The organism is Methylomonas defluvii (assembly GCF_033949435.1).
Lineage (GTDB): Bacteria > Pseudomonadota > Gammaproteobacteria > Methylococcales > Methylomonadaceae > Methylomonas > Methylomonas defluvii.
The window spans coordinates 57,672-173,014 of record NZ_JAXARY010000008.1 but is presented as its reverse complement, the minus strand read 5'-3'; the positions used below and the strand labels follow the sequence as shown (position 1 = coordinate 173,014).

The 115,343-nt window shown below is 51.2% G+C and carries 105 protein-coding genes and 5 tRNA genes (1 of these 110 only partly in view); 69 read left to right on the top strand and 41 right to left on the bottom strand.

Going from position 1 to position 115,343, the window contains the following annotated elements; genetic code table 11:
- The first annotated feature begins 12 nt into the window (after positions 1-12).
- The 14 genes from hemF to QLH52_RS10670 all read left to right on the top strand — a co-directional run bounded on the left by hemF (position 13) and on the right by QLH52_RS10670 (position 12,044).
- Positions 13-927: an oxygen-dependent coproporphyrinogen oxidase gene (hemF, locus tag QLH52_RS10735; RefSeq protein ID WP_319961532.1), complete on the top strand. Its 915-nt coding sequence runs from the start codon at positions 13-15 to the stop codon at positions 925-927.
- 235 nt (positions 928-1,162) lie between these two features.
- Positions 1,163-2,110 carry a hypothetical protein gene (locus QLH52_RS10730; RefSeq protein ID WP_319961530.1) on the top strand — a complete coding sequence of 316 codons (948 nt, stop codon included), beginning with the start codon at positions 1,163-1,165 and terminating at the stop codon, positions 2,108-2,110.
- A gap of 74 nt (positions 2,111-2,184) precedes the next feature.
- Positions 2,185-2,261, top strand: a tRNA-Val gene (locus tag QLH52_RS10725).
- A gap of 48 nt (positions 2,262-2,309) precedes the next feature.
- On the top strand, positions 2,310-4,217 hold the full coding sequence (thrS, locus tag QLH52_RS10720; protein ID WP_319961529.1) for a threonine--tRNA ligase: 1,908 nt from the start codon (positions 2,310-2,312) through the stop codon (positions 4,215-4,217).
- Between the two features lie 22 nt (positions 4,218-4,239).
- Entirely contained in the window at positions 4,240-4,764 is a 525-nt protein-coding gene (gene infC, locus QLH52_RS10715) for a translation initiation factor IF-3 (protein WP_081607885.1), read from the top strand.
- A 159-nt stretch (positions 4,765-4,923) separates the two neighbouring features.
- On the top strand, positions 4,924-5,121 hold the full coding sequence (gene rpmI / locus QLH52_RS10710) for a 50S ribosomal protein L35 (RefSeq protein WP_033158016.1): 198 nt from the start codon (positions 4,924-4,926) through the stop codon (positions 5,119-5,121).
- A gap of 29 nt (positions 5,122-5,150) precedes the next feature.
- Complete coding sequence (gene rplT / locus QLH52_RS10705) at positions 5,151-5,513, top strand: 50S ribosomal protein L20 (protein ID WP_020481986.1); 363 nt, start codon at positions 5,151-5,153, stop codon at positions 5,511-5,513.
- Between the two features lie 140 nt (positions 5,514-5,653).
- The gene (gene pheS / locus QLH52_RS10700; RefSeq protein WP_319961527.1) at positions 5,654-6,673 is read left to right on the top strand and encodes a phenylalanine--tRNA ligase subunit alpha; all 1,020 of its coding nucleotides are present in this window, start codon (positions 5,654-5,656) and stop codon (positions 6,671-6,673) included.
- Between the two features lie 15 nt (positions 6,674-6,688).
- On the top strand, positions 6,689-9,064 hold the full coding sequence (gene pheT / locus QLH52_RS10695) for a phenylalanine--tRNA ligase subunit beta (protein WP_319961526.1): 2,376 nt from the start codon (positions 6,689-6,691) through the stop codon (positions 9,062-9,064).
- A 2-nt stretch (positions 9,065-9,066) separates the two neighbouring features.
- Positions 9,067-9,363, top strand: coding sequence for an integration host factor subunit alpha (ihfA, locus tag QLH52_RS10690; RefSeq protein ID WP_026146839.1), 297 nt, complete (start codon positions 9,067-9,069; stop codon positions 9,361-9,363).
- A complete protein-coding gene (locus tag QLH52_RS10685; RefSeq protein ID WP_020481982.1) occupies positions 9,347-9,700 on the top strand; it encodes a MerR family transcriptional regulator in 354 nt (117 codons plus the stop codon). Before ihfA ends, QLH52_RS10685 begins: the two co-directional genes overlap by 17 nt.
- Before the next feature lie 70 nt (positions 9,701-9,770).
- Positions 9,771-9,847 (top strand) — tRNA-Pro (locus QLH52_RS10680).
- A gap of 188 nt (positions 9,848-10,035) precedes the next feature.
- Positions 10,036-11,118, top strand: a complete 1,083-nt coding sequence (locus QLH52_RS10675) for a phosphotransferase (RefSeq protein ID WP_319961523.1) — start codon at positions 10,036-10,038, stop codon at positions 11,116-11,118.
- 377 nt (positions 11,119-11,495) lie between these two features.
- Complete coding sequence (locus QLH52_RS10670) at positions 11,496-12,044, top strand: Mor transcription activator family protein (RefSeq protein WP_319961522.1); 549 nt, start codon at positions 11,496-11,498, stop codon at positions 12,042-12,044.
- 193 nt (positions 12,045-12,237) lie between these two features.
- On the opposite strand, the gene QLH52_RS10665 is transcribed toward QLH52_RS10670, so the two are convergent.
- From QLH52_RS10665 to QLH52_RS10590, 16 genes are all read right to left on the bottom strand, one after another.
- A complete protein-coding gene (locus tag QLH52_RS10665; RefSeq protein ID WP_319961521.1) occupies positions 12,238-13,491 on the bottom strand; it encodes a phage head morphogenesis protein in 1,254 nt (417 codons plus the stop codon).
- Between the two features lie 348 nt (positions 13,492-13,839).
- Complete coding sequence (locus tag QLH52_RS10660) at positions 13,840-14,787, bottom strand: DNA cytosine methyltransferase (RefSeq protein WP_319961520.1); 948 nt, start codon at positions 14,785-14,787, stop codon at positions 13,840-13,842.
- A gap of 7 nt (positions 14,788-14,794) precedes the next feature.
- On the bottom strand, positions 14,795-15,007 hold the full coding sequence (locus QLH52_RS10655) for a hypothetical protein (protein WP_319961519.1): 213 nt from the start codon (positions 15,005-15,007) through the stop codon (positions 14,795-14,797).
- A 221-nt stretch (positions 15,008-15,228) separates the two neighbouring features.
- Positions 15,229-16,806, bottom strand: coding sequence for a DUF3987 domain-containing protein (locus QLH52_RS10650; protein ID WP_319961518.1), 1,578 nt, complete (start codon positions 16,804-16,806; stop codon positions 15,229-15,231).
- A 3-nt stretch (positions 16,807-16,809) separates the two neighbouring features.
- Complete coding sequence (locus QLH52_RS10645) at positions 16,810-17,346, bottom strand: hypothetical protein (RefSeq protein WP_319961517.1); 537 nt, start codon at positions 17,344-17,346, stop codon at positions 16,810-16,812.
- Positions 17,343-18,041, bottom strand: coding sequence for a DUF7673 family protein (locus QLH52_RS10640; protein WP_319961516.1), 699 nt, complete (start codon positions 18,039-18,041; stop codon positions 17,343-17,345). The genes QLH52_RS10645 and QLH52_RS10640 overlap by 4 nt, the downstream gene beginning before the upstream one ends.
- Complete coding sequence (locus QLH52_RS10635) at positions 18,038-18,175, bottom strand: hypothetical protein (protein WP_319961515.1); 138 nt, start codon at positions 18,173-18,175, stop codon at positions 18,038-18,040. The genes QLH52_RS10640 and QLH52_RS10635 overlap by 4 nt, the downstream gene beginning before the upstream one ends.
- Before the next feature lie 269 nt (positions 18,176-18,444).
- On the bottom strand, positions 18,445-18,675 hold the full coding sequence (locus QLH52_RS10630; protein WP_319961514.1) for a helix-turn-helix domain-containing protein: 231 nt from the start codon (positions 18,673-18,675) through the stop codon (positions 18,445-18,447).
- The gene (locus QLH52_RS10625) at positions 18,672-19,019 is read right to left on the bottom strand and encodes a phage protein Gp27 family protein (RefSeq protein WP_319961513.1); all 348 of its coding nucleotides are present in this window, start codon (positions 19,017-19,019) and stop codon (positions 18,672-18,674) included. Before QLH52_RS10625 ends, QLH52_RS10630 begins: the two co-directional genes overlap by 4 nt.
- Positions 19,019-19,243: a helix-turn-helix transcriptional regulator gene (locus QLH52_RS10620; RefSeq protein WP_319961512.1), complete on the bottom strand. Its 225-nt coding sequence runs from the start codon at positions 19,241-19,243 to the stop codon at positions 19,019-19,021. The genes QLH52_RS10625 and QLH52_RS10620 overlap by 1 nt, the downstream gene beginning before the upstream one ends.
- Positions 19,244-19,348: 105 nt before the next feature.
- Complete coding sequence (locus QLH52_RS10615; RefSeq protein ID WP_319961511.1) at positions 19,349-19,993, bottom strand: hypothetical protein; 645 nt, start codon at positions 19,991-19,993, stop codon at positions 19,349-19,351.
- A 97-nt stretch (positions 19,994-20,090) separates the two neighbouring features.
- A complete protein-coding gene (locus tag QLH52_RS10610; RefSeq protein ID WP_319961510.1) occupies positions 20,091-20,450 on the bottom strand; it encodes a type II toxin-antitoxin system VapC family toxin in 360 nt (119 codons plus the stop codon).
- The gene (locus tag QLH52_RS10605) at positions 20,437-20,676 is read right to left on the bottom strand and encodes a ribbon-helix-helix protein, CopG family (RefSeq protein ID WP_319961509.1); all 240 of its coding nucleotides are present in this window, start codon (positions 20,674-20,676) and stop codon (positions 20,437-20,439) included. Before QLH52_RS10605 ends, QLH52_RS10610 begins: the two co-directional genes overlap by 14 nt.
- 18 nt (positions 20,677-20,694) lie before the next feature.
- Positions 20,695-21,912 carry a tyrosine-type recombinase/integrase gene (locus QLH52_RS10600; RefSeq protein ID WP_319961508.1) on the bottom strand — a complete coding sequence of 406 codons (1,218 nt, stop codon included), beginning with the start codon at positions 21,910-21,912 and terminating at the stop codon, positions 20,695-20,697.
- 203 nt (positions 21,913-22,115) lie between these two features.
- Positions 22,116-22,202, bottom strand: a tRNA-Leu gene (locus QLH52_RS10595).
- A gap of 249 nt (positions 22,203-22,451) precedes the next feature.
- On the bottom strand, positions 22,452-23,162 hold the full coding sequence (locus QLH52_RS10590; RefSeq protein ID WP_319961507.1) for a DUF6901 family protein: 711 nt from the start codon (positions 23,160-23,162) through the stop codon (positions 22,452-22,454).
- Between the two features lie 197 nt (positions 23,163-23,359).
- On the opposite strand from QLH52_RS10590, the gene QLH52_RS10585 reads away from it, so the two are divergent.
- From QLH52_RS10585 to QLH52_RS10575, 3 genes are all read left to right on the top strand, one after another.
- On the top strand, positions 23,360-23,749 hold the full coding sequence (locus QLH52_RS10585; protein WP_319961506.1) for a lipocalin-like domain-containing protein: 390 nt from the start codon (positions 23,360-23,362) through the stop codon (positions 23,747-23,749).
- Positions 23,750-23,851: 102 nt separating this feature from the next.
- On the top strand, positions 23,852-24,667 hold the full coding sequence (locus tag QLH52_RS10580; protein WP_319961505.1) for a ferritin-like domain-containing protein: 816 nt from the start codon (positions 23,852-23,854) through the stop codon (positions 24,665-24,667).
- Positions 24,660-25,832 carry an NnrS family protein gene (locus tag QLH52_RS10575; protein WP_319961504.1) on the top strand — a complete coding sequence of 391 codons (1,173 nt, stop codon included), beginning with the start codon at positions 24,660-24,662 and terminating at the stop codon, positions 25,830-25,832. Before QLH52_RS10580 ends, QLH52_RS10575 begins: the two co-directional genes overlap by 8 nt.
- 53 nt (positions 25,833-25,885) lie before the next feature.
- On the opposite strand, the gene ispG is transcribed toward QLH52_RS10575, so the two are convergent.
- Complete coding sequence (gene ispG, locus QLH52_RS10570; protein ID WP_319961503.1) at positions 25,886-27,106, bottom strand: flavodoxin-dependent (E)-4-hydroxy-3-methylbut-2-enyl-diphosphate synthase; 1,221 nt, start codon at positions 27,104-27,106, stop codon at positions 25,886-25,888.
- 102 nt (positions 27,107-27,208) lie between these two features.
- Between ispG and QLH52_RS10565 the strand changes: the two genes are divergently transcribed.
- From QLH52_RS10565 to nqrM, 8 genes are all read left to right on the top strand, one after another.
- Complete coding sequence (locus QLH52_RS10565; protein ID WP_171695021.1) at positions 27,209-27,937, top strand: metallophosphoesterase; 729 nt, start codon at positions 27,209-27,211, stop codon at positions 27,935-27,937.
- Between the two features lie 186 nt (positions 27,938-28,123).
- On the top strand, positions 28,124-29,470 hold the full coding sequence (locus QLH52_RS10560; RefSeq protein ID WP_319961555.1) for a Na(+)-translocating NADH-quinone reductase subunit A: 1,347 nt from the start codon (positions 28,124-28,126) through the stop codon (positions 29,468-29,470).
- Positions 29,470-30,669, top strand: a complete 1,200-nt coding sequence (locus tag QLH52_RS10555; RefSeq protein WP_319961502.1) for an NADH:ubiquinone reductase (Na(+)-transporting) subunit B — start codon at positions 29,470-29,472, stop codon at positions 30,667-30,669. Before QLH52_RS10560 ends, QLH52_RS10555 begins: the two co-directional genes overlap by 1 nt.
- Positions 30,662-31,525 (top strand): Na(+)-translocating NADH-quinone reductase subunit C, encoded by an 864-nt coding sequence (locus QLH52_RS10550; RefSeq protein ID WP_033159350.1) that lies wholly within the window; start codon positions 30,662-30,664, stop codon positions 31,523-31,525. The genes QLH52_RS10555 and QLH52_RS10550 overlap by 8 nt, the downstream gene beginning before the upstream one ends.
- An 8-nt stretch (positions 31,526-31,533) precedes the next feature.
- Positions 31,534-32,202: an NADH:ubiquinone reductase (Na(+)-transporting) subunit D gene (locus QLH52_RS10545; protein WP_020481963.1), complete on the top strand. Its 669-nt coding sequence runs from the start codon at positions 31,534-31,536 to the stop codon at positions 32,200-32,202.
- Positions 32,202-32,810 carry an NADH:ubiquinone reductase (Na(+)-transporting) subunit E gene (gene nqrE / locus QLH52_RS10540; protein WP_101052580.1) on the top strand — a complete coding sequence of 203 codons (609 nt, stop codon included), beginning with the start codon at positions 32,202-32,204 and terminating at the stop codon, positions 32,808-32,810. The genes QLH52_RS10545 and nqrE overlap by 1 nt, the downstream gene beginning before the upstream one ends.
- Before the next feature lie 10 nt (positions 32,811-32,820).
- Positions 32,821-34,041, top strand: coding sequence for an NADH:ubiquinone reductase (Na(+)-transporting) subunit F (gene nqrF, locus QLH52_RS10535; RefSeq protein ID WP_033159347.1), 1,221 nt, complete (start codon positions 32,821-32,823; stop codon positions 34,039-34,041).
- An 88-nt stretch (positions 34,042-34,129) separates the two neighbouring features.
- On the top strand, positions 34,130-34,318 hold the full coding sequence (nqrM, locus tag QLH52_RS10530) for a (Na+)-NQR maturation NqrM (protein ID WP_033159346.1): 189 nt from the start codon (positions 34,130-34,132) through the stop codon (positions 34,316-34,318).
- A 28-nt stretch (positions 34,319-34,346) separates the two neighbouring features.
- On the opposite strand, the gene QLH52_RS10525 is transcribed toward nqrM, so the two are convergent.
- From QLH52_RS10525 to xseA, 3 genes are all read right to left on the bottom strand, one after another.
- Positions 34,347-34,919, bottom strand: coding sequence for an alpha-ketoglutarate-dependent dioxygenase AlkB family protein (locus QLH52_RS10525; RefSeq protein WP_171695024.1), 573 nt, complete (start codon positions 34,917-34,919; stop codon positions 34,347-34,349).
- Complete coding sequence (locus tag QLH52_RS10520; RefSeq protein WP_051670515.1) at positions 34,916-35,320, bottom strand: bacteriohemerythrin; 405 nt, start codon at positions 35,318-35,320, stop codon at positions 34,916-34,918. Before QLH52_RS10520 ends, QLH52_RS10525 begins: the two co-directional genes overlap by 4 nt.
- A 114-nt stretch (positions 35,321-35,434) precedes the next feature.
- Positions 35,435-36,778: an exodeoxyribonuclease VII large subunit gene (xseA, locus tag QLH52_RS10515; RefSeq protein WP_319961501.1), complete on the bottom strand. Its 1,344-nt coding sequence runs from the start codon at positions 36,776-36,778 to the stop codon at positions 35,435-35,437.
- 160 nt (positions 36,779-36,938) lie between these two features.
- Between xseA and QLH52_RS10510 the strand changes: the two genes are divergently transcribed.
- Entirely contained in the window at positions 36,939-38,030 is a 1,092-nt protein-coding gene (locus QLH52_RS10510) for a cation diffusion facilitator family transporter (protein WP_319961500.1), read from the top strand.
- Here the strand turns inward: QLH52_RS10510 and QLH52_RS10505 are convergent.
- Positions 37,993-38,652, bottom strand: a complete 660-nt coding sequence (locus tag QLH52_RS10505) for a class I SAM-dependent methyltransferase (RefSeq protein WP_319961499.1) — start codon at positions 38,650-38,652, stop codon at positions 37,993-37,995. The genes QLH52_RS10510 and QLH52_RS10505 overlap by 38 nt on opposite strands.
- A 64-nt stretch (positions 38,653-38,716) precedes the next feature.
- Between QLH52_RS10505 and QLH52_RS10500 the strand changes: the two genes are divergently transcribed.
- Positions 38,717-38,793 (top strand) — tRNA-Asp (locus tag QLH52_RS10500).
- A gap of 69 nt (positions 38,794-38,862) precedes the next feature.
- On the opposite strand, the gene QLH52_RS10495 is transcribed toward QLH52_RS10500, so the two are convergent.
- Positions 38,863-39,366 (bottom strand): NUDIX hydrolase, encoded by a 504-nt coding sequence (locus tag QLH52_RS10495; RefSeq protein WP_033159341.1) that lies wholly within the window; start codon positions 39,364-39,366, stop codon positions 38,863-38,865.
- A 68-nt stretch (positions 39,367-39,434) separates the two neighbouring features.
- Here QLH52_RS10495 and QLH52_RS10490 point away from each other — a divergent pair, with 68 nt between their 5' ends.
- On the top strand, positions 39,435-40,064 hold the full coding sequence (locus QLH52_RS10490) for a TetR/AcrR family transcriptional regulator (RefSeq protein WP_033159340.1): 630 nt from the start codon (positions 39,435-39,437) through the stop codon (positions 40,062-40,064).
- Here QLH52_RS10490 and lplT read toward each other — a convergent pair.
- The 6 genes from lplT to QLH52_RS10460 form a co-directional block, all read right to left on the bottom strand.
- On the bottom strand, positions 40,003-41,178 hold the full coding sequence (gene lplT / locus QLH52_RS10485; protein WP_033159339.1) for a lysophospholipid transporter LplT: 1,176 nt from the start codon (positions 41,176-41,178) through the stop codon (positions 40,003-40,005). The two genes, QLH52_RS10490 and lplT, sit on opposite strands and share 62 nt — an antisense overlap.
- Positions 41,179-41,227: 49 nt before the next feature.
- A complete protein-coding gene (locus QLH52_RS10480) occupies positions 41,228-42,001 on the bottom strand; it encodes an NYN domain-containing protein (protein ID WP_033159338.1) in 774 nt (257 codons plus the stop codon).
- Positions 42,002-42,004: 3 nt separating this feature from the next.
- A complete protein-coding gene (locus QLH52_RS10475; RefSeq protein WP_101052582.1) occupies positions 42,005-44,158 on the bottom strand; it encodes an AMP-binding protein in 2,154 nt (717 codons plus the stop codon).
- A 211-nt stretch (positions 44,159-44,369) separates the two neighbouring features.
- Positions 44,370-44,990: a cohesin domain-containing protein gene (locus QLH52_RS10470; protein ID WP_319961498.1), complete on the bottom strand. Its 621-nt coding sequence runs from the start codon at positions 44,988-44,990 to the stop codon at positions 44,370-44,372.
- 63 nt (positions 44,991-45,053) lie between these two features.
- A complete protein-coding gene (locus QLH52_RS10465; protein ID WP_101052586.1) occupies positions 45,054-46,523 on the bottom strand; it encodes a putative Ig domain-containing protein in 1,470 nt (489 codons plus the stop codon).
- Between the two features lie 269 nt (positions 46,524-46,792).
- A complete protein-coding gene (locus QLH52_RS10460; RefSeq protein WP_033159334.1) occupies positions 46,793-47,422 on the bottom strand; it encodes a cytochrome b/b6 domain-containing protein in 630 nt (209 codons plus the stop codon).
- A 136-nt stretch (positions 47,423-47,558) separates the two neighbouring features.
- On the opposite strand from QLH52_RS10460, the gene QLH52_RS10455 reads away from it, so the two are divergent.
- From QLH52_RS10455 to QLH52_RS10375, 17 genes are all read left to right on the top strand, one after another.
- Complete coding sequence (locus QLH52_RS10455; protein WP_033159333.1) at positions 47,559-48,224, top strand: response regulator transcription factor; 666 nt, start codon at positions 47,559-47,561, stop codon at positions 48,222-48,224.
- Positions 48,221-49,564: a sensor histidine kinase gene (locus QLH52_RS10450; protein ID WP_319961496.1), complete on the top strand. Its 1,344-nt coding sequence runs from the start codon at positions 48,221-48,223 to the stop codon at positions 49,562-49,564. Before QLH52_RS10455 ends, QLH52_RS10450 begins: the two co-directional genes overlap by 4 nt.
- Positions 49,565-49,599: 35 nt before the next feature.
- Positions 49,600-50,991 carry an argininosuccinate lyase gene (gene argH / locus QLH52_RS10445; protein ID WP_319961495.1) on the top strand — a complete coding sequence of 464 codons (1,392 nt, stop codon included), beginning with the start codon at positions 49,600-49,602 and terminating at the stop codon, positions 50,989-50,991.
- Between the two features lie 60 nt (positions 50,992-51,051).
- Positions 51,052-51,753, top strand: a complete 702-nt coding sequence (locus tag QLH52_RS10440) for a type IV pilus assembly protein FimV (protein WP_319961494.1) — start codon at positions 51,052-51,054, stop codon at positions 51,751-51,753.
- Positions 51,750-52,979 carry a hypothetical protein gene (locus QLH52_RS10435; protein WP_319961493.1) on the top strand — a complete coding sequence of 410 codons (1,230 nt, stop codon included), beginning with the start codon at positions 51,750-51,752 and terminating at the stop codon, positions 52,977-52,979. The genes QLH52_RS10440 and QLH52_RS10435 overlap by 4 nt, the downstream gene beginning before the upstream one ends.
- 19 nt (positions 52,980-52,998) lie before the next feature.
- A complete protein-coding gene (locus QLH52_RS10430; protein WP_033159328.1) occupies positions 52,999-53,535 on the top strand; it encodes a GTP-binding protein in 537 nt (178 codons plus the stop codon).
- 5 nt (positions 53,536-53,540) lie between these two features.
- Positions 53,541-54,197: a hypothetical protein gene (locus tag QLH52_RS10425; protein ID WP_319961491.1), complete on the top strand. Its 657-nt coding sequence runs from the start codon at positions 53,541-53,543 to the stop codon at positions 54,195-54,197.
- A 40-nt stretch (positions 54,198-54,237) separates the two neighbouring features.
- Entirely contained in the window at positions 54,238-54,600 is a 363-nt protein-coding gene (locus QLH52_RS10420; protein WP_101052602.1) for a roadblock/LC7 domain-containing protein, read from the top strand.
- 27 nt (positions 54,601-54,627) lie between these two features.
- Positions 54,628-55,104, top strand: a complete 477-nt coding sequence (locus QLH52_RS10415; RefSeq protein ID WP_033159326.1) for a PAS domain-containing protein — start codon at positions 54,628-54,630, stop codon at positions 55,102-55,104.
- 12 nt (positions 55,105-55,116) lie between these two features.
- A complete protein-coding gene (locus QLH52_RS10410; RefSeq protein ID WP_319961490.1) occupies positions 55,117-55,863 on the top strand; it encodes a phosphate/phosphite/phosphonate ABC transporter substrate-binding protein in 747 nt (248 codons plus the stop codon).
- Positions 55,864-55,873: 10 nt separating this feature from the next.
- Positions 55,874-56,473, top strand: a complete 600-nt coding sequence (locus tag QLH52_RS10405) for a histidine phosphatase family protein (protein ID WP_319961489.1) — start codon at positions 55,874-55,876, stop codon at positions 56,471-56,473.
- A 42-nt stretch (positions 56,474-56,515) separates the two neighbouring features.
- A complete protein-coding gene (locus tag QLH52_RS10400; RefSeq protein WP_319961488.1) occupies positions 56,516-59,314 on the top strand; it encodes a class I adenylate cyclase in 2,799 nt (932 codons plus the stop codon).
- Positions 59,315-59,370: 56 nt separating this feature from the next.
- Entirely contained in the window at positions 59,371-60,438 is a 1,068-nt protein-coding gene (locus QLH52_RS10395; protein WP_319961487.1) for a hypothetical protein, read from the top strand.
- A 388-nt stretch (positions 60,439-60,826) separates the two neighbouring features.
- Positions 60,827-62,812 (top strand): TOL_0244 family TonB-dependent receptor, encoded by a 1,986-nt coding sequence (locus tag QLH52_RS10390; protein ID WP_319961486.1) that lies wholly within the window; start codon positions 60,827-60,829, stop codon positions 62,810-62,812.
- 63 nt (positions 62,813-62,875) lie between these two features.
- Positions 62,876-63,415 (top strand): YfiR family protein, encoded by a 540-nt coding sequence (locus QLH52_RS10385; protein ID WP_319961485.1) that lies wholly within the window; start codon positions 62,876-62,878, stop codon positions 63,413-63,415.
- Positions 63,416-63,428: 13 nt separating this feature from the next.
- Positions 63,429-68,540, top strand: a complete 5,112-nt coding sequence (locus tag QLH52_RS10380) for an EAL domain-containing protein (protein WP_319961484.1) — start codon at positions 63,429-63,431, stop codon at positions 68,538-68,540.
- Entirely contained in the window at positions 68,533-69,393 is an 861-nt protein-coding gene (locus QLH52_RS10375) for an HDOD domain-containing protein (RefSeq protein WP_051670511.1), read from the top strand. Before QLH52_RS10380 ends, QLH52_RS10375 begins: the two co-directional genes overlap by 8 nt.
- An 18-nt stretch (positions 69,394-69,411) precedes the next feature.
- On the opposite strand, the gene QLH52_RS10370 is transcribed toward QLH52_RS10375, so the two are convergent.
- Positions 69,412-70,731 carry a PepSY-associated TM helix domain-containing protein gene (locus tag QLH52_RS10370; RefSeq protein WP_101052611.1) on the bottom strand — a complete coding sequence of 440 codons (1,320 nt, stop codon included), beginning with the start codon at positions 70,729-70,731 and terminating at the stop codon, positions 69,412-69,414.
- 257 nt (positions 70,732-70,988) lie between these two features.
- On the opposite strand from QLH52_RS10370, the gene QLH52_RS10365 reads away from it, so the two are divergent.
- Genes QLH52_RS10365 through QLH52_RS10355 form a run of 3 tightly spaced genes read left to right on the top strand, consistent with a single transcriptional unit; the run spans position 70,989 to position 73,901 of the window.
- Positions 70,989-73,286: a DNA internalization-related competence protein ComEC/Rec2 gene (locus QLH52_RS10365; RefSeq protein ID WP_319961483.1), complete on the top strand. Its 2,298-nt coding sequence runs from the start codon at positions 70,989-70,991 to the stop codon at positions 73,284-73,286.
- Complete coding sequence (locus tag QLH52_RS10360) at positions 73,276-73,707, top strand: PilZ domain-containing protein (RefSeq protein ID WP_225892859.1); 432 nt, start codon at positions 73,276-73,278, stop codon at positions 73,705-73,707. The genes QLH52_RS10365 and QLH52_RS10360 overlap by 11 nt, the downstream gene beginning before the upstream one ends.
- Positions 73,708-73,718: 11 nt before the next feature.
- Complete coding sequence (locus QLH52_RS10355; RefSeq protein ID WP_101052613.1) at positions 73,719-73,901, top strand: YbdD/YjiX family protein; 183 nt, start codon at positions 73,719-73,721, stop codon at positions 73,899-73,901.
- Positions 73,902-74,102: 201 nt separating this feature from the next.
- On the opposite strand, the gene QLH52_RS10350 is transcribed toward QLH52_RS10355, so the two are convergent.
- From QLH52_RS10350 to ygfZ, 4 genes are all read right to left on the bottom strand, one after another.
- Positions 74,103-75,851, bottom strand: coding sequence for a DEAD/DEAH box helicase (locus QLH52_RS10350; RefSeq protein WP_319961482.1), 1,749 nt, complete (start codon positions 75,849-75,851; stop codon positions 74,103-74,105).
- Positions 75,852-75,972: 121 nt separating this feature from the next.
- The gene (locus QLH52_RS10345; RefSeq protein ID WP_319961481.1) at positions 75,973-76,947 is read right to left on the bottom strand and encodes a COX15/CtaA family protein; all 975 of its coding nucleotides are present in this window, start codon (positions 76,945-76,947) and stop codon (positions 75,973-75,975) included.
- 13 nt (positions 76,948-76,960) lie between these two features.
- Positions 76,961-77,803 (bottom strand): HDOD domain-containing protein, encoded by an 843-nt coding sequence (locus QLH52_RS10340; protein WP_020481918.1) that lies wholly within the window; start codon positions 77,801-77,803, stop codon positions 76,961-76,963.
- Positions 77,804-77,826: 23 nt separating this feature from the next.
- Positions 77,827-78,771 (bottom strand): CAF17-like 4Fe-4S cluster assembly/insertion protein YgfZ, encoded by a 945-nt coding sequence (gene ygfZ, locus QLH52_RS10335; RefSeq protein ID WP_319961480.1) that lies wholly within the window; start codon positions 78,769-78,771, stop codon positions 77,827-77,829.
- 77 nt (positions 78,772-78,848) lie between these two features.
- Here ygfZ and QLH52_RS10330 point away from each other — a divergent pair, with 77 nt between their 5' ends.
- The 3 genes from QLH52_RS10330 to QLH52_RS10320 are packed head-to-tail and all read left to right on the top strand — an operon-like array spanning position 78,849 to position 81,348.
- Positions 78,849-79,280 (top strand): protein YgfX, encoded by a 432-nt coding sequence (locus QLH52_RS10330; RefSeq protein ID WP_319961479.1) that lies wholly within the window; start codon positions 78,849-78,851, stop codon positions 79,278-79,280.
- Positions 79,280-80,149: an HDOD domain-containing protein gene (locus QLH52_RS10325; RefSeq protein WP_319961478.1), complete on the top strand. Its 870-nt coding sequence runs from the start codon at positions 79,280-79,282 to the stop codon at positions 80,147-80,149. Before QLH52_RS10330 ends, QLH52_RS10325 begins: the two co-directional genes overlap by 1 nt.
- Positions 80,149-81,348: a sensor domain-containing diguanylate cyclase gene (locus QLH52_RS10320; RefSeq protein WP_319961476.1), complete on the top strand. Its 1,200-nt coding sequence runs from the start codon at positions 80,149-80,151 to the stop codon at positions 81,346-81,348. The genes QLH52_RS10325 and QLH52_RS10320 overlap by 1 nt, the downstream gene beginning before the upstream one ends.
- Positions 81,349-81,622: 274 nt before the next feature.
- Here QLH52_RS10320 and QLH52_RS10315 read toward each other — a convergent pair whose 3' ends face one another.
- Positions 81,623-82,237 (bottom strand): tetratricopeptide repeat protein, encoded by a 615-nt coding sequence (locus tag QLH52_RS10315; protein WP_319961475.1) that lies wholly within the window; start codon positions 82,235-82,237, stop codon positions 81,623-81,625.
- Positions 82,238-82,340: 103 nt separating this feature from the next.
- On the opposite strand from QLH52_RS10315, the gene QLH52_RS10310 reads away from it, so the two are divergent.
- The 3 genes from QLH52_RS10310 to QLH52_RS10300 all read left to right on the top strand — a co-directional run bounded on the left by QLH52_RS10310 (position 82,341) and on the right by QLH52_RS10300 (position 84,570).
- Complete coding sequence (locus QLH52_RS10310) at positions 82,341-83,207, top strand: hypothetical protein (protein WP_192395307.1); 867 nt, start codon at positions 82,341-82,343, stop codon at positions 83,205-83,207.
- Positions 83,208-83,348: 141 nt separating this feature from the next.
- Positions 83,349-84,440, top strand: a complete 1,092-nt coding sequence (gene ychF / locus QLH52_RS10305; protein WP_319961474.1) for a redox-regulated ATPase YchF — start codon at positions 83,349-83,351, stop codon at positions 84,438-84,440.
- A gap of 52 nt (positions 84,441-84,492) precedes the next feature.
- Positions 84,493-84,570: transfer RNA gene (locus QLH52_RS10300), tRNA-Met, on the top strand.
- 560 nt (positions 84,571-85,130) lie between these two features.
- Here QLH52_RS10300 and QLH52_RS10295 read toward each other — a convergent pair.
- Positions 85,131-85,454, bottom strand: a complete 324-nt coding sequence (locus QLH52_RS10295; RefSeq protein WP_319961554.1) for an arylamine N-acetyltransferase — start codon at positions 85,452-85,454, stop codon at positions 85,131-85,133.
- Between QLH52_RS10295 and QLH52_RS10290 the strand changes: the two genes are divergently transcribed.
- The 3 genes from QLH52_RS10290 (at position 85,432) to QLH52_RS10280 (ending at position 87,774) form a co-directional block, all read left to right on the top strand.
- On the top strand, positions 85,432-85,896 hold the full coding sequence (locus QLH52_RS10290) for an EamA family transporter (protein ID WP_319961473.1): 465 nt from the start codon (positions 85,432-85,434) through the stop codon (positions 85,894-85,896). The genes QLH52_RS10295 and QLH52_RS10290 overlap by 23 nt on opposite strands.
- A gap of 277 nt (positions 85,897-86,173) precedes the next feature.
- Positions 86,174-87,283 carry an NAD(P)H-dependent oxidoreductase gene (locus QLH52_RS10285; protein WP_319961472.1) on the top strand — a complete coding sequence of 370 codons (1,110 nt, stop codon included), beginning with the start codon at positions 86,174-86,176 and terminating at the stop codon, positions 87,281-87,283.
- Entirely contained in the window at positions 87,280-87,774 is a 495-nt protein-coding gene (locus tag QLH52_RS10280) for a GNAT family N-acetyltransferase (protein WP_319961471.1), read from the top strand. The genes QLH52_RS10285 and QLH52_RS10280 overlap by 4 nt, the downstream gene beginning before the upstream one ends.
- 154 nt (positions 87,775-87,928) lie before the next feature.
- Here QLH52_RS10280 and QLH52_RS10275 read toward each other — a convergent pair whose 3' ends face one another.
- From QLH52_RS10275 to tatA, 3 genes are all read right to left on the bottom strand, one after another.
- Positions 87,929-89,146, bottom strand: a complete 1,218-nt coding sequence (locus tag QLH52_RS10275) for an efflux RND transporter periplasmic adaptor subunit (RefSeq protein ID WP_319961470.1) — start codon at positions 89,144-89,146, stop codon at positions 87,929-87,931.
- A 6-nt stretch (positions 89,147-89,152) separates the two neighbouring features.
- The gene (locus tag QLH52_RS10270; RefSeq protein WP_319961469.1) at positions 89,153-92,329 is read right to left on the bottom strand and encodes an efflux RND transporter permease subunit; all 3,177 of its coding nucleotides are present in this window, start codon (positions 92,327-92,329) and stop codon (positions 89,153-89,155) included.
- Positions 92,330-92,629: 300 nt separating this feature from the next.
- Entirely contained in the window at positions 92,630-92,857 is a 228-nt protein-coding gene (gene tatA / locus QLH52_RS10265) for a twin-arginine translocase TatA/TatE family subunit (protein WP_319961468.1), read from the bottom strand.
- 819 nt (positions 92,858-93,676) lie between these two features.
- Here tatA and QLH52_RS10260 point away from each other — a divergent pair.
- A complete protein-coding gene (locus QLH52_RS10260) occupies positions 93,677-94,753 on the top strand; it encodes a sigma-54 interaction domain-containing protein (protein WP_171695630.1) in 1,077 nt (358 codons plus the stop codon).
- A gap of 32 nt (positions 94,754-94,785) precedes the next feature.
- Here QLH52_RS10260 and QLH52_RS10255 read toward each other — a convergent pair whose 3' ends face one another.
- Both QLH52_RS10255 and QLH52_RS10250 read right to left on the bottom strand, forming a co-directional pair.
- Complete coding sequence (locus QLH52_RS10255; RefSeq protein WP_171695629.1) at positions 94,786-95,253, bottom strand: cupin domain-containing protein; 468 nt, start codon at positions 95,251-95,253, stop codon at positions 94,786-94,788.
- Between the two features lie 176 nt (positions 95,254-95,429).
- A complete protein-coding gene (locus QLH52_RS10250) occupies positions 95,430-96,869 on the bottom strand; it encodes an arylsulfotransferase family protein (protein WP_319961467.1) in 1,440 nt (479 codons plus the stop codon).
- 719 nt (positions 96,870-97,588) lie between these two features.
- Between QLH52_RS10250 and QLH52_RS10245 the strand changes: the two genes are divergently transcribed.
- The 11 genes from QLH52_RS10245 to QLH52_RS10195 all read left to right on the top strand — a co-directional run bounded on the left by QLH52_RS10245 (position 97,589) and on the right by QLH52_RS10195 (position 114,278).
- The gene (locus QLH52_RS10245; protein WP_319961553.1) at positions 97,589-100,612 is read left to right on the top strand and encodes a TonB-dependent receptor; all 3,024 of its coding nucleotides are present in this window, start codon (positions 97,589-97,591) and stop codon (positions 100,610-100,612) included.
- A gap of 330 nt (positions 100,613-100,942) precedes the next feature.
- Positions 100,943-103,699 (top strand): TonB-dependent receptor, encoded by a 2,757-nt coding sequence (locus tag QLH52_RS10240; protein WP_319961466.1) that lies wholly within the window; start codon positions 100,943-100,945, stop codon positions 103,697-103,699.
- A 74-nt stretch (positions 103,700-103,773) separates the two neighbouring features.
- Entirely contained in the window at positions 103,774-104,733 is a 960-nt protein-coding gene (locus tag QLH52_RS10235; protein ID WP_319961465.1) for an SMP-30/gluconolactonase/LRE family protein, read from the top strand.
- Between the two features lie 626 nt (positions 104,734-105,359).
- A complete protein-coding gene (locus tag QLH52_RS10230) occupies positions 105,360-105,866 on the top strand; it encodes a rhodanese-like domain-containing protein (RefSeq protein WP_319961464.1) in 507 nt (168 codons plus the stop codon).
- Between the two features lie 66 nt (positions 105,867-105,932).
- Positions 105,933-108,269: a DUF1549 and DUF1553 domain-containing protein gene (locus QLH52_RS10225; RefSeq protein WP_319961463.1), complete on the top strand. Its 2,337-nt coding sequence runs from the start codon at positions 105,933-105,935 to the stop codon at positions 108,267-108,269.
- A gap of 104 nt (positions 108,270-108,373) precedes the next feature.
- Positions 108,374-109,837, top strand: a complete 1,464-nt coding sequence (locus QLH52_RS10220) for a DUF1501 domain-containing protein (protein WP_033156402.1) — start codon at positions 108,374-108,376, stop codon at positions 109,835-109,837.
- A gap of 358 nt (positions 109,838-110,195) precedes the next feature.
- Positions 110,196-110,582: a hypothetical protein gene (locus QLH52_RS10215; protein WP_319961462.1), complete on the top strand. Its 387-nt coding sequence runs from the start codon at positions 110,196-110,198 to the stop codon at positions 110,580-110,582.
- Between the two features lie 10 nt (positions 110,583-110,592).
- Positions 110,593-111,183, top strand: coding sequence for a peroxiredoxin (locus tag QLH52_RS10210; protein WP_319961461.1), 591 nt, complete (start codon positions 110,593-110,595; stop codon positions 111,181-111,183).
- Positions 111,184-111,185: 2 nt separating this feature from the next.
- Positions 111,186-111,908, top strand: a complete 723-nt coding sequence (locus tag QLH52_RS10205) for a c-type cytochrome (RefSeq protein WP_319961460.1) — start codon at positions 111,186-111,188, stop codon at positions 111,906-111,908.
- A gap of 52 nt (positions 111,909-111,960) precedes the next feature.
- The gene (locus tag QLH52_RS10200) at positions 111,961-112,551 is read left to right on the top strand and encodes a peroxiredoxin (RefSeq protein ID WP_319961459.1); all 591 of its coding nucleotides are present in this window, start codon (positions 111,961-111,963) and stop codon (positions 112,549-112,551) included.
- Positions 112,552-112,637: 86 nt separating this feature from the next.
- Positions 112,638-114,278: a PepSY domain-containing protein gene (locus tag QLH52_RS10195; protein ID WP_033156399.1), complete on the top strand. Its 1,641-nt coding sequence runs from the start codon at positions 112,638-112,640 to the stop codon at positions 114,276-114,278.
- A gap of 193 nt (positions 114,279-114,471) precedes the next feature.
- Here QLH52_RS10195 and QLH52_RS10190 read toward each other — a convergent pair whose 3' ends face one another.
- A protein-coding gene (locus QLH52_RS10190) for a family 2A encapsulin nanocompartment cargo protein cysteine desulfurase (RefSeq protein ID WP_033156398.1) crosses the window boundary here: on the bottom strand, positions 114,472-115,343 show its 3' portion. 772 nt of this gene lie beyond the right edge of the window; the window shows 872 of its 1,644 coding nt (coding positions 773-1,644); its start codon lies off the right edge, out of view — the gene reads right to left on this strand; its stop codon occupies positions 114,472-114,474.

The following is a 115,343-nucleotide window of genomic DNA, read 5'->3' as shown; positions in this document are numbered from 1 at the left end:
CAGTGCTTTATCATGATTGAGAACGATATATCCGCAGTTAAAACGTATTTGCTGAAGTTGCAAGATCGAATTTGCACGGCTTTAGAAGCGGAAGAACCCGCCGCGTGCTTCATGGAAGATGCCTGGGAACGCGCCGAAGGTGGTGGCGGACGTTCGCGGGTGTTGGCGAATGGTGAGGTATTTGAGCAAGGCGGGGTTAATTTTTCGCACGTGTTTGGCAGTCATCTGCCGCCATCGGCAACCGCCAAACGGCCGGAGCTAGCCAATCGGCAATTTGAAGCGATGGGGGTGTCCCTGGTGATGCATCCTCGCAATCCTTATGTGCCGACCTCGCACGCCAATGTGCGGTTTTTTATCGCCAAAAAAGACGGTGAACCGGCTATTTGGTGGTTTGGTGGTGGTTTCGATTTGACGCCGTTTTATCCTTTCCAAGAAGACGTATTGCATTGGCATCAAGTTGCGCGTGAAGCTTGCCTGCCGTTTGGTGAGGATGTGTATCCACGTTATAAAAAGTGGTGCGATGAATATTTCTTTTTAAAGCACCGCAACGAAACTCGTGGCGTCGGCGGGTTGTTTTTCGACGATTTGAACGAGCCTGATTTTGCTCAAGCTTTTGCATTTATGCAGAGCGTAGGTGACCATTACCTGGATGCCTATTTGCCTATTGTGCAAAAACGTAAAGACACAGTCTATGGCGAGCGTGAGCGTAATTTTCAATTGTATCGGCGTGGGCGTTATGTCGAGTTTAATTTGGTGTACGACAGGGGGACTCTATTCGGGCTGCAATCTGGCGGGCGGACCGAATCGATTTTGATGTCCATGCCTCCGGTCGCGCACTGGCAATACAATTGGCAGCCTGAATCAGGTAGTCCGGAAGCCCGGTTATACGACACATTTTTACGCCCACAAAACTGGCTGGGAATTTAGGCGGAAATTGGTTAGTAACAGTGCTTTGGAATGTCTTGGCAAGATTTGTTCGCAAGGTTTTGTTTTCAGTCAAGCGTGTTTGGTCTTTTTTTTGGATAGTTAGCTAAAGTTCACAAAATTTCTGCCGCTAAAAGAAACGGCATGGTGGTAATCGCCAAAATATAGGAAGTGATTTGAATCTGTCCTGTCTTTGGCTATCCGCTATTTGTTTTTATGCAGCGTCAAGGTGAATCTAATGACTACGATCAATTCATTGACAACATCATTGTATGTATCGCAAACCACCATCAGCATATCCAGCACCAAAAGTGCGCACAACGATGACGATCAAGAGCGTCCGGCGGTAAGCGGGAGAGGGGAGAAGCATGGGCATCATCATAGTGGTGGGGCGTTCATGCGCAATGTCATACAAACATTGCAAAGTTTTGGATTGAATATTCCTGGTGGTAATACTGATTCTGCCGCCGATGACACTACTGAGAGCAACGCTGGCGGCAGTCAAAATAATTCATCCAATCTTGGGCAATTGTTGCAGACCTTTTTGCAGGATTTAAGGCAGGTATTGAAACAAAGCGGTGTGCAGCAACCCGCTACAGCGGCGCAAGGCGATGCAAGTGCCGCTCAAACGCCGCCAAAGCAGGTCGCATCGGTCGCGACTATGTCGACGCCTGCAACAACGAGTACGACTCAAACCGGACAAACAACGGCTGCGACACCGTCAACTAGCGTAACGAATAATGCGGGTACGCAAGCAACGACGACCACCGCATCTGCAACGACCACACCTACTGCCGCGCCACGCGCAACTGTTGCCGATGTACGCCAAGCGTTGCACAGCTTCTTGCACGATTTGCGTCAGGCTTTGAAATACAGTGCTGATCGTCGTCACGGCTCTGACGATGACGATCGGCATGGCGACAAAGCGGTAGGTCGAAATGGCTATGGTAAATTCACCGATAATTTGCAAAATTTGATCGCGGCTTTGGGTGATGCTGCCGGTGAAACTAGTGGCAAATATAAAGAATTGCAAGATAGTTTTAACGATCTAGTGAATGTGTTGGGAACTCCGGCGAATGGTAAAAAACCGACTTTGTTGGAGTTTCTAAACAAGTTGTCAGGTAATCGTGAGAGTAACACTCCGGCCTCTGTTGCTAAGGGTTCTATCTTAACTGCTACAGCTTGAACCGTTGTTGCTATAGAAAAAGCTTGCATAAGTAGTTTAGATCGTTATAATGCGCGGCTCGAACGATAGACTTTAGGCGCGTAGCTCAGTTGGTTAGAGCACCACCTTGACATGGTGGGGGTCGGTGGTTCGAGTCCACTCGCGCCTACCAAAACATAAAGCACCGCATGACGGTGCTTTTTTTATTGTGGAATCGAAAATGCCTGTAATCACTTTGCCCGACGGCTCTCAGCGTCAATTCGACCAAGCGGTATCTGTAATGGATGTGGCCCTGTCTATTGGTATGGGTCTGGCTAAAGCGACGTTGGCAGGTAAAGTAAATGGCAAATTGGTAGATGCCAGCACGTTGATCGATTCCGATGCGAGTTTGCAAATCGTCACTGCCAAGGACGAGGAGGGTGTTGATGTGATCCGCCACTCCACAGCGCATTTGCTGGCTCAGGCTGTCAAACAGTTATTCCCGTCAGCGCAGGTAACCATCGGTCCAGTGATAGAAAACGGTTTCTATTACGACTTTGCCTTTGAGCGTTCCTTTACGCCTGAGGATCTGACGGCTATCGAAAAGAGAATGGCGGAACTGGTTGCGCAAGATATTGCCATTAGCCGTTCGCTGTTGTCGCGCGACGAAGCCGTAAAGTTTTTTGAAGGTTTAGGCGAGAAATACAAAGCTGAAATTATCGCTTCGATTCCTGCCAATGAAGATTTGTCTTTATACCAACAAGGCGACTTTACCGACTTGTGCCGCGGTCCGCATGTGCCCAGCACCGGCAAATTAAAAGCGTTTAAATTGATGAAAATTGCCGGCGCCTATTGGCGCGGCGATTCCAAGAACGAAATGCTGCAACGCATTTATGGTACTGCCTGGGGCGATGCTAAGGAATTAGCCGCTTATCTGCATCGTCTGGAAGAAGCTGAAAAGCGCGATCATCGTAAAATCGGCAAGGCCCTGGATTTGTTTCATACCCAGGAAGAAGCGCCGGGCATGGTGTTCTGGCACGACAAGGGTTGGACCATATATCAGCAGATCGAGCAATACGTGCGCGAGAAATTGCGCGTCAACGGCTATGGCGAAGTCAAAACCCCGCAAATCGTCGATCGCACGCTGTGGGAAAAATCTGGTCACTGGGATAAATTCAGTGCGATGATGTTTACCACGCATTCGGAAAGCCGCGATTATGCGGTGAAGCCGATGAACTGTCCTTGCCATATTCAGATTTACAATCAAGGTATTAAAAGCTACCGGGATTTGCCGGTGCGCCTAGCTGAATTCGGTTCCTGCCACCGCAACGAGCCATCCGGCACTCTGCATGGCTTGATGCGGGTCCGGAATTTTGTGCAGGACGATGCGCATATCTTCTGTACCGAAGATCAGATTCAATCCGAAGTTTCCACGTTTATCGATCTGTTGTTTGAGGTTTACAAGGATTTCGGTTTCGAGGAAGTGATTATCAAACTGTCAACTCGTCCGGAAAATCGAGTCGGCGACGATGCGGTCTGGGATAAGGCGGAAAGCGCGCTGGAATTGGCCTTGAACAATAAAGGTCTGGATTGGCAATTGCAGCCGGGCGAAGGTGCTTTCTACGGTCCTAAAATAGAGTTTTCCTTGAAAGATTGTATAGGTCGGGTCTGGCAATGCGGTACTATACAAGTCGATTTCTCGATGCCGGAAAGGCTGGATGCCTCGTATATAGGCGAAGATAGCGCCAGGCATGTGCCGGTAATGTTGCATCGGGCAATACTGGGCTCCTTGGAGCGTTTCATCGGAATTTTGATCGAGCAATATGCCGGAACTTTTCCGCTATGGTTGGCGCCAGTGCAGGTGATGGTGATGAATATCACCGACCGCCATGCCGATTATGCGGAGCAGGTGCGGCGAGAACTTGAAAAACAAGGTCTTAGAGTCAAAATTGACTTGAGAAACGAGAAGATAGGCTTTAAAATTCGCGAGCATTCCATGCAGCGAGTGCCGTATCTTTTGATTATCGGCGACAAGGAATTAGAAACTCGGACTGTTAGTGTACGCACACAACAGGGCGAGGATCTAGGAAGTCTGTCAATTGGCGAACTTGGCGAACGCTTGAGAAACCAGATTGCGGATCGAAAATAATAACAACTTGGAGGATTAGGGTATCAGCTCTAAAAAAGATGCAACGCGCTTAAATACCGAGATTACCGCCAGGCGGGTTCGGGTAGTAGGCGCTGAAGGTGAACAAGTCGGGGTTGTTTCCATAAACGAAGCGTTACAGCTCGCCTACGATGCAAACATGGATCTGGTCGAAATATCGCCCAATGCTGATCCGCCGGTTTGCAAAGTCATGGACTTTGGCAAATATCAGTTTGAGTTAAACAAAAAACTGCAAGCCGCCAAGAAGAAGCAAAAACAAATCCAGATCAAGGAAATCAAGTTTAGGCCCGGTACCGAAGAAGGCGATTACCAGGTCAAGCTGCGCAGCCTGATCAAATTTCTAAACGAAGGCGACAAAACCAAGATCACCGTGCGTTTTAAAGGCCGTGAGCTGACTCATCGTGAGCTTGGCATGGACTTGTTGAAACGTATCGAAACCGATCTGGAAGAAATGGCCATAGTCGAGCAATTTCCGAAATTGGAAGGCCGGCAAATGGTCATGGTGATGGGGCCGAAGAAAAAGAAATAACTCAATCACACGGTTTTAGCCGTTTTTTAAAACGGCAAGGCGATTCAGGAACGAATCGGTTAAAGGATACTTTTGTGTCCGGAAATTCAATGGGGCCAAGCATTTTGCCTCACTGGGTTTTGTCTCAAGGACTTTACTTTTAATCATTGGAGAAAACAAATGCCAAAAATGAAAAGCCATAGTGGTGCCGGCAAGCGCTTCAAGAAAGTTGGAAGCGGCGGTTTTAAATGCAAACAATCGCATAAACGTCATATTTTGACTAAAAAAACCACCAAACGTAAAAGACAACTGCGTAAAACAGCCATTCTTCATCCGTCGGATACGCCATTGGTTGCGCGTATGCTGCCGTACAGTTGATTTATCATTGATATTGAAGAGAGTAGAACATGGCTAGAGTTAAACGCGGTGTCACCGCTAGAGCAAGACACAAAAAGATTTTAAAACTGGCAAAAGGTTACTACGGTGCCCGTAGCCGGGTTTACCGCGTCGCCAAGCAGGCGGTCATCAAGGCCGGCCAATACGCTTATCGCGACCGTAAACAGAAAAAACGCCAATTCCGCGCCTTGTGGATCGTGCGTATCAACGCTGCCGCACGTTTGTACGGTATCTCCTATAGCCGTTTGATCAACGGTCTGAATAAAGCCAATGTTGCGATCGACCGCAAAGTATTGGCCGACTTGGCTGTACGCGACATCGACGCTTTCGGCGCGATCGCGAAAGTGGCTATAGCTAACCAAAGCAAACCGTAAGGAAAACATTAAGCCGCTTTGAAAGAGCGGTTTAATTGCTCGACTCCCCGTTTTTGACGGGGAGTTTTCCGTCAAATCTCGTTGGCGGGAACCTATCGTTTTGGAATTTCCCTCAATTGCAGACAAAAGTGAGCTGAGTCGTGTCGGCTAGTATCGAAGATATTGTTACGCAGGCATTACAAGAGCTTGCACATGCACAAGACCTTAGCCAACTGGATCAGGTCAGAGTCAATTATCTAGGCAAAAAAGGTCTATTCACTCGGCAGATGAAGGAGTTGGGTAGCCTGGACCCCGAGCAACGCCGCAGTGTCGGGCAAATTATCAACGATGCCAAAAATACTTTTCAAGAGGCGTTAGAGGCTCGGAAATCGACTTTGGAAAATGCCGAATTGGCGGCGCGTTTGGCTAGCGAATGTATCGACGTAACCCTGCCGGGGCGCGGCCAAACCGTATCCGGATTGCATCCTGTTACGATCACCTTGCGGCGGATTGCCAAAATTTTTGCTGAGGCCGGCTTTAATATCGTCGAAGGCCCGGAAATCGAAGACGATTACCATAACTTCGGCGCCTTGAATATTCCCGAGCATCATCCCGCGCGGGCGATGCACGATACCTTCTATTTCGATGCGCACACCGTATTGAGAACTCACACGTCGCCGGTACAGATTCGGGTGATGGAATCCGAAAAGCCGCCCTTGAAAATTATCGCGCCGGGCCGGGTGTACCGCTGTGATTCGGACATGACCCATTCGCCCATGTTTCATCAGGTCGAAGGTTTCCTAGTCGATACCGATGTCAGTTTCGGCGACCTGAAGGGTGTCATTTTTGAGTTTCTGCGCGCCTTCTTCGAAAAAGAAGTCAACGTGCGTTTTCGTCCTTCTTATTTTCCGTTTACAGAGCCTTCCGCCGAATTCGATGTGTCTTGTGTGATGTGCGACGGCAAAGGTTGCCGCGTCTGCAAACAAACGGGCTGGCTGGAAGTGGGCGGTTGCGGCATGATTCACCCGGAAGTATTCAAATCGGTCGGTATTGATAACCAAGTTTATTCCGGCTTCGCCTTTGGAACCGGAGTCGAACGTCTGGCGATGATGAAATACGGCATCAACGATTTGCGGATGTTTTTCGAAAACGATCTGAAATTTTTACAACAGTTTAATTAACGGTGGATAGTCATCATGCAAGTCAGTGAAGCTTGGTTAAGAGAACTGGTCAATCCGCCTGTCGCCACCGCCGAATTAGTCGCGCAACTGACCATGGCCGGTCTGGAAGTTGATGCCGTGACGCCTGTTGCAGCCGAATTTTCCGGTGTGGTGGTGGGTGAAGTACTTTCCACTATTCAACATCCAAACGCAGATAAACTTAGGGTTTGTCAGGTCAACGTCGGCCAAACTGAGCCCCTGCAAATCGTTTGCGGTGCCAGTAATGTCAGGCCGGGTTTGAAAATTCCGGCAGCATTGATAGGTGCGGTATTGCCCGGCGATTTCAAAATAAAGGAATCCAAGCTGCGTGGCGAATTGTCCTTCGGCATGTTGTGCTCGGAAAAAGAATTAGGCTTAGCGGTCAGTTCCGATGGTTTGATGGAATTACCGGTTGATGCGCCGGTCGGTGTTGATATTCGCGACTATTTGGCGTTGAATGACAACGTGATCGAGTTAGGCTTAACGCCAAATCGCGCGGATTGCCTGAGCGTCGAAGGCGTCGCCAGGGAAGTGGCGGTTTTGAACAATCTGCCGTTCCAGGCTACGGCGTTTGCTACTGTCGAACCGCAGCACACGGAAACCCTGGAAGTTAAAGTCGAAGCCACGGAAGCTTGCCCGGTTTATCTGGGGCGTTTAATTAAAAATATCAATCCTGCCGCGGTCACGCCACTGTGGATGCAGGAGCGTCTGCGCCGTTGCGGTATTAGAAGCTTAAGCCCGGTTGTTGATGTTACCAACTATGTGTTGATCGAATTGGGCCAACCGCTGCATGCTTTCGATGCCGATAAACTGAGTGCGCCTATCGTGGTTAGACGTAGCCGGGCCGGCGAGTCCTTGGCTTTATTGAATGACCAAACCATAGAGTTGGACGGCGAGGCACTGGTCATAGCCGATCAACGCCAAGCCTTGGCCTTGGCCGGCGTTATGGGGGGTAAGGATAGCGCCGTATTTGGCGAAACCCGCGATATATTCCTGGAATGTGCGTTTTTTACGCCCATCGATGTCGCTGGTAAGGCGCGCCAATTTGGTTTGCATACCGATTCCTCGCACCGTTTCGAAAGAGGCGTGGATTTTAACTTGCAACGCCGGGCGATCGAACGCGCCACGCAATTGATTCTACAAATAGCCGGCGGTAGTCCTGGGCCGGTTCAAGAGGTTATTTCCACTGCCGAACTGCCCGCCAGAATGCCGGTAAAGCTGCGTAGCCAACGTATTACAAAGGTGTTGGGCATTCAATTTGGCGACGATGAAGTGCATGCGCTGTTCGAAGGCTTGGGTATGCAGGTTCAAGTAGTCGAGAACGGCTGGGAAATTACCCCGCCGGGCTTTCGTTTCGATATTGCCATCGAAGAAGATTTGCTGGAAGAAATCGGCAGAATCTATGGATATAACAATCTGCCTAGCAGCAGTTTGTTGATGCGCTCTGAGCTTGGTAAAGCGCCCGAGGCACAGTTGCCATTGGCGAGATTGCAGGATTGCTTGGTAGATCGCGGTTATCAGGAAGCGATTACCTACAGCTTTGTCGATGAAGCAATGCAAAATGCCGTCGCCCCGGGCGAAGAATTTATCCAGATTCAAAACCCTATATCCTCAGAACTTGCCGTGATGCGCACTACGCTGTGGTGCGGTTTGTTGAATGCGGCTTTGTATAATATCAACCGCCAACAGAGTCGAGTGCGCTTATTCGAAGCCGGCTTGCGGTTTTTCTATCAAGATGGGCAAATTCAACAGCGAAAAATGTTATCCGGTTTGGCCTTGGGTACCGTTAATCCCGAACAGTGGGGCGAAAAAGCCAGAAAGCTGGATTTCTTCGATGTGAAAGCTGATATTGAAGCTTTGTTTGATTTAGCAGGAGTTTGTGCTGATTTCGTCGCCTATCAACATCCGGCGTTACACCCTGGCCAAACCGCGCAAATCAAAAACCAACGTGGCGAAGTGATAGGTTTATTGGGCATGCTGCACCCAACGCTCGAAAAACAATTGGGTTTCGATAGTCCGGTATTCTTGTTTGAACTCGAACAGGATGCGGTCTTGGAGCGTAACGTGCCTAAATTTAGTACGTTATCCAAATACCCGTCGGTGCGCCGCGATCTGGCTTTATTGGTGGACGAGGCTGTATCGGCTGCCGCAATCACCAGTGTAATTGAAGAATGCATGGAGACAGCGATACGTGAAATATCGATCTTCGACGTTTATCGCGGACCGGGCGTTGCCGAAGGTTATAAGAGTGTCGCGTTAGCTTTACTCTTGCAGGATTTTACGCAAACGCTTACCGATACAGAAATTGATGCTATATTTCGCAAAGTGCTGGACACTTTAGCGGCTAAACTGAATGCAAAATTGAGGGAGTGATTGTGGCATTAACCAAAGCAGATATTGCAGAGAAATTGTTTGAAGACCTCGGTTTAAACAAGCGTGAAGCTAAAGAAATCGTAGAGTTGTTTTTCGACGAAATTAAAAAAAGCCTGGAAAGCGGCGAGCAAGTGAAGATTTCCGGGTTTGGTAAGTTTGAATTGCGCGACAAAAGTGGTCGTCCGGGTAGAAATCCCAAAACAGGTGAAGAAATTCCCATCACTCCGCGGCGTGTGGTGACTTTTAGAACAGGGCAAAAATTGAAAGCTCGAGTAGAAGCGTATGCTGGAACCCAGTAATAATAACGAATTACCGGTTATTCCGGCCAAGCGGTATTTTACGATTGGCGAAGTTAGCGACCTCTGTGCGGTAAAGCCCCATGTATTGCGCTATTGGGAACAAGAGTTCACCGAGCTTAGTCCGGTAAAACGCCGAGGAAATCGCCGTTATTATCAGCGCCATGACGTGTTGTTGATTCGACAAATTCGCGCTTTGTTATACGAGCAAGGTTACACAATAGGTGGTGCGCGTGCTCATCTGGCGAGCGGTAGCGCCAAGGAAGACAGTTTACGCACCAAACAACTTATTCATCAGATGATTGGCGAGCTGGAAGATATTTTGGAGCTGCTGAAATAGCGTTTCCCAAATAATATGATATTATGTCCGGCTTGCTCTCCTAGGTGGGCATTGGTTTAATGATAAACTTCGGGGCGTAGCGCAGCCTGGTAGCGCACTTGTCTGGGGGACAAGGGGTCGTGGGTTCGAATCCCGCCGTCCCGACCAAGTTTTTTGAGATTGAATATTGAATAACCCGCAAGTTACTTGACTTGGCGGGTTTTTTATTGCTTGAAAAACTATAGGAATACATGGCGTTTTTGATAATTAATCACTGATTGATCGATAAAGTTAAATTGAATGAATACGGCGGCTAATATTTCGATTTATCAAATATTTGAGACAGGCCTAATCCGATGTTGAGCCGTTTTAGAGATCATATTGTCGTGAATCACCCGGATCAATTATCTCGGCAATGGGCGCAACGTATTGTTGATAGATACGCAACCAGTGCCAAAGTACGTACAGTAGATATTCGATCCGTCAATATTGGCACATCGACGCGCTTGCGGCTAACCGTGAATCATGACGCCATCGGCGTCGTTCCAAGTCGGTGGTTTGTAAAAACGCCGTCGCTGGCAATTAAGTCCAGAGCGATTACCTCCATACCGCGGTTATTACATAAGGAAGTTCATTTTTATAATTCGCTTTCTCAGGGGGTTCCGGTGAGTGTGCCGCAAATTTTAGCGGCTGAAAGTCTGTTAGGGCGCGGTACTACATTGGTAATGGCGGATTTGGATGAGCTGGGATTTAGGCCCGGGCTTACCGCAGACGCTCTGTCTTTGGAACAAGCTCAGCAGGTGGTTGAAAAGCTCGCCGGTTTTCATGCTCACTATTGGGGCAATGCTGGGCTGTTGAAAACGCATCGCTGGTTAAACGGTTTTAGTCACAATGTCGAGAATCATATGGGTACCTTACTGGCTGTGCCCTTGATGAAGCGTGGCCTTGATCGCGCAGGGCGCTTGGTGCCCAACAAATTGCATAGATCCGCGTTGCGCTATGCAGCGGATCGGCGGCGAATCACCAAGATATTGGCAACCGGTGTGCAGACCTTGGTGCATCATGATTGTCATCCAGGCAATCTATTTTGGAATCACTCTGAGCCGGGCTTTCTGGATTGGCAATTGGTGCGGATGGGTGAGGGTGTTAGTGATCTCGCTTATTTTTTAGCGACATCACTGAAGCCGGAGTCTCGGCGTGCTCATGAAAAACAATTGCTGAAACTATACATGACGGCGTTAGCTAGTCACGGGATTAGCGACTTGGATGAAGAAACGTATTACCAACGCTACCGCGCTCATTTGGTGTATCCGTTCGAAGCGATGATTGTTACCTTGGCTATAGGGGGTATGATGGAGCGCAATAGCAACTTGGAGTTAATTGCGCGCGTTTCAGCGGCGGTTGACGATAACGATAGCTATTCTGCGTTATCTATATAAGTGTTTTTCCCAGCGTTTCTGGAAGGCAGTTATATACTGAATTTGATCTCAGAATTGGGTCGATGCTATTTGGCGGAGAATATCTCGATAGAGAGATAATTTGGCGGGTATATGAACCCACAAAAATTTCAAATAAGTCTTGACTGCTACATCGTTTGTAGCTACGAGAAAATCTATAAGGATTTTTTAATCTCTGTCTTGCTGGTTTCCGCAAGAAGAAAATAAAAATGGTGCGAGGAGAGGAATCGAATAATCGATATTTATTATTGATTTTTAAAGATAAAAAATTCAGAATTTTTCGACATACCAACAAAAATACCAACAAAAATCGTTGCTTGAACGGTTTTAGGTGGTGTTATCTGATACGAGTGCCGAAAATGATCAACGCCGAATCGATTATGAGGGAGCTGGAAAATTTCGTTTACCGGGAGGTGTTTGACGAGCATGGCAAAAAGATCGCGCTCGGCTGTGCGGCGGCATTGTTCGAATGCCTTTGGTTAAACTTCCGCAAACAAACGCTTTATGTGCCTTCGGCGGATAAACAAAATTCGGTTTTGCAAGAGCGAAACAAGGCGATTTGGCGAGAGTTCAACGGCAACAACCATGCCGAATTGTCGATCAAATACCGGCTGAGTCTTCAGCAAATCTATAGCATCACTCGCCGGATGCGGGCTAATCCATCGGGACGCGGCAATAGAGCCGGCCGGCCTTGTGCCGAGGCCAAAGATAAACCCCTGATCTTGCAAGTGCTGGAAGAGTATTTGCCGCCTGAACTGGCGAAGTGCGGCCTATCCATCGAACAGGCCAGCGCGTTGGCGGATGGCATAGCCGGTTTTCTATGTCAAAGCTTTCCGGGGGTATCGATTCGCATCACCGACACCCTAAAAGCCTTCCGGGAAGCGGCCGCACTGCCGGCGGCGTCCTAACTCGATTTATCCCGCCAAATCCCACAATATCCCGTTTTAATTAGCCAAGACGCAACCGACAAGCCGCCTTGTTGCCGTACTGAAGCGCAAACGCTTACGATGAACCAGATCCGGCAGGCGCGGGCGGCAAAACAAGCCGCTATTCGTACCACCCGGCCCCATGCCGTCGCAAGCCAACCGACGCGGCTTCAGTTCATTGCATGATGATCCACTCGCCGCTCTGGATGCGGTCTTCGATGTCTGACGACGGCTCACGGTAGGCGGCGGCCACCGTGTTCAAGTTGCCATCGTCTTTCCGCACCCGATACCCCAATGCGATGACAATACGGGTTTCGCCTTGGCCGCTGGCGACGTAAACAATCATGCCGGTACGGTTGTCATAATAGGTCGTGGCCTTGTCGATCAAACCCGGTAATTGTGCCCATTCCTTCGGTTTAAGCGGCTGTTTTCCGGTTTCCTCGTCGTGTTCGAAAACTAGGCGACCATCAACCGCGATTTCAGCGCTTTGCGGAGCGGGCTTATTTTGGGCTGCCAATGCCGCCAATACGACAGGCGCCAGGGCGCCAATCAAGCAACGGCTGTTGCGGCTCTCCGGCTTGACGATCCAGGCGCTTATGGTTTCGGCCCATATCTTGCGGTTCTCATCGGCCAAGGCCGGTTTCAAGGCTTTCCACATTTCCGCGCCGAGTGCCGCCGGGAAGCGCATCAATTTTTCGTCGATCAACGTTTTGAGTTCAACCGAACGACTGGCGCCTGGGGCATAGTCCCAACCGAAGTCGATGCCGTTGGGGACTTGGTGAGTATTGCCGAAACGGTCGGTTTCCGTTCTATAGCCATCGTTCGGTGTGGTTTGCCCCGTGTACTCGCTGGCCGGAACCGCGACCACGCGGCAACGGCATCCCCAACCGTTGGGCGGGTAGTGGGTTAGCCACCAAGGGGCATCGTGTCTCAAAACCAAGCCATTCCAACTTTGATGCAATGGCCGTGGATGGCGTACGGTTTCGTTATGCACGTATTTCCAGTACGGCCTACGTTTCAACAAATCCGGGTCGTTGAGTTGTCGCCAACGGCCGGCGGCATAAGCGGTCGAAAGATTGGTTCGATAAATCACCCGCGCCCGCCAATCGCGTTTAGCGTTAGTGCCGACGCCACCCCAACCGTTCTTCGCCACGATACTGGCGAATTCCTTGCGAAACCATTGGATACTTTTGCCTTCGGCCATGGTTTTAGCGAGGGCTTGATGGATGTCGTTCAGCAGGTCGGCCTTCATCACGCCGGCAACGACGAAAGCGCGGTCGTGGGCGCTTTTCAGCAGATCGTTGTAATGCTCGGTCGGCAACAAGACCTTTTCGCGGAACAACTTGATTTGTTCACTGAACGGTTTATCGAATTTGCCGTTACTGCCGGCGCCAAACGCGCGTTGCGTGGGTGATTGTTGGGATGCCATTGGGTTACCTGATTGGGATAGCTGGGGAATGGAAATTATAGGGGTGGTCGACGTCGAAGCGCGACACGCCGGCATGGTGCCAAGTTACCGCGCCGTTTCAAGCCGTGCCGGTACCAGTGACATTTCGTAACGTTAAGGCCCGCAATGAGGCCGACACGCGCCGGCGCTGGAAGTCGTTTTTCCGCAAGCGGTAATGGGCCTGTTTGCAGGCGGGTGAGCAGGACTTGGGTTTTCGGCCTTTTCCGGCTGGCTCGATAATTCGGAAACAATACAGGCAATGCGTTGTCTCGGTTTCGCCAGTGGGCTTGCCTGGTTGTGACTTCGCTGCGGCGGCCGGATTCCGGACGGTCACGGTTGTGACTCGCCGGCTGTCTTTGCCGCCTGGTCGGTCAAGCTTTGCCGACGGCGCTGCATACGCTTACGACAAGCCGGTGTGGCGAACAATGCGCGACCGGCGACGGTTCTACCGCAACTGCAACTGCAAACCCGCACCTGATCGGGCGCGGCGGCCGACAGTACGGCTTTTGCCAAGGCCCGCGCCATCGGTAGCGGTACGCCGTTGCCGACGGCGCGGTAACGGGCGGCCAGTGTCAGGCTCGGCAACTCGATAGCGCCGGGCAAGCCTTGCAACCTGCAAAAGTCCGGCCAAGACCGCTTGCCGGGGCGCTTGCCTTCGGAAGCCGTGCAGCATGGGTGACTCTGCCGCGACTTCGGCCCGCGCGGCACGGTAATCAAACAACCGTCACGGTGGCCGAATTGAAAATGTCGCTGGCGGTTTTGCACAAGGCCCAATTCGCGGGCGTTGATGTCGATGCGCTGGTGGGAATAGCCGGCAATCACCACGTCAGGTACGCCGGGAACATTTTCCAGCAGCCACCATGCCGGCCGCGCCTCGTTCACCACGCGGACGAACTCCGCCAACATCGCCAAGCCGTAGCCCGTAGGTTCGCCGCGCCGGGCTTTGGAAAAGTCCGGGCACGGCGGCCCGCCGATAACGCCATCGAAACGGCCGGCCGGTACGTGAAAGCCTCGCACGTCGCCGCCGAACAGCAAATCAGGCCCGCGCACCACGGAAAAGCCTTCTTCCTCGAATCCCCGTCCCAGCAAATCGATACCCGGAAACAGCGACAGCAACAATTGTGACGCTGCCGGCGCTAACGGAAGACGTCCGGTCACGGCGTTGGATTGTGACGGGCCCAGGTTGACGCGGCATCGAGGCGTCACGGCATCCGATTGTGACGTGGCCAGGCGGATTTGACCTTGAATAGTCACGGCGTTAGTGTTTGTTTGGCTCATGGCGCTGTCAGTTGTACGGGTCGAATAAATCGGCTTGCGGGCTGGTGTCCGGCAATAGCGGCATTAGTTCGTCTTTGTGTCGGTGCAATGCCTCGAACAGCACGTCTGCGCTATCGCGCCATTTGCGGCCGCCGTCGTAGCACAGAAACGGGCCTTCCCGATGTAGTTCGACGCCGGCACGGCGGCAAAGTTGGATGAACTCGGCAGGGTTAAAACGCATGATGTCCCCCTTGGCTTTCGGATAACAAAAAGGCAATCCGCGTTTCGATTCGTCGGATTGCCGAAGATGGTTTAGTGCAGTCGCGGATGGCTAAACTTTCTTGTTCGCCGCCTTTGGTTTGGGCCGGTCTGGTGGGTGAGTTTCTGCCGGCCGCTCGTGAAAACCGTGTGAAAAAGATGCGGAGAAATTATTTAATTCCGCAGGCCGCGCCGGCTCTGGGTTTACGCCGTTTTCATCAACTGGGAGAATTGCGGAGTATTTCCGTTTTTGCCCATTTCATCCGAAATACTCCGCATTTTCTCCGCAGTGGGTAAATCACCCTCCAGCCCAAACGCGGCGCGGCTTGCGGATTTATTTATTTTCTCCGCACTATTTTGCAACGTGTAAATCGTCTTTGGTCGGCCGCGGCCACCGTTTTTGACTTCGGTTTGCACGATTTTTGGCGGATTTTCGGCCAGCAAATAGCGTAAGGCGGCGTCGATTTTCTGGCTGGTGCTGTGCTTTTGAAAACAGTCGTTGGTCAACTCCCACTTGCTCGAACCTTCCGGCCGCAAGCGCAAAAACGCCAAAATCTTCGCCGCCTGTTGCCGGGTTTCGGCTTGGCGCGGGTCGCTGGCTTTGTCGGCAAACACGAACTTGACCGTTTGCAAGGCGTAATCCGTCCAGGCCAGCGCCGTTTCGAGGTGGCAAACCTCAATCACCCGCGTTTGATCGGTCAGCGCGAACAGCATAGCCAGCCGAAGCGCATAGGGCGCACGGCGGGCCACCAGTGATGCTACAAACTCGTTATCAATTGGCCGGCGTAAAGACGGGTAGGCTTCCGCGTAACGCTGCTTGGCCGCTTGGCTCAGCATCATTTCCAGGCCGTTATGGCTGTTGGGATAGCCGCCCTTAGCAAAGTGAAGAATGTCCATCACCCGGCCGGCCAAGTCCTCGATAATCCGCTCCGGGGTCGGCTTTGGGAACGGTTCGAAGCCGACGTTTTCCGCCCACACCATCAAAAACCGATTGGCGAAACCATTGGTCATTTCTCCGGCGCTGAGCATCTTGTTCAGTTCGGCCGGGGTAATGTTGGCATGAATACCGATATGCGGATTGGTCACGCCGACGGTTTTGCTCTTGGTGGCCGGCTTGATGTCGCCGCCGTCCCAGACTTCCCGAATCGCCGAAGACAAGGTATTGCCCTCGCGTTTGGATTGGTGCAACACGTTGGCAAACTCGCTTTCAATCACCCACAAGCGTTTGTCGACGATGGCCGGCGATTCGCCGAAACCGTCGTGGATCATCGCCGCCAAACCTTCCCGCGTGGACAGGCCGCCACTGTGAAAACGGCCCAGCAAGGCGGCGTCCTTGGCTTCGATGTACCGGCGGATACGGTGAACCAACTGCTGAGAATCGCCCTTGCCGCCGCTCGAAGATCGGCCGATGTGCATGGTGAACAGCCTTGGGTGGTGAAAGGTGTTGTTGATGAGCAGAAAGCTATCGCGGCCGGCATTGGCCCCCAAAAACGACAGCATCACCATCGCCGCCGCGACCGGGTTAATCTCGGTACCGTCGGCCGCCACCCGCGCCACCTCGCCGACGAAGCCGTAAAACATGGCCGGCGTCGGTTGCGGTGGCGCGATGATGGCATCCTCGACAAACTCTTCTTCCTGGAAGCCTTCCAGCATTTCGCCTAGAAAATCCTCGTTCTCAGGTACCGCCTTGGTGCTGCCGTATTTGCGGGCACGTTTCACGGCCTTTTCGGTAATGGGCTTGGTCAAGGCCTCCAGCGCGGCCAGTTTGTCGAGGTTGCTCATGGTTTAGGCCTCCCCGGTCGCCGCCGCATCGGCCAGGCGCGCCGACAACCTGCCGGCGGCCATCGCTACCGCGTCCGCGTAGCTCATCGACCGCGTGCGACGAATTTCCCCCGCCTCGCGGTGTACGTCGGCATGGTAGGCGGCTTGCTTGGGGTCATCGATTTGGTTGGCGCGGTCAACCAAATCACTGTTGACGTTCTCCATGTGGCCGATGGCTTCTTCCGCCAGTTGCGCTAGGTTTTGAATCAAGGCGCCGACGCTGACCAAGTCATCCTTGCACAATTCGGAAGGATTGGCGGCCACCATCAAGCCGCCGATGCCTTGCAAGCCCCACAAGCATTGATTTTGCACGTATTCCAATTGCTGTTTGCAATGCTGCAAGCCGTTTGCATCGGTTGCAAATTGCGTTTCCCGCTGGCCCTTACTGCGTAGGATTAAGCCCAGGCCGAATACATCGGAAAACGCCCGATGATTTAATTCCAGGGCAATAGGCGCTTCGGCGTCTTGACGGGTCAACGTGGTGTTGATGGTGTTTTTCATGCTTTGCCCTCCATGACCATTTCGGCAAACTGCTCGAACAGCTCGCCGCCGTTGTGGAAATACTGGTGAACCTCCTTGACCGTGGCGCGGGCGTCCAGGGTCAACACGGCCAGGCAGTCGGTGAACAAGTCCAGATCGAGGCCGCGTAGCGCGGTTAGGTTGAAGGGGAAGCGGTAGCCGTTGTACAGGCCCAGCAGAAACAAGCGCACCGTGGCGGCTTGGCCGGTGTCGCGCCGGGCGATTTTTGCCAAACGCTGCAAGGCCGGAAGACCGGCGGCTATAACGGTTTCGCGTTCGATTTCTTGGGCGCGGATTTGCGCCAGGAAGTCGTTGACGGCATCGCCTTGCTGCTTGGGGTGGAAATGGACGGTCGCGGCGTGTGGCGTGTCTACGGCTGGATTTTGAGCGGTTTCATTCAATCCATTGGCTTGGGCTTCCAGGCGAACATCGCGGTAATGGTCGATATGACCACAAGGATTGTTCCAGCCGTCGCACTGAACCGGCAAAGTGCCGTCATAGCTTTGTGTTCTGAACGTGTCGCCACGCGGGCCGCCGCATTCCGGGCAAGTCCAATGCAGTTTAACGGTGACCGTTAAAAGGCCAGAATGATTAGAACAAGCGGGGATGGTGACAAAACGGGGTTCGGCATCGATAGCCGGATTTTGGGCGCATTGGCCCGGTGCTGGGGTATTCATAGCGATTTATCCTGAATCAAGAGTGATAAACCGCCGCCGATACTTTCCACGGTACGGGCGACGGGATGCAATGGGGTGGAAATACCGGATTCAGGCACCGGCCAGCCTTGCGGCTGCCCACTGCACCCCGCCATAACAGACGCTGCAAGGCTTGTGCCATGCCAAAACGAAGGGCATAAAAAAACGCCATGATGCGGCGTCTTTACGCCTGAATAACTCGGGTTTCCACGCCCGGTTGCCACTGTGGTGGCAACGGCGCAAATCATGGCCGGGTTACGGCGTGGTGTCAAGATGGTGTAACGAAAAGACATTGAAAATAGCCCTTGCGGCGCGCATAATGCGCCGCGCTGGTGGTTGTGGGTATCGGGTTCACAGTCAGGCAAAGGCCTCGCTAAGTTGGCGCTTAGCGGGGCTTTTTTGTGTCCGGTTGCCAGTTTTCCGGCAAGTGATAGCGGGCAATGCCGTTGCCTTTGTCCTGCTCGGTGATGATCGGCAAACCGCCGTCCCGCAAGCGCTTGATGATGGCGGCCAAGCGGGTAATGCCCAGACCGAACGCCATTACCGAATCGACGCGGGCACCGGCCAGCAAGGCGGATTTGATGGCGGTTGCTTGGGTTGGTTTGCGGTCGCTCATCGCTCGCCCTCCCCAGTTCCCAAAGGGCCGAAAATCGACTTTTGCAAGGATTCGATGCGGCGGGTGAGTAGCTCCCGCTGCACCAGATACGCCCCCAGTTTTTCCAACTTGCCGGAGTTGGCCGCAAGCGCCTCGCTGGACAATCCCAGCTCCAGCAAGCCGCCATGCACCGAGCGTAAGGCTTGAGCAAAGCGGCCGATGGTCGATTTCGAATAGCGGGTTCCGGTGGCCTGCTTTAGCCAGTCGGCAATGCTTTCGTAACGCTCGGCCGAGCCGAGAATTCTACTCATCAGCTCGGTTTTGACCGCCTCCGGCAGGCGGTCGAGTTTGGTTAATCTCGCCATTACGCCGCCTCCTTGGCTTTCAGCCAGGCTAGAACGTCATCGGCCTTCCAGACGGTTACCTTCTCGGATAGCTTGATGGGGCGCGGAAATTTGCCTTGCCGGACAAGCCGCCATATTTGGTTTTTGGAAATGCCCAGGCGTGGAGCCAGCACGGAAACGCGCAGGTTATAGCCTGATTGGAGTGGGTCGGTTTTGGGGTTGGTTTGCACCATGTTTTTTGTCATTGTGCCCTCCTTTGGGCGACTGGTTACTGACAAGACACATGGTGTGGAATTGAAACGGTTGTTTGGCCGAAGCTCGGTCGGTTTTTGACCGAATCGGCCAATAATCTAGGATTTATGCGGCTTTGCGCTTGGGAAGCGTCTGGAAGCTTCGGTCAAATAATTTCGAATGGTGTCAGGATCGGTTTTCAAACCTGGTATGTTTTCCAAGGCGGCTGCAATACTTCCCGAGTTCCCGCCTGTCGCTTTATTTTTCTGAGCATCTGGATCGTACTTATAAGCATCGATAGCCATGCCCAAAATGATTTTCAGCAGTGAATTTATCCTGTCGTCGGGCCTACCTTCTTCGAGGTTGGGAACTGCAGATTTGTTTTGAATGGGGTCTTGGTTTAAACGCATTTCAGGGAAAAGAAATTTTGGTTTTTGGCCTTTGGATTCGGCCCAGTTTTTTAAGTCAGCGCGGTTTATCTGAACAACAATTGAATATCTTGGCTCATCTCTTCTTCCCATAGTGCCCATGAAATCATCCAAATCCCTTTGTAAACTGCTTTTATAAGTTGGCTCATCTTGAATTTTGAAGATGCCCGCCTGTAGTTCGCGATTATTGACCGCCATATTTATTTCAAAGTGCTTTGCTTTGTAACCAGAATTAAATTTCGTGGATTCATCATCTGGATTTAGCTCCATCCACAAAGCAGCTGCTAGCTCCAATGGGAATTCGCCTAATGCGTCGTAAGTTTGGTAATCAATCATTCCGCCTTTCCCGGTCTGCCTTTCAAGAGGAAAACCGCGCCACTGGGTGAAAGGTTGCCCAGGTTCGCCCCGTCGGGCTAGGCGCGGTTTATTCGGGTTACAGCTTTGCCTGTAATTGCTTGTCCATCGTCAATAGCTCAAGGTCGTGAAAGCTCGCCGTGGCGCCAATAATGGAGTCCGGTAGTTTGGTTTTGTGCCGGCGCCGAAAGCGAATCGCTTGTTCTTCCACGTCTTCGGTAATGCTCAGGCGGGCCATTCTGTTCAGCAGGGCATGAATCGCGGTTTCTTCGGTTGGCGTGATGCCGGGAAAACTCAATAATTCCATGCGGGTGATGGCGCTATAGGCGCATTGGCCGATATGCACCCGCTTGGCCTGCATCAAGTCGATTACCGCCGGACTGTGTTGGTACATGCCGATGATGATGTTGGTATCCAGCAAGTATTTAATCCCATTCATCGCGCATGGCCTTTTGAACGTCCAGCGGGTTGCCGGTGAAGCTTGGCAACGGCGGCAAGGTGGCGATGATGTCGGCCATTAATACGGACTCGCTAGCCGATTCCGCCGACTTGGCAAGGTAATCGGCCAAGGCCTGCTTGATGAGTTGGCCGGCGTCTTGGTGGTCGCGGGCGGCCAGTTTCGCCAGTAAGCCGGCGGTTTCGTCGTCGAGTTCCAGGGTTAGCATGGGCTTTTCTCCTTGCGGTTATGCGCTCTTACGTTGAAACGGCACAACGGCCGCGCCTTCCTTCAAGCTATCCAGGTAGTCGGCCCACCATTGCAACATCTTCACCCGTTCCGGCAAGTATTGCGCCCGGTTGTAGGCGGCGCGGACGCTGTTTTGCTCGCCGTGGGCAAGCTGGCGCTCGATGGCGTCGGGGTGGAATAGGTGGGCTTCGTTGAGCCGGGTAGATGCCATGCCCCGAAAGCCGTGGGCGGTCATTTCGGCGCCGGTGTAACCCAATCGCCGCAAAGCGCCGGTGATGGTGTTCTCGGACATGGGCCGGGCGTTACTGCGTACCGACGGAAACACGAAGCGGCTGTTGCTGGTTAGCGGCTTGATTTCCTCGAAGATGGTAAGGGCTTGCCGCGATAGCGGGATGATGTGCTCCTCGCGCATCTTCATTTTGGCCGCAGGGATGCGCCATTCTGCCCGCTCCAGGTCGATTTCGGACCATTCCGCCTTTCGCACCTCGCCAGGTCGCAACATGACCAAGAACGACAGGCGCAACGCGCATCGGGTGGCAAAGTGGCCGGTGTAGTCCTCACAGGCTCGCAACAGGGCGCCGATTTGAACAGGGTCGGTAATGGCGGCGTGGTGTTTGACGGCGGTGGGCACGAATGCGCCCTGCAGATCGGGGACCGGGTTTCTAACGGCCCGGCCGGTGGCGATGGCATAGCGGAATACCTGCCCAATAGACCGCTTGGCTTTTTTGGCAATCTCGTTGGCTCCGCGTTGCTCAATGCGCTTAACCACGGCCAGCACGTCGGGGGCTTCTATGTTGGTTATCGGCATCCGGCCGAGCCACGGGAAAACGTCTTTCTCGAAATTGGTTAGGGTTTTTTGGGCGTGGTCTTCGGTTTTGTTCGCCATGTGGGTTTCGTGCCATTCGCGGGCGATGACTTCGAAGCTGTTGGCGGCGGCGTCTTGGCTGGCTGCTTTGGCCGCTTTTTTGGCGGTCGACGGGTCGATGCCGTTGGCAAGCTGCTTTTTGGCCTCTTCGCGCTTGGTTCTGGCGTCGGCCAGGCCGACGCTCGGATACTCGCCAATCGCTAACGTTTTTTGCTTGCCGGCGAAGCGGTAGGCTAACCGCCATAATTTGCTACCGTGAGGCGTGACCAGTAAAAACAGACCTCCGCCGTCACTGATCTTTTGCGGTTTTTCGGTGGGTTTGGCTTTGCGTATTTCGGTATCGGTCAGCATGGCGAACGCTCCATGAATGACGCCAGTTACAGGCGGTTTTGTTGGTATCGGGTGAGGGCATGATGGCAGATACCAACAAAAAAACCAACAGATTGTTGGTTCTTTGGTGGTGTTAGGTGTTACTACGTGGAGCATAAAAAAACCCGCTAAGCCTTGCAGCTTGCGGGTTCTGTTGTCAGATGTTACCACCTGAAACTGTAATATGGTGCCGAGGAGAGGACTTGAACCTCCACAGGGTTACCCCTACTAGCACCTGAAGCTAGCGCGTCTACCAATTTCACCACCTCGGCATTACTTATCTAGGTAAGTAATTTAGTTATTATAAGTGTATGGATGGGATGTGTCAACCTTATGATTATACACATCATGATTATACACATCGCTGAGCAGCTTAACGTCGGCACTCCTGAAGGATTGGTTGTCGCCACCACGTGACTCAGTCGTTCTGAGGCAGTGGCTAGGGTATTAGGGTGGCTTGGTCTATTTGGCTGCTTCCATTGGCGAGCGATAGTTTGTGCAAGAAAGTTTTTGTCGGCAGGCTATTGAGCTAATTTGCGGTATCCCTCGAATAAATGATGAATTTCATCAAGACCGTCTTCGATTGACCAAGAAACCGACTTTGACAATAAATCCAGTAAAATCACGCCGTTTACCGCTGCATCTTCGCTAATCGCAGTTTTTAACCGTTGGCTTAAATGGAGGTTGATAACTTGTAAGTTTTGATATAGCGCGAGCAGTTCATCCAATTCCAGGGAATAGGGTAGGTGGTCTTTTTGCCGAAAATACTGTGCCAATAGGAACATCGTGGTTACTCGGTAAATCGTTTCAATTTGATCGGCCAAGGGTAAGTGAAAACGTGCCATTGGCTTTAAAAATTCAGTATGCGGACACGGGCTGGTGGCCATAATTAAGCCTAGAATCGAACTGGCGATATGTTGAGCAGTGGTTTCGGCGCGTATGGTTCTTCTATCGGTAATGACTTCTACAGCCATTTGCTTGTGGGACACTAGGTGCCCACATAAATTTAACAGTGACACCAAATTAATCGCGACAGGACAGTGCGGAACCTGCTCAGGTTTTAACGGGCAATTGCGGCATTGTTGATACGTGAGCTCCGTCCATAGAGGATAGGGAGGGGGAGCGGCAGAAATAAGGGTCATGCTTTGTTTATCAACTTCGATTAGGAAATCGGCGCTATCGTAATCTTCTGCGCTTAAACGGTAGGTAAAATGTAGGATGTCTTCGGACATATAAATTCAGCAAACTTGTGATGTGCGTTTTCTTGAATGGATTTTAATGTGGCTAAGCCGCAATATTGGCCGATTGTAGGGGCGTCGTCTGACTAGTTTGGCTTGAGTATAGCTGCGGTATTCAAGTAAAGGAGGCTGCCTCCGGCTCCGTGTTACAATCGACGGCTCTAAAAACATAATCTCAAAAAGGCTTTACCATGCAATTTATTAAACTCTCCGCTGTTGCTTTATTGTTTTTATCTTTTCACGCCACAGCGGAAGTTCAGCTGACCAAAACCGATGTTTTGGGTACATGGCAAATCGACAAAGAATCCAACACCAGTGATGGCAGCAAGGCCCGAAGCTCTAATACCACCTGGACGTTTAAAGACGATGGCACTATCGAAGGCATGACCCATGAAAACGATTCGCATGCCAGACTTGACCAAATGCGGGCTGTGCTGAATTACGCCGTCGAAGGCGGCAAGATTGTCAAACAGGCGGCGCCGGGTCGCTCGAAGATGGAAACCTGCGAGGCAATCGAAAAATCCGGCAACAATATGGTTTTGAAGTGCCAAACCGTTTATTTCTTTATGTCTAAAAAATAAAAACGCCGGGCACTTCTGATAGTGTCGTGCTTAGTTTGACCTATTTACGTGGTTGTCGGATGGGATGGACTCATCGGTAGCGAGAAAACAGGAACTTCGATTTTGGCAGAGCAGCCCCAAAGCCTATCCGATTTTGCGGAGCATTGTTTATTCAATGGCGACATTGAGCAAAAGCTTGTTTTAACTCATCAAGCCAGGCAGTTGTTGGATAACGGCTTATTGTCCCTGCAAACAGACCGGGCGGTCTTGCCGATATGCAACACCGTATTTCCAAGCCGGCCGAAATTGTTGATGCCGCGAGAGATGCCTAAACGTCGTCTGGATTCCAACGAGGGTAAAGCGGCTTTTTTTCATGCACTCGCGCATATCGAGTTCGTGGCAATTTATTTGGCTTGGGACATCATTTACCGATTTCCCGGCTTGCCCGACGATTTTTATCGGGATTGGCTGATCATCGCCGACGAAGAGGCGCAGCATTTCGAGTTGATTCGCACTCATTTGCTTGGTTTAGGATCCGATTACGGCGATTTGCCCGCACATCGCGGGCTTTGGTCGCATGCCGAAGAGACTTCGGATGACATTTTGGCGCGTTTGGCGATAGTGCCGCGTTGCATGGAGGCGCGCGGATTAGATGTGACGCCGGGTATGATGGATAAATTAGTCGCTATTGACGATCAGCCCGGTCTGGCTATCTTGCAGCGGATTTACGACGACGAAGTCGGGCATGTCGAGCGCGGTTCTTACTGGTTCAATAATCTGGCCAGACAGCGCGGTATGGAACCTGAACACTGCTTTAAAGACCTGATACTGAATTATTTCAAGGGCAAGCCCAAGGGACCCTTTAACCGAGAAGTGCGTATAATTGCCGGCTTCTCGAATAACGAAATCGATTGGCTGGAGGAGCGTTTGCATGAATAACAAACCGGTTTTTGATTATCCACTGTTTGCGATGGGCTTTAGGGCTTTTTTCGCGCTGGCGGGATTATCAGCTCTGGCTTTGATTGCAGTATGGAACTCAATGTCCAACGGTTCGCTGCATATCGATAATTACTTCACCGGCAGCACGTGGCATGCTCATGAAATGTTGCTTGGCTACACCACAGCGGTGATTGCCGGTTTTTTACTAACAGCAGTTAGAAACTGGACTGGCTTACAAACGGTGACTCCCGATCAACTGGCGTCGCTGTGTTTTTTATGGATTTATGGCCGGGTATTGCCTTTTTATTCCGAACTACTGCCCGATTTGTTGATAGGCACCGTCGATTTCGTATTTTTGCCGGTGTTGGCGTATTTTGTGGGTAAGCCAATTTTAAAAACCGGCAACTATCAAAATCTGATTTTTGTCGCCTTATTGCTGTTATTAGCCTTGGGTAATGGTTTGATTCATGCCCAAGTTCTGGGTATGGCCGGTAATGCCTCGCTAGGGCTGGTCCTGGTGGTTACTGTTATCGTTGCGATGATTTTGGTCATTGCTGGCCGGGTATTTCCGTTTTTTACCGAACGGGGGCTATCTGGGGTTATTTGTATTCGCAATCCGGCATTGGATATAGCCGCTGTTGCGGTGAGTTTGGCGGTGTTTGCATTATTGATGCTGAATATATCCGGCGCTTTGTTGGCTGGTGCTGCGGTAGCGGCGATTGTGATTAATATTGTGCGAGTGGCGGCTTGGTACAACCCGCGGATTTGGTTTGTGCCCCTGCTTTGGGTTTTGTACATCGGCTATGGTTGGTTGATCCTTGGATTTGGCTTGGTCTCCCTCTCTGCTTTTGCTGTGGTTCCGCAGTCTTTGGCTTTACACGCCTTTACTGTGGGCGGCATCGGTATTTTGACTTTGGGCATGATGGCCCGCGTTGCGTTGGGCCATACCGGCAGGGCGCTAAAAGCCTCGAATGTGATGGCGCTGGCCTTTATGCTGATAAATCTGGCCGCGTTGTTTCGGGTGTTATTTCCGGCTTTGTTGCCAAACTGGTATGGCGGTTTGGTGATGGTGTCCACCTATTGCTGGTTGGCGGCGTTTTCCTTGTTCGCATTTTATTATTCGCCAATTTTGACCTCGCCCAGATTGGATGGGCAGCCGGGATAGCGTAGTTCATAAAAAAGGCGGCTATTAGCCGCCTTTTTTGTGTCGAAACGTTTTTACTGCGCGCTGTAATGCGATTCGATATAACGCTCGACTATAGCTTGGAACTCTTCAGCGATATGTTCGCCTTTTAGGGTGACGGTTTTGAAACCGTCTTCAAAAACCGGCGCAACAGGTGACTCGCCGGTTCCGGGCAGACTGATGCCGATGTTGGCATTTTTGCTTTCGCCGGGGCCGTTGACGACGCAGCCCATCACCGCGACTTTCATATCTTCCACGCCTTTGTATTTATCTTTCCAAATAGGCATTTGGTCGCGTAAATAGCCTTGAATGTCTTGCGCCAGACGTTGGAAATAATCGCTGGTGGTGCGTCCGCAACCGGGGCAGGCCACTACCATGGGTGTGAAGGAGCGAAAGTTCATGGTTTGCAGAATTTCCTGGGCCACAATGACTTCTTTGGTGCGCGCGGCACCGGGTTCGGGTGTTAGGGATACCCGAATGGTGTCGCCTATGCCTTGTTGCATCAGTACGCCGAGCGCTGCTGCTGATGCGACGATGCCTTTGGAGCCCATGCCAGCTTCGGTAAGGCCTAAATGCAGAGCGTAATCGCAACGGCTGGACAGGTCTTGATAAATGCTGATCAACTCCTGAACATCGCTAATTTTGCAGGATAGGATAATTTTGTCTTTGCCTAGCCCGATTTCCTGGGCTCTAGCCGCGCTTTCCAGGGCGGAGAGTATGATGGCTTCCCGTGTGATCAGGGGTAATTCTTTGGGTTGCGCTAATTGTCTGTTCTCGTCAAGCAATCGGGTTAGTACGGCTTGATCAAGACTGCCACCGTTGACGCCAATCCGCACGGGTTTGTTGTATTGAATCGCAAACTCAATCATCTGCTGAAATTGCGGGTCCCGCGCTTTGCCTTTGCCGACATTGCCGGGGTTGATACGGTATTTGGATAGTGCTTGAGCGCAATCCGGATATTTTTCCAGTAACTTGTGGCCGTTAAAATGGAAGTCGCCGATAATGGGCACCGAAAAGCCTTTTTGTGCCAGTCGGTTGACGATTTCCGGTACGGCTTGCGCAGCTTCTTCACGGTCGACAGTGACGCGGACCATTTCCGAGCCGGCTGTTGCTAATTCCATGATCTGTTGAACGCTTCCTGCAACATCAGCTGTGTCGGTATTAGTCATGGATTGAACTACAATCGGAGCGTCGCCGCCGACTTTTACGTTTCCTACCAAAACCTGTTGGGTGTGTTTTCTGGAGCTAATCGACATAGAAGTGTGGTCTGCAAAAACTGAAAGTTATCTAAAAAATACCAAGTAATTCACTTAGGATATAAATTATACCTCCTTAGTAACAGGACGAAAGAGCAAATTGTGCGGATAAATTACTTTTCTGATGTGCATCTGGAATTTGGCGAGCAGAGTCTGCCGGAAACTGATGCCGATTTGGTCGTGGCGGCAGGCGATATCGGCATATTCAAACAAGGTGTCGAATGGTTGAAGTCTATCGGCAAGCCTGTGGTTTATGTGGCGGGTAACCATGAGTTTTATGGTTACGAATATCAACAGACTATCGATATGTTGCGTAGGGAATGTGCGGGCAGTCAAATTCAGTTCCTGGAAAAAGATCAGTTTATCTTCCAGGGTGTGCGCTTTTTGGGTTGCACCTTGTGGACGAATTTGTTTATCGAGGGCGCCGAAAAGGCCGAAGTGCTGGGAAATACCTTGAATGACTTTCGCAAGGTGTCATTTGCAGGCCAAACTTTCGAGCCCAAACACTTTACCGAACTACATCGGGAATCTAAATTCTGGTTAGAACAACAACTTGCCACGCCCTTTGCCGGCAGGACCATAGTGGTCACTCATCATGCGCCCACCGAATGGAGTTGGATCGATTCACCCAACGTACTTAAAAAGCTGGCTTATTGTAATGACTTGAAGCCATTATTTCACGAATATGAAATAGCAGCCTGGTTTCACGGTCATGTGCACAATTTGGGTGATTACCGGATAGCGGATGCCCGTATCTTAAGCAATACCCGGGGGTATGTCGGGCGTAAGTATGTGAGTGGTTTTGATATCGATAAAGTGGTTGATATTTGAGCGGTATTTCCACTTATGCCGGGCGCTATCGCTCGGCTTAAAGGGCTACAAGCCTTGGGATTTTCCGTTGAGAAAGCCGATAACTTGTGATGTAATGAACATGTTTTGTCTTGAAGTGCCCTTTGGGATCGGTGTTTCGCAATGGGCTTTTTGCTGCAACTAGTCTGGGGAGCAGGCGTATTAACTATGCAATTTAATATAAAGAAAGGTTTGGATTTGCCTATAACAGGCGGACCCGAACAAAAGATAAGAGATGGTAACAGCGTCAAATCGGTAGCCCTATTGGGTGCCGATTACATCGATCTGAAGCCGAAAATGATGGTTGCCGAAGGAGATAAGGTCAAATTAGGACAGGCCCTTTTTTCTGACAAAAAAAATCCTGGCGTCAACTTTACCTCACCCGGCGCGGGTGTCGTTAAAGCTATTAACCGCGGCGACAAGCGTGCATTGTTGTCTGTGGTCATTGAATTGCAAGGGAATCAGCAAGAGTCTTTCAGCAAATACGGCGAAGCTGAGTTAGGTAATTTGACTCAAGAACAGGTTAAGGAAAATTTGCTGGCATCAGGATTGTGGACTGCGTTCCTGACACGTCCTTACGGCAAAATCCCTGCTGTCGATACAACGCCTAGTTCAATTTTTGTCACAGCGATAGATACTCGTCCGCTGGCGGCAGATCCTGCTGTCATTATCAAGGAACGTGCTGCCGACTTTGCTAATGGCTTGACTGTAGTTTCTAAGTTGACATCCGGTAAAACCTATCTTTGCAAAGCGACGGGCACTGATTTGGTAGCGAATCAAGCCGTTCAGGTAGCGGAGTTTTCCGGGCCGCATCCTGCCGGCTTGCCAAGCACCCATATTCATTTTATCGATCCGGTCAATATCCATAAATTCGTATGGCATATTGATTACCAGGCGGTAATTGCTATTGGCGCATTGTTTACCACAGGTAAGCTGGATGTAGAACGCATCGTTTCTTTGGCTGGTCCAACGGTTAAAAAACCCAGATTGGTACGCACACGTGTGGGTGCCAATCTGGACGATTTGGTTGCCGGCGAATTGCAAGATGTTGAAAACCGGGTAATTTCGGGCTCTGTTTTGTATGGCCACGAGGCTGCCGGATCTCTGGCATTTTTGAGTGCTTACAGTTTGCAGGTTTCTGCCATTAAAGAGGGTCGTGAACGTGAGCTTTTCGGTTGGATAGTTCCCGGCAAAGACAAATACTCGGCTATGAATGTTTACGTGTCGAGCAAAGATCGTAAAGATAATCGCCTGTTTCCGTTGACCACCGATAAAAATGGTAGCAATCGCGCCATTGTTCCGGTGGGAGTCTACGAGACAGTGATGCCTTTGGATATTTTGTCTACACCTTTATTGAAAGCCATTGTAGTCGGCGATACCGACACTGCACAGTCTCTTGGCTGCCTGGAACTGAGTGAAGAAGACGTGTCTTTGTTCACCTTTGTCGATCCAGGCAAGCATGACTTCGCGCCTGTGCTCAGAGCTAATTTAACTAAAATCGAGAAGGAAGGATAATGTCGGCTAGAGATATTTTAGATAGCATAGAGCCGCATTTTACAAAGGGCGGCAAGTTTGAAAAGTATTACGGTCTCTACGAGATGGTGGATACTTTTATTTACACGCCATCCGATGTAACGCGCGGAAAAACCCATGTACGTGACGGTAACGATCTGAAACGTACCATGACGTTCGTGGTAATCGCCACGGCGTTTTGTGTTTTGATGGCTTGGTACAACACGGGTTATCAAGCCAACTTAGCCATGAAGGGTATGGGTGTCGAGTCGATCAACAACTGGCGCAGCATTCCAATGGCGCTATTCGGCTACAACCCGTACAACCCGATTTCCTGCCTGGTGCACGGCATGTTGTATTTCTTCCCCGTTTACATCACTACCTTAGCGGTGGGTGGCGTTTGGGAAGTGTTGTTCGCAACCGTACGCAAGCATGAAGTCAACGAAGGTTTCTTGGTATCGTCAATGCTGTATACCTTAATCTTGCCGCCTGATATCCCCTTGTGGCAAGTGGCTTTAGGTATCTCGTTCGGTATCGTGTTGGGTAAAGAAGTTTTCGGTGGTACCGGTAAAAATTTCCTTAATCCCGCTTTGACAGGTCGTGCGTTCCTGTTTTTTGCGTATCCGGCTTCAATTTCCGGCGATGCGGTATGGGTTGCGGTGGACGGTTACAGTGGCGCGACGGCTTTATCGTTGGCATCGGCTGGTGGCGTGGAGGCGATTAAAGAGAGTTTCAGTTGGATCCAAGCGTTTTTGGGATTCATTCCCGGCTCGATGGGTGAAACATCCACATTAGCTTGTATGTTGGGTGCAGCATTCTTGTTATACACTCGCGTTGCTTCTTATCGCATTATGGCTGGTGTGTTGATCGGTATGATCGCTATGTCCACTTTGTTGAACATCGTTGGCAGCACAACCAACCCAATGTTTGCGATGCCTTGGTACTGGCATATGGTAGTCGGTGGTTTTGCTTTCGGTACGGTGTTTATGGCAACTGATCCTGTTTCGGCCGCTGTGACCGACACCGGTCGCTGGATTTACGGCTGCATGATCGGCGTGATGATTATCATCATTCGGGTTATTAACCCGGCTTTCCCGGAAGGTGTGATGCTTGCAATTCTTTTCTCAAACATGTTTGCACCATTGATTGATTACTTTGTTGTTCAAGCAAATATTAGAAGAAGGATCAAACGCCATGCTTAATGCCGAGAAAAAAACCTGTAAGTACAACGAGCAGCTCTGCAAGTACTACGAACAGTTCAGAGTTTACGCCGACAGAATCCTGGCTTTAAGTAACGACAGCCTGGAAAAAACCGTCAACGTGGCTTTGGCCTTATGTTTGGTGTGCGCTGTATTGGTATCTATTGCTACAGTCGCTTTACGGCCTTTGCAAGGCTACAACAAAGCCCTGGACATGAAGAAAAACATTCTTGATGTGGCTGGTTTGTTGGAAGAGGGTACTGATATAGATAAAGCCTTTGCGGAAAGAATCGAAAGCAAGATTGTCGACCTGAAAACAGGTGATTACGTAGACAATATCAATGTCGACGAATACGACCAACGCAAGGCTGCTAAAGACCCTGCGCAGAACGAGTTGATTCCGGTCGAGAAAGATATTGCCAGCATCCGTCAAAAAGCCAAATACACCAAAGTGTTTTTGGTTAAAAACGGCGACCAGTTGCAATCCATTATTCTGCCTATCAACGGTTACGGTTTGTGGTCTACGATGTACGGCTTTTTAGCCTTGGAAGCTGATGCGCAAACGGTACAGAGTATCAACCTGTACGACCAAGGTGAAACCCCTGGCCTGGGTGGTGAGGTAGTCAATCCTAACTGGCGCGCGTTGTGGAAAGGCAAAAAAGTCTATTCCGATAAAGGCGAAGTGGCTTTGACTTTAGTGAAAGGTGGTGTCGATTCCAGTCGCCCGGATTCTGTTTACAAAGTGGATGGTTTGGCCGGCGCAACCCTAACCAGTCGTGGCGTCAGTAATTTGATCCAATACTGGATGGGTACCGAAGGTTTTGCCACCTATCTAAACAAAATTAGAAAAAACGGTTAGGACTTATCATGGATAAAGAAACTAAAAAAGTATTATTCGAACCGTTGGTCGATAACAACCCCATCACCCTGCAGGTGCTTGGTGTGTGTTCGGCGCTGGCGGTAACGTCGCAAATGTCTACCTCATTGATCATGGCATTGGCCTTGACTTCGGTTACTGCCTGTTCAAGCGCAGCGATTAGTGCGGTGCGCGAGCATATACCGAGCAGCATTCGGATTATCGTGCAGATGATCATCATTGCTTCGCTGGTTATTGTGGTCGATCAGTTGCTTAAAGCCTTTGCATTCGATGTCAGCAAAAAGCTGTCGGTATTCGTAGGTTTGATTATTACCAACTGTATCGTTATGGGACGTGCTGAAGCCTACGCCATGAAGAACCCGCCACTGCAAAGCTTTGTAGATGGTATCGGTAACGGCTTAGGTTACAGTTTGATTCTAGTCATCGTGGCTCTGTTCAGAGAAACCTTGGGTTCAGGCAAACTGCTTGGCTTCGATGTGTTGCCTTTGGTTAAAGATGGTGGTTGGTATGTGCCTAACGGTATGATGCTGCTGCCGCCTAGCGCGTTTTTCATCATCGGCTTGATCATTTGGGGTTTCCGTACCTGGAAACCAAAGCAAGTGGAACATAACGAGTTCAAAATCATGTCGATTGCTCACGGTGAAGGAGGGCACCACTAATGGAAGCCTATATCAGTCTATTTGTTAAAGCGGTTTTCATTGAAAACTTGGCGCTCTCATTCTTCCTGGGTATGTGTACCTTCTTGGCGGTGTCCAAGAAGATCTCTACGGCCATGGGTTTGGGTATTGCCGTTATGGTGGTGCAAACCTTAACAGTGCCTGCCAATAACTTCATTTACCAAACTTTGTTGAAAGAAGATGCGTTATCTTGGATAGGCATTACCGGCGTGGATTTAAGCTTTTTAAGCTTGTTGAGCTGTATCGGTATGATTGCTGCGATTGTGCAGATTCTGGAAATGATTTTGGATAAATTCTTTCCGGCTCTGTATCAAGCCTTGGGTATCTTCCTGCCGTTGATTACCGTTAACTGCGCGATCTTGGCCGGTAGTTTATTCATGATCGAACGTGACTACAATTTTGGTGAAAGCGTGGTATACGGCATAGGAAGTGGTTTTGGCTGGGCTTTGGCGATTACCGTCATGGCCGGTGTGCGTGAGAAATTGAAATACAGCGATATTCCTGCTGCATTACAAGGTTTGGGCATCACTTTTATCACCGCTGGCTTGATGTCTCTGGGCTTCATGGCTTTCTCTGGAATTCAATTATAAGGGTATCGTAATGCTGGAAATTGCATTAGGTGTTATTTTCTTCACGGTCATCGTGATAGCGCTGGTGTTTTTGATCATCGGCGCGAAAAGTAAACTGGTGGCCTCTGGCGATGTGGAAATTCTTATCAATAACGAGAAGAAAATCCATGTACCAGTTGGTTCCAAATTGTTGACCGCATTGGCGGACAACCAGTTGTTTGTGTCCTCTGCTTGTGGCGGCGGCGGCACTTGTGGTCAATGTAAAGTGAAAGTGCATAGCGGCGGTGGCGACATTCTGCCAACCGAGCAATCGCATATCACCAAACGGGAAGCCGCACATGGTGAACGTCTGGCTTGCCAAGTATCCATCAAACAAAACATGGATATCGAAGTCGAAGACAGCGTATTCGGTGTTAAGAAATGGGAATGCACTGTTAAGTCCAACGACAACGTCGCAACGTTCATTAAAGAGTTGGTATTGGAATTGCCGGAAGGTGAAGCCATCAATTACCGTGCCGGTGGTTATATACAAATTGAATGTCCGCCACATATTTCAAAATATGCGGATATGGATGTTGCCGAGGAATACCGTCCTGATTGGGATAAATTCAATCTGTGGCGTTATGTATCGGATGTAAAAGAGCCAACCCTGCGTGCTTACTCAATGGCATCTTATCCTGAAGAAAAAGAAATAATGTTGAACGTCAGGATCGCTACGCCGCCTCCAGGGGCGCCGGATGGCATTCCGCCAGGCATCATGTCGTCCTTTATCTTCAACCTGAAGCCAGGTGATAAAGTGTTCGTATCCGGTCCTTACGGCGAGTTTTTTGCCAAAGAAACCGATGCTGAAATGGTCTTTATCGGTGGTGGTGCCGGTATGGCGCCGATGCGTTCGCATATCTTCGATCAACTACGCAGACTGAAATCCAAGCGTAAAATGACTTTCTGGTATGGCGCACGTAGCAAACGCGAAATGTTCTACGTTGAAGATTTCGATATGCTGGCCAAAGAAAACGACAATTTTGAATGGCATGTAGCCTTGTCAGATGCTTTACCTGAAGATAACTGGAAAGGTTATACCGGCTTCATTCACAACGTATTGTTCGAAGAATTCATCAAGAAACATCCGAACCCAGAAGATTGTGAATATTACATGTGCGGGCCGCCAATCATGAACTCCTCAGTGATTAACATGCTGCTGGCTAATGGTGTGGATCCTGAAAATATTATGTTGGATGATTTCGGCGGTTAAGTTGTATTAATCTGACGCGAAGCACAGGGAGCGATTTTCGGATCGCTCCTTTTTTCGTTTCAGTGATTAGAAAAAACAGGAGAAAAAAATGGGTTATTTTTTAGTAACATTTTTATTTATGTTGATCGTTATTGCCGTCATGGCAGTCGGTGTGCTTTTCGGTCGGAATGCCATCAAGGGGTCTTGCGGGGGCACCGGCAACTGTGTGTGTAGTGAGAAATGTGACAAAAGAAAGAAGTTTGAAGCTGAGCAAGCTAAAACATTGGAACAACATTAGGACTGCTTGCCCAAAGCGATAAACTAAGCTACTTCGGAGCGATAACTCTCCGAAACGTTAAGTTTATGCGTCCTTGAGTCAACTTCTGATCGACAGGAATACTATGCAGCCAGTGGTGTTGAAAATCGGGCTGCATAATCAATAGCATTCCACTAGTCAGTAAAATACTGCCGCTTTCCGCGGTTTTTTTATGCCGAAATGCAAATTGTCGGGTCGCTCCCAGCGTCAATGATGCGATAAAAGGCTGTGGTCCCAACTCCGCTTCGTTATCCGCATGCCAGCCTACATAATCATCGCCGTTGCGATATAAATTCACTAATACCGAATTAAATGAAAAGTTTAAGAACTGTTCGATTTTTTGCCTTATATCCGATAGTAATGGCGTCCAGGGCCGAGTTTTTAATAGATTATTGCTGTAGCTATAAACTATCCCCGGATCAGCATGCCAGGTTTGCAGGCGGGGTAAAGTAAATTCCCGACCGGCAACGCTGTAACAATTGTCGGGCCAATTTTGTTCCTGGAGCAAACGCCTATAGATAGCATCGCTTTCGGCGGCGTCGTAAAAATCTCTTATTATTCTCAGCTCCTTATCAGGCGTCATTCGTCTTGCAATTCCTGCTGTGCTTTAATGTGTGACGCTAATGCACTGTCCATTGTCGTAATGTGCAATAAAAACCATTGCGGCAGACGCTCCTTGACAAAAGCACGACCAAAGGAAATTAAGCCTTTGTCGATCCGGGTTTTAAACTGTTTGAATTCTTCCAAAACCCGTTGATGTTCGCCTTTGTGTTCGGTTTCCGCCGGAAATCCGAATTGCGCCATTAACCGATTTTCAGATTCAAAATGTTCTTCGGTGTGTTGATACAATTGCGCAAACAAGCCCGGAAAGTCAGTGTTATTGGCCTTATCCAATTGATTTACCAAATCAATAAAGATGCCGTGATCATGATCGATGTGAGCATAACCAACACTCAGGGGTATGGTTCTGTCGAATATTGTCATTTGAACACTCGTGTGATTTGTAAACTAATGCACTAAAGCATGTTTTATGCCCAGTAATCGCCGACGATAAAACCGATGGATGATTGTCGATGGCAATTAAAGCGCCGGCCAGATTTAATCGGGTATCACCTCATCAACTCTACTAACGATGCGCCCATCGGCCATTCTAATGTCGAACAGTTCAAGCTTGGCTAACTGTTTAACCGACTTCACCAGCTGGGAGCTTTCGTGTCGTTGCACGATAGCATAACCGCGTTCCAGCGTTGCCAGTGGACTAATCGCATGTAAGGTTTGTGACCTCGCGCGTTGCCGATTTTTCAATGCCGTCAGTTTAATTTGCATCGAACGGCTTAATCGTTGTTGGAAGTAATCAAGTTGCTGCCGATAGCCGTGAATCGATACCAACGGTTGCTGTCCGTTCAGACGCTGGGTGTTTAACGCCAGACGCTGGCGGCACAGCCCCAAGCCGGCTCGCGTCGCGCGATCCAAGCGTTGTTCCAATTCGTCGAGACGCTGGGCATTGCGTTGTAGTTTTTCGCCCGGATGTTGGGTTTGTAGGGCTTTATTTAGCCAACTCAAATGCATCTGTTGCTGCTGTAATTTATCCTGCATTTGCCGGGTTAGTTGGCGCTCGATAGCTGTAAAGCGATTAAGCCAGGCGGATTGGTCCGGCACCGCACATTCGGCCGCTACCGATGGTGTCGGCGCGCGTAAATCAGCGACGAAATCGGCGATGCTGAAATCCACCTCGTGGCCTACTGCTGAAATCACCGGAATTTCGCTGGCCGCTACCGCCCTGGCGACAATTTCTTCGTTAAACGCCCACAAATCTTCCAGCGACCCGCCGCCGCGCGCTAGGATGATCACATCTACCAGAGCTTGTTTATTGGCTGCTGCCAATGCCGCGCTGATCTCGAATTTAGCGCTTTCGCCCTGCACCGCTACCGGATAGATCAGCACCGGGATCGCCGGAAAGCGCCTTTTCAGTACGCTGAGAATATCGTGAATCGCTGCGCCACTGCCCGAGGTGATGACGCCGATTTGTGTTGGCAGTGGCGGCAGCGGTTTCTTGCGGTTTTGCTCGAACAAACCCTCCTGTAATAGCTTTTGTTTTAAGCGTTCGTACGCCAGACGCAATGCGCCGTCACCTGCTTCTTCCAATTGTTCCACGACCAATTGATAATCGCCGCGCGGTTCGTACAAACTGACTTGCGCGGTGGCGACCACCAGATTGCCGTTGGCAGGTTTGAACCTTAGTCGTTGCTGTTGTCCTTTGAACATGGCGCAGCGGATCTGGGCTTGCGCGTCTTTCAAGGTAAAGTAGTAATGGCCGGAAGAGGGCAGGCTGAGATTGGAAATCTCGCCTTGTACTTGCACGGTTAAGAAATGGCTGGCCAGCAAGCGTTTGGCTTCGCGGTTTAGCTGAGATACGCTGAAGATCTGCTCGGAATTACTCATCGAATGCTTGAAAGTGCAGGGCGAATAGGTTGAAAACCTTATTTTACGGCGGTTTGCCGCAAATAACAGGGGCTTTTACTTTGCGGAAGTGTTTCCAGGTAAGCTGCGCTAAAATGCTGTCTCGGTAATGATTTCGGCTTTAGCGAACAAGGAACTACGGATGCATGAACATCAATTGAGTAACTGGCAACATTCGCACGATTTCGCGCGGATCAATCGCAAAGGCGAGCGTCGTACGAAATGGGTGCTGCTTCTGACGTTTGCGACGATGATTGTGGAAATTGTCGCCGGTATGCAGTTTCATTCGATGGCGTTGTTGGCGGACGGATGGCACATGGCCACGCATGTGGTGGCTTTTATGATTGCAATCTTCGCCTACCGTTACAGCCGTATCCACCAGAATGATCAAACCTTCGCATTTAGCCCCGCCAAGGTGGGTGTATTGGGCGGATTTGCCAGTTCGATAGCATTGGCGATGGTAGCCTTGGTAATGATTGCCGACTCGGTGCAGCGGTTGCTGATGCCGGAAATAATTCGCTTTGACGAGGCGATTTTAGTCGCGCAAGTGGGTTTGTTGATCAACCTGTTAAGCGCGCTATTATTGCGAGACCATCACGATCACCACCATGGACACGGGCATAATGCTCACCATGACCATGACCATGACCATGACCATGACCATGACCATGACCATGACCATGACCATGACCATGACCATGACCATGACCATGACCATGACCATGACCATGACCATGACCATGACCATGAAGAACACGGCCACAAAGATCAAGCTCAGCGCTCCCATCATCACGATCACAACCTAAGAGCGGCCTATCTACACGTAATGGCCGATGCCCTTACATCGGTATTGGCCATCGTCGCCTTGGTGGCTGGCAAATATTACGGTTGGGTTTGGCTGGATACGGTGATGGGTTTTGTTGGCGCGACAGTGATTCTGGTCTGGGCTTACGGCTTAATCAAAGAGACCAGCCCCGTATTGCTGGACCAGACCATGAACCCCAAATACACCCACGCGATACAAACCGCGCTGGAGGAAGACGGCGAATGCCTTGTCAGCGATCTGCATGTTTGGCCCGTTAGTGCCAATCATTATGCGGCAATCGTGGTTTTGGTCACGCAGCAGCCAAAATCGCCCAGTTATTACAAGAATCTATTGGGCAAATTCGCGCAGCTCGACCATATCACCGTGGAAGTCAATTGTTGTAAGGGTCAGGATTGCGTTGCAGAATAATCGCGTCGTTGCCGATGAATTCTATTTGGCAATGATAATGCGCCGCTAACCAATGAAAAGTCGGTCGCGAGAAAAAAGCGATGTGGGTTTGATCGTTTTTGTAATGCCATTTGGCAAAGGCCTCGGCATCTATGACCAATTTGGTCATGATGCCCAGCCAACCGCCGGGTTTTAATAGTCTAAACAGCGTGTCGAACTCACGTTTCGGCGTGCGAAAATGCTCTACTACCTCGGTGCAGACGATAAAGTCGTAGGTTCTTTGCAGGTGTTCAGGAAAGTCCGCATAGAATGGGTCGTAGACATTGATTCGATGCCCACGCGCCTTGAACAGTTCTGCAAGCGCCGGGCCTGGGCCGCAACCATAATCAAGTCCAACAGAATTGTTCGGTAATTTTCTGAGCAAAGGTTTTGCCAAGCGGGATAGAAATTCAATGTAGCCCGGATCGTCAATGGTATTTTGATGTAGATCGTAAATAGCTTTTTCCTGGCTCGGCGATAAGTGCTGAGAGCAAGCGACATACACCAGTAAGCACTGTCGGCACTGAGTGTAATCGCGTTTTGCGTCGCTGTGATAAAGATGGGTATCGGGGCTGTTACAGAGTGGGCAGGATGGTGCCGGCATAATTAATTTGGGCTTTTGCTTGACGCTTGGGCGATATGCTGTAGAATGCGCCGCTCTCTACTGCGGAGCGGTAGTTCAGTTGGTTAGAATACCGGCCTGTCACGCCGGGGGTCGCGGGTTCGAGCCCCGTCCGCTCCGCCACTTTCGTTTTTATCTGCGTTTTAATCTCATCGTTTAAGTGACATTGATGATGAGTATCTAACAAGCATTTTAGTTTGCAATATTCCTAAACCGTTGCCAGATAATTTTAAACGTCAGCGTCAAGGTTGGATCGTTCTTGGCAACGCGCTTATCCAGGTTATCCGGATCTGCCCAACAACCTTCGTCGATTTCATCTGCCGCTAAGCTAAATGGTCCGTTATGCCGACACCGATAGACCTGGATAAATTCCATACCTAAGTCGGTGCTAGGTTCCAATTTAAATAAACTCTCCAGGCTTTCGGCAAATATGCCCAATTCCTCCTTTAATTCACGAGGCGCGCAACGGTCATAGCTTTCGCCGGCGTCGACGTGACCAGCCGCCGAGGTATCCCATAAGCCTTTGTTCAAATCTTTTTTCATCGAGCGCTTTTGCAGAAACAACTGGCCAGCATCGTTGAAAACCAGAATATGCACGGCCCGGTGGCGCAGGCTGTTGGCGTGAATCACCGACCTGGGTTGTTGGGCAATCACTGTATCGTCGTTATCGACGACATCGAGAAGTTCGTTGTGCATGTAAACTATCGATTCCTGAGGCAAGGTCGTGTATGGTAGCTGTTTTTAGTGCATGTCGCAGAGAACATATGGCAAGAAGAAGCGAACATAGTCAGGAACAAATCAAGGAAATGGTGCTGGTCGCCGCAGAAACCATCGTTATAGAGGACGGCTATAGCGCTCTGACCGTGCGCAAAATCGCGATGGAAATCGGCTATACCGTGGGCAGCATTTATATGGTATTTGCCAATATGAACGATTTGCTGACCCACGTCAAAGGCCGCACATTGGATGAGTTGGCTAAACAATTGCTTCACTGTGAACCGTCCGCCAGTGTCGAGGAAAATATTCTGATCTTGGCGGAAACTTATCTAAATTTTGCCGCCCAGCATTTCAATCGCTGGCGAATGATCTTCGATATTCAGAGCGAGGAGCCTCAGCCTGACTGGTATCTACAAAAGGTGGAGCAGATGTTTGCGATTGTCGAGGTGTTGTTTATCCAGCTTACACCCGGCAGCTCCGCGGAACATAGCCGGCTGGCAGCCAGAACTTTGTGGAGCGGCGTGCATGGCATCTGTATTTTGTCGCTAACCGCCAAACCGCAAGTCAGCGACATTGCAGCATCCAAGTTAAGCGTGGATTTGTTGGTGCAAACCTTTATTCAAGGCTGGAAGGCGCTTGCTCCACTTCAGGTAAATGCCAAACCACCAGAAAAGTAGCCGCCAGTAGTAGCAAGCCCAAGCCGATTAGTGCTGTAATCGGCGTTACTTGTTCGGCTGCCGCCAGGGTGTAGCCGCCGACCGACAATAGCATTGCTACATTCTGGAAAAAATTCTGCATCGCTACCGCACCGCCGCTGCCTATGCTTTGTTGGCCGATCTCCTGTAAAGCAGCGTTTATTGGGACGATAAACATGCCGCCTGCCATACCCATTAAAAACAACACAAAACGCGCCGGCCAGACTGCTTCCGTGAAACTCAGGGCGATGATGAAGATGCTCATCAGATAGGCCGGGATGCGGGCGCGGCGCAAATGTTCCAGCGGAATCAAGCGTGGGACCAGGACTGAACCGGCGATGATACCGATAGCCAAAAATAGCGTGAGATTGGCAATATCGCTGGCGTTATGCGTCATTAACACCAACGGCGCCCAGGCGATGATAATCACCCGCACACTGGCTGCTGCTGCCCAAAAAAGGGATGCGCCCAGCACCGCGAAGCGTGAGCGTGGCATTGCCAGAAATGTTTTAACTTCCAAGTAGAACAGCCTGATTTTCGAGCCGGACGGTGGCGCTTTACGTAAGCCTATCGGCAAGAATAAGGTGGTGGCAGCAGAAATCAAAAACAATAATATTGTTACAAGCAAGGCCCAAGTGGTGGAATGATCGGCCAGCTTGGCGCCCACCACCATGCCGGTCAATATCGCCAGAATAGTCGATCCTTCTATCCAGCTATTGGCTTTCACCAAGCCGTCATGTCCTGCCAGTTCCGGTAAAATCCCATACTTGGCTGGGCTGTACAACGCAGCGCCGACTCCCACTACACAATAAGCTAACAGTGGTTCGACTTTAAATAACAATAAGCCGGCACCGCAAGCCTTGATCAGATTGGCGACAATCAACACCCGCGATTTAGCATGGCTGTCGGCAAACCCACCCACCCAGGGCGCCAACACTACGAATGCCACCAGAAACACGCTTTGTAGTGCCGGCACGTACCAACTAACCGGGTGCGCATCCTGCATCACCATGGCGATGACTGTAAACAATATGGCGTTGTCGGCAAATGCCGAGAGGAATTGCGCGATTAAAAGGGGATAGATGTGTTTGCTCATTCGAAATGGTCCCTAGCTTGAAAAATTTATACTCTTATCGGAAAAGTGGTCAGATTTTTTGTAGCCTCTTGTCGCGATAGGACATCCTGGTTGCGTTAGTACCCTTCATTTTTTCATGCGTTATTTCAAACAGAGCAGTGGCGTCAATTAGACTTGAAAGTTTTATGTAGCCATAATTTCTAGGATCAAAATCTGGAAATTGGCGTTTTATTAAACTTCCAGCTAGACCTAAAAGTGCCCATCCATTTTCGTTTGAACATTCCTTAGCTGCGTTTCTAAGCATATTAATTAACTTTGTATCCATACACAGTTGCTGCCTTGTCCATTGTGTTTTTATCACCTGTTGGTTTTTATCTAAATCTCTGTCTTCATCATCAGTGTCCAAAGTGGTTAAAACGTCAATGTAGATGAAGTCATCGCAGGCATTTCGAAACGCCATAGGGGTTTTTCTTTCTCCAACACCATAAACGTGAAGTTGTGATTCCTTTAAACGGGTTGCTAGTCGAGTGAAGTCACTATCACTTGAAATAAGTGCAAAAGCATTGAATTTATTAGAATATAACAAATCCATTGCGTCGATAATTAAAGCAGCGTCGGATGAGTTTTTACCTTGAGTATAAGAAAACTGTTGTATTGGTTGAATTGCCAACTCGTTTAGAGGCTCTTTCCAATTTTTTAGCGCTGGACAGGCCCAATCACCATATGCCCTTTTTACGACGATATATCCGTATTTTGAGAGTTCAGTAATAATTGCTTCAAGAGAAGCCAGACGAGTATTTTCAGCGTCAATCAAAACAGCGAGTCTCTTTTCAGCGTTGAACATATTTTATTGGTCCGACATCAGTAATTCGGCTGCTAAGGCTGTCGCACCAGGATAATCGGTTTTTCCGGTCGCCAATACCGGCAGTTTATCGAGCACAAACACTTTTTTGGGTAAATTGATGGTGGCGACGCCGGTGGAGGCTTCGGCCAACTGTTTCGCGTTGGCGTCGCGGCGCGTGGTCAACAATACCAGTTGTTCGCCTTTTTTTGGATCGGGCAAACTGACCACCACATGCTGCGCTTCCGGCCAAGCGTGGATAGCCAATTGTTCCACCGCAGTCAGCGAGACCATTTCGCCGCCAATTTTCGCAAAGCGCTTGCTGCGGCCTTGAATGTGAATAAAGCCTTCCTCGTCGACATGCACGATGTCGCCGGTATCGTACCAACCTTCGCCGAAAGCAGCGGAGCAAGGCGGTACCAAAACTCCGGGATTGTCCGGCAGTAGATAACCTTTCATAATGTTGGGGCCGGCAACATGCAATTTACCGGCGTTCTCAATGCCAGGCACCGGTTCCAATTTATGCAACATATCGGGCATGAAGCGGCCGACGCTTCCAGCCTTGTAGTCCATCGGCGTGTTTACCGAGGTTACCGGCGAGGTTTCCGTGGCGCCGTAACCTTCCAAGATACGGATACCGAATTTATCCAACCAAGTGGTGCGGGTGGTTTCTTGCAATTTTTCGGCGCCGGCTACCACGTAACGCAATGAGTAAAAATCGTAAGGATGGGCTTTTTTGGCATATGCCGCCAAAAAGGTATTGGTGCCGAACATGATGGTCGCGCCTACCTCGTATGCCATCTCCGGAATCACCGCATAATGCAGTGGCGACGGGTAAAAAAAGCTGGTCATGCCGTTCAATATCGGCATCATCGTGCCGACCGTGAAGCCGAAGGAATGGAACATCGGCAGAAAATTCAACACCACATCCCCCGGTCCGAAATCAATGCGCGCTCTGATTTGTTTATGATTGGCCAGGATATTGGCATGCGACAACACCACGCCTTTCGGTAAGCCTTCCGAACCTGAAGTAAACAGTACGACGGCCGCATCGTCAGCATCGTAGTCCTGGCTTTTGTACCAAAATCTTGCGGTTTTAGCCTGTAGCAAGCCGATGATTTTGTCGACACTTGTTAGTGATGTCGCCAAGTCTTCCAAATAAATTAATTTGACGTGTTGTGCCAGCGTTGCGGCTTCGTCTCCCAGTTTCGCTAATTCAATGAATTTGCGCGAAGTCAGCACAAGTTTGATTTGTCCGGTGCGGCAAGCGGCGGCCATGCCGGCGGCGCCGATTGAATAATTCAGCATCGCCGGTACCCGCTGATAAATCTGTAAACCCAGTACCACGTTCAGCGTCTTACAGCTATTGGGCAGCAACACGCCGACATTCTCGCCGGTTTGCGTGAGGGTTTTGACTAGTTTGCCTACGATGATGCTGCGGGTGATCAGTGCGTCGTAGCTTAGTGGCTTGCGTTCCAGATCCTCAGCAACGGTGTAACGCCCGCCATGTAAAGCCCGAGCTTCCAATAAGGCCGCAAAGATGGTTTGTTGATAATGGCTGGTGGCAAACATCATTTCCGTCATGATGTCAGCCAGGATGTGGCCGCTATGCTTGCGGCGGGCTTTGCCGGTCACATCGCCGTGAGTCTCGATCAAGGTTGGCGGCTGAATATGAATGGTGATGCGCGGAAACCAGTGTTGACGCACGCTGCCCAGCTTGGAAAAGCGGCTGTATTCAGCGCCGTCGATGCGAATCGGCAACAAGGTTGCCCCCGATTTATCGGCAACCATGCCGGTGCCGTCGTAGATTTTCATCAAGGAGCCGGTCACGGTGATCCGGCCTTCCGGAAAAATCACGGTTTTGGTATCGCTTTGCAAATGATGAATCAACGCCTTTAAAGACAAGGGGTGCGTTGGATCCATCGGAAACACTTTGGATAAACGCAAAAATGGCTTTAGCCACCAGCGTTCAGAGATTTGGGTATTGATCGCAAAGGTGATGTCGTCCGGCAAAAACACGCCCAGCAGCAAAGGATCGAGAAATGAAGTGTGGTTGGCGACGATCAACACGCGGTTGCCGGCTTTAGCGTAATTTTCCAGCCCGTGGACCTTGACTCGATAGACTAGCGTCAACAGCCAGCGTAAAACAATTTTTAACATGATATTCCTCCCGTAAGCGCATATTAGCAGACAGATTGCGATTTGCCGGAAGGCACTATAACGATAAACTAAACGTTGTTCAATTTAATTTTCCCTTTGCCTCCTAAAAACGAAAAAGCCATCCCCAAGGGATGGCTTTTGACATTGCTACCACCTTATCCGTCGACGGACAAAATCGCTGCGATAACCCGGCGAACTGCTTTATGGCTTTTTAATTTGGTTTTTTCCCAAAGCCGAATATGCCTAACAGCGCCGGAACAAACAAGAAGACAGATGCAGGCAACGGAACAGCGGCTGGTGCGGCAGTGACGTGGACAGTAGCGCCTGTGATGGTTGTGGCGGGCCCGCTACCATCGGAGAGAAATAGTAGTTGTGCCGGCGTATAGATCGGGTCGGGGATTATGCTTAAGGCATTCCCCGCGCTGACATTGAGCGCTTGAAATTTGACGGTGCCCAGCAAGGTGGGCTCAGAGATATTCAAACCGGTTGCGACGCTGCCCGACAGCATTTCGGCAAAATGAATTTTCCCCAAGGTTGCGCCCGAGCCTGGGGTAATGCTGTTCGCCAGACTTTCGGTGTCAGTGCCAAAAATACTGCCACTGCTTAGCAATTGCGCCGATAGATTGGTGCTGTTGTAGGTCAGATCGAAATCGAAGCCCGCCAAATCAGCAACGTTATTAATATAAATATTGACATCGAAAATAGAGCCTTTAGCGAATGAGCGGATATTCGTGTTGTCAGAAAATTTAAGATTAAGCGTGGCCGCTTCGGTGGTCTGGAAAAACCCGACGAATGCCAGCGCAAGCAGTTTGGTAAGTAAATGTTTGTTCATGAAAGGTTCCATAGAAGCGTAAGCCGGAGTTAACTGCTCCGGCAAAAGTATTTAAAAATTGGTTCAGGGCGCAGGGTTGACCACGGCACATTGCGGCAAGGTACAAAGCGAAGCTGCCTTTCTGTAATCGATAATATTGACTCGCAAATCGCCATTCAGATCAGCGGGGTCGTTGGCTGCTACCACTTTGCCGTATTTGGCTTTGATGGCGTTCAAATCGTTCATGTCGATGTCGTTATCGCGATCCGTATCGCCGGGGCCTGTTACTTTCACGGTAAAAGCTTTAGATGCGCTGGTGTTATCGGCATCGTTCGCTGAGACGGTAAAGTTGAAAATGCCTACCTTGGAAGGCAGGCCTGATAACAGACCTGTGTCTTGCGCAAGAGTCAAACCGTTTGGTAATGCGCCGGCGCTGACGTTGACCACGTAAGGCGTGTTGCCGCCGCTAATGGTGGGCCGCTCCGGAAACACTTCGTTGACATTGCCGTTTTGCAGCGCGTCGACCATTGCGAAGGGCGAGATGGCTAGGAATTCCGTCATTTGCGAACCTTGATAGGCACCGACGACTTCCGCAGTCGAACAATCGAATTCATGAGAGCCGCCGTTGGCATCGGTTACTTCCACTACGCCGTCGCCGTGCAGATTATCCGTTCCGACCGCATCGCACATGGCTTCACCCTTTTCGCCATCAATGGACGCGGCGGGGCCGCCATAGGCATAAAACTCATAACGGCGGGTGACGACTTCTTCGGCGTTGTTGCCCATGCTGTCACTGCCGCCACGCAATTCGGATTTGGCGTTGCTGACACCATTGTGGGATTGCAGCAAATACCATTCGGATTCGACTTCGTCCGGCTCACCATTGGTCCAGTCTGCTAGACCGTCGTGGTCATGATCATCACTGATCAGTGCGCCTAAGGCCAAAACCCGAGCGTTGTGAGTTTTAGTTTTAATAACCTTGACCCAACTGGGTTCGCCAAATTCTTTTACGACGCTTTGCGGAACAACCGGAGCCGGCATGGTTGCCACGACTTGAGCAGGGAAGTCAGTGGTCGGTGGGGTGTAGTCGAATACCGGCGTATTCAACTGCAGCGCGGGACCAACAACCAGTTTGCCACTGCCATCCTTGACCAGCCAGTTGTATTTGACCGCGCTATAAGGCGTGGTGGCGGAGTAGGCAAAGTGCACCCCAAAATGTTCGCAGCCGACATTTTTGCTTAAATCGTAGCAATACAAGGTACTGCCGATTGGATAGGGATTGGTGAAGGCACCGTCTTTTTCGTAACGTACGAAGGTTTTGGGGTGCGCCGGGTCGCTGAGGTCTTCCCGTATTTTTCCGTAACCGTAATGATTACCTGGGTAGGTGCTGACTACATCTTTGCTGTTCGTATCGTCGAGTTCTATTTCTATGCCGTAGACCGGACCGCCGGTGTGATTCAGTGCGTCAAAGTTGCCTAGCCCGCCCCTGATGTCGCTTGCTTCGGCAATAGAACCGAGCGCCAGCAATGGCAGTAAGAATGTCATCTGTTTCATTGAGTGTTCCCTGTAGGTTTGTGGTGTGTCAATTGACTTTAACTAACAATGAAACTTGGCGGGGTGAACCGACGACCTCCTGATTTTGATAGGCCGAGATAAAGCCTGACTAAGTCAAAAAGCTAAGAAGTCTTACCGCAAGGCACGTAGTCAGTTGCCTAAACTCAAAAGTCGATTTCGACATATTTAGACAACTAAAAGTCGCGGGACTTATAACAATGGAAAATGAATTCAAAATTAAAATTGTGGGAAATCTCACATTTTTAGTGTCATTTAATTGATTTCTTTCCGGTTAGCATAGCTTTGATTAAGTGTTCGTTGTGCGCTCTACCAGAAACAAAGACGCCCACTACGTGTAAGGCAATTAGGACCAGCATAAAATTGGTTGCCCCTTCATGAATTTCCTCCCAAAATTCTTCATCTTGGCTTTGCGTTTCTGCTTTTCCATCCTCTTCGTCGTTTTCTTCCGCATGGGCAGCGCTAATCAAAGTTAGTGTTGTTGGATTGGCAGCCAGCGGACCTCGGCCTTCTTCTATCGCATATACTTTTAAGCCGCTGACCGTCACAACCAGCAGCGTTGAGAGCAATGCCATGACCATCCAGCCGCCCAAAGGATTGTGGCCGACATACTGTTTCGCGGAGCCAGCGCGCAGTTCGCGAATATAGCGGTGAACAGTTCCGGGAGAACGGACAAAGTCGCTAAATCTGGCATGGCGGCTGCCGATGATTCCCCACAGAATGCGGAAGATAATCAGACCCAAAACCGTGTAACCGGCGTAAATATGCCAAGCGTTTTCTTCCTCGCTGGTGAAATAGGCCACAGTAAAGGCAACGACCAGCGACCAGTGAAAAATACGGATAAAAATGTCCCAGACCGCTACGGTGTGTTGGTTATTCATGTGGTTTACCTCGGCATGCTTAGTTGCAGATGTAGCTAGTGTAGGAAACCGAGATAAATCCAATCTTAAAAGTTCGGGGTTAAAATACCCTTACTCCGAGTAAATCTTTGAAACCAACCATTGTTATGACTCAACTATGCGACTATTGCTGGTAGAAGACGATCCAGGCCTGTCCCGATCTTTAAAAGCCGATCTGGAAAGAGCCGGGTTTGCGGTCGATTTGGCCATGGATGGCGAGAATGGCGAATTTTTGGGCATGACTGAATCCTACGATATTGTCATCCTGGATTTAGGCTTGCCGAAAATGCCCGGACTGGAAGTGCTGCGACGATGGCGCCAAGCGGGTAATCATGTGCCGGTCATTGTGCTGACGGCCAGGGACGCCTGGCATGAAAAAGTCGACGGCTTCAAAGTGGGTGCCGACGACTATCTAGGCAAACCGTTTCATATCGAGGAGTTACAGGCACGCATCCAGGCCCTGTTAAAGCGCATGCACGGGATGATGCAGCCGCAACTGTGTGGTTGCGGCGTGGCCTTGGATGAAGACAGGCAAACCGTCAGCGTTGATGGTGCTGAGCATGTCGAGCTGACGGCAATCGAATTTCGTTTGCTGCGCTATTTCATGCTGCATCCCGGCAAGTTGCTTACCAAAACCCATTTACTTGAGCACGTCTACGAATGTGACGGTGACCCGGCCAGCAACGTTATCGAAGTGTATATCAATCGGTTACGGCGTAAATTGGGTAAGGATTTGATCGCTACCCGGCGTGGGCAAGGCTACATCTTCGGTGACAAGCTGTGATCTCATTGCGCCAGCGTCTTAACCGCGGCCTGATCATTATCCTGAGTATGGTGTTTGCCGGACACTGGTTGGCAGCAGATTGGGTGATTCGCTCTGTGGCGGAAAAACAAATGCTGACCCGCTTACAGCACGATGGCGATTCGTTGCTGGATACCTTGACGCTTAACGCGGAAGGACAACTGATTTTCGATAGCTCGCATGCCGGCACGGTTTACGGCCAAGCCTATTCGGGTCACTACTTTGTGATCCAGCTTGACGGAAAAACCTATTATTCAAGTTCGCTGCAAGACGACGTTTTGCCTTTTACTACCGAGCCGGCCAATACCGCCAGGCAATTCCATTTTCCTGATGGACCGCATCACCAACCTTTACTGGTTTTGAGTCGAGGTTTCGAGCGATTTGGTCATGCGATCACCATTAGCATCGCCGAGGATTTAAGCGATATTGGCCATGACATAGACCACATCCGGCTTGCCTATCTGGTACTGACGGCCATGGTGCTTTTGATCGCAATCGCCCTGCAAAGTAACGATGTACGCAGATCGCTGAAACCGTTGCAGGCGGCGCGCGACGAACTGGCCGAGATTGCCTACGGCCGTCAGTCACAGATCCAAGCCAGAGTGCCGGCGGAAATCAAACCCTTGGTTGCGGAAGTCAATCGCTTGTTGGTGTTGGTTGAGAGGCGCTTGCACCAGTCTCGCACCGCAATTGGCAATTTGGCGCATGCGCTGAAAACGCCGTTGGCGATGCTGTTTCGTCTGGCTGAAAATTCGCAACTCGATGCTCATCCCGAGCTGCGTAATCTGCTGCAACAGCAAACGCAAGCGATCCATGAGCGCATCGAGCGAGAATTAAAACGCGCCCGTATCTCCGGCAATATGCAAACCGCCAGCGTGTTTAATCCACAGCGAGAACTCACTGCCTTAGTCATGCTGTTGCAAAATGTCTATGCCGAGAAAAATTTAGCGATCCAAGTCAATGCCCCCGATCAATTAATCAATTTTGATCGGGAAGACATGCTGGAGCTGACCGGCAATTTGTTGGATAACGCCTGCAAATGGGCTGACAAGCAGGTTCTAGTCTCGGTTGAACATGGCGCCGGCATTACTATCAGTGTCGAAGACGACGGTCCGGGTTGTTCGGCGCAGGACATGCAGCAACTCAGTAAGCGCGGTTTAAGGCTGGACGAAGCAGTGCAGGGACATGGGCTAGGCTTGGCGATTGTGCGTGACATCGCCGTATTTTATGGCGGCGAGTTGGAGATTATGCGTTCCGCGCAACTGGGCGGTTTGCGAGTGAGTGTGCAATTCCCAAGGTGGATAGCCGCAGCATCGGTATAATTCCCGCTTCTTTTGCATTTACCGTTTGATTGCTTATGACCACCGTTAACACCGAAAAACTTTCCAGCGCCCGTTTTGCCGAAGCCACCGATGCTTTTGTCGAAGAATTTACCGCTTCAGTCAATTTTGACCGGCGCATGGCCCGGCAAGATATTCAAGGCTCGTTGGCGCATGCGGCCATGCTGTGCAAAATAGGTATTCTGACCGAACAGGAACTCGCCGACATTCGCAGCGGATTGATGCAAATCGGCGGTGAGATCGAACGCGGTGAGTTCGTCTGGTCAATCAAGCAGGAAGATGTGCATATGAACATCGAAGCGCGCTTGACCGATTTGATCGGGATTGCCGGCAAAAAACTGCATACCGGCCGTTCGCGTAATGACCAGGTCGCAACTGACATTCGTTTGTATTTGCGCAGCGAAATCGAAACGATATTGGCGCAGTTACACCGCCTGCAAATCGCTTTATTGGATGTGGCGGAACGCGAGGCCGACACCATCATGCCGGGTTTTACCCATTTGCAAGTCGCACAGCCCGTGACATTCGGCCATCATCTGATGGCGTGGTTCGAGATGCTGTGCCGGGATAAGGAGCGTCTGCAAGACTGCTGTAAACGCCTTAATGTGATGCCGTTGGGCGCCGCAGCATTGGCCGGCACCAGTTATCCTATCGACCGTTTTATGACCGCCGAACTATTGGGATTTTCCCGGCCGTCGAATAACTCCTTGGATTCGGTCAGCGACCGCGATTTTGCGATTGAGTTTGCGGCGGCCGGCAGTTTAATCATGATGCATCTGTCGCGGTTTTCCGAAGAATTGGTGTTGTGGGCCAGCGCGCAATTCAATTTTATCGACATTCCGGATGCGTTTTGCACTGGCTCCTCGATCATGCCGCAAAAGAAAAACCCGGACGTGCCGGAACTGGTGCGCGGCAAATCCGGCCGGGTCACCGGGCATTTGGTGTCCTTGTTAATGCTGATGAAAAGCCAGCCCTTGGCGTATAACAAGGACAATCAGGAAGACAAGGAGCCTTTGTTCGATACCGCCGACACCTTAATCAATTGTTTACGGGCCTTTGCCGATATGCTGCCGCGCATTCAAGCCAAACGCGAAAATATGTATAACGCCGCCAAAAGAGGATTCGCCACCGCTACCGACTTGGCTGATTATTTGGTTCGCAAAGGTATGCCATTCCGTGATGCCCACGAAGTCGTAGGCCAGGCCGTGCGGCTAGGACTACAAACGGATCGGGATCTGTCGGAATTAGCGCTCACGGAGTTGCAGGGCTTTTCCGCCACCATTACAGCTGACGTTTTCGACATTCTTAAACTGGAAGGTTCAGTCGCTGCCCGCAATCATATCGGCGGCACGGCACCAGTTGCCGTTCGTCAGGCAATATGTGAAGCAAGACAACAAATACCCCACTAAATCCTGGAAATTGGCTTTTTAACTGCTACCCTTCGAGCATCGTTTGATTTGGAGGGTGGCATGCCCCAATATTTTTCCCGACTGCTTGCTGGACCATCGCTGGATGCAATCCCGCAAGAAACCGATTTTTGGCACGACCGGGAGCTTAGTTTGTTTAGCTGCCCCAGCGCCGATGCTGATTACGCATTGACCGCATTAGTTTTTAAAATTAGTAGAAACCCGAAAGATCTGCTGGCACATCTACGCCGGATTTATTTTTGTTACGACCAGCGCCTGTCCGAGCAACTCTACGCGGCCTTGTTGGATTTAATGATTATTTTGGATGGGAAGGGAACTGCGATCAGTCGCCGTATGATACAAGCTAGCCAGTCGCGGCTGCTTGTCCAGCAATGTCAGGATTTGCTTAAAACTGACGGGCAAACGCCGCTAGCTAACCGATATTCTTTGTTCAGTAAAGGTCTGTTGGCTAGCCGCGAACTGGTCAGGTCCAGACGGCAAACCGAAGCGCAACATGATTACTTGGCCTTAGCCAACGACTTTATCGAATACAGTCAGCTCGAACAAGCCATGGATGTGCTGGAAACGGGTATCAACCTGCAACATGATCGTCCGGATTTGCAACTGGCTTTGTTAGAGCTGTATAAGTCTACAAAAAACCGGGAGCGCTTTCAGCTCAATCGGCAGCGATTTAGCGACTCCGGCGTGGTGCTGGAGGGTGAATGGCTGGAATTGGCACATTATTTTGAAGGACAGGCATCATGAGCAAGTCGAACAAAACGCCATTTCGAATCGCTCTGCATGGCATGGATACCCGCACTTATAAAACCATGGAAATGTATCTGAAGGGGCCTTGTCGGGGGGCTGCCGTCGTGGTCGAGGATGCCGAAGCCAGCATTGATATGATCGACGCGGATCACCCCAAAGCCCGGGATATTCTGGATGCCAGAAAAGCCGCCGCGCCGGGCCGACCGATCATCTTATTGTCATTACAAAACCTACAACTGGATAATACTTACTTCATCAAAAAGCCGGTGAATGTCCAGCAAATAATGGCGGTGCTGGACAAGATTAAGGCGGTTGCCGAGGCTCGCAAAGCCGCTGCCGAACGTACGAAGATTGCGCAAGCACCTGCAAAGATACCTGATGTGCCCAAACCGCCCATGGACGAGAAGCCGAAAAAAATGGCTATGGATGTCTATGTCAATAAGGCTAAGGCGCCAAAAACGGGTGATGCCGCTGAGCACCACAAGGCCAGCAAACATCATTCTGCAATGCAGTTGAACGAAGGCGGCTTCACAGCGTTTTTAGGGACACTGAGCGACATCGATTTTGACGACGAGGTGCAGTTGTTAACAGCCTGTTACGACCCCAGGCAGTATTTTTTAGGCTACGTCATGTCGGCATATAAAACGGCCAATTTACAGTCGCGTGTTTTGCAACTTTGTTCGATTTGGAAACCTTTGACGATTTTTCCGGAAAGCCAGGAAGTATGGATCGATGCCGACGATAAACAAACCCGCGCATTTGCCGGGATGCCCTTGGGTAAAGGCTCCGTCGGCAAAATGATTTTGACGGCAGTCGATTCCACAACCGCCATTCAGCGCGCCGAAGATAAGTTTCAAGATATGGGTGCTTTTATTTGGAAATTGGCAATCTGGACATCCAAAGGACGCTTCCCGATAGGTCTGGATATTCAAGGGCCGGTCTACTTAGAAAGATGGCCGAATTTTACCCGACTGGTCATCACGCCAGACGCTTTGCGCATTGCCGCATTGTTGGTTCAGGCACCGAGAACGCCGTTGGAAGTTGCTGGTCTGTTACATGTCAAACCGCAGTATGTGTTTGTGTTTATTAGTGCCTGCCAGACGATAGGCATATTGAAACAAAGCGAACGTCAAGCCGATGCGGTGATTGCCGTAGAACCCACCAAGAAGCCCAAAAATGAGGGTTTATTAAGCAAAATTCTCAATAAATTGCGCGGCGCTTAGCAAACGATAAGGAATCTCGATGAGTCAATACAAAATTATTTTCACGGGCCCGGTAGGCGCCGGCAAAACGACTGCAATCAACGCTATTAGCGATGTGCCTCCGATCAAAACTGATGCGGCTGCCAGTGATATGACAAAAAATCGTAAAGCATCCACTACGGTGGCGATGGACTACGGTGTCATGAATTTGGCGGGCGGCGAAAAAATTCACTTGTACGGTACTCCCGGCCAGGAACGGTTTGATTTTATGTGGGATATTTTGACCAACGGCGGCATCGGCTTAATTTTATTGCTAGACAACACCCGCGCAGACCCTTTTCAGGATATGCGTTTTTTTCTGGATGCGTTCGGTAAGTTTATCAACGACACCAGCGTAGCGATTGGGGTGACGCAAATGGATTTAAGCAGCACACCCTCAATAGAAGACTACCATGCGCAACTGCAAGGCTTTGGCTTGAAACCGCCGGTTTTTTCGGTGGATGCGCGGGAAAAGAATGATGTCTCTTTGTTGGTACAAGCTCTTTTATATTCCCTGGATCCTGGTTTGGCGGGGTAATCACCATGGAAAGATTTGATCTGATTAACGGGCTGTATCTCTATCCTACTCCCGCTGGTGCTTACTACGCTGTCTCGTCGCCTGAAAACGATAAACCCCGGCGGTTTTTAATCCGCTTGCTGCAACAGGAACAGACTCCGGCACTGACTATCGCGCAGTTGCAAACATTGATGGAAATCGATGACGAGGAGAAAGCCTTGCAATTGTTGCTGTACTGCCAAAAGCTAGGTTGGGTGCAAGGCGTAGACACGCCTTTACAGGCGCCACAGGCTGCGCTTGAGACGATGTTGCCGGATTTATTGGGATCGATTTCCGAGAGCGGCAAAGTGCTATTGGCAGATGACCAAGGGTTTTATCTGGCGTGTAGCGGTTTTCCGCATGAGGTCGCCGAAGAATTGTCCGCGCTCAGCGCGGAACTGGCAACCGTGCATAAACGCCGTTCCGGATTACTGATAAACAATATGGGTATTTCCAGCCATGCTTGGGCCATCGTTGATCCGTTCGGTAACAGTCAAATCGGCTTTTGGCCGATGTTCGTCGGTAAGCACCGTTTCGTGTTGGCGATCAGCGGCGTACCGCATTTTAACCAAGCGGAGTTTGTAACCTTGGCCTGGGCTTTAATCACCCGTTATTTAAGCAAAGCCGCTGATGCTGCCAATTAAGCGGATCGCATATCACCCATTAATGAATAGGAATTAGATTATGAAAGCAGACATGCTGACGTCGGTTTTAAACGAGCTGAACGGTACTTCGGCGGATATAGAAGCCTCAGGTGTGATTTCCACCGACGGTCTGATGATGGCGTCGGTGTTGCCAGCCGGTATGGACGAGGATCGAGTGGGCGCTATGAGTGCGGCGATGTTGTCTTTGGGCGATAGAACTGCCCAAGAATTAAATCGCGGCAATTTGGAACAGGTGTTGATCAAAGGTGCCCGGGGCTATGTGTTAATGACCTATGCCGGCAATGAAGCCGTGCTTACCGTACTCGCCAAACCCAACGCCAAGCTCGGACTCATCTTTCTTGATGTGAAGCGTGCGGCAGAGAGTATTTCCGAAATGCTGTAAACCCTAACCGGCAACCCGGAGTAAATCATGATCGTTGATATGAAGCCCGAAGACATCATTGGCGAGTACCAGGAAGCAACACTTACCTATTGCGACGGCAAATCCAGAAAAGTGCTGTACACCGAGCTTGAAACGCCGTATCCCGACGGCAAGTTGATTGTTTCCACCACGACGCCGGATGGCATCATCAGCCACGTCAATCGCGCATTTGTGGAAATGTCGGGCTATACCGAAGCGGAATTAATCGGCGCACCGCATTGTATTCTCAGGCACCCGGACATGCCGTCCGCTGCGTTTAAAGACTTATGGGATACAGTGCAGCGCGGTGAAAAATGGCAAGGCTTCGTGAAAAACTTGCGTAAGGACGGAGGTTATTACTGGGTAAAAGCCACGGTCATTCCCAATGTGCGCGGCGGCAAGGTGGTTGGCTATACCTCGGTGCGCCGCAAACCCTCGCGCAGTAAAGTCGATGAATGCATCGCACTGTATCCGACACTTAGTTAATTGGGGAGCATCATGTCTTACATGTTTACAGTCAGCCCGGATTTTGCCCCAGACCACCTGTCGGGTTGGTATATATTCAACACTTGGTTGCAAAAGCAGAGCGCCGAGGCCATCCATTTGGAAATGTACAATCACTATCAAGACCTGCATCAGGCCATCGCAGCCGATAAGATCGATTTGATTTACGCCAACCCCTTTGACGCCGCCATGCTGGTCCGAGAGAAAGGTTTTTTGCCGCTGGTACGCGCCCAGGGCGAATCCGACGAAGCGATCATTGCCGTTAACGCCGGCAGTAATATCAACGATGTGGCCGACTTACAACCGAATACTCGGGTGGCTTTCACCGACGATCCGGATGTGCGCCTGATGGGCATGATTATGTTGGAGCCTGCGGATTTGCACGCCGGGAATATCGTCCCGTTGTTATCGGACAATCATGTTTTGGTGGCCAAACACCTGCTGAAAGGCGAAGCGGATGTCGGTATCATTCTGGCGGAGGCCTATGACAACCTGTCCGGTGTGATTAAAAAACAGCTGCGGATCTTGGTGCGTAGCCAAATAAGCGTCATCTACCATTCTTTGATGATAGGGCCGAGATTGCAAAATCGCCGCGCCGACATTCAAAAAATATTACTGGAGATGGATAAGGATGAAAAAGGCGGTGGGGTGTTGAATGCCCTGGGCTTTAGGGCATGGCAACGGATCGAGGACGAGGAAATGGAGTTCATGATCGATTTGATGGATACCTTGAACACTTGATTCCATCGCGATGCATCAGTCGACCGTAATCGATTTTCTGCGACATGGCGAAGCCCGTGGCGGTTCGTATTATCGCGGAATCACCGACGATGCGCTGACTGAACGCGGTTGGCGGCAGATGTATGGTCAATGCGGGGCAGGGCAGTGGGATGTGGTGATCAGCTCGCCGCTACGCCGTTGCCGTTCCTTTGCCGCGGCCTGGTGCGAACAACAGCAACTGGACTTGGTCATCGAACCGGCATGGGGTGAAATTGATTTCGGCGCTTGGGAAGGCCAAACCGCCGAGCAAATTTCCAGTCGCTGGCCCGACGCTCTGGCGGCATTTTATAAAGACCCCGTCCACTTCACCCCGCCGAATGCGGAAAGCTACCAAGCATTCGCCGCCCGCGTCAGGAAGGGCTGGGAAAGTTTATTGGCTGAGCAGGCCGGACGCCGCGTGCTGGTAGTAACCCATGCCGGTGTGATCAGAGCAATATTCGCGGAAGCCTTCAAGCTGCCGGTTACCCAAAGTTTTCATATCGATTTGCCGCACGCCTGTTTAACCCGTTTTACCAGTTTTGATGACGGTAACGGGCGCTTCGTCCAGCTTAATTTTCACAAGCCGGTTTGATTCTTCTATACTGGCCTTACACTTGATTTAGGCGCGGCCGTTTTGACCAATCGATTCCTACCCATCCATTTAGGCGCGCCGGGCGAAGAGATCAGCAAAAAAGATCTATATGCAGTTGCCCAACGATTCAAGCACTTCAATCAGTTGCGTTTGCAACATGTACAAAGTTTTTTGCAGCCGCGGCAGCAGGATTTTTTGAAGTTACTGCCGTTACTGTTTCATCAAAATCATCCCTTGTTGCCCGGTTTCGTGTCGCTGGAAGGCCCGGCGGGTATTCCCGATTACACGCCCAACAAGCAGACTACAGATGTTGCTAAGCAGTTTTCCAAAGGCTTTGTCTACAAGCGCAAGGCCTTAAGACACTATCCTATCCAGGCGATTTTTTTGATGGGTAGCGTCGGGAGTATGGCGTTTTCGAAAAACAGCGATATTGATATTTGGCTTTGCCATTCATCCACTTTGGCGCCGGATGAATTAAACGAATTGCGGCAAAAAGCCCAGGAAGTGGAAAAATGGGCGGCGACCTTAAAAATTGAGACGCATTTTTTTCTGGTTGATGCGGCGCAGTTTTTGCGCGGCGAAAATACGCCGATCTCTAAAGAGAGTAGCGGCGAAACGCAACATTATCTGTTATTGGAAGAGTTTTACCGCACCTCGATTTACATCGCCGGGCGGATACCGGTCTGGTGGTTGGTGCCGCCGCAACAGGAAAAATACTATAAGCAATATGTCGCGCATTTGCTGGAGAACCGGTTTATCTCGGAAACCGACGTCGTCGATTTCGGCGGCCTAGAAGATATGCCGATGGCGGAATTCGTCAGTGCGACGCTTTGGCATATCTACAAGTCTTTGACATCCCCGCATAAGTCCTTGTTGAAGCTGCTGCTGATGGAAAGTTATGCCAGCGAATTTCCCGAACCGCAGTGGCTGTGTCTGTCATTGAAGCAGGCGGTGTATCAAGGCGATTTCAGTGTCGAAAGCCTGGATCCTTACCTGCTGATGTACCGCAAAGTGGATGCCTATCTGCGCCAGGCTCAGTCCAAACGCCGCTTGAATCTGATTCGGGAATGTTTTTACATGAAGATCATGGCCGCGTCCGATAATCTCACGGAGAACAGAGTGCGCTTGCAGCGTGAAGATTATCTGCATAGTGTGGCAGATCAATGGGAATGGCCGGAGGATTTGCTGGACAATTTAGCCAGCCAAAAATTTTGGGACATTAAGAAAGCCAGTGTCGAGCACGTGGTGATTCGCGATCAATTGCAACAATGTCTGCGGATGATTTTAAAGTTTTCCGGTTTGCCATTGGATCAGGCGCAGCGGGAAAACAGAGACTTGAAATTGATCGGCCGGAAATTGCGGGCCACCCTGGATTTACGTCCCGACAAAATCGAGGTGCTCACCACCAGAACCACGGTCCACGCCAAACCCGATCTGCTGATAGCTGTGGAAGTCCTGACTGACGACGCGCCGCCGCGCTGGTGTTTATACGATGACCGAGCGGCGTCACAGAAAGCCTCCCTGGAAAGCGCGATTAAATCCGGCGAGAGCTTGCTCGAAGTTTTATGCTGGGCCGTGGTAAACGGCTTGTACAAAAAGTCGCTCAATCTGCAACTGGTCACTTCCAGTCTTAAAATTGCCAATAATGATTTATATCAACTGTTTAATGAATTAAATGCGTTTCTAAGCCGCTATTTGCCGGGTAGGGAGAACGATCTGGAGGTTTACGGTGAGCCGAATCGCGTCTCGTCGTCCTTGTTACTGATAAACCTCGGCGAAAGTTTGGCGATTGACGCGAACAATCAACAGTTGGTGATGAGCGAACGCTCAGACCCGTTAAGTTACGGTGACAGCCGTCAGTGTTTCATCCAGAGCATTCAGCGCTTGTCGGTATCCAGTTGGGGGGAGGCCAGCTTGCAGCGCTATATAGGCATAGAAGGAGTATTTAACTGCCTCGTTGACGTGTTTAACAACAGCGCCGCGCCCTTGTCTGCCGATAAACTCCAAGCGCTATGTTACAACCCGGTACGCGGCAAAAGCATCATCTTGCGCATCGAATCTTTGTTCGGCAATTTGCTAAAATTTTTTGCATCCGCTCGGGACGGCTTGCAGCGCTATATCGTGGCTGCCGAGACCGGTTATGGCTTGTTCCAACTTAGAAACGGCAGCCTGGGTTATTATCGGTTGGACACGCAAAATCAACTGTTGCATGAATTAGCCAAGCCTAATCCGCAATTTTCCGCAGTATTTTTTGATGCCTACGTATTGGATCAAACCTATATTCCGTCTTTATATACGCAGAATTTGGCTGATGTGATTCAGGTTTTTTATCATGCAACCAGCAAACACGTAGGTGTTTATGTGCTTGATGAAAAAGGCGCGCTGTTTGTCCATCAGCATAGCAATGCCAATCCTGAGCACGTCATCACGCACTATTCTGTGTTTTTAGACACCTTGCTGGCGCGCGCGCAATTGCCGGATGGTTTGAGTGTCAAATTTTACGAAATCCAGCGCAATTCTGCGGGGGTGCTTTCTTGCCAGGCCGTGCCGGTCAAACTCGGCGCCAGTGTGATGGATCTGAGAGTCCGGATAGCGACCGAGGATAACGGGGCTATTGCGATCTATTGCAACGAAGAAAAATTTTCCGTTACTAACGCCGATAGCTTCAAACCGATCCGCGCCCACATACTGGGCTATCGGAAAAACCGCGACGACTATCCGTTTCACATCACCGAAATAGATGTACCTTGTCGTCTGTTGGGAACAGACCGAAACGAGCAGTTACAAGCCGCCCATTTCCTAAACTACAAGCAAAAAATAGAAGACAAACTAAATATTTAATATTTCAGGGTCGCAGCCGATATTTAGCTCACACCAGTCGAGCTATGGGGGTTGCCATGATTATCCAGAATTCCGCCGTCCACCTGCAAAGTCAACATCAAGCGCAACAGATCAGTAAACGCAACGAATCGCTGCGGGTCTGGATCGATAAGCCGGAAGATACCCCCAATACAGCGCGAAAGACTCGTCCCGAAACCGCGCGCGACGCCATTCAAGATACCCTTGATCTCAGCCGGTCGGCGCAAACTTCGGCAACCGCTGCGCAAACCCTGGATACCGATAGGGCGCTCAGTTCCAAAGATAATCTGCTGTTGCAAATCATTAGACGCATGGTCAAGGAGATTACCGGCCGCGACTTTGAATTATTCGCACCGGATGATCTCAAGGGGCAAGCCGACTCTGTGACCATTCAGGCCCCGCAGCAAGCACCGGCAACATCCGTCCCCGAGCGCGAAGGGTATGGACTGGTCTACGAAAAATCCGAGTCTTATTTAGAAAGCGAAACGACTAATTTCAGCGCCGAAGGTAGTATCACTACCCGGGATGGGCAAGCGCTGAGTTTTTCAGTGTCCTTGTCGATGAGTCGCAGCTTTTATACCGAATCCAATCTCAGTATCCGCGCCGGCGACGCGGTGAAAACCGATCCGCTGGTTATCAATTTCGACGGCAATGCCGCAGAGTTAAGCGGCAGCCGATTTCAATTCGATATCGATGCTGATGGTCGTTTGGATCAAATAGCCGGTTTGAAAGCCGGCAGCGGTCTGCTGGCATTGGACAAAAACCAGGATGGCCTGATCAACGACGGTTCGGAATTGTTCGGTCCGCGCAGCGGCAACGGCTTTGCAGACTTAGCGGCTTATGACGACGATAACAATCAGTTTATCGACGCCGGCGATGCCGTTTACAAACAACTGCGAATCTGGCAGCGGCATGATGACGGGTCGCAGCAATTATTGGCGCTGGGTGATAAAAATGTCGGCGCGATTTACTTAGGTCACTTGACGACGCCGTTTCAATTAAAAGACACCGCCAATCAAGCGTTGGGTGAAATTGCCAGTAGCGGTATCTATTTAACCGAACAAGGCCAAGCCGGCAGCGTGCAGCAACTTAATTTCCTGGCTTGAAACAAAGATTTCCCATGATTTTCCTGCGGCCGAGTCGGGGCATTTTTTCCGGCTTGGCCGAACATGGAGACAGAAGCCTCGCATGCCTGCCCCATCATCTGTCTGAATTCGATAATTGAGCTAGACTTGCCCACATTGCAAAACAATATCGAAACGATCATTACACGCCATGCTTTATGGTTAGCCCGATCCTTAATTATTGCTGTTCCTGCGAATCCGGATTGATTCCCTTCGCGGCCTATAAGGCCCCCCAAGCTGTGGGAATGTCTCTCGCTGTCGATATGAAGGCCGGTTGATAGTCAAACCGCATGCCGGAGTCGCAATCCAGGTATCCGGGATTGCTGATTAATAAAGATTGAACGACTCAAAGCACTGCTCATAAGACCCTATGAAAAAATATATTGTCGGATTTTTTGTATTAACTGGTCACGCCGGCGTCTTGCATGCTGCATCTCAAGACGCACTTGAGCTGAATGTGGAAGACTTGCTGAATGTTGAAGTCACTTCAGTTTCCAAGAAAGCGCAAGCCTTAAACGATTCCGCGGCCGCGATATTTGTCATTACCAACGATGACATCAAACGAACGGGCGCGACCAGTATTCCCGAGGCACTGCGCATGGCCCCAGGACTTGACGTGGCGCGTATCGATTCGAACAAGTGGGCGGTCAGTTCCCGGGGCTTTAATGCGCGTTTCTCCAACAAGTTACTGGTATTGATCGATGGTCGCAATACTTATAGCCGCATGTTTTCCGGTACCTACTGGGAAAACCAGGATGTGATGATGGAGGATGTCGAGCGGATTGAGGTGATCAGGGGGCCGGGCGCGACGCTGTGGGGTGCAAACGCGGTAAACGGTGTGATTAATATCATCACCAAACACAGTTCGAAAACGCAGGGTGGTCTGGTGGCTGCAGGCGGCGGTACTGAGGAACAGGGGTTTGGCGCATTTCGCTACGGCGGCAAGTTGGGCGAGGATACGACGGGCCGGGTTTATGCCAAGGGGTTCAAACGCGATCAAAATACCAATGCCCAAGGCCATGGCGCCGGCGACGATTGGGACAAAGTACAGGGCGGGTTTCGCATAGATTCTCAGTTGTCGTCAGCAGACGAACTTAAATTTCAGGGCGATCTTTATCACAGTCATCTCAATCAAGTGTTGTCTAAGCCCAGTATTTTAGCGCCCTACAGTACAACTTTCCGTGATAAAGCCGAAGCTTACGGCGGCAATATCATGGGTCGCTGGCAGCACACGTTTTCCACCCAGTCCGACATGTCCCTACAGTTGTTTTACGACTATTATCGGCGCAATGAGGAATGGATGTCCGAGGGGCGGGATACATTTGACTTGGATTTTCAGCATCGCTTTGGCTTGTTTGATAGCCATGAATTGATTTGGGGGCTGGGTTACCAACTAACCTCGGATCGCCTTGAAAGTAGCACTATATTCAGCATGTCTCCTGCCCACCGGAAAAATCAATTATTCAGCGCATTCGTCCAGGATGAAATGGAATTGATAGACCAAACGCTGTGGTTGACCTTGGGCAACAAATTTGAACATAACGATTTCACCGGCTTTGAAGGCCAGCCCACCGCCCGATTAATGTGGGCGCCGGCGCTGAATCATCGGCTTTGGGCTGGGGTATCCAGAGCAGTGCGCACGCCCTCGCGCGGCGAAGCCAATATGCGCTTGACGACAGCGGTTGTGCCGCCGTCATCGCCATTTTTTATACCGGTGGAACTGGCGCTGGAGGGTAACACAAGCTTGCGCAGCGAAGATGTGATTGCTTACGAAGTGGGTTACCGCACCACCATGATCAAATCTGTATCGGTGGATGTGACGGCGTTTTATAACGATTACGCGCACATGCGCGACGCTTCCCAAGGCGCCGTTTATTTCGATCCTATTCGCGGTGTGTTGGTCCAGCCTTTACCCTTTAGCAATAATTTAAAGGCCAAGACCTATGGTGTCGAAGTCTCGACAGTCTGGCAAATGCTGGACTGGTGGCGGTGGGACGCCAATTACAGCGTGCTTAAAACCGAAGTGCCGCAAACTGCTATGGCGGTAGTCGGCGTCAGCCCGCAACAGCGGATGAATTTACGCAGTGCGGTCAATATTCGGCAGGATTTGGACTTTGATGTTTGGTTTCGCTACGTCGGCAACAATGCCGCAGCAACAGCTTCCGGCAACAGTTACATACCCGATTATGTGACGATGGACGCGCGCTTGGCCTGGCGCCCCGAACCTGATCTGGAAATATCATTGGTAGGCCAAAACTTATTAACTAATAGCCACTTGGAATATCAACAGGAAAACCTGGTACTGCCAACATTTATTGATAGGGGTATGTACGGAAAAATCAGTTGGAATTTCTGATGCCGCTGGCAGGTAGACTGTTTTGCATTTTTTCTATTTAGTTGGATTATTGTTGCGACGGATATGCAAAACGCAATAAAAATGTATCTGTTGGCATTAATGTTATTTAGTTCAAGCGCGTCTTGCGCGGCGCCGTTGGCGCTTGAGCAATATACGGTGTTGGCCGCATTGACGCTTAATTTTGCCCGTTTTACGCAATGGCCGGAGCAGGCGTTTGCCAATTCCGGAAATAACCTGCAGGTTTGTTTGGTGGGGGACAATGCATTATTGCAATCTTTCGATTCAATTAGCGGTAAAGCGGTTGGGGATAGAGTGATTAAAATAATTAATTCGGACAAATTACGTAATTTAAGTCAATGTCATATTTTGTTTTTAAGCGAATTATCCAATAGTGTTTTGTCGCAAGTTTTTTTGGATACCAGGCAGTTTCCGGTGTTGACGATAGGTGAAGAAACCGATTTTATCGAATCGGGGGGTATGGTGGCTATGGTGAATGCCGATGGAAAAATACAGTTACATATCAATCTTGCCATGGTCAAAAGCTCGGGGCTAACGATTAGTTCCAGCCTTCTGCGCTTAGCGAAAATTGTCGGCGATAATTAGGAGAGATAATCGCATGTTTAAATGGTTTAACAATGCGCCTATCAAGATCAAGCTAGTACTTATTATGACTTTGATCGCTGTGTTGACGCTGTTTTCGGCAAGCACTGCGATTGTTGTGAATGAATATTATGCAAAAAAGAAAGATACCGAGCAGCAGCTGGTATTAATTGCCAATATTATTGCGTCGAATATTTCAGCGGCGCTGGTTTTTGAAGATACGGTCTCGGCTAATACTATGCTGAATAGTATGAAAACCCGGGACAGCATATTAAATGCCGAATTATATGATAAGCAAGGCAAGTTATTTGCCGACTATCACTCGCAAAAACTGGGTATTAGTCATTGGGATGCGGAAAAAGCTTCCGCGCTATTAAACGATGCGCAATCCCTCCCTAGTTCAGAAGGCCTATATGGTTTTATCGGCGAAGTTTTCGCTTATTGGTATGAACGCTTGTTTCCTTATACCAATAATATTGTCGGTAAGGCTGGCGAAAAAAGCGTATTCAAATACGATGACGACAATAATCTGCATTTTGTCCGTTCGATAGAACTGGATGGTGACGTCGTAGGGGTATTGCATTTGGTGGATGACCAAAGCGGCTTCTACGCCATATTAAAAGCGTTTTATTCAACTATGGGTTTGATCGTGGTGTTTACCATGGTCTTAATCGGTATGTTGACCACCAAATTGCAGCAAATATTTTTGGCGCCCCTACTCAAACTGATGGATGCCATGCAATCGGTTGGACATGAGAAGAGTTTTTCGCATCGGATTAACAAGACCAGCAACGACGAATTCGGCGATTTAGCCGATGTGTACAATGCCATGCTAGCCGAAATCCAGTTCAGAGACGATCAACTAGCCATGCACCGAGATTCTTTGGAAAGGCAAGTTATCGAACGTACCCAGCAATTGGAAGAAAAAAATCAAGAGCTGAGTATCAGTATCGCCGAAGCGCTCTCCGCCAAAGAGCAAGCGGAACAAGCCAGTAAAGCCAAGTCGCAATTTTTGGCAACCATGAGCCATGAGATCAGAACGCCGATGAATGGCGTGTTGGGCATGACCGAGTTGTTGATGTCATCCGGTTTGGATGATCGGCAAACCAGATTTGCCGATACCGCCTACCGTTCTGCCAATTCGCTACTCAGCATCATCAATAATATTCTCGATTTTTCCAAAATCGAAGCCGGCAAATTGCAGTTGATCGTTCAGGAGTTCGATCTGCGCCGCTTATTGGAAGACACCGTGGAAATGATGGCGGAGCAAGCCCACCGTAAAGGCCTGGAATTGATATTGAATCTGCCGCACCAAATGCACTTTATTGTGCAGGGCGATGCGGAACGATTACGGCAGGTGTTGGTTAATCTGCTGAGCAATGCCATCAAGTTTACCGAAGAAGGCGATGTGCAGCTTAAGGTGAGTGTTCCGGAAAACGCGACCCGCGATAAAGTCAGATTATTATTCGAAGTAATCGATACCGGCATAGGGGTTGCCGCTGAGCGTCAGGCGGAAATTTTCGATAGTTTCACCCAGTCCGACGGCAGCATTACCCGGCGTTATGGCGGGACCGGTTTAGGTTTGACCATTTCCAAGCAATTAGTCGAATTAATGGGCGGTAGTTTGGGACTGGAAAGTAATATCGGTCGGGGTTCCCGGTTTTACTTTGGCTTAGAATTGGGATTGGGCATCCAGACCGACATCGAACGTGCCGATACCAGCGCGTTGGAAGGTCTGCACATCCTGGTAGTGGATGACAATGCGATAAACCGCGACATACTCCACGATCAAGTTTCGCTATGGGGCGCCCACGTTACGACCGTCGATAGCGGCCCCAGGGCGCTAAAGCTATTGGTCGAGGCGGCTACTTTAAATAATCCGTTTCAAGTTGCTCTGCTGGATTGGCATTTGCCGGTGATGGATGGCTTGACGCTGGCCAAGGCCATTCAACGCGACCAGCGTATTCCCAAGCTGCCGTTGATCATGCTCAGCTCCGAAAATGTCAGCATTAAAACCGGCCTGACCCACGAATACGGCATCAGCTTTTATTTGAACAAACCGGTTTTTCAACAACGCCTGCTGAATTGCTTGCTGGAAATCGCTACGTTCGCACCCGTGGAGCAAACGGCGCCATCCGCTGTTACACCGGAGCAAATTAAGTTATCCGGGCGCATTTTGGTGGCCGAGGATAACTTAGTTAATCAGGAAGTGGTCAAAAGCTTCTTAGAAAGCATGGGCTGCATCGCGGAGGTGGTAGCAGACGGTCAGGAAGCGTTGCAAGCCGCCTGCCGGCGCCGTTACGATTTAATTTTGATGGATTGTCATATGCCGGTTATGGATGGCTTTTCGGCAACCGTCAAAATTCGCGAGCATGAACAAGCCACGGCCTCGACCCGAATTCCGATTATCGCTTTAACCGCCGATGTACAAAAAGGCATACACGATCAGTGTGAAATGGTTGGTATGGACGGCTATTTAAGTAAACCGTTCAGCAAAGAACAACTGCGCCATCTATTGATAAATTGGCTGCCAAATGCTGCGGATAATGCACTGGAGCCGGCTCCGCTGGCATATCAAGACCCAGTGATGGCAGGCGAATTTCCCCCCGGACCGATTTGCCAGGCCGATCTGGCTCAGCTTCGGGATATTTACGATGCGAATGGGGTAAGTTTGTTAAACAAGGCCATCGCACTCTATCTGCAAACCGTGCCGGAAACAGCCGAAAAACTTAGACACGCCGCTGCCGATGGGCAGGCGGATTTGCTGGCCGATATGGCTCATGCCCTCAAATCGTCCAGTGCCAATCTGGGTGCCAGGGATTTGTCTAAAACCTGCCGATTGCTGGAAACTGCCGGCCGCCAAGCGGATCTTGCAGCAATTCCGGCACTGCTGGCGGAATTTGAGGCGCAATTGCCGGAGGCTTTGGCCGAGTTGCGTGCTATTGCCCATGCCAGCGTAGCGCAGCCCGATGCACCGCAAGCCGGCATGGATAAGCGAGTAACCGACCTAGCGCTGGAAGCCAAGCGAATTTTACTGATAGACGACGATCCAAACTTCAGATTGATTACCGGCGAGCAGTTAAAAGCCTCGGGTTTCGACGTCGTGGAGGCCGAGAGTGGCGAAGCGGCGCTGCTCTTGCTGGAAACGGCCATTCCGGATCTAGTCATAGTCGATGCGATTATGCCGGGCATCGACGGTTTTGAAACCTGCCGGCGCATGTCCGCCAACCCCGCCATGACCGACATTCCCATCATTATGTCTACCGGCTTGGAAGACATCGAATCGATAAATCGGGCATTTAAGGTCGGCGCTACCGACTTCATCATTAAACCGCTTAATCATGTGGTGTTGATTCATCACATCCGTTTTCTGCTGCGCTCCAGCCATGATACGGCGGAATTACGCAACAGTAAGCAGCAACTGTCTGCTGCGCAACGCATCGCCGGTTTGGGCTATTGGACTTGGGATCCGCGGCAGGACAAATTCGAAATATCGCCGTTTTTAGCGGAAATGTGCCAAATGCCGGCCGACTATTTTCGGGGTGAGCTCAACAACTATTTGAATTTAATTGAGGCTGCGGACCGCAAAATAGTGCAGACCTTGATAGAAGCTGCTGTCCAGGGCGAACAAGTCGAGTATGTCGAGTACCGCTTGCGGCCGGATCTGGAAACGCCCATCAGTGTCCGCCAGGATACGGCCATGATCAGCAGCGGACAGCAGAGTTTTGTCACCGGGACGGTGCAGGATATTTCCAAGCAAAAGCAATCGGAAAAAATCATCCATCAGTTGGCGTATTTCGATGAGTTGACCGGCCTGGCCAGCCGTGTGCATTATCACAAGCGTATTCAACAGACCATCAAAGCCTCGGCGCGCGGCAAGTTGGAGTTTGCGTTTCTATTCCTGGATCTGGACGAATTTAAGTATGTCAACGACAGCTTTGGACATAACGTCGGCGATCAATTTCTGAAAGCGATCGCCCAACGTATCCAAAGCGTGGTACGTGAAGAAGACTTTGCTGCGCGATTGGGCGGAGACGAATTTTGTATTATCGCCAGCAGCATTACCGACGAATTTCAAGCCATGGAAATCGCCGAACGCTGTTTGCAGGAAATCAACCGACCTTTAATTTTGGATACCCACCATTTAAAGCCCCGCGTCAGTATCGGTATTGCTATTTATCCAAAAGATGGCGAGAACGAGCACGACTTGATGAAAGCCGCCGACACCGCCATGTACGCAGCGAAAAGCGCCGGCAAACAGCGCTACGCTTACTATCGGCCTGAGATGACGGGCCTGGCGATTAAGCGCATGCAAGACGAGCAAACCTTGCGCGACGCGCTGGAGCACCAGCAATTGCAATTGTATTATCAGCCCCAGGTAAGTATGTTGGATGGGCGAATGATAGGTCTCGAAGCCTTGGTGCGCTGGCGACATCCGTTGCGCGGTTTGCTTGGGCCCGGCGAGTTTATTCCTTTGGCTGAGGCTTTGGGTTTGATCGGTAAAATTAGCGACTGGGCTATTCAACAGGCTTGCGAACAATTAATTGCCTGGCAAAATCAAGGGCTGCCGTTATTCACCACGGCTGTCAACGTCTCTGCAAGCCATTTCCGCGATCCGCAATTTCCGTTCACGTTGCGGGAAATCCTCAAACATACCCAATTGCCGGCTCACTATTTACAAATCGAAGTCACGGAAAGTGCCATGCAAACGGCGGCAGACTTAGAGATATTTAAAAAACTAAAGGGCATAGGAGTGAAAATCGCGATAGACGATTTCGGCACCGGCTTTTCGTCGCTGGCGTCGCTGAAGCAGTTGCCGGTGGATTGTCTGAAAATCGACAGAACCTTTGTTCAGGATGTGCTGTTTAATCCGCAAACCCCCATTTTGCTCGGGACGATTATCGGCATGGCCAATGCGATGGATTTCTCGCTGGTGGCGGAAGGCGTGGAGACGATAGAGCAAGCCATGGTGATGAGCGGCTTGGGCTGCCAAGTGGTGCAAGGCTATTTGTTTAGTCAACCTTTGACTGCCGCCGAAGTGCCGGCCATGTTTGACAAAGATTTCCGGCTGGAATTTATTCACTCCAAACCAGCCCATAACGATATTCATCGAAACAATTATGACTGATCTTGAATTGCCGGAACGCTTTGCAGATATTAAACGGCTGCCTTCTTTACCGCACGACGTTCATCAAGTGGTCAAAGCCTTGTCCGACGATAATCTGGATTATGCCCGGTTAGCCAAGATTCTGGCGGGGCATGCCACGATTTCGTCGCGACTGATTGCCTTGGCCAATTCAGCGTGGTTTAACAACTCCAGCGAACCGGTGACGTCATTGGAAAGAACCTGTTTGAAACTGGGATTAAATATTGTCCGGGGCGTCGGTATCGGTTTGGCGGTGATGAAGCCGTTTAATATCAGGGATTGCCGAAGTTTCGATATCAAACGCTATTGGATCAGTACCATGCTGGTGGCGCACGCTGCCCGTGCGCTGGCCGACGAGCTTGCGGCGGAGCGGGGCAATGAACACTTGCCGCAAACCGTGCATACCGGCGGCATCCTGCACAATATCGGCTTGCTCTGCATGGCCGACATCATGCCCGAAGAAACCCACCAGGCCCTGCGTTTTAAACAAGCCAATCCCGAATTGGACTTGAATCAAGCCTTGCGCAAATTGCTGCATACCGATTATTGCGAAGTCGGGGCGCATCTGACCGTTTCCTGGGGAATACCCGAAGCGTTGGTGGCGATTATTCGGTACCATCGCAATCCGGGTTATCAAGGCAGCTATTGGCGGCAGGCAGCTTTGGTCGGCGCGGCGACGCATATGGTGGGTAGTGTGTTCGACGATAAAGAAACCTGGCCGGTCTCGGCCTTTGAGAAACTGAGCATCAGCCCGGCCTGTCAGGCTGAGATATTTGCCGACCTGCAAAGCCAATATTTAAAAACTCAGGAATTGGCGAAAGTGCTATTTCCTTAAGAAGTGGTGCTGAAAACACTACTTTAGTCTTTTTATCCGCCTGATTCGGCCGTAGATTTTTTGCAAAAAACGGTTAGCAGCGGGGATCACGACCCTAAGAATTGCCTTGGCGGCGCGTTTTAATGTCGTCATGCAAGCAGTTGTCGCCGCGTCTGTCGCCTGTTTCAGGTTGATTTCTCGATCCGCGACCCAGCCATGTCGGTGTAACCAGTGTAATAAGCCGCTCAAAAACAGGCATGTCGGCGTCAATCCCACAAAAAACCACAGCAAGCGGCCGCTTTCGCCCAAGGCTTCGCCGGTATGGAGCGGCCAAAGCCAGGTGGTAAATGTTTGTCCGGCTGAGAATTGGCTGGGGTTTTGCACATCGCGAATTTGTCCGCTCCAGCGGTCCACCCAAACGGTCGTGAACGGGTGGTGTTGATTGATCTCGTTAAGTTGGCGCAAATTGATCCGATACGTCCCCAGCTCGCCAACCGGGGTGGTAATTCGCCGGACTTCCGAGCTGGGAAACGGTCCGCGGGCCACGAGGATTGCTTCCGACAGACTGGTCGGCCTGTCATTGGGTATGGCGCTGCTGCGCACATTGGGGCCGGCGTCACCATGTCCCATGCCGGACGCGGCGGTCAGGTTCTCCAGCAGGCTAGGGTAGGCCAGATGAAAACCAGTGAAGGCCAGCAACATTAAAAAGCCGGAACTGGCTACGCCCAGTAGTCGGTGCAAATCAAATACTAGCCGCATCAAGCCGGCATCGTGGCGCAGCGAAAAGGCGCGCCACAACTTGGGCCAGCCCGGCCACCACAGGTACAAACCACTGAGTACCGACAACATTAATAAGCCGCCTAAAACCGCCAACGCATTTCGGCCAAAGCCGTCCAATTGCAGTTGGGTATGTAAATCCAACAGCCAGGTCGTCAGGGTTTGGCCCCATAAGCGGCTGTCGACAACCCGGCCGGTGTAAGGATTGACCGAGACCATCAGAGGCGCATAAAAGGCGTCTACGCTTTCCTTGGGCTTTTCAAACCAGGCGGTGATCATGCCGTCCGGTGCTCGCGGCATTTCCAAGGTCCAGGCACCGTGCCGATCCGGATGGGCAGCACGTACCGCCGCGACGATTTTGTCCAGCGATAAAGCCGTTGATTGTGGGGTATCGACGCGCAATTGCGGATTGAGCAAGCTATCCAATTCTTCCCGGTAAATACTCAAACTGCCGGTCAAGCCGATCAGCGCGAAGATGAGTCCCAAACTCAGTGCCAGATAAACATGGCACAAGCGCCACCATTTGCGGGCATTCAGGATAAAGCGTGGGCGGACAATCAGCGGGTAATGGGTTTCTTGCATGGGGTATACAGTGGGAGATTTAGCGACAGCCCGCCTTCAGCAGCCTTAGACGCTATAAATTTAAAAAACAGCATTTGCCAGGCACGGCAACCGGCTATTTTGCAGGATTAATGCAACAACAACCAGCCCATGACAGCCGTTGCGCCGCAGACAAGTTTAAAAAATCGGCTAGACTGCGTGAAATACGCAGGGCGGCGGAGTTTGATTGGTAGAGATATGAGGCGTTTTATACAGGATAAATGTAGGTCGGAGAGGCGATGAATCTGAGCAGTTTGCTATTTCTGGCCGGAATTGTTGCTGTCCAACAGTTCAGCCGCTTGCCTAGTCTGTTCGAGTTTATCGGTTTGGTGGTTAGCGGCTTGTTGTTGATTTATCGGCACCATTGGCGATTTTTCGCGCTGCTGGCTGGGGTGCTGTGGGCGAGTCTATTGGGTAGCTGGCGGCTGTCCCAACAACTCCCCGATACCTATCAAAACCAGGAAGTGAAAATTCAAGGCTATATCGCCAGTCTGCCGCAACAACAAGAGCAGCGCACCAATTTTGATTTTATTGTCACGGCGCCCTCCGGCAACTTTCCGGATAAAATTCGCCTGAGCTGGTATTACCCAAAGCTCAACTTAGCTGCGGGGCAGGGCTGGGAGTTCCGGGTTAAGTTGCGCAGGCCGCACGGCCGCCTCAACCCCGGCGGCTTTGATTTCGAAGCCTGGTTATTTGCCAACCATATCGGTGCTACGGGTTATGTGCGCGATAAACCGCCGCCGCAAATCGTGAGCTTATCGCCGAGTGCCGGTCAATATTTTGCTCAGTGTCGGCAAGCGATTGCCAACCGACTGGACGCGGCTTTGCCCGGCAGTGGACAGTTAGGCGTGATAAAAGCATTGACCATCGGCAGCCAAAACGCAATCACCCAAGAGCAATGGCGCGTGTTTAGACTCACCGGTGTGGTGCATTTAATCGTGATTTCCGGTTCACATATCAGTCTGATCGCCGGCCTGATTTACCTTTGGAGCAGACGGCTGTGGGCTTGGACCGGGATATTAAGCATTTCGCCGCAACGGGCCGCCGCATTGTGCGCTTGGCTGGCTTCGCTGTTTTACGCCGGCTTGGCGGGCTATTCGGTGCCCACTCTACGTGCGGTGGTGATGCTCAGCGTGGCGTTGGCAGCAATCGCTTGGCAGCGTAACACCGCGCCGATGCGAGTTTTATTGCTGGCGTTGCTGGCTGTCTTGCTGTTCGATCCGTTGGCGGTGCTGTCGGTCGGCTTTTGGCTGTCATTCGTGGCAGTGGCATTATTGATTTACGTGTCGGCGGGCCGATTGGGCAGACCTTCGTATTGGCGCGAAGCCGGCGCCGCGCAATTGGCCACGGCCGTGGGCTTGTCGCCCTTATTGGTCGTGTTTTTTCAGCAAGTATCGTTGATATCGCCTGTCGCAAATTGGTTGGCAGTGCCGGTTATCGGTATATTGATCGTGCCGCCGGCCTTGTTGGCGGTGGTGTTATTGTTTATCTGGCCGGCATGCGGAGCGCTGTTGCTGCAAGTTTTGGACTATGCCTTGCAAGGCTTGTGGTGGGTGCTTTCGCACATGGCCGAATTACCATTAGCCAGCATCTATTGCCTCCCGCCGCCATGGTATGCGATTGGCTTGGCGGCCATCGGCGTGCTTCTGCTGTTAGCGCCAAGGGGCTTTCCGTGCCGGTATTTAAGTCCGTTACTGTTTTTGCCGTTATTACTGGTTGATGTTGAAAAACCGAAACCCGGTGAAGCTTGGTTGACTGTTTTGGACGTGGGGCAAGGATTAGCAGCCGTGCTGCAAACTGCGGAACATACTCTGGTGTTTGATACCGGCGCACGTTATTCGGAATATTCCGACATGGGCGATTCAGTGGTCCTGCCGTTTTTACGCGAGCAGGGTATCTCTCGGGTTGATAGTTTGGTGATTAGTCATGGCGATAACGATCACAGTGGCGGCGCGGAGTCGATATTTGCCGAATTGCCGGTAGACAAGTCTGTTAGCAGCGTTCCTGAATGGGCCGCACGCGAACATGGCGAGTATTGCCGGGCCGGACAAACCTGGCGTTGGGATGAAGTTACTTTTAAGGTGCTGTCCCCGCCGGAAAGTGGATTCATCGGTGATAACGATAACTCCTGCGTATTACAAGTAAGCTCCGCACAGCAGGTTTTTTTGCTGACCGGCGACATCGAACAAACAGCCGAAAACTGGTTGGTGCGAGAGTACGCTGACAAACTTGCCAGCGACGTATTGTTGGCACCGCACCATGGCAGCAAAACCTCATCAAGCCTGGCTTTGCTTGAAAAAGTTAATCCCAGGCTTATTTTGATTCCTGCCGGTTATCAAAACCGTTTTGGTTTTCCGCATCGCCAGGTTATCGAACGCTATAGCCAGCTTGGCATGGCTTGGTTGAATGCGGCCGAACAGGGCGCTATTTCGGTGCGTAGTGGGCCCGAAACAATTCAGCCGATAGCCGAGCGAGCCAAACGGCAACGATATTGGCGAACACCCGCGCCGAATCGGCAGAGTATTGATGTCAGATAAATTTTGCCGTGTCGGCGTTTCTGCCTATACTCTCAGGATCAAAATATGGAGCATTGCAGTGGAGAATGAAAACCGTAGCAGAATACGTTTTAACCCGGAAGGACTCGTGGCGCACATCATCATCGAACCGCCACCGCCCGGCGGCGAGATCATCATTGACGGCCAAGTTGTTGATATGAGTTACAGCGGCATAAAAATTCGCTTGAAAGAACCTCTGGGTCAAGCAGTGGACGAAGCGGAATTGCGGATTTCCATCATACTGCCGGAGTCGCGGGTGGCGATGTCGATACACGGTAACATCAAGCATATCCGCGAAGATCGCGAATGCGGTTTGCAATATAGTCCGAGCAAGCACAGCGAGGACGAATTCGACGATCTGATGTTCGAATGCGTTAAGCTGGCACCACAGCGTAAAGATTAATCGAGACCCTTATGAGCAGATTGCTAAGGTGTGTGCGGTCATTCTGGGGTCACCTCAATGGCGATGCCGCTTATGAGCGTTATTTGCTGCATTGGCAAGCGCATCACGCCGGGCAGTTTCCGCCGTTAAGTCGAAAAGGATTTTTTGCGGCTGAAACGCAGCGCAAATGGAATGGCATCAAGCGGTGTTGCTGAATTTAATTGTTGCTTGAGTTGCTGGTGCTAAAAAGTATTCCAACCGCAGTTCACTATTCCATTCAAATAGTCCAGTCGTAGAGAGCCGGTGCAATTCGATGAACTTGTGTACGGCGCAAGTTTGGCATTGCAAGCCGCAAGGCAATAAAAAAGGCTTAGGTTTTCCAACCTAAGCCTTTGTAGTCCATTCCGAGGGGACGATTATTCGGCTTGGTCTTTATTTTTGCCGCGTCTTGATGGTGAGCCGACCCGTTTTTTACTTTTGTCTTTTTTCACCAAAGCCGGGTCGAATTTGGATATATCCAAAGGTTTACCGACTACCCGGACTTTTTTCAGGGCCTGGAACAAGTCTTTGGGCATGCCGGCGGGCAGTTCTACGGTGCTGTAGTGCTCCTCGATTTTGATGCGGGCGATATGATCGCCGTCTATACCGGTTTCGTTGGCGATAGCCCCGACGATATTGCCTGGTTTCACGCCGTCGGCATGGCCTACTTCGATGCGGAAGGTTTCCATTTCTACCGCGCCGACGCGACCTTTTTCCCGTCTCGGCCCACGATCACCACGATCATTGCGGTCGGAACGGCCTTTTTCCTCGGCGTCTTTACGCGGTTTTCTGCTGGGTTCTTTCATCAGCAAAGGTGTATCGCCTTGCAATAACTTGGCTAACGCCGCTGCAATGTCAAGTGCCGGGACATTATGCTCAACCTGATATTGGTTGATTAATTGGTTGTAAAAGCTGAGTTCCTCGCCGGCCAGTGTATCGGTAATCCGCTGTTTGAAACGGTTGATGCGGGCGTTGTTGATAAAGTCGGTGGAAGGCAACTGCATTTCTTCGACTTTTTGTTTCGTGGCTTGCTCGATATTGGCCAGCAGGCGTTTTTCGCGCGGCGAGACAAACAAAATCGCGTCGCCGGTGCGGCCGGCACGACCGGTACGGCCGATACGATGGATATAAGATTCGGTGTCGTAAGGGATGTCGTAATTGACGACATGGGTGATACGATCCACGTCCAGACCACGGGCCGCAACGTCCGTGGCGATCAGAATATCCAGTTTACCGCTTTTCAGATTATCGATAGCCCGCTCGCGCAAGGCTTGCGACATGTCGCCGTTGATCGCCGATGCTGAAAAACCGCGTGCTTCCAATTTTTCCGCGACTTCGATGGTAGCGGTTTTGGTTCTGACGAAGATGATCATGCCGTCGAAGTTTTCCGCTTCCAGAATACGGGTCAGCGCATCCATTTTGTGCACACCGCTGACAAACCAGTAGCGTTGGCGAATATTGGCGGCGGTGGCGGTTTTAACCTTGATGGTGACTTGTTCGGGGTTGTTCAGGTATTTCTGCGCAATTTTGCGAATTTCGGTCGGCATGGTGGCCGAGAACAGCGCGGTTTGGCGCGTCGATGGGGTTTGCTCCAGAATCCATTCCACGTCATCGATAAAGCCCATCCGCAACATTTCGTCGGCTTCGTCTAACACCAGGGTGCTGAGTTGGTCCAGTTTCAGTGTGCCGCGGCGCATGTGGTCCATGACTCGTCCCGGTGTACCCACTACGACATGCGCACCGCGATTCAATTGGCGTAGCTGGCTGGTGTAATCCTGGCCGCCGTAGATTGGCAAGACGTGAAAGCCTTTGATATGGGCGGCATAACTTTGGAAAGCCTCGGCAACCTGTATCGCCAATTCGCGCGTAGGAGCTAGTACCAAAGCTTGCGGGTCTTTTTGATTGAGATTAATACGCGACAAAATCGGCAAGGCGAATGCAGCTGTTTTACCCGTACCGGTTTGGGCTTGGCCCAACACGTCGCGACCAGCCATGACGAACGGAATAATCTGTGCTTGAATCGGAGAAGGGGTTTCGTAACCGACACTTTTCAGCGCTTTTAAAATGGTGTCTGAAAGCGATAAATCTTTAAAGGAAGGCGTGGCGGAGGAAGGGGCGTCGGACATTAATAATACCTGTAGAAAAAAAGAGAGTTGCCGGCCATGGGCTAGCTATGCCCGGCATTGTATCGCAACTTAGTCTGATATTGCTTAACTTATTGATAATTACCGTAAAATCCTGGCTTGTTCAGTTTGCTTTTCTGGACGAGTAATTTAAGCAAATAAAGATGAAAAATTGCGCGCCAAAAATCAGATTAGCCATCAACAGATGTACCGGTTGAGCGACGGCGGGAAATCCCAGTCTGTCCAGGCTGACGCCAGCCAAAATGGCGGTAACGATCAATCCTACTAAAACGTAAGCCGTGCGCAACAGCAGGCTCTGTTTGTCGGCTTGTTGATAAATTTGCCAGGCCAGCCAGAGGTTGGTGAACAAAATGACTGATGAAAAAGAGCGGTGAATATAAAAAATGATCGGGAAACTATCGCGCCAATATTGCCTGTCGATATAGCTGTGCTCATGAGCAATGTAATCGACCGCTTCCCTGACTTGGGTGCCCATTGCTACTTGCAGCAAAGTCATTGCCATGGCAATTTTTAAAACCAAAGCAAATCGCGGCGTTAGCCAATGGCTGTCGATGGCTTGCAGTAGGGGTTTTTGCGATCTGGCAATCGCGTATATGAGCAGCGCGACGATAAATAAGGCCAACAACATGTGCAGCGTTATCATCAAGGGCTTTAAGTTACTCGCTACCACGGCCGAACCCAGCCACCCCTGAAATCCGACCAGCAAAAACACCGATAATGCTAAATAAAAAATGGCTTTATCGGCTTTCAGGTAAACCCTGGAAGTCCAGGCAGTAAGAAAAATCAGAAAACCAATCGTCACGCCGACCAGACGATTCGTGTATTCGGTCCAGGTTTTTACCGGATTGAAGGCGGTGCTTTCGTAACCGCGCGCCGCATAGATTTCATGGTAATTGGCCGGCAATTGCGACTCGTGAGTCGGTGGCACCCATTGTCCGAAGCAGGTCGGCCAGTCCGGACAGCCCATGCCGGCACCAGAGGCGCGGACAATGCCTCCAACCAGAATCACGAAATACACAGCAAAGATGGTTAGTGTGCCTAAGCGGCGAAACCGGGCGGCGTCGTGGGCGTCTATCATGTGTTGTTATGTCTCAAAGGAACATTGAATGGGCAAGCTCGATCTCTTCCGAGACTCCTTCAATTTCCAAAATTTCGGTATCGGGCTGGATGCCCAATTTAACAAAGGCCGGTACGGTGTTCCAATCGACGCGGCAGGCGGGGTGATCGGTGCCGGCGATGCTTTGCAGAAAAGCGACTTGCACCAAGTCGACATAATCGGCTTTAGAGCCTGAGTCGCGCTGAAAATCTACATATTCGGAAGGCACCAATTTAAGTTCTTCCGGGAAATTCCAGGTGTTCATGATCAGTTTGCCGACATGCGGGTGGGCTTTCTCCAGCAGCTTGTCTAATCGGGATGGGCTATCTCTAAATTCCGGAATTTTCTCGACTAGTGTCAATATTGGTAATTTACCGATTTGATGGATTAGCCCGGCCAGCATGGCTTCGTCGGCGTTTAAATGCGGCACGAATGCAGCCAAAGCCCGGCTGATCGCCGAGACATTGACGCCTTGCTCCCAGGTGCTGCGGAAATAGCCTTCCAGTAGCGCCGTGGTAGGCGTGAACATTTGCTGCATGATCAAGCTGGTAATCAGCGTGCGAATGGTGTTGTTGCCGAGCCGGGTTACGGCCATTTGGATATTCTTGATTTCCATGGTGCCGCGATACAGAGGGCTGTTGGCCACTTGTATCAAACGGGCGGAAATGGCGGCGTCGGTTGCGATGATCTCGGCCAGGCTTTGCGCGGTGGCATCGCCTTTACTGACAGCGTCGCGGACTTTGATGGCGACATCCGGCAAGGTAGGCAGGATTAATCGGTTGGCGTCTAGTTCCGCTTGCACATGGACTAAAAAGTCTTGAACAGATTTGAATTGCATGGATTGAATTTCCGCTATTGATCCTAAATTATCGCGATAGGCGTACGATAGTCGTCATCAAGTATAAGGTTTTTTGGCAGTCCATCAACTATTTGCAGGACCACCAGCGCCCGGTTTATTCCGGACCAGACCGAGTTAGCCAATACGCAGCCCATGCTTTGCTGAGAAATACCGTCCAACACCTTGCAGCCATTAACCACGCCGCTGGCTGAGGGCTGACACTCGGCGATAAACAGCGCGCGTTTAACTTTGCCCAGATAGTGGCTGCGAGCCACGATTTCTTGGCCTGTGTAGCAGCCTTTACTAAAACTGATGCCGCCAAGTTGGTCAATACCCAACATCTGCGGTATGTGCTGTTCCGATTGGTTAATATCGAACCAGGGTAGGGCAGTGGAGATGTCTTGATAACGCCACTCGTCCAGACAGCCGTACTCGAATTCGTATCGGCTACTGAGTAATCCGGCAAATTCATCGATCTGATCAGGTGTACCCAGTGTCAAATAACGCGGGGCGCCAGGTAGTTTAATGGTCGTTAACGGTATTTGCCCTACAGCGAAATTACCTGTCGGAGCGTCTATCTCAGGCGCAAAACCCGATATGCCCAAAATACGCATGTTTCCAGTTTGATCCTGCAATGTTGCATCGGCACGCAATACGTACATCCGCAATTTTTTTAACACCGTGTCGAGCAAATCCGCTGGCAATATCAGGTAAAAAGACGCCGGCGATTTAACTACCAACAGTGTACTGATGACTCGGCCCTTGGCGTTACAGAATCCGGCTATACTGGCTTGCGATGCCATTAAATCGTTAATATTGCACGTCAGCTGGCCTTGTAACAGTTTTGCGGCATCCTGACCGATAACTTCTATAAGGCTAAGACCGGTGGACGCGAAAATTTTTTTGGATAAAGCAAGTGCATTGGGTTCGCTAAAAGCGTTTGTGTGATCTGTGCGGTCTTCAAGCATGGCGGCAACGTTTGTAGGAATACATGAACATAATTTAGCAGGGTAGTTTACCTTAGCTCGAAAAAGGTGCGGCGATTGTGTCGAAAAATCTTGAACAGAGCATGCATTTTAAAGTGGAGCGCTCTAGGGCGCTGAGATTCGTTGTTAGCGCTATTCACGGCGCGGCGCTGGCGGCATGTTGGCTAAACGCGCTACCGTCGCCATACAAATATTTGCTGACGATGCTGGTATTACTAAGCTGGCGAAACAATATGGCATTCGGCAAAATTGATGTTACTTATCTGCGCTATACTCCTCAGCATGGATGGTCGCTGCTTGGAACGGGCGACCACTACAGTTCTATCGAGATTCAAGCGTCAACTGTGGTAAATGGATTACTGATCGCGCTGCATTGGGTGCACGATGAAGGGAGGTGTCAATCGATGATAATTCCAAAAGATGCAATGAGTAACGACGATTACCGCAAACTCTCGGTTTGTTTAATTATTTCAGGTTACGGTCATGGTTGATGAATGCCGGTGTGAAGCAAACAATTGAACTGCAAATCGGTTCGCTGAAAAACTTGCCGGTTTTGCCAGAGGCAAGTCTGCGAATTCTGGATGTCATCAACACGCCGGACATACCCATAGAAAAGTTGGCGGATGCCTTATCGTTATCGCCTGGTTTAGTTGCTAGATTGCTTGGATTAGCAAATTCGGCCTATTTCGCCCGTGGCAGAAATGTCTCAGATATTCGCACCGCTATTTTTCAGGTCTTGGGTCTGGATTTGGTGAAGGCTCTGGCACAGGCAATTATTTTTAATGTCCAATTTGATACGCGCAAATGCCAAGGTTTCGACGCCGAGTATTTTTGGATACGCTCATTAACCACCGCGGTATCCGCGCAAAAACTGGCGATCGAAATTCCGCAATTGCGAGTATTTACGCCATCGACAATTTATTCCGGTGGATTACTTCTTAATATCGGCATATTGGTACTCGGCTATTTGCAGCCAGAAGAGCTGCATGAAGTGTTTGTCGAATGCAAAAAAACGGGTTTGCCTGTGCGTCAGGGAATTTCTCGACATATGGGGCAGAGCCATTATCAAATCGGTCATTTTTTATTGCGTAAATGGCATTTGCCGGTTTTGTACCAAGTGCTATTAGACAATTATGAAAATAAAGACTTTGAAGGGATAGAGCTGCCCTTGCTGATTTTATTGAGGGTTTGTGAACGCTTAAGTGTAACCGTGATTTCAGGGGAGTCGATTAATCTGCAAGAGTTTGAATCGGAATGCCGGCAGATTAAGTGTCCATTGAGCAACATACAAGAGCTTGCTGAACAACTGGCAGAAAATCAGCCCGCTATGCAAAAACTTGCCGCCATCATGGGGAATTGATGAACCAGCCTAGCGCAAACAGTCAAGATGTGAAACTGGCAGGTTTCGGCGTGCAGGATTTGTTCGTCGATCTCGTCAATGCGTTGTCCGCAGTCAAACAGTTATCCGAAATCGATTGTCAAGTCGATGATGAAAAAACCCTTATCAGACAAGCTTTGGCAAGCCTTATCCAATATCAAGATATGGAGCGGTGCTCTTTTTTTATCGTGGATAGCGAAGGCTTATTAAGCAATGTTGCCGGCATTAGTGCGGGCGAACTTGGCGCTCCTGAAGTAAATATGGATAGCCCTTTGCGCTTTAGAGTAGGGGAAGGCTTGATTGGCGCTGCCGCGGCGACCGGTGTTTTGCAGCATTGTCAAAATTGCCACGAAGATAAGCGATTCGAAAAAACCGGAAACTCGAAGCAATCGCCTGGTTCAATTATCAGTGTGCCGGTATTTACTTTCAATCGCACCTTGATTGGCGTTTTAAACGTATCGCATCCGCAAGCCTATTATTTCAACGATTGGCATATCCGTTTGTTGGAAGTTTATAAAAACATTCTTGGTCAGTTGATTACCACTAGGCGCCTGGTTCAGCATATGGAACAGCAAATTGCTTCCAGGACGGCCGAGTTGGAGAGTTTGGTTGCCGAAACCAATCAACTTAAAGATCATTTTGCCAGTATGTCCATGCATGACCAGTTAACAGGCCTGCATAATCGGCGGTTTTTTTATGACCAAGTCGAAGTCGTTATCGCTCACCATAAGCGCTACAAAACCGGTTTTTGTTTACTGGTGATGGACATCGATCATTTCAAAGTCATTAATGATCGCTTCGGACATTTGTTCGGCGATCAAGTGCTGACCGGTGTCGCTAAAGCGTTAAAGCGGCAAGTGCGTAATACCGATATTCTGGTGCGTTTTGGTGGTGAAGAGTTTGTAGCAATTTTTACCAATACCCGTTGCGATAGCGGTAAAACATTTGCGGAGCGCATTCGTCAGGAGGTCAAAACCCTGGAATGGTCTATCAATCAAGAGGTGGTAAATTTGACCCTGAGTATTGGCATATATTGCTTGAATAGCGATTTAATTCAATCCGAACAAGCGCCAGACATTGATCAAATGATTAATTACGCCGATGCTGCGTTGTATCAAGCTAAAGCCAGCGGCCGAGATAAGACGATAGTATTCGGCGAAGCCTGCTCGGATCAGTTGTAAGAGTATTTGGGATGGTTCTTTGGGATAGTCATAACCTTAAGTTGTGACTAAAAATATTTGAATTTCTCACTCAGCATGACATCAGGAGTGTCTGTCAGCCGATAGTTGATTTTTAGGTAATTACGGATTCTTAGTCTAGTTAGGTTATTAAACCGACCCTGTTTATTAACGGTTATTCAGTCCGGGCTGAGCTGGTCGAAGCCCCAACTGGTGTGACTGTCAACGGGTTCAGTACCCTCAAGGACATTTAGGCGAACGGCATTTAAGGGTCGGGTTAATAATACAAATACCACCTCCCGGTTCCCCAGTACCAATTGTAGCGATAGCCGGAATACCAGTTGTTGTAAAAAACCTGTTGCCATCGTCTCCGCCACTGATAATCGGCTTGCTCCGATTGGCGAGCTTTTACTGCCTCTTTAAGTAAGCTGCTTGCTTCTTTGTCGCCTTTGTTGGCGGTAATGGACAACCATTTTTCAGCCTCGCCCGGATCGGAGCCCATTTCACCGAGACCCGTCAGATAAACCCTACCCAAGGCTTTTTGCGCTTCGAAGTTGCCTTTCTCGGCGGATTCACGCATCCATTTGATCGACTTATAAGTATCTTGGCGAACACCGTCAGCTCTAAAGAAACGCAGAGCCAAATCGTAAGCGGCGCGCGGGTCGTTTGCGGCTAGCTCTTCAAGTGCTTTGATTTTTGCAGCGTCTTCAGCGGACATCGCCGGTTCCGGCTGAAAAGAGGCATAGTCTTTCGGGCGATCCGCACAGCCATTCTCGTCGCAAATTCTGATGGTGTCTGACTTAACTTGTTTCTCTTGATGTGTACACGCGACAAGGCCAAACGCTACGAATAATACAAATAGCGTTGACAAAAAAGGCTTTTTTGAATGCATGAGTATTTCCTTTTTCTTTTCATAAGTTTTAGTCTATTATCGCTCGAATTTTTTAGTTTGCTAGGCGTCATTAACTGAACGGCAATTTTTTGGAGTTTTTTGGATGAGCGTTAAATCAATTCGAGATTTATCATTACTGGTCTCTGTTTTTGCTTTTGCCGGCTGCGCGCAACAGCCTGGCTTGCAGACAGGTGGTAGTTCAAATTTAGTCTCTGGCTCTGCCGGCGGCGCGACCAGCGTCAACGCCAATAAGTCTTTGGAGCGCTGCGCCAGCCCATTGGGTACCTTAGCGGTCAGCGACGGGCGTTTTTCGGGTGCATCAGGGGTTACCACGGTTGATCCGTTAATCCGCTTGGCGGTACAGCAATCCAATTGTTTTATTATTACCGGCATTGGCAATATGAGCACCAGTGCCATGCTGGATAGAATCACCGATCAACAAAGAAACTCCGGAGAATACCGCTCAGGTTCAAAACAACACAAAGGCCAACGTGTTGCGGCTGACTATCTACTCGATCCGCAGATTATCGTCGCTAACGAATCGACAGGCGGACAACAGGGCTCTATCGGTGCCGGATTAATCGGTGCCGGATTAGGCGCTGCCGGATTGGGCGGTCTAGGCGCCATTGCCGGCGCAGTTTCGCATGCCGTGGAAACTCGAACCACCGATGTGGCGCTTACCCTGACCGATATTCGTTCAACGGTGCAAATTGCCATTTCCCAAGGCAGTGCCACCGCAAATAACATGAGTACCTCGGGCGGCGGCGCATTCGGTGGATGGGGAGGGCTTTTTGCCGGCGCGGCGGGCGGCAGCATAGGTATGTACAGCAGAACTCCGGAAGGCATAGCGACTGCGGCAGCCTTTTTTGACGCTTATAACAATATGGTCCAGTCGCTCAGAAACTATAAGGCGCAAGAAGTGCAAGGCGGTGGCGGCAGCGGTCAAGGCGGCGTTTTGCAAGTCAAATAACCAAACGATAGCGCATCGCTCGCAAGCGATGCGCTACTTCTCGCATCGGCACGGCCGTATTCTTAAATTCTCTGTATAATCGCGCCCGCACTCTTCCGGTTCATCCGGCTCCCGTTAAACTAATCCTTCTGTATAAAATCCATGGCACTACACTGCGGAATCGTTGGGCTGCCCAACGTCGGTAAATCAACTTTATTCAACGCGCTTACTAAAGCGACTATCGCCGCCGAAAATTATCCTTTCTGCACTATCGATCCTAACGTCGGCGTCGTCCCGGTTCCCGATCCGCGCATGGATAAACTCGCGGAAATCGTTAAACCGGAACGGGTGTTGCCCACCACGATTGAGTTTGTCGATATAGCCGGTTTGGTGGCAGGTGCCTCGAAAGGCGAAGGATTGGGCAACCAATTTCTGGGGAATATTCGCGAGACCGATGCCATTGTCCATGTTGTGCGCTGTTTTGAAGACGACAATGTGATTCATGTTGCCGGCAAGGTCGATCCGATTAACGATATCGAAGTCATCAATACCGAATTGGCTCTGGCCGATATGTCTTCCGTCGAGAGAGCGCTGCAAAAAGCCGCAAAAGCGTCAAAGTCTGGCAATAAGGACGAACTGGCGAGAAAAGACGTTCTGGAGCGGGTGCTGGATCACCTCAATGCCGGTGAAGCCGTGCGTACTTTAGGTTTAACCGAAGAGGAAGCCAAGCTTATCAAGGAATTGTGCCTGATCACGATCAAGCCAACTCTGTATGTTGCGAATGTTCAAGACGACGGTTTTGAAAACAATCCTATGTTGGACAAAGTCAAAGCGTTTGCCGAAAAAGAAGGCTCAAAGGTTGTCGCTGTCTGTGCGGCTATAGAGGCCGAAATCGTGCAACTTGATGAGGACGAAAAGAAAGAATTTCTCGAAGATTTGGGCTTGGAAGAGCCTGGCTTGAATAGGGTGGTGCGTGCCGGCTACGAGCTATTGAATCTCTCGACTTATTTCACTGCTGGCGTCAAGGAAGTCAGGGCTTGGACGATTCCGGTCAATGCGACCGCGCCGCAGGCGGCGGGCGTAATCCATTCCGATTTCGAAAAAGGTTTCATCCGCGCCGAAGTTGTCTCGTATGCGGATTTTATAGCTTATAGCGGCGAACAAGGTGCCAAAGATGCCGGTAAATGGCGGTTGGAAGGCAAAGAGTATAGAGTCCAGGATGGGGACGTGATGCACTTTCGTTTCAATGTTTGACAATAGAAAAGACGCGCCCTATAATGCGCGTCTTTTCAAAGCTGTTCCCAGTGGCGATATAGCTCAATCCGGTTAGAGCGCGGGATTCATAACCCCGAGGTTCCAGGTTCGATCCCCGGTATCGCCACCATTTAAATCAAGGACTTGCGTTAATTCGCTAGTCCTTTTTTTATGCCTGCGAGATATCGAGTACCGGTTGGCATAAAAACGAAAGTATTCAGCAGCACACTAAACCGGTCTGTCGATTAATCCTACCTCACAATTTGCAACTGTATTGATGGTTGGTCAGGCTCTTCAAAAAGCTGTGTTAACTGTAGAGTAATTCACTAGCATGTAGTCCTGGTGCCGGACTGAATTTGGCTCCGAGGCCTTGGGTAAGCGCACATCGACGGGTGCGATAAACGTGCGACAAGACTTGCCTTAAAGTGCTCGCCGAGTTTGGAAATGAATTTCCCCTGCTACATCATACGTATGAGAATGCCAAAATCATTTTTTTAACACCCGGTTTGCCTTGCTGATAGCACGCGACCTTTGTATTAGCCAGTTGTGTCGCCATTTCCAGGCAAAAGCCGTTCCAGACATCTTGAGCGATGGATAAATCGTCAAGTTTGCTTGAACAAATAGGCAAATTTGCCGAGTACCTGCTCAGACAGGGCGCTGCAATGCCAATAAAACCCGCCGGACAAATGCTTAGTTATCCTGGTTTAGTGCCAAACGCTCGGCGAGGCAGCGCAACTGCTCACTGTTGAGCGCTATATCAAACTGCTCGTCCAGCAAGTCATTTAATTGCGCCTGGCTGTCAATTGAATGGCTAATTTTTTCATCCGCGCGGTATCTTGAAAACTGGGTATTGAACAATTGTACCCAGCCTTCGGCGGTATTCCGGCAAATCAATAAATTTTGCGACAGCAGCGATTGGTCCCAGGTTGTGCATACCAGGTTGGCCGCGTCCAGGTCGCAGCGTTGCACTTTTGAGCGGTCGAAACTTGATGTGGCGGCGCTATTGCTCGCCAGTTTGCTTTGGGCCTTAGGTTCAATCTACAGCAAAACTGCGGATTTGCCGAAGACGGCATTGATGACAACCGGCGCGGAAATGCTGACCGGCGGCTTTGCCTTGTTGCTGGTCAGTGCGCTAAGCGAACAATGGGGTGTTTTCAACCTGGCTCAGGTATCGGTTAACTCCTGGCTGGCCTTGGCGTATCTGATCGTGTTTGGCTCGATGATCGGTTTCGCCTCCTACGCCTGGTTGCTGCAAAACGCGCCGATCCCGTTGGTAGCGACCTACGCCTACGTCAATCCGCTGGTGGCAGTGTTTTTAGGCAACTGGTTCGCGCAAGAACCGCTAACGCCGCGCGTCCTGAGTGCGGCGGCGATCATCATCGGGGCTATCGTATTCATGAACAGCGCGCGCGATTCGCGGGCCAAGCGTGCAGCGGGGCGAGGCGCGAGCAAATGATGGACCTCACTTTTTTAGTCCTGGCGCGGAAGCAAACGCCGAAATGCATCGAGGCTGTTTTCCGATAAACCAATAGTATTCCGGGCACGCTTGGGTTTTGCTTTATGACGGTTTGGATTTGGCTAAGCTTGCAAGTAATCCAAGCAGGTCGATGATTTTTAGAAATTGCCCAGTCCCCTTTATGGCATGCGAAAATCAACGTCATTATCAAGCCGTGCCAAGCGGTCTATTATTGCTTGCCATTACTTTTCCCTGACATTCCACACTTAGCTTTGCCATGAAAATACTGGCTTTATCCGGCAGCTTGCGGGCTGTGTCCATCAATTCCGCCGTGCTGCGCGCTGTGAGGCATTTGGCGCCTTCCTCTATCGAAGTCTATTTGTTTTCCGGGCTTGGCGACTTGCTTTTATACAATCCGGATTTGGAACACGCGCCGCCGGCCGTTGCCCTGCAATTACGCAACGAAGTGGCCTCGGCGGATGCCTTGCTGATCGCCAGCCCGGAATATGCCCACGGCGTTACCGGCACCATCAAAAATACGCTGGATTGGTTGGTGGCCTTCGACGGCTTTGTGGATAAGCCGGTGGCGGTATTGAATGCCACGTCGCGCGCCCATCATGCTGATGCAGCGCTCCGGGAAACCTTGGTCACCATGTCGGCCACACTGATCGAAGCCGCCTCGATCACCTTGCCGCTGCGGAGCGCCAACATCGGCGAAGCGGAGCTGTTGGCGATGCCGGAAATCGTTTCATTACTGACCGGCGTGTTAACCAAAATCCAACGTGCGGTAAAGTTGTTGCCGGAAATGAAGCCCTTCCTGGGCAGCAGTGTTTATATCGACAGCCAACATCTGGCTATCGTCGCTCAAGCCGCCAAGTTGGCGGACGGTTGCGCCGATGATGAAGCCATCGCCAAACGCTGTTTTGAATTCGTCCGCGACCAGATCAAGCATAGTTGGGACTACCGGCTGAACCCAGTGACCTGTAAAGCCTCCGAGGTGTTGATTCACGGCACCGGCTATTGTTACGCCAAAAGCCATTTACTGGCGGCGCTATTGCGCGCCAACGGCATCCCGGCCGCGCTGTGTTACCAGCGGTTGACGCTAGACGGCGACCAGCCGCCTTATTGCCTGCACGGTTTGAACGCGGTTTACCTGCCGCAACACGGTTGGTACCGGATCGATGCGCGTGGTAACAAGCCAGGTGTGGACGCCGATTTTTGCCCGCCGCTGGAGAAATTGGCGTTTTCGATTGTGAATCCCTTGGAACAAGACTTGCCCGGCATCCATGCGGAACCCATACCGGCTGTCGTCAAAGCCTTAACCGAAAACCAAACCGTCGAGCAGGTTTATCACAACTTGCCGGATGTTGCCGCTACCGCGCAATGATCACGAACTCGCCGTTGATCATTCGTCCCGCCGTAGCGACCGATGCCGAGTGCGTTAGCCAACTGATTGGCAGTGTTGCCAACCGTTGTACGATTTCCCCAACGGGCGACGGTGCCGAGTTGTTTTATTCGAGCATCAGCCCGCAAGCGATTGCTAGCTACATCGCTAATGCAAATTTCCTTTATCTGGTGGGTTTGCTAAACGGTAAGCTGGCCGGTGTGGTTGCAGTTCGCGATGCCCGGCATCTGTTTCATTTGTTTGTGGCGCCTGACTGCCAATACCAAGGTATCGGCACGGCATTGGCGTTGCGCGCCATCAACTTATCGTTGGCCGCATGCCCGTCGGAGACCTTCACGGTGAATGCCTCGCTGCCCTCTGTGCCGTTTTATGTTCGGTTGGGCTTTCAGCCGCTGGGGCCAAAGATTGAGGACAAAGGCGTGGCATTTGTACCGATGCAATTGCCAACCTCAGCTCTAAACTCCGGTTCGTAGCGATGATGCCTATTTCCCCAAGAAACTTTTTACGGATAGGGTGTAGACAAAACAAATCACCCGGCTGACCGGCAAGCCGGCATGAGGCCAGCGCCACATGCCGTTTGGGTATCGCAAGCGGATGGTTCGCCCTGCTACGGATTACTGAAATGTTTCACGATTTGCCGGCGGTTTTGTCCTTGGGTTTCTCCGCCGGCTTTGCTTGAGCTTCCACCACGCTCACGGTTTCGCCTTCCACCAATAGATCAGAGGGGCTGGCGACCAAGGTATCGCTGGCTGAGATGCCTTCCAATATTTCCAGTTCGCGGCCAAAGTCGCGGCCCAATTTTACCGGGCGAAACGCCACGCGATGTTCCGCGTCGACCACTACCACATGCGGACCGGCCTGATCGATCACCAACACATTAGCCGGCACCACCAAGGGGCTGGATTTGCCGGCGACGTTGATTGAGATTTCCACGTAGGAACCAGGCAGTAATTTACCGTCTTTATTGGGAAGGGTAATATCCACTTGTCGGGAGCGATTCACCGGGTCCAGCGCGCCGGCGACATGATCCACATGGGCGTTAACCTGCTTGCCTTGCGAATCCAGCACTCTTACCGAGACTTCCTGGCCGGCCTTGATGTCGTCCGCGTAGACTTGCGGCACCCAAACCGTCAACCGCAACGGGTCGGTTTGGGTCAAGGCAAATAACTCCTGACTGCCGGCCACGATCAAACTGCCGACATCGACCGCCCTACGGGTAATCACCCCGGAAAACGGGGCGACGATGCGCCGATAGCCTTCGATATTTTCCAGGCGTTTGACATTGGCTTGCGCGGCGGAAAAATCGGCTTCGGCTTGCAAGAAAGCGCTGCGTTTTTCGTCGAACTCCTGTTGCGTGCCGCTATCGGTGCCGTTCAATTGCGTCCAGCGTTGCAAGGTGGTGCGAGTCAGTTCCAGCCGGGCTTTAACTTGTGCCAGCGCGGCGCGCGCTTGCGCCAGTTCCTGTTCCAGCTCGGGCACGTCGATAACCGCCAACAGGTCGCCTTTTTTGACCTGATCGCCTATGGTTTTATGCCAGGCACTTAAATAGCCGTTGCTGCGCGCATAGAGTTGGGTTTCGGTGTTGCCGCGCAAACTGGCGGGCAATACCAGTTTGCGGGTCGCCTCGCCGGGCTTTGAATGCGCGGCGATGACGCTGCGCTGCTGGCTGGCCGCAGTTTGTGCCTGCAAGCTCTCCGCTTGCTGTAGGTTCTGCGCCATACGCCAGGCGCCGGCCAGCAGGAGCAACAGCAGTAGTCCCAAACCCAGCCGTTTTACTACCAGCAGGGTGCGGTGCGAATGGTCGGTGGACGGTCGCGCAAAGGTAGAGGAAGGGATGCTATTCATAATATTTTAGGGAGTTACAAAGCTTGTACGATGCGAAAGTCGGTGCGCCAGCCAGCGATGAGTGCCGGCAAATACCAGCGGTACGAACAGTAAAGTGGATACGGTGGCAAAGGCTAGGCCGCCGATCACCGCACGGCCCAGCGGTGCGTTTTGTTCGGCACCTTCGCCCCAACCGATGGCCATCGGCAACATGCCGACGATCATCGCAAACGCGGTCATCAGCACCGGTCTGAGCCGGGTAGCCGCTGCTTCCAACGCTGCCGTCACCGGCGGTACACCTTCTGCCAGACGGGTGCGGGCAAACGACACCAATAAAATGCTATTAGCGGTGACCACGCCCATGGCCATGATGCTGCCGGTCAGGGCCGGGATGCTCAGCGTGGTGCCGGTCAGAAACAAGGTCCAGGCGATGCCGGCCAGCGCGGCGGGCAGGGCACTGACGATAATCAGCGGGTCCAGCCAGGATTGGAAATTGACCACCAGCAACAGATACAGCATCACAATTGCTACGGCCAAGCCGGCGCCCAAACCGGTAAACGAACTTTTCAGAGTTTCGATCTGACCGCGCACACTCAATTCGACGCCACGCGGCAGGTGGCTGCGGCTGTCGGCAACCAGCGTTTCGATTTCCCGGCTCACCGAACCCAAATCGCGACCTTCAACGCTGGCGTAAATGTCGAATACATTATTGGCGTTGTAATGCGTCACCGCCACCGGTAATACGGTGCGTTTCAATTTGACCAGATTGCCCAGCAGTTGCGGTTGGCCGTTACCGCCGCCCACCGGCGTGCGCATCAAGGCATCCAGATTATCCAAATCCAGGGGATTGCCCATTACGCCGATATTTACCGAGTTGCCGTTGGCCGGATTCAGCCAGAACGACGGCGCGGTTTGCATGCTGCCGCTCAGGGTCAGCAACAGGTTTTGCGCCAGATCGCGGGCTGATAAACCCAGTTGTTGCAATTGCTGGCGATTCATTTCCAAATCCAATGCCGGCCGATTCATACGCTGGTAAATATGTGCATCGACGATGCCGGGAATTTGCCTCATACGATTTTGCAAGGCGATAACCTGCGGCATCACCTCGTCCGGCTTGCCGCCGATGAACTGGATGTCGATAGGTGCCGGTACACCGAAGTTCACGGTCTGGCTGACCTGATCGGCGGGCTGGAAGAAAAATTCCAGGCCGGGAAATTGTCCGGGCAGTTCTGCGCGCAGGCGTTTGATATAGTCGGCACTGGGCGCATGATCGCCCGGACGCAGTGAAATCATGATCTCGGTGTCGGCGGTTTCCACGGTGCCGGAGTTGCCGAATAAGGTGTTGCGAGTGCTGTACGGGCCGCCGATGATGTCCAATAAATCGGCTATCTCCTCGGCGGGAATAATGCCGCGAATGACTTTTTCCACCGCATCGATGTGTTGCGGCATTTCCTCAATGCGGGTGCCAGACGGCGCCCGGACATGCAGACGAATCTGCCCGGCGTCCACGGCCGGAAACAAATCTTCTCCCAATAGCGGCACCAAACCCAGCGATGCCAGGCAAAAGCCTAGAATCGCAGAGCTGTAACGCAAACGGTGTTTCAGTAAATGACTGGCCAAGATCAGATAGTGGCCGCGAAACTGTTCGAAGCCGCGCTCGAAGGCGTGATGCAGGCGTTGAAAGCCTCTCGCCAGCGCGTTGGTCGGCGGCGCATCGGTATGGCCGTGATGGCCGGACATCACATACATCACCAGCGTCGGCACCAAGGTACGCGAGAGAATGTAGGAAGCCAGCATTGCGAATACCACCGCTTCCGCCATCGGTACGAATAGGCTGCGCGCCACGCCGGACAGGAAAAACATCGGTACGAACACGATGCAGATGCACAACGTCGAGACCAGCGCCGGCATCGCGATTTCCGCCGCGCCGTCAAGGATAGCTTGATGCGGGTTCTTACCCAGCAGCATTTGCCGCTCGATGTTTCCGATTTCCACGGTGGCGTCGTCCACCAAAATCCCCACCGCCAAGGCTAGGCCGCCCATCGTCATCAGATTGATGGTTTCGCCGACAAGATACAAGGCAATCAGCGAGCACATGATGGACAGTGGTATCGATACCGCGATGATGCAGGTGGTGCGCCAGTTGCCCAGAAACAGCAAGATCATTGCGGCAGTCAAGCCGGCGGCGATCAGCGCTTCGTGCAACACATTGCCGATGGCGGCCTTCACGAACAGTGACTGGTCGAACATCAAGCGCATATTGATGCCATCCGGCATCAGGTCGAGCATTTTCGGAATGGTTTGCCGGACGTGTTCAACCACTTCCAGAGTCGAGGTGCGACCGACCTTGAAGATCGAAGTCAATATGCCACGCTCGCCATTTTGGCGGGCGATGGTCGTAACCGGTGCCGAGCCGTCTCTAACCGTAGCTACATCGCGGACCAGCGTCGTCACGCCGTTCACGGTGCGCACCGGCAGGTCAGCCAGACGGGAAATCGCGGCCACCGCACCATTTAGGCTGACATCGTATTCGTTACTGCCGATTTTTACGGTGCCGGTGGGTAGAATCAGATTTTGCGCTGCCAACGTATCGTTTAAATCGGCGGGAGACAGACCGCGCGCCAGTAGAGCCGGCGCATCAACATCCAACGTAATTTGCCGGCTTTTGGCGCCGAACGGATTGGTCATCGCCACGCCGGGTTTGGATTGCAATGCGGTTCTGGCGATGTTATTCACCAGATCGTTGACATCGGTTTCCGGGACGACGCTACTGGAAATGCCCAATTGCACCAGCGGCAGGTCGGCGGCCGAATATTGAATGACTTGCGGCGGTGCCACATTGGTCGGCAGCGAGCGGTAAACCGAGTTACTGCTGGACATCACCTGGGCGATGGCCGTGCGAATGTCGGTGCCTGGATGGAAAAATACTTTAACCACGGCCGCACCGCTGTAGGACAAAGATTCACTGTGTTCAATGCCGTCGATCAAGGCCATGGAGCGTTCGACCGTGGTCGTTAAGCGGTCCGCTATTTCTTTGGCGGTCATGCCGTTGTATTGCCACAGCATCGCTACCACTGGAATATCGATGGTTGGGAAAATATCGGTGGGCATTTTCCGCAGCACGTAGGGGGTAGACAATAGAATCAACAGCGCCGCCACGATAAAGGTATAGGGGCGGCGTAAAGCAATATTAACGATCCACATGGATTTCTCGGGAGATCCGATTGGTTAGCGAGGTCCGGCCGGTTTTAAAGCTATCGTTTCTCCGGCAAAGGCAACTAAATGTTTGTCTTAAGCAAGTGCTATACCAATCAATCTGCACAGATTTTTCGAAGCATAGTGCACTGCATGCGCTTGGGCTCAGGTGAGAATCAGCAGCATAATTTTTACCGGGTAAAAGTTCTAAGCTGTTGTTAGCCGAGCAGACGGCGATCAAATGCTGCTGCTCTGGCAACAGGGCGCTGGTCTGAGCGTCTTTAGCCGGAGAACAGCAACCCGGAAGTATCAAGCCTTGGTGCGGTCAGTTTCACCTATCAATTCGCCGGATAATTCTTCCTGATAGAGTTGGGTGATCGCTTTGGCCTCTTCGGCTTCTTCGCTTTCCTTTACCGCATTACGAAATCCCTTGATCGCATCGCCCAGATCGGCGCCGACATTTTTCAGGCGCTTGGTGCCGAACACCAAGACCACAATCGCTAAAACTACTAATAGGTGGGGAATGCTCAAGCCCATGTTTTTCTCCAAAGTTGAAAGTTGCGAATTTTAGGTAAGTCGCTTGTGAATATTGACTTAGCCTTTTCAATCCGGTCTTCAGCAAGATAAGGGCCAATATGCTGGGTGATTGCTGGAATACGCCAAATTACCCCTGTGTTCCAGGCAGATCGACAACACCCGTTTGAGTTACCGAACATGGAAGCACGCGGGTTAACGGCAAATATCCAAAAAAATGCTGATTTACCAGCATGGTGTCAGCAAATGCTGCTGGTATACGAACAGGTCGAAACATAGCGGGCATGTTTGGCGAACGATTTCGGCTGACTGGGCTTGTCGAAAAAGCCCGACTCAATTGGATTAGCGCGAAAAAGGCCAATGCTTCGCAAGTAAAATTCAGACTCATGGAAATGTGTTGATATATCAACACTTAAACAACAGATTATGTTGCTGTGGCAACATTTGGGTTTCACAAAAACCTGTAATCCTTTATGATGTGCTGAAAACACGAAGTGGCATGAACCATGCTTAGAGCCTGGTATCTCGCTGTTATTTTCCGAGCATTTTGTCTCCATAACATCCACTTCTGCTGACCGGATCGCCGGAAGCCAGTGTGTCCCCAAAGGACTGCTGGCTTTTTTTTGGTCTGTGCTCGGCGCTGGTGCCGATGTGTAGGCTGACTTTCGGCACGGTAAGGCTGATTTTTGTTTGGCGTTGGCGTATCGGCAGTTGATTTGCGATGCCGCTGACGAATCACTATTTTTGACATCTTAGGAAAAGAGTTTTCATGGAACAATTTTTGAGTGGCGGCATCGTTGCTCGCAGTAAAGGGGAAACCGTATGACATTATTGGCATTTGACGAATTGCAATTACGACAGCTGTCGCACACGGTGCGGGCCACGGCGATGGTGTTCGAGGATCCGGTTTCACGAAAACTGTTGGAGCACATCGAGCGGATCGCGCCCAGCGATGCGACAGTGCTGATCATCGGCGAGACCGGCACCGGCAAGGAATTGGTCGCCAGGCATGTGCATGCACTGAGCAAGCGCGCCAAAGGACCGTTCGGGGCTCTGAATTGCGCGGCACTCAGTGAGAACCTGATCGAAAGCGAATTGTTCGGCCACGAAAAAGGCGCTTTCACCGGCGCCTTGAATACCAAAGAAGGTTGGTTTGAAACCGCCAATAAAGGCAGTTTGTTTCTGGACGAAGTCGGCGATTTACCGCTGGGCTTGCAAGCGAAATTATTGCGGGTATTGCAGGAAAGGGAAGTGGTCAAGGTGGGCTCGCGCACGCCGTCGCCGGTGGATGTTCGAGTCATCGCCGCTACCAACGTTAATTTGGAAGAAGCGGTGGCTGCGTCGCATTTTCGCGCGGATCTGTATTACCGTTTTAATGTGGCGGCGATTCACCTGGCACCGTTGCGGGAACGTCCGGGCGACATTTTGCCTTTGGCCAGGCACTTTCTGAAAGTCTACGGCGACCGCCTGGGCTACGGCGAAATTAAATTATCGCCATCCACCGAGTTGGCCCTGTTAAATTACGATTGGCCCGGCAACATTCGTGAGTTGGAAAATGCCGTGCATAGAGCATTGTTGGTCTGCCCCGGCAATCGCTTGCGTCCGGAGGACTTTAAGTTATCCGGTGTGCGAGCTTCGCAGACCGGACCGACAGTTTCCACTTCGTCGCTGGAGAGTTCGCTACTACGTTTGTGCGAACAAGCGCCGCCTAAGTTATTCGATATCATCGAAGAAACCGTGATTCGTACGGCGTTCGAGTTTTGCGAAGAAAACCAGGTGCAAACCGCGCGCTTGCTGGATATAAGCCGCAATGTGCTGCGGCACAAGCTGGGGCTGTATGGCATGCTGGCCAATGGTCAGAGAAAATTGGCCGTCGCCTACGAAGAAAGCGAAGAGTAATCTTAGACAGCTCGCCGATGGCGAGCTGTCTGCTATTTTGCAGGGGCCGGGGTAGACGTAGCCGGGCCAATGCCGACAATCTGCAGAATCGTATCTTCGTCTTTGGCACCGTCATAATGGATTTCGTTGCCGTAGTGGGTGACGAAGCTGCCCGCCGGCACCGCTTGCAAATGCGTCGGATCATAATCCGTGCCGGTGCCTACCCACCATGTTCCTGAAATCACGGTTATGAAACGGTCGTTCGGGTGTGAATGCGGCTTGCTATTGTGATGAGCCTTCCACTTGTTCAGTACGACATACAGGCCTGGCTTGCTGGGATCGCCTACCAGTACCGCGCTCTCCGAGCCGCTGGGGTTTGCCACCCAATTAATCTGCTCGGGTAGTTTGATGTTGATGGCTTTGGGGTCGAGTTCCAAAGCTGCCGCCGAGCTATACGCGCAGCATAGCGCGACCGTCAAGATCGGTAGCGATAACGTTGGTCGAATAGGTTTACCTAACATCTTAGTCTCCAAATTATAGGGTGTTCGTGCCATGGGTTTCGGGGTATCCGGTTGTGGAGTGTCCGTTCCGTCAAACTTAATGGTAGTAACCCGTCTACCAAACATCACGACCGGATACCCCGAAACCCATGGTTTTAAAATTGCATACCGCGTGCCTGGGTTTTTACCAAGTTGTTTTAGGGCTTGTTACTGGCTAGCGGTAGCCGAAATTTGCTCAAATCAGGCGCACTGACCGGATTCTCACTATGCGGTGTGCCGGCCGGTACCCAATCGTAAGGTACCGGTTGGCCGCGATATACCGAGTTGTTGGCGGTGGCCCGGCCGGTCAAAGCATCCTTACCGGTACGAAAATACGGATTGATATATTCCCAGACTATGTCGCCGTCGGCCGTGACTTGAAATAAGCGTCCGCTCTGGCCCTCGTCTATAAAAGTATTCCCGTTAGGCAAGCGGCGGGCAGCGCTGATATGGGTGCTACGAAACGACCAACTGGGGCCGCCGGAGTTTTCGCCCGTGTATTGCCAGACAATTTCTTTCTTGACCGGATCGATCTCCAATACGCGCGAACCACCGGTACGCGGCACGGGAGCGGGCGGATAACCGGCGATGCCTTGATTGTCGAACACTAATAAATTCCCGGCGCCGGGCAAGCCTTCCGGGATGATATGCGCATCGTGCTGGGCGCTGATTTGATCGACCGGGCGCGGCACCTTGCGGGCTTGTTGTTCTTCAATGGACGCGGCTGGGTAGTGCGGCCTCAGGTTCCAGACCACTTTACCGGTCTTTCTATCAATAATGATGATGAAATTGGCGTTGCGCGCGTCGATCAACAAATTATCCGGATGAAAGCGCTGGTCGCCAGCCGTATACCAATGATTTGGGCCAACGACTTTCAGATTGTTGACATGCAGATAGTCGGCGATCTCGGCGTTGCGGACCAATTTAAGTTCTGCCGGCGTAAAGCCGAATTCATTAAGATGTTCCGAGGCAATCCATTTCCAGACCACTTCGCCTGCCGGATTGACTTCATAAATCACATCGTCCAAAACCTGCGCTTGTTTAAAACCCTTAACTGGGTGCACCAGGTTAGCCAACACCACCGTATTGCCGTTCGGTAGTCTGGCCCAGTCATGATGTTGTTGCGCCGCGCCGCCGGGGGCTTTGTCGCCGAAACGCCAGACGGTTTTGCCATCCCAATCCAGCTCGGCAATGGTTTTGGTGATTTTCTTGCTGACTTGGCCGGGCACAAGGTCTGTGCCTTTGCCTTCGGTGGTTTCCTGCGTCACAAACACATGCCCCAGTTTGCCACCGGTCAATGCGGGGTTGATTAAGGTGCTGTGGCTGGCGGCATCCGGCCATTCGTGTACGGCGTTTCCATTTAGATCGATCAAATGCGCGATGTTGTCGCCGCCGCTGAACAAAACAAATGAGTTATAGGCTTTGCTGGGATCGTAGCGCGTGGTGCCAGTGGGAAAAACGCTTGGTCCCGATAATGCCGAGACGCTGAGGGCCGTGCCTAACGCAATCAACGTGGCTTGTTGCCAAGTCTGGTGTTTACGCGATGCTCGGTTCTTTTTTCGTCCATGCGCGCTTGCGGAGGGTCTGATTTGTGTCATTTTTTATTCCTTTATAAATGGGTGTTTGCTGTTGCTTTTGGTGTTAAGCAATGATCAAGCCAATATTTTGTTCTATCCGTATCGGTCACCAAAAATCTCGCCGCAAAAAGTCATAAACTCTAAAAGAGCCGGAATTTCAAGGCTTTGTCATTAGTGCGCCAGTGCTTGCGCCCGGCATTTTTCCTGTAAGTCTCAGGGTAAACGGCAGAGAAGGACGATGGATTTGGCCAAACTTGTTGAGCCAAGGGCAGGCTGCCAGCAAAAAGTATTTCCAATTCAACAGACGTCGCTCAGGTGAGCAGCAATGCTCATGCAACCTAACAGCAAGGCCCGTTCATGTTGCCAGCAGTAGTTGTTTGAGTTTCAGCAGTATTTGATAAAAACAGCGCGTGCTTTTGCTGTTAATTTTTCCGGTTGATCACGAGTAATTAATTTAATTGTTCATATAAAACAGTATTTTATAAATATATTTTCGGGGATTATTTCCCTTCAATGCGCATTTAATATTGCTGGCATACCTATTGCAAAATCGATGTTAAAGCCGGATATGGTTTTAGACGGCACAGTATTAACGTTAGTTTTTTATCGATTTTTTTAACATTCGTTTAGGTGGCATAGTGAGCGATAAATTAGCAAGTGCTTTTTCAATAAGCGCTACTCGACAGGATGGGGTCCCTCAAGCAATCAGTTCGCGGCGAAGGTTATCGACCTGCGTGGCAATGGCTATCGCCGGTGTGTCCATGGTGTCTGCAGTCGATGTGGAAGCCGCGCCGAAAAAAAACAGCAAAACCAAAACCGTAAACAGCAAAGCTGTGAGCGATTTGGAAGCGGAAAACCAGGCTTTGCGTCAGCAGCTAGCCGCCGCCAAACAACGTGAATTGGAGTTTATCAAAAAAGGCGCAACGGGCACTGCACCTGGCGGAGCTGCTAATGCCGGCGCACCAAGTGCGGAAACCGCTGCCGCACCGAACGAAGCGCAGGCAACCGAGTTAGCCCAGAACGATGACGATCAAAAAGCCGATTTGGGCGAGGTGGTGGTGAAGGCCAAACCCAAATTGGCGAAATTACACGAAGTCGCGCAATCGGTGTCGGTAGTATCCGGTACCGAGCTAAACCGGGAACTGTCCAGAGACTTGGGCGACATCACCCGCCGCGCGTCCAACGTGCAATTCAATCAAAACAACACGCGCGGCGCCTCGCTATCGGTGCGCGGTTTGGGGAAAAGAAGTTTCACGGAAACGCAGGATCCCAGTGTCGGTGTAACGGTGGATGGCGTACCGTACGCTTTGACCCAGTTGGCTAACTTCAGTTTTTATGATGTGGAAGCGGTGGAGGTCACGCGCGGGCCACGCGGTACCGAGGGTGGTTTATCCGCAAGTTCCGGTAAGGTTAACGTCACCTCTAAAATGCCTACTTTTGCGCCGACGGCGGAGTTATCCGCTGCTTATGGACAGCGGGAATCTTTGATATTGCAAGGTGCGTTAGGTGGCACGGTGATCGATAATTTCCTCGCATGGCGTGGATCATTCATCGTCGACAAGGCGCGCGGTTTTTATGAAAACGAATACGACCGGAATTACACCTTGTACAACCGTGACCGCCTGAGCGGGCGCGCGCAGTTGCTGTTTACCCCAACCTCAAACTTAACGGCGCGCTTTATCGCCGATTTCGAACCCAAACAGCCACAGGTACAAAACGGGTTAACTTTCTATCATGATCAGCCTTTTAGATTTGCCGACGGTAGTCTCACGGATAGAAACGGCACATCCGCTTATTCCAAACTCAATGGCTATTTTAGTCACAGTAACCAATTCGCAATGAACGATACCACCAGTCCGGGGGCGATCAGCGCCGTCGGTTCAAGAGCGGCGGCCGGTCAGTATTTTGCCAACAGAGGGTTTACCTATAACGATTATGTTGGTGGCGAACAACGCGGTACCGTCTGGTTCGATCAAAACAAAGGCCAAACCGTCAATAACCAGGGCGCAGCGGCGTTAATCGACTGGGAAGTCGGCAATCATGTATTGAGTTCCCGGACCGGGGTGCGCGAGTATCGCTTCGATGCGCACAACGACGAAGGTACGCCGTTTGACATCAGCGTCGATGGCGGAGGTGGGGTTAAATACAACCAATGGACGCAGGAATTTAAAATCGTCAACAAACCGGGCGGCTTTCTGGATTACAAGGCCGGGGTGATCGGTTTATGGACCAAGGATAATGTGGACTCGAAAGCCGGCTGGGGCGCCGACGCTGGGGCCTGGTTCGCCACCAACGGCCAGTACAATGCTTTATATAGAAACGCCGGGACCAATCGCGGCGCCGGTGAAGCGATCTTGAAAGACTTATTGCAAGATGCACGCACCTTTGAGTCCACTGAGATCCGCACCCAATCCGGTGCCCTATACGGCGAGTCGGATTTGCACTTTACCGATAAATTCACCCTCACCGCCGGGGTACGCGCCACGCATGAAGACCGTAAGTCCCGTAACTTTAAGATTATTGGCCGAAACGGTGTTGGAGGGGCGTTTAACCCTGTAACGGTAAGGGACGTGGCAACCGGCGGTTTTAATTCCGATACGGCGCAGTCGTTTACCGTCGATCAGGATGGCGACGGGGTGATCGACAAAAATCCCGATGGGTCCAATAAAACAGTGACCAACACCTTCTACGGATCGACAAGCAATTACGGAAAACTCAACGCCGCGCAAACCGGCGTGGTAGCCGGCGATGCTGTGGTGAACAGCGCCGAGCAAACCGCGCTGGCCGATTCCTTAGCAGCCCGGTATTTTGGCGGCTCCAGTTACGCCGCATTGACTGCCGCGCAGAAAACCATGGTAGCCAACGCCAAAACCCTGCGGGCTTCGCAGATCGGTCGTTTGAACCAAACCGTCGAAGACGATTATCAAGACGTTTTGTATACCGCGCAGTTGTCGCCCAGCTATAAAATTAACGACGACCTGACCACGTATCTGTCCTGGCAATACGGTGAAAAGTCCGGCTCGGTCGCTCCGGTCAATGGCCGTCCCTTTACGGTTAAGCCTGAAGAAACCCACGCATTAGAACTGGGTTTGAAATCATTCTGGCTGGACAAGTCGATAGTGCTCAATGTCGATGCCTTCGTCATGGATATTAAAAACTACCAGCAAGCCGTACAGGTGGTCGACGAGTTCCAAACCCAAGTCAATATGGAGCCGGGCGGTTCCGGTTTGACGGCTTATACCGCATCGCAGGGTAACGTCGGCCGAGTGCGGGTGCACGGCGTGGAGTTGGATAGCGTGATCAACACCATTCCCGATTTGTCGATCCGTTTCAACGGCGCCTATAACGTTGCCGAATATCTGGATTACAAAAATGCACCTAAGCCCGATGAGCTGGGTTATCTGACCGGGGATTACGTCGATATGACCGGCCAGTATTTGCCAGGCGCGTCCAAATGGAATTTCAACGTCGGCGCCGAATATTCCAAGCCGATTTTCGAGAGCAAATACATCGCGCACACCAGCTTTAATACCAACTACCAAACCGAGTTCAATAACACCGATAACCTGTCGGCCTATGGCTGGGTGGCAGATAGGGCCCGAACGGACGCGGCGATCGGTATCGGTACCCGCGACAAACACTGGGATTTGAGCCTGATCGGTAAAAACATCTTCAACGATAGAAATCACGAAATTGGCTGGAACTCCTACGGGCCGGATCCTTATCCGCGTTGGTTCGGTATTCAGCTAAGCGGGAAAATTTAAGATGGTAGGTTGACCAAAAAACGCGCTTGACACCAGCTCGTAACCTGGAAATGAAACTGTTGATTGGCGGGCAGTTAGTCAGCAAAGGCTGATGACCTTTCAACAGTTTTTCAGCTGGCGGCGTTCTCATGATGTTAGCAAGATAGATAAATTGGGTCTTAAAGTTAGTTATTAAATTCAATTGTTTAAATCTAATTAATGGATGGCTAGGCGGATGTTTATCATCCTGTGGCACGGTCGTTGCGTTGAGCGTTACAGAAAGTTCGAATGGCAGGCGTCGTCGTGGCGTTGGCTCGAATTGGTTTTTGTAACATTCGCATAGGTGAGATCGTGAAGGAAAATTTAATTGGGAGTCTGTCGGCGGACAACATTGAATCGGTGAAAGTGCCGTTGCACATCAGGAATCGGCGCGGTTTGTCGGTATGCGTGGCAATGGCTATAGCGGGTGGTTCAATGCTGATTGCTAGCGATGCGACCGCCCAAACCGCGCCGGTTAAAAAAAGCGCGAAAAAGACTGGTAATAAAGCGGTTGCCGATACCAAAGTGAACGATTTACAAGCACAGGTTGAACGCTTGAGCCGGGAATTGGAAGCCTCAAAACGGCGTGAGCAGGATTTACTTAAAAGAGGCGTGGCGGCCGCGCCGGCGCCTGCTGTTAACGATCCGGCTGCGCAAACCAGCCAGGAGCCGGACAATGTCGTAGCCGCCGCTGAGCCGGAGCCGGAAGAGAAAGCCGACGAGCCGCAAAACCTGTCGGAAGTGGTCGTAACGTCTCGGCGTAAGGAAGAGAAGTTGCAGGAAGTGCCGATTCCGGTGGCGGTAATCAATCGGGAAACGCTGGAGCGGGATAACGTGGTGTCGGTACAAGATTTTTCCCGGCGTGCGCCTAACTTGGGTGTGACCTCGGCCAATGCCCGGCAAACCAGTATTGCTTTGCGGGGTTTGGGCAAAAACAGCGGTAACGAATCCATGGAGCCCAGTGTTGGCGTGATGGTGGATAACGTCTGGCGGGCGTGGGCGGGGGCGGCGTGGGCCAACTTTGCCGATTTGGATCAAGTGGAAGTGTTGCGTGGTCCGCAAGGTACGCTGCAAGGTAAAAACAGCAACCTGGGTTTGCTGAACATTACCACCAAAGCGCCTTCATTCAAGAACAGTTATTACGTGGATGGCTTCGCGGGGGATAGGGATACCCTGCAAGGCAAATTCGGCGCTACCGGTACCATCTTGCCGGGTTTGTTGGCGTATCGCGCTTCCGGATTTATCGATAAGCGCGACGGCTTTGTGAAAAATTTGGATGTGCATCGCAGTGAGGGGGATTTAGGCGAAACCAATGCGTTGGGTGGGCGTTTGCAGTTTCTGTTTACGCCGAGTGAAGATTTGAGCGCGCGGGTGATTGTCGATAAAACTGCCTCGACTCAAACCATGAGTGTGCAACCCCTCATAGCCGATCCTACGCGCTTTGACGATGGCACTCTGCGAACCACTACCTTCAGCAGCCGGTTAGCCAGGGATTGGTTCAATACCCTGCGAACCAATGGCCAACCGGTGACCGTGATTGGTGATCCTAGAGCGATGGCGAACAACGAAAGGCGCCAATCGCGCGGTGATGGTTCGGGTGTGTCGGCGGAAATAAACTGGGATGTGGCGGGACATCGGTTGACCTCGATTTCCGCTTATCGGGATGCGTTGTTTGAACCCAATCATGATGGCGAGTCAAGCACCGCAGACGTTGAACGGATCTCCGGTTGGACGGTTAAAAACGAACAGTGGTCGCAGGAGCTGAGATTGGCGTCTAAAGACCCTGGACCCATCGATTACCAGTTCGGGTTGTTTGCGATGCGTGCTATCGCCAATACCTTTAATCAGCGCCTTTTCGGGGTCGATGCCGGCGCGTTCCATGCCAGCAATAGCCAGTACGCGCTGTTGAATGCCAGCCCGGCGTCCCGGCAATTATTGGCGGCGTCCATGCGCGATACCATGTTGACGCAAAACGTGGTGCCTGCCACCGATAGCTATGCCGGCTACGGTCAGATCAACTGGCATGTCACCGATGATGCGACCTTGACCTTAGGCTTGCGCAATACCTTTGAACGTCGGGAAAACACCGGTTATAGCCGGAATTTGGGCGGTGTGGATTTAGATGCTTTGGGTGCCTCCGTGGGTGCCAATGCCGCGCAGATTGCTGCGGCCAAGGCTATTCGCAGTAACCGTCTGGGTCCGGAATGGGATGCTCCGCGGCAAGGTTTCGATCAGAATTCGCAAAACTGGTTGATTAACCCCAGTTACAAAGTGAATAAAGATTTGATGGTCTACGGTTCAGTGGCCGGCGGTCAAAAATCCGGGGCGGCGCAGTTCAACTTTAACACTGGGGCTACGGAAAACGTCAAACCGGAAGACGTGATGGACTACGAATTTGGTTTCAAGAGCACTTTGCTGGATCGCAAGCTGGTATTCAACGTCAACTTGTACCAAACCGATATTCAAGGTTATCAATCGCAGCTGGTGGCGGCTGACCCATTGCGGGCCGGTCAATTCTTGACGCAACTGGGCAATATCGGCGGTATTCAATTACGCGGTATCGAATTGGAAACCAATTGGGATATTACCCAAGGTTTGAATGTGTTCCTGAACGGCTCGTATAACAAAGCCATTTACACCGACTTTGCCAACGCGCCGTGCCCACCGGAAGCGAATAACAGCGGATATTGCGATCAAACCGGTAAAACCATCCCGAACGCGCCGGCATTTACTGCCAACTACGGGATAGATTACCGAGCGCCATTAACCTTTGGTTACGGTAACGACTATGGTTTGCAATGGCACGCTTATTTGATCGACAGCTTTAAATCCGCAGCCAACTACAACGCCAGTTTGTCTCGTTACGGTAAGCAGGACGCCTATCACGTCACCGATGGCGGGATTGGATTGGGTACTAAAAATGGCAAGTACAACCTGGACTTGGTCGGTAGAAACATCTTTGACACCATCTACTTTACCAATGCCAGTAACTTTTCCGGTACCGGCGCGGCGAGTGCTTCATTCGGCGATGCGCGTTACTACGGGGTGCACTTTAGAGCCAAGTTCTAATTGTTACACACGCCGGACGGCCAGAATGCCGTCCGGCAAACCGATTTATCGAAACATTTCCAAAGGAAATACTGATGTTATCTAAACACTTCTATTTACTAGGATTTAGCGCGTTGATTTATGCGGCGGCGGCCAGCGCCGACGACCCGGTTACCCCGGCTATTCCCGGCGTCGCTGCCGGCGGCGTGGTAGCCGAGCTGATCAAAGACGGCTTTAACGGGACCGAGGGACCTATTGGTTATAGTGACGGCAGTTTATTGTTCACCGAAACCCAAGCCAACAAAATCATACGGATCGGCACGGACGATAAAGTCTCGACTTTTCTGGAAAACTCCAACGGTTCCAACGGCCTGGCGTTAACGCCCGACGGCGAAATCGTCGCGGTACAAACCGTCAAAACCAAAGTGGGCGTAGTCTATCCGGCCAACAAGAAAAATACCTTGGCCGAAAACTATCAAGGCACCGCATTTCAACGTCCTAACGATTTGGTGCGCGCCAGCAACGGCGGTATCTACTTTACCGATAGCGGCACCCGGCCGAGCAAGGACAATCCCAATCCGCCGCCGTCGCATCCCGGCGTGTTTTATATTTCGCAGGGCGGCGAGCTTAAACAATTGGCGACCGACATCGAGCGTCCCAACGGTATTCAATTAAGCAAGGACGAAAAAGTCTTGTACGTCGCCAATACCCAAGGCGAACACATTCTGGCTTACGACATTGCCGCGGACGGCTCAATTCAGAATCGGCGCAATTTCGCCAAGTTGGACGGTTGGAAAAAAGGTGAAGACGGCACGTGGTCCAGTGGTGCCGACGGTATTGCATTGGACGATGAAGGCCGGTTGTATGTTGCTTCCAATGCCGGTGTAGAAATCATCAGCGCTAAAGGTGAGAGCCTGGGCGTGATTCCACTACCCAAAAAGCCGCAGAACCTGGCGTTTGCGGGTTTAGACAAGAAAACCCTGTATGTCGTCGGTCGCGGCGCGGCTTACAAAATTCCGCTGCTCGCGGCAGGTATTAGCAGTCGGCCGAAATAGCTGATTTGACGGAATATCTCAAACGGCCCTTAAAACGGGACTTAAGGGCCCCAAGCATTTCATCAAGCTCTCGTGGTGAGAACCTCTAACGGGCAAGGATTGATCCTTAGCCCGTTTTTTTTGTCCGGCTTATTGGCCGGGCTCCAAGTGGTGCGGAGCGGAAAGTTACAGAGTTCCCGATCAGCACGCCTCCTATCTAAAGACCCCAAGCAACTTTATTAAGCTCAACCTCAAATACTGCTCGCCTTTCTGCCCTTGAAGGTATTTTCGAAGCGCCAAGCACTTCAGGTTTCGACGAGCTCAACCCGAACGGCCCACCAGGGATAAATCCGCCCGGATCATTCAACGGTTGGTGTGGTGCTAGCCCAGCAACAGGGCATGCTGCGACCCTGCTGAATTTCCACCAGTTGCTTGGGCTGTGCTTGGATGTTCAGGGATTTATCAAGTGTTATCGAGAGTGGTTTGAAATAAATATCACGTGTTAAATCAATGACTAACAAGCTAGTGATGGTTTTTTATGGCGGATATATTTCGAGTGGCATGCTAGTTGCTTTTTACCAAATGAGGAACCTTATTCAAGCGCGATAAACCGTGCAGTTAGCAACTAATAACAGGAAGACATAGCAATGAAAAATACGACCACAGCGGCTCTTTTGGCTCTGATCTTGGCGGCTCCGGTAGCGTTTGCCGCTGACGCGGACGCCGGTAAAAAAACCGAGGCGCCGGCCGCGCGGCCTTATACCTATAAAACGCCCAAATTGAATCGCGCCGAAATCGATGCCTTACTCGCCAAGCCTGAGCAGGTATTGATTATCGATGTGCGCCGTCCTGATGAGATCAGCAAGATCGGCACCTTTCCCGTCTATTTAAACGTACAAATCGATGAGCTGGATAAGGCTTTGCCGTTTATCCCTAAAGAACGCTCCATAGTCACCGTGTCCAATCACGCCGGCCGTGCCGGTAAGTCTGCCGATTTGCTGGCTGAAAAGGGTTTCAAAGTAATAGGCGCGATAGGTTCGCAAAACTATGAAGAAGAGGGCGGCAAGATTACCAAAATTGTCCCGCCAGCGCCTAAGCCCGAAGAGCATGCCAAAGAGCAAGAGCACAGCAAAGGCCATAAGCATAAAGGTTAATTTCCGAATGAGGTTGGGTTTAAGCCCCGGCTTCGTTCCATCAAGCTGTCATTTTGGAGGAATTCAATGAAAATAAAACTATATTGCGCGGTGGTCTGGGGGCTGGCACTTGCGCTCTCCGACGCTGCTCAGGCCGCCGAAGAAAAACCGGCCACCGAAGCCGCTGCTCCAGCCGGACAGTCCAAATCCAAACTCTGGTCATATCAACCGGTTAAGGCGCCTGCCGTGCCTGAGGTACAGCAGAAAGATTGGGTCAGAACCGCTATTGATGCGTTTGTGTTGGCACCGCTGGAAGCGAAAGGTATCAAGCCCTCACAGGATACCGACCGGGCGTCGTTCATCCGCCGGGCTACGCTGGATGTGTGGGGTGTCATTCCCACCCCGGAAGAAGTCGATGCGTTTGTTAATGATAAATCGCCTGATGCCTACGAAAAATTGGCGGACCGTTTGTTGGCTTCGCCGAAATACGGCGAGCGCCAAGGGCGTAAATGGCTGGATTTGGCGCGTTATGCCGATAGTACCGGTTTTCAAAACGATAACGACCGCTTGAACATGTGGCGTTACCGCGATTACGTGATCAATTCATTTAATCAGGACAAACCGTACAGCAGATTTATTCAGGAGCAATTGGCCGGCGACGAATTGTGGCCGGGCGACGAACAAGCCCTGGTGGCCACAGGCTTCATGGCGCAATTCCCGGACAACAGCAACTCCCGCGACTTGGTGCAGCGCAAATACCAAATTACCACGGATATTACCGATACCGTGGGTAAGGTGGTGCTGGGTCAAACCGTGGAGTGCGCGCGTTGCCATAACCACAAATTCGACAAGATCAGCCAGAAAGATTATTTCTCGCTACAGTCGTTCTTTGCCAACATCGCGCCGGTAGACAATATCCCTGCGAAGAAAGGTGAGGTGGAAAAAGCCTACGAACAACAGTACGCCAAATGGGAAGAGGCGACTAAGGAGATTCGCGCCAAGAAAAAAGCCATTATCGATACGCATAGGGAAGAGGCACTTAAATATCACAAGGAACGTTATTTGACTGACTCGCGGGAAGCGATCTTCAAGCCCAAGGAGCAATGGAATGCTCGCGACCGTTGGGTTAACCATCGTTTGGCTAACGTGACCGACGAAGGTAGCTTGGAATCGTATTTCCGGGAAAAAGGCGAAAGTACCGATGCCAAAACCCGCGATCCAAAGATTGCCGAGCAATGGGCCGAGTTGGAAAAACTGGATAAAGAACTTAAAAAATTCAACGACCTGAAACCCACCACATCCTCCAACACTATTTCGGCGATGACCGAACTGGGCCATCCGGATGCGCCGCCTAGCTACGTATTTGCGGTAGGCGATCACGAAAAACCGTTGGAAGAAGTGCAACCGGCGTTTCCGGAAGCGATTACCGACGAAAAGCCGGACATCAAACCGTTGCCGTTTTCATCCGGCCGTCGGTCAGCGCTGGCTAAATGGATTACCAGCCCGACCAATCCTCTGACCGCTCGGGTATTTACCAACCGGATTTGGGATCAGTATTTTGGTAAAGGCATCGTCACCACCGTCAGCGATTTCGGTAAAGCCGGCCAAAAACCGACGCATCCCGAGTTGCTGGATTACCTGGCCTCTAAATTCGTCAACGACGGCTGGAGCGTGAAAAAACTGCACCGCGAAATTTTGCTGTCCAGCGTTTATCGCCAATCGTCGGATTATCGCGAAGACGTGGCCAAAGCCGACGCAGAAAACCAATGGCTGGCAGTGTTTCCACGCCAACGTTTGGAAGCGGAGCAAGTGAGGGATTCCTTGTTAGCCGCGGCTGGCAAATTGGAAGAAAAAGTGGGTGGCCCTAGCGTATACCCGCCGTTGCCGAAAGCGATCAATACCGCCAGCGGCAACTTCCAAGGCGATCCGGCCTGGAAAACCTCCAAGGATGTGCACGATCAGAACCGCCGCAGTTTGTACATCTTTACCCGGCGCAGTATCCCGTATCCAATCCTGGACTCTTTCAACATGGCGTCGCCGCAGGAAGCGCACAGCAAACGCGAGGTTACCACCACGCCGTTGCAAGCCCTGACCCTGTACAACAGCGAGCTGATATTCGACTGGTCTAAATCCTTGGCTGGTCGGGTGATCAACGAAGCGGGTGAAGACGAGGAAGATCGCATCAGCAGACTGTATCAAATCTTGTTTGCACGGCAACCGAACGATGGGGAAAAAGAGTCGTTGCAGGCCTTCTTGAATGAACAGGAAGCCATCATTCGCGCCAAGGCGGCGGATGGCAAGTTTGAAGTGAACGTACCGGCCGGCGTTAAGGACAAGCCGCTGGGTGACCCTGTTAGAGCCGCTGCATTCGTGGATTTGGTCCACGTGGTAGCTAACTCCAACGAGTTCATCTACCGGTTTTAACGATACATACGACTCGGTTTAAGTGGGCGTCTGCCAAATCGGCGGGCGCCTTACCCGACCCGAAGCAGTTGCCGACACAAAATACTATTCAAGAGGTTTAGATAATGAACAACAAATCACGTCGCGATTTTTTAATAAAAACCGGCTATGGCTTAGGCGGCTTGGCCGTCAGCGGCTTTCTGCCCGGTGGTGGCGTCATTGCCACTGCCCTGGCGGACGACCCAGCCCTGCAAGCCTTGGCCGGCGCCAATCCTTTAGCGCCGAAAGCGCCGCATTTTGCGCCTAAAGCCAAAACCGTCATCTGGCTGCACATGTCCGGTGCCCCCAGCACGCTGGATTTGTACGACTACAAACCGCAGTTGGTCAAACAAGCCGGTACCGGTATTCCTGCGTCGTTTTTGCAAGGCATCAAAACCAGTACCCAAGGCGGCATCACCAAATTGATCGCCACCAAACGCGACTGGAAACAGCACGGTCAAAGCGGCGCCTGGTTTTCTGACTGGCTGCCTAATCTGGCGGAACATGCCGACGACCTGGCATTTATTAAATCCAGTGTGACTGTTGGTGCGACCCACGATATTTCCATCATGAAGTTGAACACCGGCGGCTTGAACCCCGGCCGGCCAACACTGGGCGCTTGGGTGCAATATGCTTTGGGTTCGGCGAACCCGAATCTGCCGGCCTACGTGGTGTTGTATAACGACAAACGCGAACCACGCGGCGGTGTGACCAACTGGGAATCAGGCTTTTTACCCGCGGTGTATCAAGGTACGCCGTTCCGTCCGGGCAATTCACCGATTCTGCATTTGAACAACCCGGAATATCTGGCTAACGCGGAAAAACGCCATGCGCTGGACTTGTTGAAACAGATTAATCAACAACATGCGGCCAACTATCCAACCGATAGTGAACTGCAAGCCCGCACCGAATCTTACGAGCTGGCTTACCGCATGCAGGAAACCGCGCCGGAAGCGGTTGACTTTAGTAAGGAGTCCGATGCAACCAAAGCGCTGTATGGCTTGAACGACGAAATCACCCGCCCATACGGCGAGTTGTTGTTGCGTGCCAGACGCTTGACCGAACGCGGTGTGCGTTTCGTGCAAGTCGTATCCGGCCCGACCGACATCAAAGGCGACAGCCGCGATTGGGACGCGCACCAAAACATCGAAGACAACCACAGCAAGCATTCAAAAATTATCGACAAACCGATCGCCGGCTTGTTGAAAGATTTGAAAGCCAAAGGTTTGCTGGATGAAACCCTGGTGGTGTGGACTTCCGAGTTCGGCCGTACCCCATGGAGCGAATCCGGCGACGGCCGCGACCACAACCCTTGGGGCTACACCCAATGGATGGCGGGCGGCGGCGTCAAAGCTGGCTACACCCATGGCGGCACCGACGAGCTGGGCGTACAAGCCATCAAAGGCACCGAAGTGGATACCTATGACTTGCATGCGACGGTGCTGAACCAGTTGGGTCTGGATCACTTGAAACTGATTTACAAGTATCAAGGCCGTTCGGAACGCCCAACCGTGGTGTACGGCAAAGTGATCAAGGAATTGATTGCCTAAGGCCTGGCTTTAGAGTCTTACCCGAAGGCGTGGCGTTTTCGGGTAAGCGATTTGCCGAGCCGGCTAGTTGCTGGGGCAAGGCGAATTTGAATCAATGTGGACATCTCTGAAATTCCTTCTTTATCAAACAGGGCGTTAGGACGACGCTGTCAAAGAGCAAGCGTTTATCCCGGCAAGGATGTTGGGTAGCCAATGGATGGCGAACCGGATATCTCCCGGTAAAACGCGAAGCTGGGCCGTTGTGGGGGCCTTGGGTGACAGTGTTTCGTTTGAGTCCTGCTTGACGAAGAGGGAATTTTAGAGATGTTCTGAGAAAACAATTTAGTGCGGTATGCAATGCCGTGACAGGGTTAGTGATATGCGAAAGACGATTTATCTTTTCGGGATTTGGTTAGTTCTCAGCAGCAGCGCGGTGATTGCGGAAAGCGAATTCGATTTCGAAGAGTTAATGAATGATGTGGAAACTAAAATTCAGGAAGTGCAAAACAATATTGCCGCCAAGGACGCCAACACTGCGGTAACGCAAGCCAAGCAATTACAGGACGAATTCAAACTGGTCGAAGGATTTTTTGCCAAGCGCGGCAACGCCGACGATGCCACGCATAATGCCAAGGAATATCAGGACAAGGCGGCGAATATTCAGAATGCGCTGGCTGCCGGTGATTTCGATACCGCTGCTGTGGCGGCCAACGACTTTTCCAAACAATGCCGCGGCGCCTGCCACGACAAATACAAACCCCTCTAACTGAAGAATTATGAAAAACCTATTTTTGAAAAGCCTGCTGCCTGCCGTATTTGCTTTGCCGGTGATGGCCGCGCTGCCGGAAGGCCATCCAGCTCCGGATTTTCAAGCGCAAGCCTCCCTGGCCGGTAAGGCTTTTAATTACACGCTGGAAGACGCTCTGAAAAAAGGCCCGGTAGTCGTGTATTTCTATCCGTCCGCTTATACCGGCGGTTGCAATTTGCAGGCGCATAGCTTTGCGGTCAATCACGAAAAATTTGCCGCCGCCGGTGCCAGCATCGTCGGGGTATCGCTGGACAGCATCGAGCGCCTGAACGATTTTTCCGCTGATCCTAATTACTGTGCCAGCAAATTTCCGGTGGCATCCGATGCCGACGGCAAAATCTCCGGCAATTACGATATTGCTGTCAAAGCCGCCGCGCCGGGTAAAACCGACAGCCGAGGCGTGGAAATCAACCACGGCTTTGCCGAGCGTACTACGTTTGTGGTCACGCCGAACGGCAAAATCGCCGCGACCTTGGGCGGCTTGAAGCCGGAAGAAAATGTCGCCAAAGCACTGGAAGTCGTGGAAAAGCTCGCCGCTGATCGACCGAAGGCGAACTAGGCATGGGGTTTTGCCGTTGGCTAAGTGCTGTGTCGCCCGACACCAAACCCCGCGGAGCAAGGCATCATTGGCGCCGCCGCAGTCCGTGGCTGGCTGTTAGTACCTTTGCCTTGTTGGCTTCGGCGAAAACCGTCTTGGCCGAGCAGGGAGGGGAGCTTGCCATGCAGCGTATCGGCACCGGCAATCCGGTCGCCGGTAAACAAAAGTCGGCTGACGAACGTTGCCAGGAATGTCATGGCGAGGACGGTAACAGCGGCGATGTCAGAATTCCCAGCCACGCCGGTCAATACGCCGGTTATCTGGTTAAACAACTCAGCGATTTCAAATCCGGCGCCCGCAGTCACGAAATCATGAATGTGATGGCCGCCGATCTGACTCAAGAAGATATGACCGACATCGCCGCGTATTTTGCCAGCCAACAAGTCATGCGCGGCGACCGGATTGCCGACAATCCGCTGGCTAAAAATTTGTTTTTAAACGGCGATGCGGCGCGGGATTTACCCGCATGCGCCAGTTGCCACGGCGAAAACGGTAAAGGCAAGGTGGTGGATAACGTCATTTACCCGGTGATAGGTGGGCAGCGCCGGGTTTATCTGCGCAGTCAGTTGACCAACTGGAAGCTAGGCGAACGGAAAAATAGCCCGGAAGCCGTGATGAACAAGGTCGCCAAGTCGTTAAACGACGACGAATTGAATGCCTTGGTCGAATACCTGTCGGGATTGTAAGCAGATGAGTGTGCCGCCGGAAGCTTATTCCCACCCTTTTTACGGAGTTGATATGAAACGTTTTTTCCTGGGTAGCGCACTATTGCTGTTAGTCGCGTTCTCGGCGCTGGCAGGCTTGCAAGAAGGCGATGTGGCGCCGGACTTTAACACCCAAGCCTCGTTTGCCGGCAAGCCGTTTGCCTATTCCCTGAAGGAAGCGCGCGGCAAAGGTCCGGTGGTGGTGTATTTCTATCCGACCGCTTACGGACGCGGCTGCAATATTCAGGCAAGAACCTTTGCGATCAATCACGACAAATTCGCCGCCGCCGGTGCGACGATTGTGGGCGTATCCCTGGATAGTATCGAGCGGTTGAACGAGTTCTCGGCCGACCCTGATTATTGCGCCAGCAAATTTCCGGTGGCCTCGGATGCGGACGGCAAAATCGCCAACGCTTACGGCTTGAGTGTGGACGAATCAAAAACTGGGCGCTTGGACAGCCGCGGCGTAAAAGTTAATCACGGGGCTATCGCCCGGACTACGTTTGTGGTGGCTGCGGACGGCAAGATCGTCGCCAGCGTCGGCGACTTGCAACCGGCCGAAAATGTCGAAAAGGCCCTAGAGATTGTGCAAGGTTTGGGTAAGTCCGCGCAGGCGGGTCAATAAGGGTTTAAGGAAGGGTTTAGGGGGCGAAGTGCAACGTAGTTTTCAATGGATAGTGTCATCAACAGAGGGCGTTTAGGAGGGCGGCAATGAAAAAGTCTTTGAATTGGTTGTTATATGAAACCCACCGCTGGCTGGGGGTGGTGTTGGCGTTGTTCATGTTTTTCTGGTTTTTCACCGGTATCGCGATTATTTATTCGACGCCGACCACACAAAGCCGCAGCCAGCAATTGGCGCACGCGGAAAGCCTAGCACCGGAAGTAGGCTGGTTGAGCCTTGGCGAAGCCTGGGACCGCAGTGCCGAACAACGCAAGCTGTTTGCCGTGCAACATCAATCCAAGCCGGCCAACATGGGCGAACATGGCGCGCAAGCAAAAGCCGAGATAGGTAATAGCGCCGAACAGACTGCCGGTATAGCCGATGCCCGCTTGGTAAGACGGAACGACGAGCCGTTTTGGCTGGTGGAAGATACCCAAGGCGCGCGTTTTGCGTTGTCCGCACTGGACGGCAGCTTGCGCGAAACTTCAGTGGAGCAGGCGTTACGCATCGCCGACGACTGGTTCAAGCGCGAGGGTATTAACCATAATTTGCAAGTAGTGGAAACGGTGGAAGCGCCGATTATTCTGCGCAATCAGGAGGCTTTGCGGCCGTTTCATCGGGTAGCTAGTGACGACGGCGACGAGTTGTTGATTTCGGCGCGTACCGGCGAAGTGCTGCATGCTTCGACCCGCGTCGATAGGGCGTTTTACTATGCCGGCAACTGGCTGCATTTATTCAAACCTCTGGAAGCTATCGGTCTGGGGCAATATCGCCACGATGTGCAATTATGGTCGGGCTTGGGCGCGACTATTGCGTGCATCACCGGTTTGATTATCGGTTGGTTGCGCTGGCGGCCGGGATTTAACGGCAAGCCCACTTACTCGCAAGGCCGCACGCAACCCTACCGCGAGTTTTGGTTTAAATGGCATTTCTGGAGCGGTTTGATCGGCGGGACCGTGGCGCTGTCTTGGGCGCTGAGCGGATTTATCGATACCAATCCCGGCAAATTATTTTCCGAAGCCAATCCGTCCCGGCAAGAGCTGAACCGTTATTTGGGCAAGGTGTTACCCGACGCGATGCGCAATTGGCAACCCGGCCCGCTGAATACGGCCGAGGGTAAGGACATCGTCGAGTTGGGTTGGCGGCGTTTGGGCGGCGAAGCGGTGTTATTGGCCTATGGTCGCGATGGTCAGCGATTGCCGCAAGCGGTGGATGGGGCGGTTCACCAATTCAATAAAATCTCGGTAACCGAGGCGATTCAGCGTGTGGCAGAAGATATGCCCATCGCCAGCCAGGAATTGCTGGACGATTACGATAGCTATTATTACCCGCGGCATTATCAAAGCTTGGTGGAAAAGCCCCTGCCGGTGGTAGCGGTACAGCTGGCGGACGCAGCCGGCACACGGTTTTATCTGGATCCGCAAGACGGTAGCTTGTTAGCTAAGCTGGATCGCAGTCGCCGGGTGTTTCGTTGGCTGTATTCGGGGTTGCATCATTGGGATTTCGGTTGGCTGTATCACCGGCCGATCTGGGATGCCTGGATGTTGACTTGGGTGGGTTTCGGTTTGGTATTGGGCGCCAGTTCGCTGGTGGTTGGATGGAAAAGACTGGTCAAAACCTTTAAGCCAAAAAAACGCAAGGCGGCCGGACCGCAGTCGGCGCTGGAACTGGCTACGGAAACCCGTAGTTAAGATAAATGCTCGGTAACGCCAGGATAATTGGCGTTACCGATACGTTTAGATATAAGGCCCGAGAACCAAGATGGTTTTATAGCGGCTTTTTCGCACTTCCTCACATTGAAAATGCTGTTAAAAATAGGTTGGCATGTCCAGCGCGAATATTTGAGGTCAAGACTGTATGCCGCCTTGACCCCAAAATGGTAGGCTAAAATCGCCGAGAAGTGCACTGCAACCGTTTTAGGGTTGCCGTTAACCTATCGATTTCCTCGTAAGTGTTATAAAACGCCAACGAGGGTCTTACGGTACTTTCCAAGCCAAAGCGGCGCAAAATGGGCTGTGCGCAATGATGGCCGGAGCGCACGGCGATGCCGGCCTCATTCAAGGCTTTACCAATATCTTGAGTGCTATGACCGTCTATCACGAACGACGCCACGCTGGTTTTTTCCGGCGCGGTGCCGATCAACCGCAGTCCGGGAATGGCCTGTAACGCATGCATGGCGTAAACCAGCAACTCATGCTCGTAGCGGGCTACATTTTCGATACCGATCTTGTTTAGGTATTCCAGCGCCGCACCCAAACCCACCGCATCGGCAATATTGCCGGTGCCGGCTTCAAATTTGGCGGGTGCCGGTTGGTAGACGGTTTTCTCGAAGGTGACGTCTTCGATCATATTCCCGCCGCCTTGCCAAGGTTGAGTAGCCTCCAGAACTTCCGCCTTGCCGTACAGCACGCCGATACCGGTCGGACCGAAGATCTTATGTCCGGAGAATGCCAGCCAATCGCAATCCAAGGACTGTACATCAACCTTTAAATGCGACACCGATTGCGCGCCGTCCAGCAATACTTTAGCGCCGGCCCTATGAGCCAGTTCGATCATTTCTTGCGCCGGCGTGACGGTGCCCAAGGCATTAGAGACCTGGGTAAACGACACCAGCTTGGTTTTGGCATTCAGCAGTTTTTGATATTCGGACAAAATCACTTGGCCGTTATCATCGACCGGAATGACTCTGAGTACCGCTCCGGTCTCCGCGCACAATTGCTGCCAGGGCACGATGTTGGCGTGATGTTCCAGCCAGC

Bases quoted from the DNA above. Each gene is read 5' to 3' on its own strand.
- hemF (WP_319961532.1), top strand. From the start codon at position 13: ATGATTGAGAACGATATATCCGCAGTTAAAACGTATTTGCTGAAGTTG.
- QLH52_RS10730 (WP_319961530.1), top strand. From the start codon at position 1,163: ATGACTACGATCAATTCATTGACAACATCATTGTATGTATCGCAAACC.
- thrS (WP_319961529.1), top strand. From the start codon at position 2,310: ATGCCTGTAATCACTTTGCCCGACGGCTCTCAGCGTCAATTCGACCAA.
- rpmI (WP_033158016.1), top strand. From the start codon at position 4,924: ATGCCAAAAATGAAAAGCCATAGTGGTGCCGGCAAGCGCTTCAAGAAA.
- rplT (WP_020481986.1), top strand. From the start codon at position 5,151: ATGGCTAGAGTTAAACGCGGTGTCACCGCTAGAGCAAGACACAAAAAG.
- pheT (WP_319961526.1), top strand. From the start codon at position 6,689: ATGCAAGTCAGTGAAGCTTGGTTAAGAGAACTGGTCAATCCGCCTGTC.
- QLH52_RS10685 (WP_020481982.1), top strand. From the start codon at position 9,347: ATGCTGGAACCCAGTAATAATAACGAATTACCGGTTATTCCGGCCAAG.
- QLH52_RS10675 (WP_319961523.1), top strand. From the start codon at position 10,036: ATGTTGAGCCGTTTTAGAGATCATATTGTCGTGAATCACCCGGATCAA.
- QLH52_RS10670 (WP_319961522.1), top strand. From the start codon at position 11,496: ATGATCAACGCCGAATCGATTATGAGGGAGCTGGAAAATTTCGTTTAC.
- QLH52_RS10665 (WP_319961521.1), bottom strand. From the start codon at position 13,491: ATGGCATCCCAACAATCACCCACGCAACGCGCGTTTGGCGCCGGCAGT.
- QLH52_RS10660 (WP_319961520.1), bottom strand. From the start codon at position 14,787: ATGAGCCAAACAAACACTAACGCCGTGACTATTCAAGGTCAAATCCGC.
- QLH52_RS10655 (WP_319961519.1), bottom strand. From the start codon at position 15,007: ATGCGTTTTAACCCTGCCGAGTTCATCCAACTTTGCCGCCGTGCCGGC.
- QLH52_RS10650 (WP_319961518.1), bottom strand. From the start codon at position 16,806: ATGAGCAACCTCGACAAACTGGCCGCGCTGGAGGCCTTGACCAAGCCC.
- QLH52_RS10645 (WP_319961517.1), bottom strand. From the start codon at position 17,346: ATGAAAAACACCATCAACACCACGTTGACCCGTCAAGACGCCGAAGCG.
- QLH52_RS10640 (WP_319961516.1), bottom strand. From the start codon at position 18,041: ATGAATACCCCAGCACCGGGCCAATGCGCCCAAAATCCGGCTATCGAT.
- QLH52_RS10635 (WP_319961515.1), bottom strand. From the start codon at position 18,175: ATGGCGGGGTGCAGTGGGCAGCCGCAAGGCTGGCCGGTGCCTGAATCC.
- QLH52_RS10630 (WP_319961514.1), bottom strand. From the start codon at position 18,675: ATGAGCGACCGCAAACCAACCCAAGCAACCGCCATCAAATCCGCCTTG.
- QLH52_RS10625 (WP_319961513.1), bottom strand. From the start codon at position 19,019: ATGGCGAGATTAACCAAACTCGACCGCCTGCCGGAGGCGGTCAAAACC.
- QLH52_RS10620 (WP_319961512.1), bottom strand. From the start codon at position 19,243: ATGACAAAAAACATGGTGCAAACCAACCCCAAAACCGACCCACTCCAA.
- QLH52_RS10615 (WP_319961511.1), bottom strand. From the start codon at position 19,993: ATGATTGATTACCAAACTTACGACGCATTAGGCGAATTCCCATTGGAG.
- QLH52_RS10610 (WP_319961510.1), bottom strand. From the start codon at position 20,450: ATGAATGGGATTAAATACTTGCTGGATACCAACATCATCATCGGCATG.
- QLH52_RS10605 (WP_319961509.1), bottom strand. From the start codon at position 20,676: ATGCTAACCCTGGAACTCGACGACGAAACCGCCGGCTTACTGGCGAAA.
- QLH52_RS10600 (WP_319961508.1), bottom strand. From the start codon at position 21,912: ATGCTGACCGATACCGAAATACGCAAAGCCAAACCCACCGAAAAACCG.
- QLH52_RS10590 (WP_319961507.1), bottom strand. From the start codon at position 23,162: ATGTCCGAAGACATCCTACATTTTACCTACCGTTTAAGCGCAGAAGAT.
- QLH52_RS10585 (WP_319961506.1), top strand. From the start codon at position 23,360: ATGCAATTTATTAAACTCTCCGCTGTTGCTTTATTGTTTTTATCTTTT.
- QLH52_RS10575 (WP_319961504.1), top strand. From the start codon at position 24,660: ATGAATAACAAACCGGTTTTTGATTATCCACTGTTTGCGATGGGCTTT.
- ispG (WP_319961503.1), bottom strand. From the start codon at position 27,106: ATGTCGATTAGCTCCAGAAAACACACCCAACAGGTTTTGGTAGGAAAC.
- QLH52_RS10560 (WP_319961555.1), top strand. From the start codon at position 28,124: ATGCAATTTAATATAAAGAAAGGTTTGGATTTGCCTATAACAGGCGGA.
- QLH52_RS10555 (WP_319961502.1), top strand. From the start codon at position 29,470: ATGTCGGCTAGAGATATTTTAGATAGCATAGAGCCGCATTTTACAAAG.
- QLH52_RS10550 (WP_033159350.1), top strand. From the start codon at position 30,662: ATGCTTAATGCCGAGAAAAAAACCTGTAAGTACAACGAGCAGCTCTGC.
- QLH52_RS10545 (WP_020481963.1), top strand. From the start codon at position 31,534: ATGGATAAAGAAACTAAAAAAGTATTATTCGAACCGTTGGTCGATAAC.
- nqrE (WP_101052580.1), top strand. From the start codon at position 32,202: ATGGAAGCCTATATCAGTCTATTTGTTAAAGCGGTTTTCATTGAAAAC.
- nqrF (WP_033159347.1), top strand. From the start codon at position 32,821: ATGCTGGAAATTGCATTAGGTGTTATTTTCTTCACGGTCATCGTGATA.
- nqrM (WP_033159346.1), top strand. From the start codon at position 34,130: ATGGGTTATTTTTTAGTAACATTTTTATTTATGTTGATCGTTATTGCC.
- QLH52_RS10525 (WP_171695024.1), bottom strand. From the start codon at position 34,919: ATGACGCCTGATAAGGAGCTGAGAATAATAAGAGATTTTTACGACGCC.
- QLH52_RS10520 (WP_051670515.1), bottom strand. From the start codon at position 35,320: ATGACAATATTCGACAGAACCATACCCCTGAGTGTTGGTTATGCTCAC.
- xseA (WP_319961501.1), bottom strand. From the start codon at position 36,778: ATGAGTAATTCCGAGCAGATCTTCAGCGTATCTCAGCTAAACCGCGAA.
- QLH52_RS10510 (WP_319961500.1), top strand. From the start codon at position 36,939: ATGCATGAACATCAATTGAGTAACTGGCAACATTCGCACGATTTCGCG.
- QLH52_RS10505 (WP_319961499.1), bottom strand. From the start codon at position 38,652: ATGCCGGCACCATCCTGCCCACTCTGTAACAGCCCCGATACCCATCTT.
- QLH52_RS10495 (WP_033159341.1), bottom strand. From the start codon at position 39,366: ATGCACAACGAACTTCTCGATGTCGTCGATAACGACGATACAGTGATT.
- QLH52_RS10490 (WP_033159340.1), top strand. From the start codon at position 39,435: ATGGCAAGAAGAAGCGAACATAGTCAGGAACAAATCAAGGAAATGGTG.
- lplT (WP_033159339.1), bottom strand. From the start codon at position 41,178: ATGAGCAAACACATCTATCCCCTTTTAATCGCGCAATTCCTCTCGGCA.
- QLH52_RS10480 (WP_033159338.1), bottom strand. From the start codon at position 42,001: ATGTTCAACGCTGAAAAGAGACTCGCTGTTTTGATTGACGCTGAAAAT.
- QLH52_RS10475 (WP_101052582.1), bottom strand. From the start codon at position 44,158: ATGTTAAAAATTGTTTTACGCTGGCTGTTGACGCTAGTCTATCGAGTC.
- QLH52_RS10470 (WP_319961498.1), bottom strand. From the start codon at position 44,990: ATGAACAAACATTTACTTACCAAACTGCTTGCGCTGGCATTCGTCGGG.
- QLH52_RS10465 (WP_101052586.1), bottom strand. From the start codon at position 46,523: ATGAAACAGATGACATTCTTACTGCCATTGCTGGCGCTCGGTTCTATT.
- QLH52_RS10460 (WP_033159334.1), bottom strand. From the start codon at position 47,422: ATGAATAACCAACACACCGTAGCGGTCTGGGACATTTTTATCCGTATT.
- QLH52_RS10455 (WP_033159333.1), top strand. From the start codon at position 47,559: ATGCGACTATTGCTGGTAGAAGACGATCCAGGCCTGTCCCGATCTTTA.
- argH (WP_319961495.1), top strand. From the start codon at position 49,600: ATGACCACCGTTAACACCGAAAAACTTTCCAGCGCCCGTTTTGCCGAA.
- QLH52_RS10440 (WP_319961494.1), top strand. From the start codon at position 51,052: ATGCCCCAATATTTTTCCCGACTGCTTGCTGGACCATCGCTGGATGCA.
- QLH52_RS10435 (WP_319961493.1), top strand. From the start codon at position 51,750: ATGAGCAAGTCGAACAAAACGCCATTTCGAATCGCTCTGCATGGCATG.
- QLH52_RS10430 (WP_033159328.1), top strand. From the start codon at position 52,999: ATGAGTCAATACAAAATTATTTTCACGGGCCCGGTAGGCGCCGGCAAA.
- QLH52_RS10425 (WP_319961491.1), top strand. From the start codon at position 53,541: ATGGAAAGATTTGATCTGATTAACGGGCTGTATCTCTATCCTACTCCC.
- QLH52_RS10420 (WP_101052602.1), top strand. From the start codon at position 54,238: ATGAAAGCAGACATGCTGACGTCGGTTTTAAACGAGCTGAACGGTACT.
- QLH52_RS10415 (WP_033159326.1), top strand. From the start codon at position 54,628: ATGATCGTTGATATGAAGCCCGAAGACATCATTGGCGAGTACCAGGAA.
- QLH52_RS10410 (WP_319961490.1), top strand. From the start codon at position 55,117: ATGTCTTACATGTTTACAGTCAGCCCGGATTTTGCCCCAGACCACCTG.
- QLH52_RS10405 (WP_319961489.1), top strand. From the start codon at position 55,874: ATGCATCAGTCGACCGTAATCGATTTTCTGCGACATGGCGAAGCCCGT.
- QLH52_RS10395 (WP_319961487.1), top strand. From the start codon at position 59,371: ATGATTATCCAGAATTCCGCCGTCCACCTGCAAAGTCAACATCAAGCG.
- QLH52_RS10390 (WP_319961486.1), top strand. From the start codon at position 60,827: ATGAAAAAATATATTGTCGGATTTTTTGTATTAACTGGTCACGCCGGC.
- QLH52_RS10385 (WP_319961485.1), top strand. From the start codon at position 62,876: ATGCAAAACGCAATAAAAATGTATCTGTTGGCATTAATGTTATTTAGT.
- QLH52_RS10380 (WP_319961484.1), top strand. From the start codon at position 63,429: ATGTTTAAATGGTTTAACAATGCGCCTATCAAGATCAAGCTAGTACTT.
- QLH52_RS10375 (WP_051670511.1), top strand. From the start codon at position 68,533: ATGACTGATCTTGAATTGCCGGAACGCTTTGCAGATATTAAACGGCTG.
- QLH52_RS10370 (WP_101052611.1), bottom strand. From the start codon at position 70,731: ATGCAAGAAACCCATTACCCGCTGATTGTCCGCCCACGCTTTATCCTG.
- QLH52_RS10365 (WP_319961483.1), top strand. From the start codon at position 70,989: ATGAATCTGAGCAGTTTGCTATTTCTGGCCGGAATTGTTGCTGTCCAA.
- QLH52_RS10360 (WP_225892859.1), top strand. From the start codon at position 73,276: ATGTCAGATAAATTTTGCCGTGTCGGCGTTTCTGCCTATACTCTCAGG.
- QLH52_RS10355 (WP_101052613.1), top strand. From the start codon at position 73,719: ATGAGCAGATTGCTAAGGTGTGTGCGGTCATTCTGGGGTCACCTCAAT.
- QLH52_RS10350 (WP_319961482.1), bottom strand. From the start codon at position 75,851: ATGTCCGACGCCCCTTCCTCCGCCACGCCTTCCTTTAAAGATTTATCG.
- QLH52_RS10345 (WP_319961481.1), bottom strand. From the start codon at position 76,947: ATGATAGACGCCCACGACGCCGCCCGGTTTCGCCGCTTAGGCACACTA.
- QLH52_RS10340 (WP_020481918.1), bottom strand. From the start codon at position 77,803: ATGCAATTCAAATCTGTTCAAGACTTTTTAGTCCATGTGCAAGCGGAA.
- ygfZ (WP_319961480.1), bottom strand. From the start codon at position 78,771: ATGCTTGAAGACCGCACAGATCACACAAACGCTTTTAGCGAACCCAAT.
- QLH52_RS10325 (WP_319961478.1), top strand. From the start codon at position 79,280: ATGAATGCCGGTGTGAAGCAAACAATTGAACTGCAAATCGGTTCGCTG.
- QLH52_RS10320 (WP_319961476.1), top strand. From the start codon at position 80,149: ATGAACCAGCCTAGCGCAAACAGTCAAGATGTGAAACTGGCAGGTTTC.
- QLH52_RS10315 (WP_319961475.1), bottom strand. From the start codon at position 82,237: ATGCATTCAAAAAAGCCTTTTTTGTCAACGCTATTTGTATTATTCGTA.
- QLH52_RS10310 (WP_192395307.1), top strand. From the start codon at position 82,341: ATGAGCGTTAAATCAATTCGAGATTTATCATTACTGGTCTCTGTTTTT.
- ychF (WP_319961474.1), top strand. From the start codon at position 83,349: ATGGCACTACACTGCGGAATCGTTGGGCTGCCCAACGTCGGTAAATCA.
- QLH52_RS10285 (WP_319961472.1), top strand. From the start codon at position 86,174: ATGAAAATACTGGCTTTATCCGGCAGCTTGCGGGCTGTGTCCATCAAT.
- QLH52_RS10280 (WP_319961471.1), top strand. From the start codon at position 87,280: ATGATCACGAACTCGCCGTTGATCATTCGTCCCGCCGTAGCGACCGAT.
- QLH52_RS10275 (WP_319961470.1), bottom strand. From the start codon at position 89,146: ATGAATAGCATCCCTTCCTCTACCTTTGCGCGACCGTCCACCGACCAT.
- QLH52_RS10270 (WP_319961469.1), bottom strand. From the start codon at position 92,329: ATGTGGATCGTTAATATTGCTTTACGCCGCCCCTATACCTTTATCGTG.
- tatA (WP_319961468.1), bottom strand. From the start codon at position 92,857: ATGGGCTTGAGCATTCCCCACCTATTAGTAGTTTTAGCGATTGTGGTC.
- QLH52_RS10260 (WP_171695630.1), top strand. From the start codon at position 93,677: ATGACATTATTGGCATTTGACGAATTGCAATTACGACAGCTGTCGCAC.
- QLH52_RS10255 (WP_171695629.1), bottom strand. From the start codon at position 95,253: ATGTTAGGTAAACCTATTCGACCAACGTTATCGCTACCGATCTTGACG.
- QLH52_RS10250 (WP_319961467.1), bottom strand. From the start codon at position 96,869: ATGACACAAATCAGACCCTCCGCAAGCGCGCATGGACGAAAAAAGAAC.
- QLH52_RS10245 (WP_319961553.1), top strand. From the start codon at position 97,589: ATGGCTATCGCCGGTGTGTCCATGGTGTCTGCAGTCGATGTGGAAGCC.
- QLH52_RS10235 (WP_319961465.1), top strand. From the start codon at position 103,774: ATGTTATCTAAACACTTCTATTTACTAGGATTTAGCGCGTTGATTTAT.
- QLH52_RS10230 (WP_319961464.1), top strand. From the start codon at position 105,360: ATGAAAAATACGACCACAGCGGCTCTTTTGGCTCTGATCTTGGCGGCT.
- QLH52_RS10225 (WP_319961463.1), top strand. From the start codon at position 105,933: ATGAAAATAAAACTATATTGCGCGGTGGTCTGGGGGCTGGCACTTGCG.
- QLH52_RS10220 (WP_033156402.1), top strand. From the start codon at position 108,374: ATGAACAACAAATCACGTCGCGATTTTTTAATAAAAACCGGCTATGGC.
- QLH52_RS10215 (WP_319961462.1), top strand. From the start codon at position 110,196: ATGCGAAAGACGATTTATCTTTTCGGGATTTGGTTAGTTCTCAGCAGC.
- QLH52_RS10210 (WP_319961461.1), top strand. From the start codon at position 110,593: ATGAAAAACCTATTTTTGAAAAGCCTGCTGCCTGCCGTATTTGCTTTG.
- QLH52_RS10205 (WP_319961460.1), top strand. From the start codon at position 111,186: ATGGGGTTTTGCCGTTGGCTAAGTGCTGTGTCGCCCGACACCAAACCC.
- QLH52_RS10200 (WP_319961459.1), top strand. From the start codon at position 111,961: ATGAAACGTTTTTTCCTGGGTAGCGCACTATTGCTGTTAGTCGCGTTC.
- QLH52_RS10195 (WP_033156399.1), top strand. From the start codon at position 112,638: ATGAAAAAGTCTTTGAATTGGTTGTTATATGAAACCCACCGCTGGCTG.